General features: G+C 65.4%; 89 protein-coding genes and 2 tRNA genes (1 of these 91 running past the window's edge). 59 read left to right on the top strand and 32 right to left on the bottom strand.

Features of this window, described 5'->3' with window-relative positions; translation table 11 throughout:
- The coding region (locus tag FA89_RS19020; protein WP_221174346.1) for a hypothetical protein at window positions 1–372 on the top strand (372 nt) is incomplete at its 5' end.
- A 285-nt stretch (window positions 373–657) separates the two neighbouring features.
- Here the strand turns inward: FA89_RS19020 and FA89_RS20815 are convergent.
- Window positions 658–1,866 carry a hypothetical protein gene (locus FA89_RS20815; RefSeq protein WP_185754473.1) on the bottom strand — a complete coding sequence of 403 codons (1,209 nt, stop codon included), beginning with the start codon at window positions 1,864–1,866 and terminating at the stop codon, window positions 658–660.
- Window positions 1,802–9,745 (bottom strand): neuraminidase-like domain-containing protein, encoded by a 7,944-nt coding sequence (locus FA89_RS19015; protein WP_185754472.1) that lies wholly within the window; start codon window positions 9,743–9,745, stop codon window positions 1,802–1,804. The genes FA89_RS20815 and FA89_RS19015 overlap by 65 nt, the downstream gene beginning before the upstream one ends.
- Before the next feature lie 247 nt (window positions 9,746–9,992).
- Between FA89_RS19015 and FA89_RS19010 the strand changes: the two genes are divergently transcribed.
- The 13 genes from FA89_RS19010 to FA89_RS18955 all read left to right on the top strand — a co-directional run bounded on the left by FA89_RS19010 (window position 9,993) and on the right by FA89_RS18955 (window position 26,520).
- Window positions 9,993–11,264 carry an efflux RND transporter periplasmic adaptor subunit gene (locus FA89_RS19010; protein ID WP_036143283.1) on the top strand — a complete coding sequence of 424 codons (1,272 nt, stop codon included), beginning with the start codon at window positions 9,993–9,995 and terminating at the stop codon, window positions 11,262–11,264.
- A gap of 34 nt (window positions 11,265–11,298) precedes the next feature.
- Window positions 11,299–12,009 carry an ABC transporter ATP-binding protein gene (locus FA89_RS19005; protein WP_036143280.1) on the top strand — a complete coding sequence of 237 codons (711 nt, stop codon included), beginning with the start codon at window positions 11,299–11,301 and terminating at the stop codon, window positions 12,007–12,009.
- A gap of 31 nt (window positions 12,010–12,040) precedes the next feature.
- A complete protein-coding gene (locus tag FA89_RS19000) occupies window positions 12,041–13,348 on the top strand; it encodes an ABC transporter permease (protein ID WP_036143277.1) in 1,308 nt (435 codons plus the stop codon).
- A gap of 10 nt (window positions 13,349–13,358) precedes the next feature.
- The gene (locus FA89_RS18995) at window positions 13,359–14,573 is read left to right on the top strand and encodes an ABC transporter permease (protein WP_036143274.1); all 1,215 of its coding nucleotides are present in this window, start codon (window positions 13,359–13,361) and stop codon (window positions 14,571–14,573) included.
- A 15-nt stretch (window positions 14,574–14,588) separates the two neighbouring features.
- A complete protein-coding gene (locus FA89_RS18990; protein WP_036143271.1) occupies window positions 14,589–15,890 on the top strand; it encodes an ABC transporter permease in 1,302 nt (433 codons plus the stop codon).
- 1 nt (window position 15,891) lies between these two features.
- The gene (locus tag FA89_RS20890; RefSeq protein ID WP_343123042.1) at window positions 15,892–16,473 is read left to right on the top strand and encodes a hypothetical protein; all 582 of its coding nucleotides are present in this window, start codon (window positions 15,892–15,894) and stop codon (window positions 16,471–16,473) included.
- Between the two features lie 117 nt (window positions 16,474–16,590).
- The gene (locus tag FA89_RS20885) at window positions 16,591–17,109 is read left to right on the top strand and encodes an ABC transporter permease (protein WP_343123041.1); all 519 of its coding nucleotides are present in this window, start codon (window positions 16,591–16,593) and stop codon (window positions 17,107–17,109) included.
- Between the two features lie 75 nt (window positions 17,110–17,184).
- Window positions 17,185–18,519 (top strand): sigma-54-dependent transcriptional regulator, encoded by a 1,335-nt coding sequence (locus tag FA89_RS18980; protein WP_036143268.1) that lies wholly within the window; start codon window positions 17,185–17,187, stop codon window positions 18,517–18,519.
- A gap of 11 nt (window positions 18,520–18,530) precedes the next feature.
- Entirely contained in the window at window positions 18,531–19,922 is a 1,392-nt protein-coding gene (locus FA89_RS18975; protein ID WP_036143264.1) for a sensor histidine kinase, read from the top strand.
- 51 nt (window positions 19,923–19,973) lie between these two features.
- Window positions 19,974–20,945: an SPFH domain-containing protein gene (locus FA89_RS18970; protein WP_051938979.1), complete on the top strand. Its 972-nt coding sequence runs from the start codon at window positions 19,974–19,976 to the stop codon at window positions 20,943–20,945.
- A gap of 4 nt (window positions 20,946–20,949) precedes the next feature.
- Window positions 20,950–21,402: an NfeD family protein gene (locus tag FA89_RS18965; protein ID WP_036143261.1), complete on the top strand. Its 453-nt coding sequence runs from the start codon at window positions 20,950–20,952 to the stop codon at window positions 21,400–21,402.
- A complete protein-coding gene (locus FA89_RS18960; RefSeq protein ID WP_081916775.1) occupies window positions 21,395–22,678 on the top strand; it encodes a threonine/serine ThrE exporter family protein in 1,284 nt (427 codons plus the stop codon). The genes FA89_RS18965 and FA89_RS18960 overlap by 8 nt, the downstream gene beginning before the upstream one ends.
- 140 nt (window positions 22,679–22,818) lie before the next feature.
- Entirely contained in the window at window positions 22,819–26,520 is a 3,702-nt protein-coding gene (locus FA89_RS18955; RefSeq protein WP_036143259.1) for a hypothetical protein, read from the top strand.
- Window positions 26,521–26,598: 78 nt separating this feature from the next.
- On the opposite strand, the gene FA89_RS18950 is transcribed toward FA89_RS18955, so the two are convergent.
- Window positions 26,599–26,922, bottom strand: a complete 324-nt coding sequence (locus tag FA89_RS18950; RefSeq protein WP_036143256.1) for an H-NS histone family protein — start codon at window positions 26,920–26,922, stop codon at window positions 26,599–26,601.
- 380 nt (window positions 26,923–27,302) lie between these two features.
- On the opposite strand from FA89_RS18950, the gene FA89_RS18945 reads away from it, so the two are divergent.
- Window positions 27,303–28,070: a hypothetical protein gene (locus FA89_RS18945; protein ID WP_051938977.1), complete on the top strand. Its 768-nt coding sequence runs from the start codon at window positions 27,303–27,305 to the stop codon at window positions 28,068–28,070.
- Between the two features lie 169 nt (window positions 28,071–28,239).
- Here FA89_RS18945 and FA89_RS18940 read toward each other — a convergent pair whose 3' ends face one another.
- Together FA89_RS18940 and FA89_RS18935 are read right to left on the bottom strand one after the other, a co-directional pair.
- Window positions 28,240–29,940: a proline--tRNA ligase gene (locus tag FA89_RS18940; protein ID WP_036143253.1), complete on the bottom strand. Its 1,701-nt coding sequence runs from the start codon at window positions 29,938–29,940 to the stop codon at window positions 28,240–28,242.
- Window positions 29,941–30,003: 63 nt separating this feature from the next.
- Window positions 30,004–30,423, bottom strand: a complete 420-nt coding sequence (locus FA89_RS18935; RefSeq protein ID WP_036143250.1) for a DUF4124 domain-containing protein — start codon at window positions 30,421–30,423, stop codon at window positions 30,004–30,006.
- A gap of 107 nt (window positions 30,424–30,530) precedes the next feature.
- Here FA89_RS18935 and pssA point away from each other — a divergent pair, with 107 nt between their 5' ends.
- Genes pssA through rimI form a run of 3 tightly spaced genes read left to right on the top strand, consistent with a single transcriptional unit; the run spans window position 30,531 to window position 32,272 of the window.
- Window positions 30,531–31,322 (top strand): CDP-diacylglycerol--serine O-phosphatidyltransferase, encoded by a 792-nt coding sequence (pssA, locus tag FA89_RS18930; protein WP_036143247.1) that lies wholly within the window; start codon window positions 30,531–30,533, stop codon window positions 31,320–31,322.
- Window positions 31,322–31,792, top strand: a complete 471-nt coding sequence (locus FA89_RS18925) for a hypothetical protein (RefSeq protein ID WP_036143244.1) — start codon at window positions 31,322–31,324, stop codon at window positions 31,790–31,792. Before pssA ends, FA89_RS18925 begins: the two co-directional genes overlap by 1 nt.
- 6 nt (window positions 31,793–31,798) lie before the next feature.
- Window positions 31,799–32,272, top strand: a complete 474-nt coding sequence (gene rimI / locus FA89_RS18920) for a ribosomal protein S18-alanine N-acetyltransferase (RefSeq protein ID WP_036143242.1) — start codon at window positions 31,799–31,801, stop codon at window positions 32,270–32,272.
- Between the two features lie 8 nt (window positions 32,273–32,280).
- Here rimI and FA89_RS18915 read toward each other — a convergent pair whose 3' ends face one another.
- Together FA89_RS18915 and FA89_RS18910 are read right to left on the bottom strand one after the other, a co-directional pair.
- Complete coding sequence (locus FA89_RS18915) at window positions 32,281–34,764, bottom strand: ABC transporter permease (RefSeq protein WP_036143240.1); 2,484 nt, start codon at window positions 34,762–34,764, stop codon at window positions 32,281–32,283.
- A complete protein-coding gene (locus FA89_RS18910; protein WP_036143239.1) occupies window positions 34,761–35,447 on the bottom strand; it encodes an ABC transporter ATP-binding protein in 687 nt (228 codons plus the stop codon). The genes FA89_RS18915 and FA89_RS18910 overlap by 4 nt, the downstream gene beginning before the upstream one ends.
- Between FA89_RS18910 and FA89_RS18905 the strand changes: the two genes are divergently transcribed.
- From FA89_RS18905 to FA89_RS18895, 3 genes are all read left to right on the top strand, one after another.
- Window positions 35,446–36,057, top strand: coding sequence for an arylesterase (locus FA89_RS18905; protein WP_036143238.1), 612 nt, complete (start codon window positions 35,446–35,448; stop codon window positions 36,055–36,057). The two genes, FA89_RS18910 and FA89_RS18905, sit on opposite strands and share 2 nt — an antisense overlap.
- 118 nt (window positions 36,058–36,175) lie before the next feature.
- On the top strand, window positions 36,176–36,814 hold the full coding sequence (locus FA89_RS18900) for a response regulator transcription factor (protein ID WP_240003939.1): 639 nt from the start codon (window positions 36,176–36,178) through the stop codon (window positions 36,812–36,814).
- Window positions 36,769–37,698 carry a sensor histidine kinase gene (locus tag FA89_RS18895; RefSeq protein WP_240003938.1) on the top strand — a complete coding sequence of 310 codons (930 nt, stop codon included), beginning with the start codon at window positions 36,769–36,771 and terminating at the stop codon, window positions 37,696–37,698. The genes FA89_RS18900 and FA89_RS18895 overlap by 46 nt, the downstream gene beginning before the upstream one ends.
- A 32-nt stretch (window positions 37,699–37,730) precedes the next feature.
- On the opposite strand, the gene FA89_RS18890 is transcribed toward FA89_RS18895, so the two are convergent.
- The 3 genes from FA89_RS18890 to FA89_RS18880 are packed head-to-tail and all read right to left on the bottom strand — an operon-like array spanning window position 37,731 to window position 41,182.
- Complete coding sequence (locus FA89_RS18890) at window positions 37,731–38,312, bottom strand: response regulator transcription factor (RefSeq protein WP_036143233.1); 582 nt, start codon at window positions 38,310–38,312, stop codon at window positions 37,731–37,733.
- The gene (locus FA89_RS18885) at window positions 38,309–39,589 is read right to left on the bottom strand and encodes an ATP-binding protein (RefSeq protein ID WP_240003937.1); all 1,281 of its coding nucleotides are present in this window, start codon (window positions 39,587–39,589) and stop codon (window positions 38,309–38,311) included. The genes FA89_RS18890 and FA89_RS18885 overlap by 4 nt, the downstream gene beginning before the upstream one ends.
- 57 nt (window positions 39,590–39,646) lie before the next feature.
- Window positions 39,647–41,182 carry a peptide MFS transporter gene (locus FA89_RS18880; RefSeq protein ID WP_036143232.1) on the bottom strand — a complete coding sequence of 512 codons (1,536 nt, stop codon included), beginning with the start codon at window positions 41,180–41,182 and terminating at the stop codon, window positions 39,647–39,649.
- Window positions 41,183–41,467: 285 nt separating this feature from the next.
- Here FA89_RS18880 and FA89_RS18870 point away from each other — a divergent pair, with 285 nt between their 5' ends.
- From FA89_RS18870 to FA89_RS19475, 7 genes are all read left to right on the top strand, one after another.
- Window positions 41,468–41,842 (top strand): diacylglycerol kinase, encoded by a 375-nt coding sequence (locus tag FA89_RS18870; RefSeq protein ID WP_036143228.1) that lies wholly within the window; start codon window positions 41,468–41,470, stop codon window positions 41,840–41,842.
- A gap of 78 nt (window positions 41,843–41,920) precedes the next feature.
- A complete protein-coding gene (locus FA89_RS18865) occupies window positions 41,921–42,568 on the top strand; it encodes a LemA family protein (RefSeq protein ID WP_185754471.1) in 648 nt (215 codons plus the stop codon).
- Window positions 42,568–43,461, top strand: coding sequence for a TPM domain-containing protein (locus FA89_RS18860; RefSeq protein WP_036143227.1), 894 nt, complete (start codon window positions 42,568–42,570; stop codon window positions 43,459–43,461). The genes FA89_RS18865 and FA89_RS18860 overlap by 1 nt, the downstream gene beginning before the upstream one ends.
- Window positions 43,462–43,466: 5 nt before the next feature.
- Window positions 43,467–43,961 carry a TPM domain-containing protein gene (locus tag FA89_RS18855; protein WP_343123040.1) on the top strand — a complete coding sequence of 165 codons (495 nt, stop codon included), beginning with the start codon at window positions 43,467–43,469 and terminating at the stop codon, window positions 43,959–43,961.
- A 143-nt stretch (window positions 43,962–44,104) separates the two neighbouring features.
- Window positions 44,105–45,931 (top strand): type IV secretory system conjugative DNA transfer family protein, encoded by a 1,827-nt coding sequence (locus tag FA89_RS18850; protein WP_081916773.1) that lies wholly within the window; start codon window positions 44,105–44,107, stop codon window positions 45,929–45,931.
- Window positions 45,932–45,952: 21 nt separating this feature from the next.
- Window positions 45,953–46,831 carry a hypothetical protein gene (locus FA89_RS20410; protein WP_185754469.1) on the top strand — a complete coding sequence of 293 codons (879 nt, stop codon included), beginning with the start codon at window positions 45,953–45,955 and terminating at the stop codon, window positions 46,829–46,831.
- Window positions 46,832–46,846: 15 nt separating this feature from the next.
- On the top strand, window positions 46,847–49,261 hold the full coding sequence (locus tag FA89_RS19475; RefSeq protein ID WP_081916771.1) for a phospholipase effector Tle1 domain-containing protein: 2,415 nt from the start codon (window positions 46,847–46,849) through the stop codon (window positions 49,259–49,261).
- An 88-nt stretch (window positions 49,262–49,349) separates the two neighbouring features.
- Here FA89_RS19475 and FA89_RS18840 read toward each other — a convergent pair whose 3' ends face one another.
- Both FA89_RS18840 and FA89_RS18835 read right to left on the bottom strand, forming a co-directional pair.
- The gene (locus FA89_RS18840; protein ID WP_036143223.1) at window positions 49,350–52,229 is read right to left on the bottom strand and encodes a TonB-dependent receptor domain-containing protein; all 2,880 of its coding nucleotides are present in this window, start codon (window positions 52,227–52,229) and stop codon (window positions 49,350–49,352) included.
- A gap of 104 nt (window positions 52,230–52,333) precedes the next feature.
- Window positions 52,334–54,307: an alpha/beta hydrolase family protein gene (locus FA89_RS18835; protein ID WP_036143222.1), complete on the bottom strand. Its 1,974-nt coding sequence runs from the start codon at window positions 54,305–54,307 to the stop codon at window positions 52,334–52,336.
- A 224-nt stretch (window positions 54,308–54,531) separates the two neighbouring features.
- On the opposite strand from FA89_RS18835, the gene lgt reads away from it, so the two are divergent.
- The 3 genes from lgt to FA89_RS18820 all read left to right on the top strand — a co-directional run bounded on the left by lgt (window position 54,532) and on the right by FA89_RS18820 (window position 56,796).
- Window positions 54,532–55,374 (top strand): prolipoprotein diacylglyceryl transferase, encoded by an 843-nt coding sequence (gene lgt / locus FA89_RS18830; protein ID WP_036143217.1) that lies wholly within the window; start codon window positions 54,532–54,534, stop codon window positions 55,372–55,374.
- Between the two features lie 14 nt (window positions 55,375–55,388).
- On the top strand, window positions 55,389–56,183 hold the full coding sequence (locus FA89_RS18825) for a thymidylate synthase (protein ID WP_036143213.1): 795 nt from the start codon (window positions 55,389–55,391) through the stop codon (window positions 56,181–56,183).
- A 397-nt stretch (window positions 56,184–56,580) separates the two neighbouring features.
- Window positions 56,581–56,796, top strand: a complete 216-nt coding sequence (locus tag FA89_RS18820) for a DUF2945 domain-containing protein (RefSeq protein ID WP_036143208.1) — start codon at window positions 56,581–56,583, stop codon at window positions 56,794–56,796.
- Between the two features lie 19 nt (window positions 56,797–56,815).
- Here FA89_RS18820 and FA89_RS18815 read toward each other — a convergent pair whose 3' ends face one another.
- A complete protein-coding gene (locus FA89_RS18815; protein WP_036143205.1) occupies window positions 56,816–57,874 on the bottom strand; it encodes an SDR family oxidoreductase in 1,059 nt (352 codons plus the stop codon).
- Between the two features lie 81 nt (window positions 57,875–57,955).
- Between FA89_RS18815 and FA89_RS18810 the strand changes: the two genes are divergently transcribed.
- The 3 genes from FA89_RS18810 to FA89_RS18800 all read left to right on the top strand — a co-directional run bounded on the left by FA89_RS18810 (window position 57,956) and on the right by FA89_RS18800 (window position 59,871).
- Window positions 57,956–58,339: a winged helix-turn-helix transcriptional regulator gene (locus FA89_RS18810; RefSeq protein WP_036143202.1), complete on the top strand. Its 384-nt coding sequence runs from the start codon at window positions 57,956–57,958 to the stop codon at window positions 58,337–58,339.
- Between the two features lie 111 nt (window positions 58,340–58,450).
- Window positions 58,451–58,939, top strand: a complete 489-nt coding sequence (locus FA89_RS18805) for a dihydrofolate reductase (RefSeq protein ID WP_036143200.1) — start codon at window positions 58,451–58,453, stop codon at window positions 58,937–58,939.
- Window positions 58,939–59,871 carry a Nudix family hydrolase gene (locus FA89_RS18800; RefSeq protein WP_036143197.1) on the top strand — a complete coding sequence of 311 codons (933 nt, stop codon included), beginning with the start codon at window positions 58,939–58,941 and terminating at the stop codon, window positions 59,869–59,871. Before FA89_RS18805 ends, FA89_RS18800 begins: the two co-directional genes overlap by 1 nt.
- A 10-nt stretch (window positions 59,872–59,881) precedes the next feature.
- Here the strand turns inward: FA89_RS18800 and FA89_RS18795 are convergent, their stop codons facing one another.
- From FA89_RS18795 to uvrA, 4 genes are all read right to left on the bottom strand, one after another.
- A complete protein-coding gene (locus FA89_RS18795) occupies window positions 59,882–60,637 on the bottom strand; it encodes an enoyl-CoA hydratase/isomerase family protein (protein ID WP_036143194.1) in 756 nt (251 codons plus the stop codon).
- Between the two features lie 11 nt (window positions 60,638–60,648).
- Entirely contained in the window at window positions 60,649–62,109 is a 1,461-nt protein-coding gene (locus FA89_RS18790; protein WP_036143190.1) for a DUF4139 domain-containing protein, read from the bottom strand.
- An 84-nt stretch (window positions 62,110–62,193) separates the two neighbouring features.
- A complete protein-coding gene (locus tag FA89_RS18785) occupies window positions 62,194–62,625 on the bottom strand; it encodes an acyl-CoA thioesterase (protein ID WP_036143188.1) in 432 nt (143 codons plus the stop codon).
- The gene (uvrA, locus tag FA89_RS18780; RefSeq protein ID WP_036143186.1) at window positions 62,622–65,624 is read right to left on the bottom strand and encodes an excinuclease ABC subunit UvrA; all 3,003 of its coding nucleotides are present in this window, start codon (window positions 65,622–65,624) and stop codon (window positions 62,622–62,624) included. The genes FA89_RS18785 and uvrA overlap by 4 nt, the downstream gene beginning before the upstream one ends.
- Window positions 65,625–65,850: 226 nt before the next feature.
- Here uvrA and FA89_RS18775 point away from each other — a divergent pair, with 226 nt between their 5' ends.
- The 4 genes from FA89_RS18775 (at window position 65,851) to cgtA (ending at window position 68,412) form a co-directional block, all read left to right on the top strand.
- Window positions 65,851–66,372: a DUF2059 domain-containing protein gene (locus FA89_RS18775; RefSeq protein WP_036143183.1), complete on the top strand. Its 522-nt coding sequence runs from the start codon at window positions 65,851–65,853 to the stop codon at window positions 66,370–66,372.
- A gap of 291 nt (window positions 66,373–66,663) precedes the next feature.
- Window positions 66,664–66,978 (top strand): 50S ribosomal protein L21, encoded by a 315-nt coding sequence (gene rplU, locus FA89_RS18770; RefSeq protein WP_036143179.1) that lies wholly within the window; start codon window positions 66,664–66,666, stop codon window positions 66,976–66,978.
- A 20-nt stretch (window positions 66,979–66,998) separates the two neighbouring features.
- Complete coding sequence (gene rpmA, locus FA89_RS18765) at window positions 66,999–67,256, top strand: 50S ribosomal protein L27 (protein ID WP_036111438.1); 258 nt, start codon at window positions 66,999–67,001, stop codon at window positions 67,254–67,256.
- A gap of 88 nt (window positions 67,257–67,344) precedes the next feature.
- Complete coding sequence (gene cgtA, locus FA89_RS18760) at window positions 67,345–68,412, top strand: Obg family GTPase CgtA (protein WP_036143176.1); 1,068 nt, start codon at window positions 67,345–67,347, stop codon at window positions 68,410–68,412.
- A 259-nt stretch (window positions 68,413–68,671) separates the two neighbouring features.
- On the opposite strand, the gene rpsT is transcribed toward cgtA, so the two are convergent.
- The gene (rpsT, locus tag FA89_RS18755; RefSeq protein ID WP_036143173.1) at window positions 68,672–68,935 is read right to left on the bottom strand and encodes a 30S ribosomal protein S20; all 264 of its coding nucleotides are present in this window, start codon (window positions 68,933–68,935) and stop codon (window positions 68,672–68,674) included.
- Between the two features lie 200 nt (window positions 68,936–69,135).
- On the opposite strand from rpsT, the gene murJ reads away from it, so the two are divergent.
- From murJ to FA89_RS18725, 6 genes are all read left to right on the top strand, one after another.
- Complete coding sequence (murJ, locus tag FA89_RS18750) at window positions 69,136–70,743, top strand: murein biosynthesis integral membrane protein MurJ (RefSeq protein ID WP_036143171.1); 1,608 nt, start codon at window positions 69,136–69,138, stop codon at window positions 70,741–70,743.
- Window positions 70,744–70,842: 99 nt separating this feature from the next.
- On the top strand, window positions 70,843–71,799 hold the full coding sequence (locus tag FA89_RS18745; RefSeq protein WP_036143168.1) for a bifunctional riboflavin kinase/FAD synthetase: 957 nt from the start codon (window positions 70,843–70,845) through the stop codon (window positions 71,797–71,799).
- 48 nt (window positions 71,800–71,847) lie between these two features.
- Window positions 71,848–74,709, top strand: coding sequence for an isoleucine--tRNA ligase (ileS, locus tag FA89_RS18740; protein WP_036143166.1), 2,862 nt, complete (start codon window positions 71,848–71,850; stop codon window positions 74,707–74,709).
- Window positions 74,710–74,790: 81 nt separating this feature from the next.
- Window positions 74,791–75,297: a signal peptidase II gene (gene lspA, locus FA89_RS18735; protein ID WP_036143164.1), complete on the top strand. Its 507-nt coding sequence runs from the start codon at window positions 74,791–74,793 to the stop codon at window positions 75,295–75,297.
- Window positions 75,298–75,345: 48 nt separating this feature from the next.
- A complete protein-coding gene (gene ispH / locus FA89_RS18730) occupies window positions 75,346–76,287 on the top strand; it encodes a 4-hydroxy-3-methylbut-2-enyl diphosphate reductase (RefSeq protein ID WP_036143161.1) in 942 nt (313 codons plus the stop codon).
- Window positions 76,288–76,330: 43 nt separating this feature from the next.
- Window positions 76,331–76,406: transfer RNA gene (locus FA89_RS18725), tRNA-Thr, on the top strand.
- A 191-nt stretch (window positions 76,407–76,597) separates the two neighbouring features.
- Here the strand turns inward: FA89_RS18725 and FA89_RS18720 are convergent.
- From FA89_RS18720 to FA89_RS18710, 3 genes are all read right to left on the bottom strand, one after another.
- The gene (locus tag FA89_RS18720; RefSeq protein WP_240003936.1) at window positions 76,598–76,936 is read right to left on the bottom strand and encodes a cupin domain-containing protein; all 339 of its coding nucleotides are present in this window, start codon (window positions 76,934–76,936) and stop codon (window positions 76,598–76,600) included.
- A gap of 76 nt (window positions 76,937–77,012) precedes the next feature.
- Entirely contained in the window at window positions 77,013–77,450 is a 438-nt protein-coding gene (locus FA89_RS18715; RefSeq protein ID WP_036143160.1) for a hypothetical protein, read from the bottom strand.
- Between the two features lie 102 nt (window positions 77,451–77,552).
- Window positions 77,553–78,317, bottom strand: a complete 765-nt coding sequence (locus tag FA89_RS18710; protein ID WP_036143158.1) for an SDR family oxidoreductase — start codon at window positions 78,315–78,317, stop codon at window positions 77,553–77,555.
- A gap of 111 nt (window positions 78,318–78,428) precedes the next feature.
- Here FA89_RS18710 and FA89_RS18705 point away from each other — a divergent pair, with 111 nt between their 5' ends.
- Window positions 78,429–78,854 (top strand): winged helix-turn-helix transcriptional regulator, encoded by a 426-nt coding sequence (locus FA89_RS18705; RefSeq protein WP_275451397.1) that lies wholly within the window; start codon window positions 78,429–78,431, stop codon window positions 78,852–78,854.
- A gap of 10 nt (window positions 78,855–78,864) precedes the next feature.
- Here FA89_RS18705 and FA89_RS18700 read toward each other — a convergent pair whose 3' ends face one another.
- The 3 genes from FA89_RS18700 to FA89_RS18690 form a co-directional block, all read right to left on the bottom strand.
- Entirely contained in the window at window positions 78,865–79,077 is a 213-nt protein-coding gene (locus FA89_RS18700; protein ID WP_036143156.1) for a hypothetical protein, read from the bottom strand.
- A 183-nt stretch (window positions 79,078–79,260) separates the two neighbouring features.
- Window positions 79,261–79,521 carry a hypothetical protein gene (locus FA89_RS18695; RefSeq protein WP_051938973.1) on the bottom strand — a complete coding sequence of 87 codons (261 nt, stop codon included), beginning with the start codon at window positions 79,519–79,521 and terminating at the stop codon, window positions 79,261–79,263.
- 116 nt (window positions 79,522–79,637) lie between these two features.
- A complete protein-coding gene (locus tag FA89_RS18690) occupies window positions 79,638–79,817 on the bottom strand; it encodes a hypothetical protein (protein ID WP_036143154.1) in 180 nt (59 codons plus the stop codon).
- A gap of 180 nt (window positions 79,818–79,997) precedes the next feature.
- Here FA89_RS18690 and pilV point away from each other — a divergent pair, with 180 nt between their 5' ends.
- The 9 genes from pilV to FA89_RS18645 all read left to right on the top strand — a co-directional run bounded on the left by pilV (window position 79,998) and on the right by FA89_RS18645 (window position 89,846).
- Window positions 79,998–80,507, top strand: coding sequence for a type IV pilus modification protein PilV (gene pilV, locus FA89_RS19470; protein WP_051938972.1), 510 nt, complete (start codon window positions 79,998–80,000; stop codon window positions 80,505–80,507).
- Complete coding sequence (locus tag FA89_RS18680) at window positions 80,504–81,646, top strand: PilW family protein (protein ID WP_081916769.1); 1,143 nt, start codon at window positions 80,504–80,506, stop codon at window positions 81,644–81,646. The genes pilV and FA89_RS18680 overlap by 4 nt, the downstream gene beginning before the upstream one ends.
- A gap of 2 nt (window positions 81,647–81,648) precedes the next feature.
- Window positions 81,649–82,332, top strand: coding sequence for a pilus assembly PilX family protein (locus FA89_RS18675; RefSeq protein WP_036143150.1), 684 nt, complete (start codon window positions 81,649–81,651; stop codon window positions 82,330–82,332).
- Window positions 82,333–82,351: 19 nt separating this feature from the next.
- Entirely contained in the window at window positions 82,352–87,820 is a 5,469-nt protein-coding gene (locus FA89_RS18670; RefSeq protein WP_036143148.1) for a pilus assembly protein, read from the top strand.
- A 2-nt stretch (window positions 87,821–87,822) separates the two neighbouring features.
- Entirely contained in the window at window positions 87,823–88,242 is a 420-nt protein-coding gene (locus FA89_RS18665) for a type IV pilin protein (RefSeq protein ID WP_036143146.1), read from the top strand.
- Complete coding sequence (locus FA89_RS18660) at window positions 88,242–88,685, top strand: DUF4124 domain-containing protein (protein WP_185754467.1); 444 nt, start codon at window positions 88,242–88,244, stop codon at window positions 88,683–88,685. The genes FA89_RS18665 and FA89_RS18660 overlap by 1 nt, the downstream gene beginning before the upstream one ends.
- Window positions 88,682–89,290, top strand: coding sequence for a GspH/FimT family pseudopilin (locus FA89_RS18655; protein WP_036143142.1), 609 nt, complete (start codon window positions 88,682–88,684; stop codon window positions 89,288–89,290). Before FA89_RS18660 ends, FA89_RS18655 begins: the two co-directional genes overlap by 4 nt.
- Before the next feature lie 48 nt (window positions 89,291–89,338).
- Window positions 89,339–89,413, top strand: a tRNA-Val gene (locus tag FA89_RS18650).
- A 100-nt stretch (window positions 89,414–89,513) separates the two neighbouring features.
- Window positions 89,514–89,846: a lipid-A-disaccharide synthase N-terminal domain-containing protein gene (locus FA89_RS18645; RefSeq protein WP_036143140.1), complete on the top strand. Its 333-nt coding sequence runs from the start codon at window positions 89,514–89,516 to the stop codon at window positions 89,844–89,846.
- A 7-nt stretch (window positions 89,847–89,853) separates the two neighbouring features.
- Here FA89_RS18645 and metH read toward each other — a convergent pair whose 3' ends face one another.
- From metH to FA89_RS18630, 3 genes are read right to left on the bottom strand one after another with little or no spacing between them, the layout of a single operon-like run.
- Complete coding sequence (gene metH / locus FA89_RS18640; protein WP_036143138.1) at window positions 89,854–92,553, bottom strand: methionine synthase; 2,700 nt, start codon at window positions 92,551–92,553, stop codon at window positions 89,854–89,856.
- Window positions 92,550–93,632, bottom strand: a complete 1,083-nt coding sequence (locus FA89_RS18635; RefSeq protein WP_036143137.1) for a homocysteine S-methyltransferase family protein — start codon at window positions 93,630–93,632, stop codon at window positions 92,550–92,552. The genes metH and FA89_RS18635 overlap by 4 nt, the downstream gene beginning before the upstream one ends.
- A complete protein-coding gene (locus tag FA89_RS18630; protein WP_036143135.1) occupies window positions 93,629–94,573 on the bottom strand; it encodes an ArsR/SmtB family transcription factor in 945 nt (314 codons plus the stop codon). Before FA89_RS18630 ends, FA89_RS18635 begins: the two co-directional genes overlap by 4 nt.
- Before the next feature lie 176 nt (window positions 94,574–94,749).
- Here FA89_RS18630 and FA89_RS18625 point away from each other — a divergent pair, with 176 nt between their 5' ends.
- Window positions 94,750–95,910 (top strand): acyl-CoA dehydrogenase family protein, encoded by a 1,161-nt coding sequence (locus FA89_RS18625; protein ID WP_036143133.1) that lies wholly within the window; start codon window positions 94,750–94,752, stop codon window positions 95,908–95,910.
- 166 nt (window positions 95,911–96,076) lie between these two features.
- Here the strand turns inward: FA89_RS18625 and FA89_RS18620 are convergent, their stop codons facing one another.
- From FA89_RS18620 to FA89_RS18610, 3 genes are read right to left on the bottom strand one after another with little or no spacing between them, the layout of a single operon-like run.
- On the bottom strand, window positions 96,077–99,421 hold the full coding sequence (locus tag FA89_RS18620) for a multidrug efflux RND transporter permease subunit (RefSeq protein WP_081916759.1): 3,345 nt from the start codon (window positions 99,419–99,421) through the stop codon (window positions 96,077–96,079).
- 12 nt (window positions 99,422–99,433) lie between these two features.
- Window positions 99,434–100,654, bottom strand: a complete 1,221-nt coding sequence (locus tag FA89_RS18615) for an efflux RND transporter periplasmic adaptor subunit (protein WP_036143131.1) — start codon at window positions 100,652–100,654, stop codon at window positions 99,434–99,436.
- Window positions 100,651–101,307, bottom strand: a complete 657-nt coding sequence (locus FA89_RS18610; RefSeq protein ID WP_036143130.1) for a TetR/AcrR family transcriptional regulator — start codon at window positions 101,305–101,307, stop codon at window positions 100,651–100,653. Before FA89_RS18610 ends, FA89_RS18615 begins: the two co-directional genes overlap by 4 nt.
- Before the next feature lie 272 nt (window positions 101,308–101,579).
- Between FA89_RS18610 and FA89_RS18605 the strand changes: the two genes are divergently transcribed.
- The 3 genes from FA89_RS18605 (at window position 101,580) to FA89_RS18595 (ending at window position 108,624) form a co-directional block, all read left to right on the top strand.
- Window positions 101,580–106,499, top strand: a complete 4,920-nt coding sequence (locus FA89_RS18605; protein ID WP_036143128.1) for an NAD-glutamate dehydrogenase — start codon at window positions 101,580–101,582, stop codon at window positions 106,497–106,499.
- A 330-nt stretch (window positions 106,500–106,829) separates the two neighbouring features.
- Window positions 106,830–107,588, top strand: a complete 759-nt coding sequence (locus FA89_RS18600; RefSeq protein ID WP_036143126.1) for an NAD kinase — start codon at window positions 106,830–106,832, stop codon at window positions 107,586–107,588.
- Between the two features lie 97 nt (window positions 107,589–107,685).
- Entirely contained in the window at window positions 107,686–108,624 is a 939-nt protein-coding gene (locus FA89_RS18595) for a 5'-nucleotidase (RefSeq protein WP_036143124.1), read from the top strand.
- Window positions 108,625–108,654: 30 nt separating this feature from the next.
- Here the strand turns inward: FA89_RS18595 and FA89_RS18590 are convergent, their stop codons facing one another.
- Both FA89_RS18590 and FA89_RS18585 read right to left on the bottom strand, forming a co-directional pair.
- Window positions 108,655–109,530 (bottom strand): DMT family transporter, encoded by an 876-nt coding sequence (locus FA89_RS18590; RefSeq protein ID WP_036143122.1) that lies wholly within the window; start codon window positions 109,528–109,530, stop codon window positions 108,655–108,657.
- 63 nt (window positions 109,531–109,593) lie between these two features.
- Complete coding sequence (locus FA89_RS18585) at window positions 109,594–110,070, bottom strand: hypothetical protein (RefSeq protein ID WP_036143120.1); 477 nt, start codon at window positions 110,068–110,070, stop codon at window positions 109,594–109,596.
- A 185-nt stretch (window positions 110,071–110,255) separates the two neighbouring features.
- Between FA89_RS18585 and FA89_RS18580 the strand changes: the two genes are divergently transcribed.
- Window positions 110,256–110,595, top strand: the start of a protein-coding gene (locus FA89_RS18580; RefSeq protein ID WP_036143118.1) for an acyl-CoA dehydrogenase family protein. 830 nt of this gene lie beyond the right edge of the window; 340 of the gene's 1,170 nt are visible here — the first part of the coding sequence; it begins with the start codon at window positions 110,256–110,258; the stop codon falls past the right edge of the window.

Below are 110,595 nucleotides of genomic sequence, written 5' to 3'. Positions count from 1 at the left end.
CGGCTACGGGAACGACGAGAACCAGTGCGCCTTCGGCACGGCTGGAATACCGGTCGTGCCGAGGCGTGGTGGCAGATGATCGAAGTCCGTCGGATCGAGGGCGTGCACCAGCGCAATGAGCTGGTCGCCCTTTCCTGGGTGGACGACGACGATCGCCAACTGCCGATCGAAGCCTTTTTCTACCGTGCCGACAAAAGTGGCGCCGAAAACACGGATTCGCTGGCATCGGCCAGAAACGACCAGAAGGAATTCATGAAGCTCACGGGTCGCTGGGTGCCGATCGTCCGCTGGGATGCGACGGATACGCCCCAGGGCGGGGCGACGTTCAGCCTGAGGTCGGCGGATCAGTTGATTGCTGCTCCTGCCCATTAACCGGCCTGCATCACCGCCGCTGCGTCAGATGCGCAGCGGCGGTGAGCCGTATCTCATGTCGCGATATGTCTTCGACTAGAGGCGTTTCTCCGTCACGACGTGCTTGACCACGACATAGTCGCCACCACGCGGGCGGATGACCAGTTCCTCACGGTATCGCCTGTTGTATTGCACGCGCCCATAGGTCACGTGCGCATCATCGCCGTCGTAGGTGATGCTCGATCCGTTCGCATCCGGGGCCGTAGATTTAAGTCCAAGTAGGCGTCGCCGCCTGGGTCGATGCCGCTATAGAGCGCTTTCAACGCATCCAACGTACCCGCCCGATTCAGTGGTCCACTGTAGTTGCCGGGCAGGGTGGAGCGGTAGTCGTCCCAGGCCTTCGCAAATCGTGCGACAAATTCCCTGACTTTGGGATCGCGCGCATCCGGCCGCGCGGTGTTTCGACCGGAGCCGGAGCCTGAGCTGGGGCCGGAGCTGGGGCCGGAACCGGAGCTGGAGCCGGAGCCGGAGCCGGAGCCGGAGCCGGAGCGGAGCCGGAGCTGGAGCTGGAGCCGGAGCGGAGCCGGAGCTGGAGCTGGAGCTGGAGCCGGAGCTGGGCCGGAGCTGGAGCCGGAACTGGAACTGGAACTGGAACTGGAACTGGAGCTGAGCTGGAGCTGGAGCTGGAACTGGAACTGGAACTGGAACTGGAGCTGGAACTGGAGCTGGAGCTGGAGCTGGAGCCGGAGCCGGAGCCGGCGGCATCGAGCCAGTCCCATCTGGCTTGGTCACCGAGTGCCGCGTTACGACATAACTGCCGCCCGACCGTTCGACGACCAGCGTCTCTTCGTAGCCGCCTTCGTCATACGGTTGCAGATAAGTGACGGCATAGGCATCGCCATCCGGCCGTACGTCGCAGTCGCTGGCACGCAAGGCGGTGTAAACCACACGGTAGTAGTCCGCTGGCTTGGCAAGATCCAGGTTTCGGTAGAAGCCTTGAAGCGTTGCCCTTGCATCGGCTGATGCGGAAGAATCGGATGGTGACGTCAGCGTCTCCCTGCGCAGCCGGCGCCATGCGCTGGCCAACTCGCCGAGGAAGACACGTACGTCGTTCTCCGGCGGCGGTGTCCGCACGCTGCCGGCATGGCTGGAGACGCCACTGACATTCTGCTGTGGCTGCTGGCCTTGGTTCAAGGCTTCGATATCGGCCGTGAACGCCGGGCCGCCCCACACCGCGGAATAATCGAGACGAATAATGATGTCATCGATCTCCGCCTTGTAGGCGTCGAAGTCGGTCGCATTGCCCGGGAACGACAGGGTCCATTCCGAAATGGCGCCGGTGCCCTCGAAAGGCATGTAACGACCGTCGATAAACTCGTTACGCAGCAGGATCGTTTCCATCGGATCTGCCGACCTACGTGGTGACGCATGCGAAAGCAGCAGTGACTGGTTACCGCGAAGGTTGCGAACGATGGAGTCGGGACGCTCCTTGATGATGCGCTTGAACCACTTCACGCCCTCCAGATCGGGCGATAGAGCAGCGTGTTCGATCGTTGCGTAAGCACGGCCCGCACAGGCATATCGCCGTGCAGTGTCTTTGCCCGGCCTCCGGTTTGATTTCCACGGCAACATGGCGGATCTGTCGCAGGTAGTGACCCGGGTAGTCGTTATCGAAGGCGTCTGCCTTCAGGTTGAACCAGAGCCGGTTCGCGCGGATGCCCTTGCTGAACGCGTCTCCAAGCAGCTGGGAAAGCGAGATCTCCTTGTGAATCAGCGAGCGCCGCTCGTTGCGCAGGAAGAACGCCTTCTGCATGGACTGGAGGTCGTTCTGGAGCGCTTCGCCGGCGAGCATGCCGTGCCACGCGCCATCCCAGGCGTCCATGCGCACGTGGCGGCTGTCGAAATCGCCGGTCTCGTAGCGATAGCTCGCTTCCGCGGCCAGGCACAGTGACAACACCGAGTCGTATGACGACGCGAACAGCGTACCCAACTCGCCCAGCATCCAGGTATACGTGGATGCAATGGCGAAGCCTGTGGTCTGCACGTTGTACTCGGTGCGGACACGGTCGCGATTGGCAAACGCCATCTCGAGTTCCTTGTCGGTGGCCGCCCGCCGCGACGTCCATTCCGCCAACTGCGCTTCCAGAATATCCAGGTCGCTCTCGGCCATGGCCTTGTCCAGGCCCCACTGCTCGTTGCGGCGCTCGAACTCCGCCTCGGAACGCAGGTCTTCGGCGAGAAGCCGCGTCGCTTCGGCGCCGGTCTTGAGAACTTCCCGTGCGGCTTCCGAAAGACCCTCGTACTTCTGTCCGCCGAAGGCCATTCCATAGATCGTAGGAATCATCTTCAGCGCGCCAGTCACAAGGGACGGTCCGGCTGCCGCATATTCCATGGCTACCGCCGAATAACCCACCGTGGACGCGACGATTTCAAGCGCACTGCGCGGCAATGCCAACTGATCGGTGTAATAGGCAATCCGTTTGCGGATGCCGCGCTTGGTTGCCTCCAGTGAGAGTCGTTCCCTGGCCGCCGTGTCCACGGCCTGCCGCTTCAACGACACGTCGAAGTCCGCCAGGGCTATCAGGGTCTTTTGTTGTTCGACCTCAAAAGCGTTGTCGGCCTCGTGCTCGAAGATCCGGAACAGGAAGCGGCCCAGGTCAGTGAATCGTGCCACGGCAGTCTGCGCTGCGGTCATCACCTCGGCAAAGCGGTAGTGCGGAATGGCATTCATCCGCAAGGTGTTCATTGAGCCCTCCGACCCACGGCGGCCGCTACCGAAAGCCAGGTCGTCTTCATGGCCATAGCCGAGGTATGGCACGGTCACGCCATCGATCGTACGGCCATGGCGCAGGTTGTCCAGGCGCGAGAGGAGCAATGCGCGCAATTCTCGCAGACGTGTGTTCAATGGCGCGATGAACGCGGCACCCCGCGATGCCAGCGTCACCGGTCGCCATGGTCGGGCCTCGGCCGGCTCGCCGAGCGCACCGATCAGGCGCAGTGCGCGCTGGTAGCATAGCCACGCCTCGCGCAGGTTCTCCGGGGTCAGCCGGCGGAACTGATCGTCGCCCTGCATACGCCAGAGCTCTACCGCGAAGGCATGGATCGCCTTGCGAAAATGCACGTTGTTCGCGTAGCCCGCCAACTCTACCGCTTCACCGGTGTCCTTGGCGCCAGCGAGCCGATAGACCAGGGGCAGGGTGTTCCAGAACGGCAACGGTGCGGTCGTTTCCGTGGTGCGGCCGCGATACGGATCGAACAGATAGTGGCTGCACCAGTTCCATGCGTCGGTGTATTGGCGCTTCTCCCGCAGGTTCCAGGCGACCAGCCAGGGTACGTAGAAGAACAACCCCCAGAAATAGAGCCCGTTGGCGCCGCTGAAGTCCACGAAGCCCGCGCCGTCCTTCTTCCTGAGCGCAGGCTCCGGCAGCGTCTGCGTCTCGATCGACAGCACCGCGTCGACCGAACGGCTGGCTCGTGCCACCAATTGCTTGCCAAACAGCGTGTTCAGTCGGATGGGCGCGCGACCGGTTTCATCGAGGTCCAGGTACTGGGCCTGCTCGCGGTTCTGCCATAGATAGGTGGACGCGACGCGATCGTCGGACAGCGCACTGTTGTCCTTGCTGATGTCGTCCAGCGTGTAGGAGCGCTCAAGCGTCAACCAGGTCAGGCGGGGGGCATCGGCGGCCTTGTCTTCAGGATCTTCGGTCGCGGCGAGTTCGAGCCTGAATGTATATGACGTGCGGTCCGGATCGACAGGGAAACGGACGCTGCAGGTCTTTTTACTATGGTGCGCTGCATTCAATTCGACGACCTGCGACTCGCCCGCCTCGTCCCAGCCCACGATTCCCCGCAGGGCCTGCAACGCTTCGCGATAGTCGCCGCTCTCGTTGGCGGCCATCGACGCGATGGCGCGGCGGACGTCGCCGGGTAGCTTGTAACGCGTGGCCGAATCGAGTGTCGAACCAATATGTTGGGCTGTGTAGTCGGTCAATCTGTCCCGAAGCTTACTGTCGCGGGTCGTAGCCAGTGCTTGCGCGAATGGCAGGTTACCTTCGAATGCGTTGGGCGGAGTATCCGACGTATCATCGCCATTGGTCTGCGTTGCAGCGTAGTATTCGGAGGCCGGTATATTCCATTGCGTGCTGTCGAGTGCTGAGAGCCATGCCCTTAATGTTTGGTTGTCAGATGCGGCCCAGCGGGAAAGGAAAAGGATGCCCACATTAGTTGCGGAAGCTAGAAATTTTGTGGCGGCTTGTTCTGTGCTGACTATAGTGGCAGTTGAACTGCCAACAAGTGAAATACTGGCACGCAGCGGTAGATCGTCGGGGAGTGTCTGGAAGCCATTTGTAGGTTTTGCTTTAGCTTCCAGGTCGACCGGAATATCGAGGAGGGCAATCAGCCCACCTTTTAAGTAAACGTGGGCTAACGAAATGTTGTCACTTGCGTGGAGCGGAGGGCCTTCGACGATTTCGACACTTGCGATAGCAAGACCATAGTCATTTAAATCCGGGTCCAGAGCCGCCCTATTCCTTGTAAGGCTGGCGCCGTTTCTTTTCCAACTACTGCCCTTCGTCGCCAGTCGGAGACGAATGCTACTTCGCCTTTCGCTCAGCATCAGATCAACACTTATCGGAATCGAGCAGGAGGTTAAACGGAAATCTCGAGAAAAATCGTTGGCGAGAACATGCGCAACGTGTTGTCCAGTCGTTTCTGTGGCCGACGTTATTTTGACTTGAGCCTTGAGTCGTGGTTTTCTTTTATTGGAAAAATCTTTTCCTTCCATTGTCTGCGTTAAACTTATATCGCAAAGTACTTTGAATGCGATGCCGCGTTCATGACGGTTCCGGCGTTCGACGACGGATAGTTTAAGTGAAACCGTCTTGTCAATCTGAATTCGACCTATATCCTCTAGAACAGTTATGGATTGAACCGGTAGGGGAGTTGTTCTCCACCATATACCCTCAAACGCTGCAATGACGTCGACATGCATGCCATCACTCGTTATACCAGCAGTGATGCTCGCTCCTTTCGGATTCAGCATGCCTCGCTTTACACGAAGTTTCTGCAGGTTTTTCTCATGAATTAATGGCTCTGGTTTCGTTCCTTTGGATGATTTCAATACGTATTTTGTACCAATATAAGGGTGCTGAACTACACGTGGATCGCGGTAAAGTTTCGTCCAGTTCTTCACTAGGCGACTTTCATAGGCTATGTCGCCGGATTCATCGAGCCGGCGTTCATCGATCAACAGAAGGTCCCGGACTACGAGGTGGTAAAGGTCGGCGACGTTGGTCGTCTTCGTCTGCATCGTCGCAGGCACGGGATCGCCTGCATATTCACTGTTGAACAGCAGCGCGACAAGAAACGGATCCTTCGCCCGGCGGCGTCCCTTGCGGTTTTCCATGACAACCATCACCGGCGCGTACTCGCGGGTAACGAGGTTTGCCCTCTCGCTGCTCATGCCGCTTTTTACGGAAGCGGTGGAAGCCGGTTTCGTAAGGCTGCCGCCGTCGGTTCTTCCGTCGAGCGAAAGAAGCGTGTTGGACATGCTCCATCGCCCATCCGTGCCTCGGTAGGCGAAACACATGCGTGTGACATAGAACGCACTCGGACTGGTATCCCCGTCGAAGACGATGGCGGAGGTATCGCGCTCCACCCAGACGATGTACGGCCGTCCATCGACGATCAGCGGGCGAAGGAGTTCGATGTCACGGCGTGGATCGTCGGTTGCAAGGCGTGCGACACGTGCGGTCGAACGGATCGTCGCCAGCGCTACCTTAGCCGTCTTCATGGCGTCCGCGGCCGTCTGTCGTGCCGCCTCGTCGTCCGAGGCCTGTTTGACCTTGCTCTCGGTGATGAAGCCCTCCTTCGATGCCTTGTCGGACGCGTCCGCTGTTTCGCCGGCCTTTGCGAGGTTTGCTTCAGCAAGCTTGAGCGCGTTTTCGGCGGCCACGAGGTCTGCATCGTTTTTCGCTATCAGCTCGCTCGTCACCTTGGGCAGCGTCGTACGCACAAGCTCACCGACCAGTGGCAACTCGATGGTCTCCCAATCGCTCCAGGCGAGCATCGAGGTCTGGCCGTCCGGCGCCGTTATGGACATATCCGCCGTGCGCCAGAAATACTCCACGGGTTCGACGTTGCTGCGACCGATCATATGCAGCTTGTCGCTCACGGGGTCGACGCCGTCGTGGTAGGCGGAGATGACCTGGATATTGCTGGTGCGCTCGAACGTGGTCAGATAGGCCAGCAGGTTGGTCTCGATGTCGTCAGGCCTGGCCTGGCCCTGGGCTAGCTGCATTTCCAGGTCGGTGAAGGCCTGGCTCTTGCGCTGCCGATGAAGGGGGTCGATGTAGTTTTCGGGGTAGAGCCGGCGCTCTTTCCTCGCGCGCCAGTCGCTGTAGCGCGAGCGGTAGGTGCCCCATGCCTTTCGCCGCGCCTTGAGTTTGTCCGTCGCATCGAGCTGGTGTTCCATGCCACTGAGCAGGCGATGGACATAGAGCTGCATACTGTCGATCGCCGCGCTCAGCCGGGTGGTCTCGGGCTCCGGACCAACCGCCAGGTCGGTAAGCAGCCAGTCGGACAGCGCTTCACGACCGGCGAAGGGCTGGCCGTCGGCGTCGCGTGCGTGGTTCGACACCCAGGCGACGAGGGCATCCCGCCAGGCACCGTCGTGTCGGCGCAGGATGCCTTTGACGTCGCCGGCGCTGCAGCTTGCCTTCAACAGACTGGCGGCGCTTTTGATGGCGTCGGCGGTGCTGTCGAGGTCCAGGCGCGAAAACGTGTACAGCGCCTTCGCGGACAGCCCGGCCGACTCGGCCACCGCGAGTACGCGGAGCAGCCAGGCGAGGTGGGGGACGGTGGCAGGCGGGGTATCGCCTGTCGCCAGCAGGCTGACATCGATGCCCACGGCTTTCGCCAGCCTCTCGGGCGTCCAGGCAACGCCATCACCGCTTTTCAGCCAGGCCAGCAGGTCGCTGGCGACGCTTTCCGGTTCGTTCTCGGTACGGCGTGCCGCTTCGCTCACGGTGAGGTTCCATTCGGTCATCCGATGCACGAAGACGAGGTCGATGTCGCGCAGCATTGCGTCGGCATCGCTGCGTTGCAGTCCGAACGCGCCGGGCTGAGCGCATAATGCGGCGACGTCCTCGGCGGTCAGCTTGAGCAGGAGCGTCAGGGCAGCACGCTGGCGCAGGGCGGCCGCGGCGGCCGCGATGGCAGGCCGGTCGAGCCCTGGACGGTACAGGCCGATCAGTTGCTGGCGCGACAATCCGGCCCATGCGCGCAGGCTCTCACGGAGGGCGGCTGTGCCGACGCCTGGCAAGAGTGCGGTCAGCACGTCGTCCAGTCGGTCGAGTTGGTCGCGCCGGGCCTGGCGGAGTACGCCGATGACTTCATCGGTCGTCCCATCGATGGCGTCACGGATCGCGTCCGGCCTCGCCGGCCTTTCCGGATCGTCGGTAGGGTCCGCGACGTTTTCCAGCGCCACCTGGATGCGCGCGCGCCACGTCGTGTCGTCGCCGTTCGTCAGCATATCGTCGTCGAGCACCCCCGAAGCGGGTACCACCGATGCAAGGACGACCCGCGGCTTTCTCGCGTCCGGGGTCAGATTGTCGGCGAAGCGCATGGCGGAAAAAGCGCGTTCGAGGCGGGCGTCATCGACGATGCCGGTGGCGGTGGCCTTCTGCTTGGTGTCGATCAACGTGGTCACGGCGTCCACGGTCGCGCTCTGCGCTGCACCGTGCGCGAGCACCGTGCGCACCGCCTCCGGATCGAGCGCATGCTGGCGCAGCCATTCGCTCATGTTCATGAGTGAGACGATGGCGTCGACGGTGTCGCCCGTTGTCGTCCCGGTAGCGGCATCGGTTGAGTTGCCGCCGGCATCGAGCACAGCCGTGCCCGCCAGCCGGGCGAACAGGACAGGTTGTGTCGCCTCGAACAGGCGAAGCAGGGCCAGGCTTGCGGTTTTATCGAGGCCCAGCCAGCGCGGCACCATGACCAGACGGTGGCATGCCGATACGAGTGACAGGTCGCGCGTGAGTACGGCAGGGCTGCGCGTGGTGCGGACCCACGTCAACAAGGAGATCATCGCCGGCGCGTCCACGCCCAGGCCCGCGCACAACGCGGTCACGGTAGGGTCGTTCGCGCTGAGGGAGAACTCGGAACCGTCCATCACCAGCGCGGCGCCGCCCCGGGGACTGAACAGGCGGTCGTAATAGGGCGTCTCCCTGCCGGTGGCGTATGGCGAAATCTCGTGGATCACGGCCGCGTAGGCGTCGACGTCCACCTTTCGCGTGTCGCGAAGATGTCGGAACAGCCCCAGCGCCCTGAGCACATGCCGGTCGATGCGTCCCTCCGCGGCGCGTCCCTGCGCACGGAGGCTTGCCTGCAGCAAGCGGTCCACCGACGCGAAGGGTAGCTTCAGTGCGCCGTGAAGGCGCATGACGCGCGCCATGCGGTCGAGGTGGATGGCCTCCAGGCCGTCGAAGGCGGTGACCTTTCGTCCGTCAGTGACGGTCCGGACCAGACGCAGCGCGGGCGCTTCGGCCCCGTTGATGAAGCTGGCGCCGAAGACGACGCTGTTTGGGCTGGTGTCCGGTCTCCCCCTTCCGCTCACCGTCACTGATGTCGGCGTGGGGGCGGCGCTGTCGGCCGCCACGCCGTTGACGGCGAGCAACTGGCGCAAACGCTTGCGATCAAGGCCGGTGGCAGCAAGGAACGCGGCGCTGTCGACCAGGTCGCTCACGACGGCGGCGCTGCCCAGACCGTACTGCTCCCTCAGCGTCTGGTTCATCTCGGTCGACGGTGCACTCAGGAGCCGTCGCAATTGCGATGGCGAGAGATGGGTGCATAGCGTCAAGGTGTCACGCATGCTGACCGAAGCCGCATCGCCGTGCGCAAAACCGGGATAGTCGGGGTCGATCTGGCGTAATGCGCTCCAGCGCGACTGGTGCTTGTACTTGAGTACCTGTATCGCGAGATCCCACGGGCGGTCGAACGGCAGGTGGGCCGGCCCCGTAGCGGACGCCAGGACGGTTTCCGGCGCCTGTGCGGGAGGTTCGGCGAGGCGCACGACCTGCGCCTCGAGCAGTTCGATTGCCAGCGCGAGCCGCGGCACGCGCTTGGTCAGCGCCGTTTCGTCAAGCAGAAGGCTGCCGATGTCCGGGCGCCGACGCGCGAGCGGACTGTACGGCTGCACGGCGTGATCGCGCTCCAACTGCCGTGCGTAACCAAACAGATCGTCGGCGTAGGCCAGTGGACCTAGCGAACTTTCCAGCGCCTCCGGTGCGCAGCGGTCGACCGAGCGGTCACCAAAAAGGTGGGCGTAGTCGGCAGCGAACGTATCGGCCGTAACGGGCGTGGCGCCGACGGTGGGCGCGGGGATAGAGGTAGCCACGTTTGAGTCCATTCGAGACGAGGAATCCTTCCGTCGTTCGACGCTACGCCTTTGCGCGAGAAGCACCATAGGCCGTTCGTCGTAGGCGCCGCCACGCCATGCGCGGACAGCGCTGCCTGTGTCCGGCACTGTCCGCGGACACGTTTTCAATGGCTACGTGGCGACACAAGTGATTGATAGTAATAACGTGTTACTGCTGGCACGGCACTTGCTGAGCTACGCCGTGAAGCTAACCAGGGAGATCGCCATGATTCGCGACACGTCCGCCACGGACAGCCTCGTCGAAGTACGCCCCAACCGTCGCCGCAAGCTGATCCTGATCGGTGCCGGCGTGGCGGGGCTGGTCCTGCTCGCGCTGGCCGCGCCGAAAATCGCCACGATGTTTTCCGCCGATTCCTCGATCAGCGCCTCGCGCCTGTCCTTTGGCACGGTGTCGCGCGGTCCCTTCGTGCGCGATATCGCCGCCGAGGGCAAGGTGGTCGCCGCCGTCAGCCCCACCCTCTACGCCGCCTCCGCAGGCGCGGTGGTGTTGAAGGTGCATGCGGGCGATGTAGTGACGAAGGACCAGGTGCTGGCCGTCATCACCAGCCCGGAACTGACCAGCAAGCTGGCGCAGGAAAAGTCGGCCGCCGATGCGATGCAGGTGGAGTTCCTGCGCGCGCAGATCGACGCGAAGAAGAAGCGATCCGAACTGCAGAAGGCTTTCGACAACGCGACCATCGACCAGACCGCCGCCGACCGCGACCTTAAACGCTACCAGACCGCCTTCGACAAGGGCGCCGTACCCGTGGCCGACGTCGATAAGGCCAAATCGACCCTGGACAAGGCGGCGGTCACCACCAGACACGCGCAGTCCGACCTCGCCATGGACAACGACAGCCTGACCTTCGACGTGCAGTCCAAGGGGCTGGCGCACGATCGGCAACTGCTGATGGTCAAGGACCTGGAACGCCAGGTGGACGACCTCAACGTGAAGTCCCCGGTCGACGGCCAGGTGGGCCAGTTGTTCATCGCCGAGCGCGCCACGGTGGCCAAGGACGCCCAGCTGGTGAGCGTGATCGATCTGTCCGCGCTGGAAGTGGAGATGAAGGTGCCGGAAAGCTTCGCACGCGACCTGGCCATCGGCATGCCGGGCGAGATCACCGGCAACGGCAAGGTATGGAACGGCAAGGTCAGCGCCATCTCGCCGGAGGTGGTCAACGGCGAAGTGGCCGCACGCCTGCGCTTCGACGGCGATACGCCCAAGCAGCTGCGCCAGAGCCAGCGCATGTCCGTGCGTATCCTGCTGGACAAGCGCGACAACGTGCTCACCGTCGAGCGTGGCTCCTTCGTCGACGAGAGTGCCGGCCACTACGCCTACGTCGTCAACGATGGCATGGCCGATCGCCGCGACATCCGCGTCGGGGCCAGCAGCATCGACAAGGTCGAAATCCTGGACGGACTGAAGGAAGGTGACAAGATCGTCATCTCCGGTGCGGATGCCTTCGGCGCCGCCAAGCACATCGCCATCAGCCGCTGATCCGGCACCCACTTACCGAAACGAGGGACACGTCATGCTCAAGATGAATCATCTGGCCAAGGTCTACCGCACGGAAGTCGTCGAGACCTATGCGCTGCGCGACTTCAACATCGACGTAAAGCAGGGCGAGTTCGTTGCCGTCACGGGGCCGTCCGGCTCGGGCAAGACCACTTTCCTCACCATTGCCGGCCTGCTCGAAACCTTCACCGGTGGTGAGTACCACCTCGATGGCGTGGAAGTGAGCAAACTGGACGACAATGCGCGCTCGCGTATCCGTAACGAGAAGATCGGTTTCATCTTCCAGGCCTTCAACCTGATTCCCGACCTGAACGTGTTCGACAACGTGGAAGTGCCGCTGCGCTATCGCGGGATGAAGGCCGCCGAGCGCAAGCAGCGAATCATGGATGCCCTGGAACGCGTCGGCCTGGCCTCACGTGCCAAGCATTACCCGGCAGAACTGTCCGGTGGTCAGCAGCAGCGCGTTGCCATCGCACGCGCCCTGGCCGGCTCGCCGCGATTGCTGCTGGCGGATGAGCCCACCGGTAACCTGGATACGCAGATGGCGCGCGGCGTGATGGAACTGCTGGAAGAAATCCATCGCGAAGGCGCCACCATCGTCATGGTCACCCACGATCCGGAGCTGGCCGCTCGCGCGCAGCGCAACGTCCACGTGATCGATGGGCAGGTGGTGGACCTGGCGGAAGAGCCGCGGTTCCACGCCCATTCCCACCTCGCCCAGCCCTGATCGTCACACGCTCCCCAGGGGGACACGCCTCATGTTCAGCTATTACCTGCAGCTAGGCCTGCGCAGCCTGCGCCGGAACCCGGTGCTCACCGCCCTGATGGTGATGGCCATCGGGTTCGGCGTGGCCGCCTCGATGACGACGTATTCGGTGTTCCGCGCCACGTCGCGTAATCCCATCCCGCAAAAATCCGACGTGCTTTACAACGTGCAGGTGGACAACTGGGGGCCGGAGAACACGAAGAAGGGCGAGCCGCCCGAGGCGCTGTCGTACACCGATGCCACGGCATTGCTTCGCGCACGCCAAGCGGAACGACAGACTGTGACATATCCCGTCGGAGTTTCCGTCATTCCCGACGACCCGACACGCCTGCCGGTGCGCAAGGGTGCATACGCAACCGGGGCCGACTTCTTTCCCATGTTCGACGTGCCGTTCCTGCAGGGCAGGGGTTGGACGCGGGAAGACGACGAGCGTCATGCGGATGTGGCGGTCATTTCGAAATCGCTGAACGACACGTTGTTCAATGGCGGAAACAGTGTAGGCAAGCAGATCAACCTCGACGGACACCTGTTCCGTGTTACCGGGGTCATCCAGGACTGGGCGCCGCAGCCCGTGTTCTTCGACGTGCCCAATACGGGCGGCTTCAATGAGGGTGCCGCGGTCTACGTGCCGTTCACTCGCGCGCTGGACCTGAAGCTGCCGAACAACGGCAACAACAACTGCACATCCGATCCGGGCGAAGGCTGGGATAACTACCTCCGCTCGGAATGCATCTGGCTGTCCTTGTGGGTCGAATTGCCCACGACCGCCGCGGCGGAATCCTACCGCCGGTACCTCGCCGGTTATGCCGCCGAGCAACAGCGCGCCGGCCGCTTCCGGTGGGCGCCGAACGGCCGGTTGCGCAACGTCGTGGACTGGCTGTCGTTCCAGCAGGTGGTGCCGCAGGAATCGCAGGTGTCGCTAGTGGTCTCGCTCGGTTTCCTGGTGATCTGCCTGGTCAACACGGTGGGCCTGCTGCTGGCCAAGTTCATGCGCCGCGCGCCGGAGATCGGCGTGCGTCGGGCGCTGGGTGCCTCGCGTTTGCACATCTACGCCCAGTTCCTCATGGAGGCCGGCACCATCGGTATCGTCGGTGGCCTGCTGGGCCTGCTCCTGACCGGCGTCGGTGTGCTCGGCATCGGGCTGGTGTTCCCTGAGCGTATCGCCCACCTGGCCACGCTGGACCCGGTGCTGGTGATGCTCACGCTGCTGGTGTCCGTCGTGGCTTCGGTGTGTGCGGCCCTTTATCCCACCTGGCGTGCTGCGCAAGTGCAGCCGGCCTGGCAGCTGAAGTCCAACTGAGGATCACGCCATGCAGATTCGTCCCATTCTCTCGGCGTTGCGCCGGCACAAGTCCGGCACCATCCTCATCGCCTTGCAGATCGCGCTCACGCTAGCCATCGTCTGCAATGCCCTGTTCATCGTGAACCAACGCATCGAGCGCGCGCATCGCGCCACGGGCATGGTCGAGTCCGATGTGGTGGTGGTGCAGAACCTCTATGTGGGCGCACCTTCCAGCTTCCTGCCCCTGATCGGCACGGATATCCGGGCGATACGCAACATGCCGGGTGTCGAAGATGCCTACGTCACCAATTCCTTACCTCTGCGAAGGGGCGGCTGGTCCACGGCCGTATCGAGCACCCCGGAGAAAACGAAGAACGGGCCGCAGACGGGGTTGTATTTCGGTGACGAGCACACCCTGAAGACGCTGGGGGTAAAGCTCGTGGCCGGACGGAATTTCACCGCGGGCGAGGTCGTGGGTGTCGCGCGCCAGGACATGCCCACGCCCGCCCAGGTCATCATCACCAAGGCGCTCGCCGACAAGCTTTTTCCCGGCGGCAGCGCACTGGGCAAGGTGGTCTACTACCGGGAAGGTAAGCCCTCTACCGTTATCGGCATCGTAGCCAGATTGACCGTGCCCTGGGTCGATTCGCAGTTCCACGACAACGTGACGATCATGCCGGTGACTATGAACGACGGCGCGCAGACCTTCGCCATACGGACCAAGCCCGGGCAGCAGGACGCGGTGTTCAAGAGCGTGGCCAAGGTGCTCTACGACACCAACCGCATGCGCGTGCTGCCAGAGAAATACGGCGTGCGTACGTTCGAGATGATGCGTGCGAATGCCTATGAGGCGGATCGTGGCATGGCGATCCTGATGAGCGTGGTGTGCGGCGTGCTGCTGTCGATCACGGCGGCGGGCATCGTCGGGCTGTCCAGTTTCTGGGTGGGTCAGCGGCGCAAGCAGATTGGCGTGCGGCGGGCGTTGGGAGCACGGCGCAGGGATATCCTCAGTTATTTCATGACCGAGAACTTCCTGATCGCCTTGGTCGGAGTGATCGTTGGCATGATACTGGCGGTCGGACTCAGCCAGTGGATGGTCACCCACTTCGAGATGGAGCGACTGTCGTTTACCTATGTCATGGTCGGCGTGGTCGCCTTGCTGGGCCTTGGCCAGGCCGCCGTGCTGGCGCCGGCCCTGCGCGCTTCACGGGTATCGCCCGTCGAAGCGACGCGCAGCGTCTGAGTCGAAGGACGACCGATGTTCGCTTATTACCTGGAACTGGCGGTGCTCGGCCTGAGGCGGAGCAAGGCACTCACGGTGCTGATGGTCGTGGCCATCGCATTGGGTATCGGTGCCAGCATGACCACACTGACGGTGTTGCATGTGATGTCGGGCGATCCGCTGCCGGGACGCAGCGGGTCGATCTACATGCCCCGGCTCGACCCACGCGGCCTGGACCATGCCGAGAACAGGGACATGCCTATCCAGGTCAGCTGGACCGACGGCATGCAGATGCTGCGTGAGCACCGCGCCGACCGTCAGGCGCTGATGGTCGGCGGCACCGTGCCGGTGCAGCCCGATGATCCTAGGATGGACCCCTTCTTCGAGCGCGCACGTTATACGACCGCCGATTTCTTTCCGATGTTCCAGCCACGCTTTCGCTACGGGCAGGCATGGTCGGCCGCGGATGACGAGTCGCGTGCCCGTGTCGTCGTGATCGGTTCGGAGCTGAACGACCGGTTGTTCGCTGGCGCCAATAGCGTCGGCCGTACGTTGCGTGCCAACGGCGCGGACCTGCGTATCGTCGGCGTACTCGAACCGTGGCATCCCGTGCCTCACTTCTATGACATCTACACCGGCAGCTATTCCGGCAGCGAAGCCGTTTTCGTCCCGCTCTCGACGTACCGTGCACTGGCGATGACCCGCGCCGGCGGCATCAGTTGCTGGGGCGAGGGATCGACGGCGGAGGCGGACATGGAACGCGCCTCGTGCACCTGGTTGCAGTACTGGGTGCAGATCGATAGCGCGGAGGGGGTGGCCGCTTATCGTCGGTATCTCGATGGCTATGCGCGCGAGCAGCAGCGATCGGGGCGCTTCGCTAGGCCTGTGCCTGCCCAGTTGACCGGCCTGATGGATTTCCTCGACGAGCAGAAGGTGGTACCGAGCGACGTTCGGCTCCAGGTGTGGCTGGCGCTGGGCTTCTTCGTGGTCTGCCTGGTCAACACGGTGGGCCTGATGCTCGCCAGGTTCATGCGTCGCTCGGGTGAAGTCGGCGTGCGTCGCGCGCTTGGCGCATCGCGCGGCAGCGTGTTCGCCCAACTGCTGACCGAAGCCGGATTGATCGGGGTGGCGGGAGGGCTGGGCGGCCTGCTGCTCGCGGCCGCCGGGCTGGCGATGGTCCGGATGCAACCGCATGACTCCGCGCGGCTCGCGCACATGGATGCCACGATGCTCGCCGCCACGCTGGTGCTGTCCGTGCTGGCCGCACTTGTCGCCGGCCTGTTGCCCGCTTGGCGTGCATGCAGCGTAACGCCGGGCCTGCAATTGAAGAGCCAATGACATGAACCTGCAGATCCGCCCCATCCTTTCCACGCTGAAGCGCCACCGCATCACATGCACGTTGCTCATCCTGCAGATCGCACTGACCTGCGCCATCGTTTGCAACGCCGTGTTCCTCGTACGCGATCGACTGGCCTGGATGGACACACCCAGCGGTGTGGCCGAAGACCAGCTCGTCCGGATGGAAGTGGGTGACATTGGTGCGCGCAGCGACATGCATGCGCGCACCGAAGCTGACCTGATGGCGCTGCGGGCCTTGCCCGGGGTGCAGGTCGCGACCGTGATGAATTCGCTGCCCTTCGGTAACCGCAGCTGGAACGGCGGGATCACCCTGGAGCGCAACCAGCGCGAGTCGAGCGTGAATACCGGCAATTTCTACGGTGAGGGCGTCGGCGAAACCCTGGGCCTGCAGCTGGTCGCGGGTCGCTGGTTCCGTCCCGATGAGTACGTCTGGATGGATGACGTGGTCAGCGCCAGGGTCAAGGTTGCCCCCGCCCTCATCGTTTCGATGGCCACGGCCCAGAAGCTGTTCCCGGAGGGGCACGCCCTCGGGCGGCGTGTATTCGTCGGCGAGAACGAGTAGCGTATCGTAGGCGTCGTTGCACGCCTGTCGCGTGCGGGTCATGACGACCGTGCGACGATAGGCCTGACGACGATCGCGCCACTGCGCGAGTCCCCCGTCTGGGGCGCCGGTTTCGTCTTGCGTGTCAAGCCGGGCGAGGCAGACCGCGTGCTTGCCGCAGCGGTCGCTACCCTGCGCAAGCTCGACCCGCGGCGGGTGATCACCGAAAAACAGACCTACAGGCAGATCCGCGATGAGTTCTTCGCCAGTGATCGCGCCATGGCCGTTCTCCTGGTCGGCGTCTGCGTGGCGCTGCTGATCGTCACCGCACTCGGTATCGTCGGCCTGGCCAGCTTCTGGGTGGGACAGCGGCGTCGCCAGATCGGCGTGCGTCGTGCGCTCGGGGCGCGACGCGTGGACGTGCTGCGCTACTTCCAGACCGAAAACTTCCTGCTGACCAGCATCGGCATCGGTATCGGCATGGTCATGGCCTACGGCATCAACCTGCTGCTGATGTGGCAGTACGAGGCGCCACGCCTGCCGGCCGCCTATCTGCCCGCGGGGGCCGTGGTGCTCTGGTTGCTGGGACAAGTGGCCGTGCTTGCGCCGGCCTTGCGTGCGGCAGCGGTTCCCCCGGTCGTGGCCACTCGTGGCTAGAATGGTGGAAAGTGTCGAAACGCATGCAACCCTTTTGCCCGGGGAAGCATCCATGGCTGCATGCAAAGGGAAAAGATGCGCTGCGTACTGATCATCGATGACAACCCGGCCGTGGGTGAAGCGCTTTCGCTCGTCCTCAGCCTGCGTGACATCCACCCGCTCGTGGCGACTACCCCCGAAGAGGGCCTGGCCTTGCTGGCCGCCGGGCGTGTCGATGTCGTCATCCAGGACATGAACTTCACCGCCGACACCACGTCGGGAGAGGAGGGCGTGGCGCTGTTCCAGGCCATCCGCGCGCGGCATGCGGATCTCCCGGTCATCCTGCTGACGGCCTGGACGCATCTGGAAGCCGCCGTGGAACTGATCAAGGCCGGCGCCTCCGATTACCTGGCCAAGCCCTGGGACGACACCAAGCTGCTGACCACGGTGGAGAACCTGCTGGAGCTATCCGAATCCACGCGCGAGGTCACCCGCGTGCGGGTGGAGCGTCGCCGTCGCCGCGAGGCGCTGGAGAGCCGCTACGACCTCGGCGGCCTGGTGTTCGCCTCCGAAGCCATGAGCCGCACCATCGAACTGGCCTGCCAGGTTGCCCGTTCGGATGTCTCGGTGCTGGTCACGGGCCCCAATGGCGCCGGCAAGGAGCGCGTCGCCGCCATCGTGCATGCCAACTCGGCTGTTCGCCGCGGGCCTTTCGTGGCGGTGAACTGCGGCGCCTTGCCGGGCGAACTGATCGAGGCGGAGCTCTTCGGTGCCGATGCCGGTGCCTACACCGGCGCCAACAAGGCCCGTGAGGGTCGCTTCGAGATGGCCGATGGCGGCACGCTGTTCCTCGACGAGATCGGCAACCTGCCCCTGCCGGGCCAGATGAAGTTGCTTCGCGTGCTGGAAACCGGCCAGTTCGAGCGCCTGGGCTCGGGGCGTACGCGCCAGGTCAAGGTGCGCGTCATCAGCGCCACCAATGCCGATCTCAAGGCGATGATCGCCGCGGGCACCTTCCGTGAGGATCTTTATTACCGCCTGAACGTGATCGACGTGAACCTGCCGCCGCTGGCCGAGCGCAGCGACGACATCCTGCCCCTGGCCGAGCACTTCCTCGACGGTCGCGCCGTGCTCAGCGAGGACGCGCGCGAAGCGCTGCTGGGGCATGCCTGGCCGGGCAACGTGCGCGAACTGAAAAACGCCATTGCCCGCGCTGCGCTGCTGGCGCCCGACGGGCGCATCGAGCCCGTGCACCTCAACCTGCCGCCGCCGGTAGCCAGCCCCGGCCGCAGCCTGGATGAGCCCAGCCGCGAGTCGGTCGAAACGGCGCTGGCGTCCGCCGGCGGCGTGGTCAGTCGCGCGGCGAGCAGCCTGGGCCTTTCACGCCAGGCGCTCTACCGGCGCATGGAACGCTACGGGCTGGCGGGCTGACGAGCCACCGCATGCGCATACTGACCCTGGAAGGGCGCATGACCCTGGTGGTGGCCACCTCCGCCATCGTCGGTGCGCTGGTGTTCGCCGGGATATGCTTCTGGCCTTTCCCCCAACTGGTCACCTGGATGCGCACGGTGCCCGCCAAATCGGGCAAGTTGCTGCCAGCGGTGCCGGTCGAGACTTTCGACGCCACGACGGCCCTGCTGATCTGCCTCGTCCTGCTGGTGCCGCTTTCCGCTTTGATGGCCCACGTGCTGATCGAACCGGTGCGCCGGCTGATGCGTGCGCTGGAAAGCGCGGTGGCCAGCTATCGCGACGGCGACTTCAGCATCTCCATCCGGTCGGAGCGCAACGACGAACTGGGTGACCTGATCCGGATGCACAACGAACTGGGCCAGACCCTGCGCGAGCAGCGCCAGCACCTGGCGCAGCGTGAATTGCTGCTGGACACCGTGGTGCAGAACACGCCCGTGGCCCTGGTGCTCACCGATACCGTAGGCAAGGTTACCTACGCGAATATCGCCGCGCGTCAGCTCTTCAATGAAGGTCGCGCGCTGGCCGGCCTGGATTTCCAGACGCTGCTGGACGCCATGCCCGAAAGCCTGCGCGCTGCTGCCGCCGCGGGCGAGGATGCGCTGTTCAACGTCGAGATGGAGGGCAGCGAGGAAACCTTCCACCTCTCCCAGCGTGGTTTCCGCCTGCAGGGGCGACCACACCGCCTGCAGCTCTACCGCCGGATGACCCGTGAACTGTCGCGCCAGGAAGTGCACACCTGGAAACGCGTGATCCGCGTCATCAGCCATGAGCTCAACAACTCACTGGCGCCCATCTCGTCGCTGTCCTATTCCGGTGCCGAACTGGCACGGCGCGGTGACCTGGAACGTCTGCCGGGCGTGTTCGCCTCCATCGGCGACCGGGCGAAGCACCTGCACGGTTTCATTTCGGGCTATGCCAGTTTCGCCAAGCTGCCGGCGCCACAGGCGGCCTCCGTGCCTTGGAAGCCGTTCCTCGACGGCCTGGCACTGCATGCGCAGTTCCAACTGGCCGCGGCGGTGCCGGAACGGGACGGCTGGTTCGACGCGAGCCAGATCGAGCAGGTGCTGATCAACCTCATCAAGAATGCGCACGAGGCCGGCGGCGACGCATCCGGTGTCAGTCTGGCGGTGCACGCGGTGGGACGCGAGATACTGATTGAGGTCGCCGATAAGGGACCCGGCATGAGCGACACCGTACTGGCACAGGCGCTGCTGCCGTTCTATTCGACCAAGCGCGCGGGTACCGGCCTGGGCCTGGCGCTAGCACGGGAGATCGCCGAGGCCCACGGCGGGCGCATCGCCCTGTCCAACCGCGAGGGCGGCGGCCTGCGCGTCACCCTGGCGCTGCCCGCCGGTCCCGGCTGAGCTGCTTCGCCTATACTCCGGGCAATACACCTCAGACAGGGATAACGGCTCATGGGAACTATCGTCGCGCTGGTCGTGGTCGTGGTGGCTGTCACGATCCTGGCAAAGCTGATTCGCATCGTGCCGCAGGGTTATGAGTGGACGGTGGAGATGTTCGGCAAATACACCGGCACGCTCAGCCCCGGTTTGCATTTCCTCATCCCGTTCGTCTACGCCATCGGGCGCAAGATGAACATGATGGAGCAGGTGCTCGAAGTCCCCTCGCAGGACGTCATCACCAAGGACAACGCGGTGGTCCGCGTGGATGGCGTGGTGTTCTACCAGGTACTGGACGCGGCCAAGGCCGCCTACGAGGTAGCCAACCTGGAAGGCGCGGCACTGGCCCTCATCATGACCAACATCCGTACGGTGCTGGGCTCCATGGACCTGGACGAAAGCCTCAGCCAGCGCGATGCGATCAACGCCAAGCTGCTCGGCGTGATCGACGAAGCCACGCATCCCTGGGGCGTCAAGGTCACCCGTATCGAAATCAAGGACATCTCGCCGCCACGCGATCTGGTGGACGCCATGGCGCGGCAGATGAAGGCCGAGCGCGAGAAGCGCGCCAACATCCTCGACGCCGAGGGCTTCCGCCAGGCGGCGATCCTCAAGGCCGAGGGCGAGAAGCAATCCGCCATCCTCAGCGCCGAGGGCAAGAAAGAAGCCGCCTTCCGCGAGGCCGAGGCCCGCGAACGCCTGGCCGAGGCCGAAGCCAAGGCCACCTCCATGGTGTCCGATGCCATCTCGCACGGCGACGTCAACGCGCTGAATTACTTCGTGGCCAACAACTACGTCGAGGCCCTGAAGGAAATGGCCAAGTCGCCCAACCAGAAAACCCTGCTGTTGCCGATGGAAGCCACGGGCATCCTCGGCTCGCTGGCGGGTATCGCCGAGCTGGCCAAGGCCTCGCTGGCCACGCAGCAACAGCAGCGTGCGCAGGCGGATACCGGCACCGTCAACCGCACTCCGCCGTTGCCGCGCTGACGCCATGAGCCAGATCGCACTGCATTACCTGTGGTGGATCGCCGCCTTGCTTCTGCTGGGCGGCGAGGTGCTGCTGCCGGGTTATTTCCTGCTGTGGATAGGCATTGCCGCCGCGGTCATGGGCATCGTGATGCTGGCGATCCCCGACCTCACCGTGCTGGCGCAGGCAGTGGTGTTCGTGGTGCTGGCTTTTGCCTCGTGCTTCCTCTACTGGAAGTGGCTGCGGCCCCGCCTGAACCGCTCTCCGGCGGGTAACGAGCGCCTGAACCGGCGCGGTGAGCAATTGATCGGGCAGCGTTACACCTTGTGCGAGCCGATCGTGCAGGGCCGCGGCAAGGCGAGGGTCGGTGACGGCATGTGGCTGGTTGCCGGCCCCGACCTGCCGCTGGGCGCCACCGTCGAAGTCGTCGGCATCGACGGCACCACCCTTCGCGTGAAGGCGGCGGACGTTGCCTGACACCGCTCCGCTGACCGTCCCGGTGAGCTTCGCCACCACGGCGATCAACACCCGCATCGCGTTCCTGACCGAGCTCGCCCGCCGCCTGCACCAGTACGGCACCACGGCGCCGCGGCTGGAAACCGCGATCGCCCGTTCCGCACAGCGCCTGGGCCTGTCGGCGGAGGTCTGGTCCAGTCCCACCGCCATCATCGTGTCCTTCGCCGACCTGGGGCAGGGCGACGACGGGGTGGCCCAGGTCACCCAGGTGATGCGGCTGCCTCCCGGCGACGTCAACCTGGCCCGCCTGTGCGAGGCCGACCGCATCGCCGACGCGGTCATCGATGGCCAGATGGAGCTGCGCGAAGGCTTCCACCTGCTGCGCAAGCTCGGCGCGCCGGAAACCTCCCGCGCGGCGCTGGGCGTCATCGCCAGCTACGGACTGTGTGCCGCTACGGTCGTCGGCCTGCTGTTGCACAGCGCCTGGCCCGACCTGATCACGGCGGGATTCATCGGCGTCATCATCGGCTGGATCACGGTGGCCTCGGGCAGCCGGCCGCGGCTGGCTACGGCCAGCGACGCCATCAGTGCCATGGTGGCCACGGCGATCGCCATCGTGGTCAGTGCCTATCTCGTGCCGCTGGCGGTGAAGTCGGTGATCCTCGGCAGCCTGATCGTGCTGATGCCGGGCATGGCGCTGACCACGGCGGTGCGCGAGATTTCCAGCCAGCATCTGGTGGCGGGCGTGGCTCGGATGGGCGGAGCCATCGCCACGCTGCTGAAGCTGACGTTCGGCACGGTGGCCGCCAGCCAGTTGTGCGAGGCCTTCGGCATCGTGTCGCGCGACTATGCCCTGGCGCCTCTACCCGGCTGGGCGGACTGGCCGATGCTGGCGATCGGCGCGTTCTCGTTCGCCATCCTGTTCCGCGCCGCGCGCCGTGACTGGCTGGTGGTCATGGGCGCAGTGATCGTGGGCTACCTGGCCACGCGCTGGGGCGGCAGCATCTCCGGCTCGCTGCCGGGGGCACCGTTCGGTGTGTTCGTCGGGGGGCTGTTGCTGGGCTCGCTGAGCAACGTCTACGCGCGCTACGCGAAGCAGCCCGGCGCAGTGGTCCGCGAGCCGGGCATCATCCTGCTGGTGCCGGGATCGGTGAGCTTCCGCAGCGTGTCGTACCTACTCGACCATGACGCATCGCTGGGCATGGATACCGGGCTGCTGGGCGTGACCCTGTTGGTGTCGCTGGTGGCCGGCCTGTTGTTCGGCGACCTGATCGTGGCGCCGCGTCGGTCGTTGTAACCACGTCTGCCGAATCGGCTTACGCTCATCCTACGACTTCCGGACGATGGTGGTGACGGGGGCTCGCTCTTACGCTTGGGTCGAGACGGTCTGCACGACGCAGGCTGAAGCACGACGGACTCACGGAGCGAGACATCCCCATGACGGACACGTTCACGATCGACCCCACCTACCCGCGGCCCGCGCTCGGCACGGACGTGCCCGCGGTAGTCAATCGCTCCCATTTGTCACCTGATGTCGGTGGGATGTTGCTGACGGTATCCACGTCCGAGAGGAATACCGGCGACCTGATCCACCTCTATTGGGATGGCGAGCGGATCGATACGGCCGAAGTGTCCTGGTACAACTACTGGATCGACTTCGCGGTGCCGCCGCCGGTGCTGCAACGGCACCCGGGCAACATCGAGGTGTATTACGTGGTGCAGACGGTGGGCGAGCCGGATACCCGGCAGGCGCGGCGTTCACCCTCGCTCACCCTGGATGCAAAGTTCACCCGTCCTGGCGGCGAGGGACCTTCGCCTACCGACATGACGGCGGTCAACGAAAACCTGAGGCCTATCGAAGGTACCGACGGGCTGACGAAGGGACAGGACCTGGCGTTGTCCATTCCCGCTTGGGAAAACATGGAGGAGGGTGCGCGGCCTGCCGTGTATTGGGGAAGCGAGGTGGTTGAGGTCGATCCGGCGACGGTTGTCGTGGGGCGTCCGGTCGAGGCCATCGTTCCGTGGGCCGTGATCGCGGTATCGCCGCAAGGCATCGTATCGGTGTCGTACGACATTCGCGATCGCGTCGGCAATACATCAGGCAAGGCGCCGGCCGTCGACGTCAACGCCGTTTTCGACACGCTCCTGCCCATGCCCACGTTTGCCGGTGTCAATGCGCGTGGCCAGCTGGATCTGGGGCGCGCGCCTGCGAGTGACTACGATAGCCAGGCTTCGACGGTGACGGTCGAGGTGGCGTATCCCGATGTCGTCGACGGGGACGAGATTACCCTGACGCTCACGGGTACGACCTCGACCGGCCTGGTCCTCAATCCTTATCTGGAGACCACCTTCGCTGGCCCTGGCATGCCCGACGATCCCCGGACGGAAGGCCTTTCGACGCCGGACGGCCCCGTGATGACGCGGTACGAATTCAGCATTCTCCGCAGCTGGCTGGCTTACTTCGTGGGCGGAATGGTTTTTGCCGGTTACGTGGTGAAGCGCGGCGCGAGCATCCGTGAGTCGGCGACCCGAACCCGGCCGGTTATCGGTGAGGCGGCCGTCCCTCCCGCGCCCGATGTGCCACAGAGTGTGGATGGGCTGCTTGACCTGGCCACGGTAAAGGGTGACATCGAGGTACGCATGCCGGTCGGGTCGACCTTTCCGGCTGAGTGGGTGGCTACCCTGCGGATGCGCAGCGAAGAATCGGCCCAGAGCCTCGAAATGAGCATGATCGTTGGCCAGGCGGACGATCAGGATCGGCTGGTCTGGATGCTGCCGCGCGGTCGCCTCGAGGAACTGCGTGCGAAGACATGGCGGCTAACCGTCGCCTTTGCCAACGCGGACAGGGCGACATGGCTTTCCGGCGTCGCTACCGTGAACCTGAGCCAGGCGCCCGTGGCGATATCCTGGCCCGACCTGGCGTTGCCGCAGGCATCCGCCGACAACGAACTGGCGTTATCTGCGTTGCGCGATGCGTCGGTAAAAGTCGTGCTGACGCCGAACGGCCTCTTCCAGGACGGGGATGACGTATCCCTGGAATGGGCAGGCAGGGCCTCGGGATCGTGCGTCGTGCAAGGTGTGCCACCGCGGGTCATGGTCTTCGACGTACCTCGGCAGGAAGCGGCAAAGGACGCTGGCAAGACGATACCGGTGGTTTACACGGTGAAACGCCACGGGACGGTGATCGGTCCCTTACCTGCGAAAGCCCTGGCCGTCCGTATCGCTGCGGCGACCATCGGCGACCTTCCACCACCGCATACCGATGCACTGAATGGCGACTCACTCGATGTCACCCGGTCGGCCGATGGCATCACGCTCACCACGCCCTCGACGGCTGACGTGCGTCCAGACGATGCAGTGCGTTTCCAGTGTCGTGTTCCTGGATCGCCATGGAACGATCTCTTGGCGACCGCGGCCACCGGTCATGCGAGTGCAAGCGTCAGTGCGGATCAGCTCATCCCTGCGCTGGGTGGCGTGTTCGAAGCCCGCTACGTCGTCACCCGCGACGGCCTGTCGCGAACCTCCGATACCCTGTCCGTTCCCCTTCGGGGCTACAGCTCCAACGATCCCCGGCTGCCCAAGGCGTCGATCGACGAGGCCACGGAAAAACCCGGCGGCAAGGGCCATCCGTTCCTGGACATGAACCGGCCGCTCCCGGAGTTCCTTACCGTCCGGGTCCCGCGCTGGCCGTTCATGCGCGCGGGCCAGCGCCTGACGGTGTCGGCACGCGGTTTCGTCGATTCGATCCTACTGGCCGATACCATCGATTTGGCGGACGCCATGGTGGTGACCGCTTCGCATCTCGAGAAGGGCGTCGCCGTTCGCTTGCCCAGGTCGTGGCTGCTCGGGCAACCCAAGGTCGCTGCCACCGACATCGAGATCGTCGTCAGCATCGAGCGCCCCCTGGCAGCGGCCGGGTTTCGCTACATGACCTTGCCCGTGGCCGTCGTTAACGTGGTCAATCTAGACGAGGTACGGAAGTCGATTGAGGGAGCGGGGACGGCCACAAAACCCGGGGCAGGCGGCGCCCCGTTGCCCCCGGTCGAGGATCGTCCGTCGCTTGCGATCGAGGAAGCCCGCACTTACGCCGGCAATACCACACCCTATCTGGACATGACGAGGCTGGAGAACGACGCGACGTTAGTATTGAAACCCTGGGCGGGCATGACCATCGGCGACCGCATTCATGTCGTGGTCGCAGCGACGCGAATGACCGGCGTAAGCGCCGCGGCTTCCGCCACTGCCACGGTGATAGACAAGTACGCGATCACGGCACGTGACCTGGGGACGACCGTCCGGTTCCCGCTGTCACGGTCCTGGCTACAGGACGTGGTGCAACGACAGGGCTTTCCGCTTCAGCTCGACTTCGAAGGTTTGTGTAACCGGAAAAAGGACTTCTTCGCGACGGTGATTCTGGCGAAGCACGGCGCGGGTGGCTCGGGCGAAAGTGTCTCTCCCGGTAATGCTGGCGCGGGAAGCACAGGTAATTCGGTTGGCACAGGTAATTCGGGCGGCACGGGTAATTCGGGCGGCACAGGTAGTACGGGCGAAACAGGTAGTACGGGGGGCTCGGAGAATGCCGGCACACGTGGCTCGGGGACTAACGGAGATACCGACGCGGGAGACGCTGGAGTGGGCAGCGGCGGGTCTGGCGGGAAAAACAGCACGGGCAGCGGGTTTATCGATCTCGTGCATTATCACTGGTCGGGATTCCTCGGTGCTCCGGAAAATCGCCTGCTTGCCTATAGCCGGCCAGGCCCGACAGGGTATCCTTTGAAGCAGGCGACTATTGAAGGTATGCCGGTATACCTTGCGGATCAGGTGCGTCGTCTGTTGCTCGAATTCGACGTCATGACCGTTCGAGGAAAGCGGTACAGGATTATTTCCGTGACCCGGTACATTCAGCCGGGCGTCGATATCGAGGTAGCAGGTGCGACCGACGTGCGTGACCGGTACGTAGCGGGTAGATTTCACCACACATCGTTCGTTGCTACATCGTCGTCGGTCACCATCAGTGTTTTTTCCAAGAAAGCGGCCTATTCGACGCGTTACCCCCTTGAGCTTGAGGGCTTCTCGATAGCGAGGGATGAGGGGACGATCGATCGTGACAGCGTTGCTCCACTCCCCGTGAAGCGCTGACGCTGGGGGCGGATACGAATGACGCCAGTACGGCAAGCCGTCTGGCGTCGGTCGTGGTTCTTCGGTGTAGCGTGAGGCTCAGGCCAGCAGGTCGCTTTCTTTCTTGCCAGCCTTCAGTGCATCGTTGAACCAGCGGGGGCGCTTGCCGCGACCCGACCAGGTCTGTTCGGCATCGTCCGGATTGCGGTACTTTGCCGCTACGGACGTGCCGGTACGACGTGACTTCGGGGCTCGTACGCCGAACACCTCATCAAAGGTCAAACCCTCGGCCTTGATCATGCCATTGATTTTATCGCGCAGGTCGGAAATCCGGTCCTTGCGCATTTCGTTCTGGCGCGACTGGGCCTTGGCGATCAACTCGCTGAGCTGGTTGAGGTTGAGATTCTTGATATCGATGGCCATGGGCATCTCCCGGTGATGATTTAAGAGGGTGGTTGCCCGGTTAATCAGGCTATTAACCGGAAAGGGTTAACGAGCGTAATTGTGACCTAATTGGCGTACCCATGGGAACTCCATATGGGATGCTCGACGTTATCGCACTAAATTATCGGATTAATCCTACAGTTCATGACGGGCTATCTGGCCCAATTCAGCTCGATCGCCGGCCGTTGTGATCGCCGGCCATCATCTTCCTCAACAAGGAAATCGTCATGTCTATCGCGCGTCCACGTCAATCCCTATTAGGACTCATCCTCGCCGGTAGCCTTTGCCTTTCCGGGAGCGCCCTCGCCGAATCCGCCATTTACGGTGGTGGCCCCTTTTACAGCGGTGGTACCGCTGTGATGAACGACCTTCGCGCGTCCGGATTCACTACCGTGATGTTGTGGAGCGTGCATGTCGACACCAACGGCGACCTGCACCTCAACGACGAGCCGCTGATCAGCAATGGCAGCTATATCGGTCCGAATACCGGCTGGTCGGCGGAACTGGCGACCCTTAAACAGGCGCCCACCTCGGTCAATCGCATCGAGGTATCGATCGGGGCAGGCGGCACCACGGATTTCGAAAGTATTGAGGCGTTGGTCAACGGCACCGGCGCGGGTTCCGGCACTGGCCCGGACAGTATCCTGTACCGGAATTTCCAGCTGCTCAAGCAGATTACCGGGGCGGATGCGGCCAATTTTGACGACGAGAGCGCTTACGATCTGGCGTCCGCGACGGCGTTCGGAAAAATGCTGGCTGGCCTGGGTTACAAGATCACGTTTGCGCCTTACACCAATCGCAGCTTCTGGGCGTCGTTGAAGACCAACCTGGGTAGCGCTGTGGACAAGATCTACCTGCAGGCCTATGCCGGCGGGACGGGCAACAATCCGGCGCAGTGGACGAGTGCGCTGGGCATGCCGGTGATTCCGGGGCTGTGGTCGAAGAATGGCAGCGGCTGCTCGGCCGGTGATTCACCGGCGACCGTGCAATCGAAGATGGCGGCGTGGAAGCAGAGCGCCGGTATCCCGGGCGGCTTCATGTGGCTGTACGACGATATCCAGAAGTGTTCGGCGTCGGGCCGGACCACGGCGGATTATGCGAAGGCGATCAATAGGGCGGTGCAATGATGCGATATCGCTGAGGGTGCGATGCGCCGGGGCCCCGACATGTAGGAGCGCGCGTTCGCGCGCGACATCGTTTCGCGATAACCGTTGGGCTGGCGCGCCAGCTCCGGGGGGCGGCCTCAACACATGTCGCGCGCGAGCGCGCGCTCCTACACGGGGCGTTACGGCCTGCTCAGGGGTTGAGCAGCGCCAGCAGGTCGTCGCGGGTGATGTTGCGGGCTTCGGCATCCGTGCGCGCGCGGTATTCGAAGGTGCCGGCTTCCAGGCCGCGTCCGCTGACCACCACGCGGTGCGGGATGCCGATCAGCTCCATGTCCGCGAACATCGGGCCGGGACGCAGGCCGCGATCGTCCAGCACGGCATCCACGCCCGCCTGTGACAGCGTCTGGTAGAGCGACTCGGCCGCTTCGGTGACGAGCGGATCGTTCTTCGGGTTGATGATGCAGACGGCCACGCGCCACGGCGCCATGGCGTCGGTCCAGATCATGCCGGCGTCGTCGTGGCGCTGTTCGATCGCCGCGGCGACGATACGGCTGACGCCGATGCCGTAGCAGCCCATGTACATGGTGGCCATCTTGCCGTTGTTGTCGAGTACGCGGGCGCCCATGGCCTCGGCGTATTTCTGGCCGAGCTGGAAGATGTGGCCGACCTCGATGCCGCGGGCCAGGCGCAGCGTGCCGTGGCCATCCGGCGAGGTGTCGCCGTCGACCACCTTGCGGATGTCGGCCACGCGGTTGATCCGTGCGTCGCGCTGCCAGTTGGCGCCGGTGTAATGGGTGCCGTCCTGGTTGCCGCCGCAGACGAAATCCGCCAGCACTGCGGCGCTGCGGTCGACGATGACCGGGATGGTGTCGGGCAGGCCGACCGGGCCGATGAAGCCGGCGCGCGTGCCGATCGCGGCGAGGATATCCGCCTCGCTGGCCAGTTCGGAGGTGTCGGGCAGCTCGGGCAGGTGGGCCGCCTTCACTTCGTTGATGTCGTGATCGCCACGCACCACCAGCGCGACCAGGCCTTCCACGCCGCGTACGAGGATCGTCTTGACCGTCTGCGCCGCGGGCACGCCGAGAAACGCCGTGATCTCCTCGATGGTGCGCTGGGTCGGCGTGGCGACGCGCACCAGTTCGGCGGACGGCAGCGGACGCTCGATGCCGGGCGCCATGGCTTCGGCTTTCTCGATGTTGGCCGCGTAGGACGAACCGTCGGAGAACGCGATGGCATCCTCGCCCGAGTCGGCGATGACCTGGAATTCGTGGCTGGCGCTGCCGCCGATGGCACCGGTGTCGGCATCCACGGCGCGGAAGGTGAGGCCCAGGCGGGTGAAGATGCGCGAATAGGCGTCGTACATCACCTTGTAGGTGTCGCCCAGCGATTCCGGCGTGAGGTGGAAGGAATAGGCATCCTTCATCAGGAACTCGCGCGCGCGCATCACGCCGAAGCGGGGGCGGATCTCGTCACGGAACTTGGTCTGGATCTGGAAAAAGTTGAGCGGCAGTTGCTTGTAGCTTTTCAGCTCGTTGCGCGCGAAATCGGTGATGACTTCCTCGTGCGTGGGGCCGTAGCAGAACTCCTGCTCCTTGCGATCCTTGATCTTAAGCAGCTGGCCGCCGAACTTCTCCCAGCGGCCCGTCTCTTCCCACAACTCGCGTGGCTGCACCGAGGGCATCAGGACCTCGATGGCGCCGGCGCGGACCATTTCCTCGCGCACGATGGCTTCCACCTTGCGCATGATGCGCAGGCCCAGCGGCGACCAGGTGTACAGGCCGGACGCCAGCTTGCGGATCATGCCGGCGCGCAGCATCAGCTGGTGGCTGGCGATTTCCGCGTCGGCGGGAACTTCCTTGACGGTGGCGAGATGGAACTGGCTGAGGCGCATGCGGGCGATTCGTCGGGAGTGAACGGACGATTATAGGTGCAAGCCCGGCCCCGCGCCTGGCATCTATTTGCAGTAAAGCGTCATCTGGGCCTGGGTGGTTTCCACCTGGCGCTTCTTGCCGGCGTCGTCGAGCGGCTGGGTGCCGCCCTTGCCGTCGTCCACGGAGACGACCTGGTCCTTGCCGAGCACGTCCATGTTCTTGCGCAACTGGTCGCACAGTTTGGTCCGGTTGGCCGGGTTATCGGCTACCGGGATACCCGGCGGCGGAGGCGTGCTGGCAGCTTTCGCGGGTGCGGCCGGTGCGGTTGCGGGTGCGGGCGCTGCCGCAGTGCCGCTGGTCTTCACGGTCTCGTACTTCACCTTGCCCGGGGGCGGCGTGTCGGCGTAGTGCGTGACGCCCTGGGCGTCCTTCCACTTGTAGGCCTGGGCCATCACCAGGGGGCAGGCCGTGACGAGGATCGCGAGGGCGAGGCAGCGGCGCATGCGTGGTTCCGGCAGGGGAAGGGTGGCGCAACAAGTATCACCGGGCCCGCGCGCGTGCAAGCGACGACGCCTGGGCTACACTGACGGCCCACGTTACGGCTTTGGCTATGAGCGATTCGATCCAACCCCGGGGGCCGCGACACCGCGGCATCTATCTGCTGCCGAACCTGTTCACCACGGGCGCGATGTTCTCGGGGTTCTACGCGATCGTCTCGGCGATCGCCGGCCACTACCAGACCGCCGCCCTGGCGGTGTTCGTGGCCGCCATCCTCGACGGCATGGACGGCCGCGTCGCGCGCATGACCAACACCCAGAGCGAATTCGGCGTGCAGTACGACTCGCTGTCCGACCTGGTCAGCTTCGGCCTGGCCCCGGCGCTGGTGCTCTACACGTGGGCGTTGTCGTCGCTGGCGGATTACGGCCCCGTCTGGGGCAAGATCGGCTGGGCGGGGGCGTTCATTTACGCGGTGTGCGCCGCCCTTCGGCTGGCCCGTTTCAACACGCAGGTGGGCGTGGCCGACAAGCGCTATTTCCAGGGGCTGGCCAGTCCCGCCGCGGCGGGACTGTGCATGTCGTTCGTCTGGACGATGGCCAAGTTCGACGTATCGGGTCCGTCGGTGGCCTTCTTCGCCTTGCCGCTGGCCGTCATCGCCGGGCTGCTGATGGTCAGCAACGTGCGTTACTACAGCTTCAAGGCGTGGCCCCAGGGCGACCGCGTGCCCTTTATCTGGCTTATCGCCGCCGTGCTGGTGGTGGTGCTGCTGGTGATCGACACCGCCCGCGTGCTGTTCGCGGTGGCCGTGTTCTACACGGTGTCCGGTCCGGTCATGACGTTGTGGGGCCGCGCCGCGCACCGTCGTCGTGTGCGTCGCCACGCCAGGACGACGGGGGCTCCCTGATGTCGGCCGTGCCCGTCCGCCATGCGCGCTTGCTGAAGGTCATGGGCGTCACGCCGTGGCGTCTTCGGGCGGGTGAGTCGGCAGTGCTTTCTGCCGATGTCGGCGAGGGTGCGGGTGCGGCGCCCTCGGGCGAGCGGGCCACCTGTGTCGTCATCCTGCCCGCGGGATGCACCGAGCGCGAGCGGGACGTGGTCGGGCATGCGTTGCGCGCCTTCGGTGCGGTCACGGCCCGCGCGGCGCGCCTGGAGGTTGGCGCCGCCGGCCTGGGGCACGTACCCGCGGCGGCCACGTACTTGGTCTTCGGCGATGCCCAGGCGCGCGCCCTGGGCCACCAGCTTTCCGCCGCACAGCAGGGCGCGGCGCAGATCGTGCTCGTGGACACGCCCTCGCTCATCCTGACCGATGCCGCCGCCAAGCGCCGCCTCTGGAACGGCCTGCGCGCCCTGGGCCGCGCGTTCGCACGGAGCTGATCCGCCATGGCTGCCGTCACCCGCCCGTCCACCGAAGTCCGCGTGATGCGCCGCGAAGACCTCGATGCCGTGGTCGCCATCGAACATGCGTCCTATCCGTTCCCCTGGACGGCGGGCATCTTCCGCGACTGCCTCCAGGCCGGGCACAACTGCTGGGTGCTGGTGCACGACGATCAGGTGGCCGGCTACGGCATCCTGTCGGTCGCCGCGGGCGAGGCGCATGTGCTCAATATCTGTATCGGCGACGTCTGGCGAGGCCTTGGCTACGGACGGCGCATGATGCGCCGGTTGATCGACCTGGCCCGGTGGTATGGCGTGGAGCGGGTGTTCCTCGAGGTGCGCCCGTCCAATCCCGCCGCCAGGGCCTTGTACGATTCGCTGGGTTTCCACGAGATCGGACGGCGGCCGGGCTACTACCCCGCGGAAGGCGGTCGCGAGGAAGCCATCGTGATGGCTTTCGACATGCAGCGTCCCGCCTAGTCGAAGGCTCAGCCCTCGCGCAGCAGGGCCATCGGCGAGGTGTTCAGCACCCGTCGCGTGCCGAACAACCCGATCAGCATCACCACGACCGCCGCCCCGGCCGCCGTGCCGATCAGCGGCCACAGCGGCGGGACGAAGTGCTCGATGCGGAACACCGCCTGGCCCATCCATAGCCCCGCCCCCGCCGCGCCCAGTGCCGCCGTCAGCCCCGCGACCAGCCCCAGCAGCGCGAACTCGCAGGCCGCCGCCGCGCGCAACTGCATGCGCGTGGCGCCCAGCGTGCGCAGCAGGGCGGCTTCCTTGCGGCGCTCCTGCGCGCTGGCGGCCAGCGCAGCAGTGAGCACCAGGGCGCCCGCGAGCAGGCTGAATCCGAGCACCCAGCGCACCGCGCCGCCCACCCGGTCGACGATGTCGCGCACGCGATCGAGCAGGGCATCGACATCGATCAGGCTGAGGTTGCCGTAATCGCGCGACAGGCGTGCCAGCTCGTCCGCATGGCCACGCGGCAGGTAGAAGCTGGTCAGCCACGTGTGCGGAAGGTCCGATGCGTGGGCCGGATCGAGCATCAGGAAGAAGTTGACCCGGAACGAGCTCCAGTCGACCTTGCGGATGCTGGTCACGCGAGCGTCGATGCTGCCTTCACCCACCTCGAAACGCAGGGTGTCGCCCAGCTTGAGCTGGAACCGGTCGCGCCAGGACGTATCCAGCGACACTTCCGCGTGGGCGGGCGACGGCCCCGGCCACGCCCCGGCGATCACCTGGTTGGACGGCGGCAGGTCCGAGTTCCACGACAGTCGCAGTTGCTGGTCGGCGGCATCGCGTGCCTGTGGGTCGGCGAACGTCAGCGTGTCCACCGCGCGGCCGTTGATCGCCGTGAGCTTGCCCACGGCCAGCGGCATCATGTTGCTGCGTGTGGCGCCCATCTTGGCCAGGGCATCGGTGAAACCCTGGCGCTGGTCGTCCTGCAGGTTGAGCGCGAACCAGTTCGGCGTGTCCGCGGGAAGTTCGCGTCGCCAGCCGTCCAGCAGCGACGGTGCGATCACCGCCAGCAGCAGCAACGCACACAGGCCCAGCGACAGCGCCGTGGCCTGCACCAGCGACAAGCCGCGGCGGCGGGCCAGCGCGGCCAGGCCCAGCCGAAGCGCCGGATGCGCGCCGGGCGCCACGCGACGGGCGATCACCAGCAGCAGGGCGGACAGCAGGGCCGCGACCACGGCCACGCCGGCAAGGCTGGCGGCAAGAATGCCGGCCAGCTTGGCCGAATCGCTCTGTACCCAGACCAGTGCGATGGCCGTCAACAGCGGGATCAGGTACAGCACGTCGAAACGGCGTACGCGACGCTGCATGGACTCGCGGAACACCGCCACGGGCGGCACCTCCGCGAGACGGACCAGGGGCGGCAACGCAAAGCCCGCGAGCACGGCCAAGCCCATGGCGGCGGCCGCGAACGCGGGGCCGAGCGGCAGCGTGGTCGGTATGTTGTCGAACAACTGTCGCGCGAAGTACCACGCGCCCTGGGCCAGCGCGAGGGCAATCACCATGCCCAGCGCGGCGGCAGGTAGCGCCAGCGCCGCGAGGGTGCCGACCAGCAGGGCGGCCACCCGTCGACGGGGGACGCCGAGCGCGCGCAGCAAGGCCACTTCGGACGCCTTGCGCCGTGCATAGCGCGACGCCGCGAGCGCGATCGCTACGCCGGCGAGCAGGGCGGAAAGCAGGGCGGTCAGGCGTAGGAAGGCGCTGGCCCGGTCGAATGCGGAGCGCATGCGCTCCTGCATCTTCTCCGGCGTAACCAGCTCGGCGCCCTGGGGCAGCGCCGAGGCTTCCAGCGTTCCTCGCCAGGTCGTCACGGCGCCGGCGGGTCCGGACACCAGCAGGCGATGACGGGCACGGCTGCCGATCGAAAGCAGGCCGGCGTCGGTGGCGTCGTCGAGGTTCATCAGCGCACGCGGCGCCAGGGCGAACAGCTCGCCACCGTCCGGCTGGCGGAGCAGCTCGCCCGTGACGTGCAGGTCCTTGCCGCCCACCTGCACCGTCTGGCCCGGCCGGATGCCCAGCCCGACCATAGCGCGGTGATCGAGGAACAACTCGCCGCGGCCGGGCCCGTGGGCCACTCGGCTTCGCCCGTTCGCACCGCGCACTTCCAGCGTGCCACGCAACGGATAGGTGGCATCGGTGGCCTGCACCTCGACCAGTTGGCTGCGCTCGCCGACGAACGCCACGCTGCGGAACGAGGCACCGCGCGACACGGTAAGCCCGTCGTCCTGCGCCGCACGGAACAATGGCTCGGGCAAGGGTGCCGGGGCGGTCACGCCCAGGTCGCCGCCGATCAGCTCGGCCGCGCTGGCAAGGATGCCGCGCTCGATCCGTGTGGACAGCGTGGCCACCACGCCGAGTGCGATGACGGCCAGCACCAGCGACGCGGCCAGCGTACGCAGTTCGACCAGGTGCCATTCGCGGCGCAGGGTGCGCAGGGCCAGGCGTGTGACGTTCACGCGACAACCTCGAGACGGCCCTCGTGCAGCGTGGCCGAGCGCGCGCAGCGGGCGGCCAGTCGCGGATCGTGGGTCACCAGGATCAGGGTGGTCGAATGCTGGCGGTTCATCGCGAACAGCAGGTCGCCCACCTGTTCGCCGGTGTGCTGGTCGAGGTTGCCCGTGGGTTCGTCGGCGAAGAGCACGCGCGGCCGGTGGACGAAGGCGCGCGCCAGGGCCACGCGCTGTTGCTCGCCGCCGGACAGCTGAGCGGGATAATGGCGGCGCCGCGCTGTCAGCCCCACCGCGTCGAGCGCGGCGTGGGCACGTTCGCGCGCACCGTCGTCGCCTTCCAGTTCCAGCGGCAGCATCACGTTTTCCTCCGCGGTGAGTGCAGGCAGCAGGTGGAACGACTGGAAGACGAAGCCGACCAGCCGCCGCCGGATCGCCGCGCGGGCTTCCTCGTCCACCGCTTCCAGCGCCTGGCCGTCGATCCGCACGCTGCCCGACGTGGCAACGTCCAGGCCGGCCAACAGTCCCAGCAACGTGGTCTTGCCGGAGCCGGAGGCGCCGACGATGGCGAAACTCTCGCCCGCGGCGACCTGCAGGTTCACGCCCGACAGGATGTCGAGGCGTCCCTCCGGGCCGAAGACCGACTTGGTAACATCGGTCACTTCGAGAAGAACACGGGAAGAATCGCTCATGCGTCGTTGCCTGGTCCTGTTGCTATGGGTTTGCTGCGCCATCGTCTCCGCGGCAAATGCGCCACGTAAGGTGCTGGTGCTCGGGGACTCGCTGTCGGCGGCGCACAACATTCCGGTGGACGCGGGATGGGTTCGCCTGCTCGAGGCTCGCATGTCGAACATGGCGACGCCGTGGACGATGGTCAATGCCAGCATCAGCGGCGAGACCTCGCTCAGCGGGAAGAATCGCCTGCCTGCCTTGCTCAAGGCACAGCATCCCGCCGTCGTGGTGATCGAACTGGGCGCGAACGATGGCCTGCAAGGCCTGCCGTTGACGCAACTGGCGGCCAACCTCGATGCGATGATCGCCGCCGCGAAGGCCTCCGGCGCCAAGGTGCTGCTGCTGGGCATCGAACTGCCGGTCAATTACGGCCCGCAGTACCGCGACGGGCTACGCAAGGTCTACGCGGATGCCGCTGCACGCCACGCCGTGCCGCTGCTGCCGTTCCTGCTCGACGGCGTGGCCCTCGACCCGTCGCTGATGCAGGACGACGGACTGCATCCGACAGTCAAGGGCGAGCCGCGTGTCGCGGAGAATGTGTGGAAAACGCTAAGCCCTTTACTTAGGTAGACGACGCCGCGTGCACGTCGTCGTACCCAGAATAAATACTGGTTTCCGGTCTTCACGCTGTGCTCACCGGTTCGGCCGTTAACTCTTCACATTTGTGAATCAGCGAAGGAGTGGAGCGATGAGCAACCGCGATGAACAGGCAGGCCTGATCCTTCTGGTCGAAGACAACCGCCAGATTGCCGAGATGGTCGGCGAGTTCCTCGAGCGCAGGGGTTATTCGGTCGACTACGCCGCCGACGGCGTCAGCGGTCTCCACCTGGCCGTTTCCAACAGCTACGACGTGATCGTTCTCGACCTCATGCTTCCGGGCATGGATGGCCTGGATGTGTGCCGCAAGCTTCGCAAGGACGGCAAGAAGTCCACGCCGGTGCTGATGCTCACTGCGCGCGACACGCTGGAAGACAAGCTGGTCGGCCTCGAGGCCGGTGCCGACGATTACCTGGTCAAGCCCTTCGAAGTGCGTGAACTGGAAGCGCGCCTGCGCGCCCTGATCCGCCGCGACCGTCGTCAGGTCTCATCCGAAGTGCTCAACGTCGGCGACATGACGCTCGATACCGCCACGCTGCGCCTCACGCGCGGCGGCCAGGAACTCACCGTTTCGCCAATCGGCCTGAAGCTGCTGGCCATACTCATGCGCGAATCGCCGCGTCGATGGAAGGCAGCAAAACGCGGGGAACCATCCGGCGGGGCTCGTTCAAAGCCCGTATCGCGGTGGTTTTCGTCCTGCAGACCCTCGTCGTCGTCATCGCATCGCTGATGGCGGCGAACAACGTGGCGCCGATCGGTGCCGCGATTGCCATCATGCTTTCGTCGGGCGGTCTGGCGTGGCTCGCCGTGTCCCGGGAGTGGATGCCGGTCGAGGCACTGGCGCGCCTGCTAGACGGCTGGGACCCGGATCGTCCGGACATGGCGGGGCTGCACGAGCAGAGCGGACGCAAGTCCGACGGCGACGTGTCGCGGCTGGTGCGTGGACTGCACGGCCTGGCTTCGCGCATCGAAGGCTACAGCGAGCGCGAGCGCAATTTCACGCGTGACGCCAGCCACGAACTGCGCAGCCCGCTCACGGTCATCAAGATGTCGTCGGACATGCTGGCCGACGAAGCAGACCTCTCCGAATTCGGGCATCGCTCATTGGAACGCATCCGGCGCTCCACACGCGAGCTCGAGGCGCTGGTCGAGGCCTTCCTCATTCTTTCCCGTGAGTCCGACCAGGGGCTGGCCGAAGAAGACTTCGTGGTCAACAAGGTGTTGCGCCAGGAAGTGGATTACGCACGCGAGTTGATCGCGGGCCGCCCGGTCGAACTGGTGCTGGACGAGCCGGCCACGTTTGCCTTGCATGCGTCGCCGCGTGTGTTCGCGGTGCTGTGCGGCCAGCTCATCCGGCATGCCTTGCAGCAGACCGATCAGGGCACGGTGGTGGTCACCGTCATGCCCGGCAGCGTCAGTGTCATCAATCCCGCGGTGGACGCGCCGGAACCGGGCACGCGCCGGCATGCGTCGGTCAATCCGCATGGATTCGACCTGGCTATCGCGCGGCGACTCTCGGATCGCTTCCAATGGCCGTTGGAGACCCGTTCGCTTCCGGGCGCCAACCGCGTGTCCAGCGTCCGCTTTCCACATCCACAGCCCGTCGAGGCCTGATTCCGTGCCGAGCGCTGTCGCGCAAGGCGCGGTCAGGTCTCGTCCGGCCGCTCGCGCACGGGGTGCTTGCTGAGCTTGCGTTGCAACGTGCGCCGATGCATGCCGAGGCGACGCGCCGTTTCCGAGATATTGCCTTCGCATTCGGTCAGCACGCGCTGGATGTGTTCCCACTCCAGGCGCCGCAGCGGCAGCGGGGCATCTGGTGCGTCGGCGAAGTCGTCTGAATCAAGCGGGCCGGAATCGCCATCGAGCAGGGCGCGGACCACGGCATCCGCATCCACGGGCTTGGCCAGGTAGTCGTGCGCACCGCGCTTGATCGCCTCGACCGCCGTGGCGATCGAGGCGTAACCCGTCAGCAGCAACACGCGCATGTCCGGCACCAGCGACTGCAGTTCCGGAATCAGGCGCAGGCCGTTCTCGTCGCCCAGTTTCAGGTCGAGCACGCAGTAACGCGGCTGGTGACGGCGGGTCAGGGCACGCGCGTCGTCGGCCGTATGCGTCGTGATCACCTCGAAGCCGCGGGAGGTGAGGGCGCGACCGAGCACGCGGGCAAACGTGGCGTCGTCATCGACGATCAGCAGCGGGCGTCCGCCCGGCGGAACCAGCTCGTTCATGTGTGATCTCCAATGACCGAAAGGGGGAGGCGCAGACGCATTCTGGCGCCGTGCCCTGTATTGCTGGCGGCAAGCTCGCCGTCGAGTCGCTCGGCCGTGGCCTCGGCCAGCGCCAGGCCGATGCCCAGGCCAGTGTCCTTCTGCGACAGGCCCAGCGTGCCCAGTTCGTCGAACTCGTCGAACCCCGGGCCTTCGTCCGTCACGACCAGCTCGAGCCACGCGCCGACGATGCCGATGGACAGCGACACGGCCGTGCTGTCGTTCATCGCGGACGCGTCGGCGGCGTTGTTGAGCAGGTTGATCAGGGCGTGGCGTAGCCCGGGCGGTGAGCGCAGGGCGACGCGGCCGGCGCCGGGTTCCACGGAAAGGGCTACCTCGGCCTCAGGCCGCAGAAGCTGGAAGCGTTCCAGGCAGCCATGGATGAACTGGTCCAGGGTAACGCGCTCCGGCACCTGCGACAGCTGTGCCTGGCCGAAGGCCACCATCTCGCGCAGGATGGTGCGGCAGCGCTCCACCTGGCCGTCGAGCAGGTCGAGGTCGTCGCCCAGCGCGTTGTCGCCGGCGTGCTCGCGGCGGATCTCCGGGAGCAGCGTGCGCATGGTGGACAGCGGCGTGTTGAGCTCATGCGCCGCGCCCGCCGCTTGCGTGGCGATGGCCAGGATGCCCTCGTCGCGGAGGGCGCGCTCGCGCACCCGCTGCACCTCGCCCTGTTGCAGGCGGATCGCCTTGGCCAGGTTGCTGATGAACACGCCCAGCAGCACCGCCATGATGACGAAGTTGACGCCCATGCCCGCCACGTACAGGTCGAAATCGCGGCCCTTGTCACCCAGGGTGGGCAGGGGCAGGTGATAGGGCACCAGCAGCACGTACGCCACGCCGGTGAGGATGGCGACCAGTGACACCCCGGCGATCGACAGCGCGGCCGCCGACAGCGCGATCGGCACCAGCAACAGGGCGACGAAGGGATTGGCGGCGCCACCGGTGAAATACAGCAGGTAGCCCAGCACCAGCGTGTCGGCGGCGATATGCACGATGGCCTCGCCCTCGCTCACTTTCCACGGCATGCCCAGCCGGAACGCCGCGGCGGCCGCGAACACGGCCAGCACGCACACGCCGATCATCAGCGGCAACAGCGGGACATCGAGCTGGAGCAGGGTGACGCAGGAGAGGATGGCTACGCTCTGGCCCGCTATGGCGCAGAGGCGAAGCCAGGCAAGCGTGCGCGCAAGCGCGAAGGGACCGGAGCGTGACGATGGCGAGTGCAGGGTGTCGCTCACGGTGGCAGGATCTCGTTGAAGTCACGAGGGCCGCCCACTGGGGCGGCCCTCGTCGCGTTACAGGTCTTCGTTGTGTACCGGGGGTACCGGCGGCACGTTGGCCAGGGCATGGTTGAGCGACAGCTTCTTCATCAGCGGCAGCATCGCCACGGCGATGACGACGCATCCCACGCCGACGAAGCCCAGCTTGTTGAACAGGCTGGTGTAGATGCGCAGGGATTCCAGCGGGTCGGTGATGTTGTCCGGGATGGCCGCATAGTTGGCGACCACGCTGCCCATGTACTGGGCGACACCGGATGCGACGTAGTAGGCGCCCATCATGAAGCCGCCCATGCGCGCAGGCACATAGCGGGCGATCATCGCCAGGCCCAGGCCGCTGACCAGCACCTCGCCCAGCGAGTAGAAGCCGTAGCCCCAGACCATGTACCAGGACGAGATCTTGCCGGCGACCGCGGTGGTCGCACCCAGGCCGTACATGAAGAAGCCCACGGCCACGGCGACGAAGCCGAGGGCGAACTTGGCCGCGACCGGGAAATCCTTGCCGCGACGGCCCAGCGCGTTGTAGATCCAGACCAGGATCGGCGAGAGGATCACGATCCAGATCGCGTTGAGCGACTGGAACTGCTCGGGAATCCACGTGAGGATGTGCCACCCGAACAGGCTGAAGTCCAGGTCGACATTGCGCTGCGCGAACAGGTTCAGCGAGGTCGACATCTGCTGGTAGAAGATGAAGAAGAAGATCGTCTGCACCGTGAGCACCAGGGCGGCGATCAGGCCGGCCCGCTCGCCCTGCTGGCTGGAGCGGATCAGGTGCGCGAAGATGCCCAGGATGACCACGCCGGCGATGTATACGCAGGCCTGTGCCACGCCCTGGTTCTGCAGGATGTACGCCGAGGCGGCGATGATCAGGATGCCGGCACCGACGATAGCCAGCACGTTCTTCATCACCGGCGGCACCTCGTCGGGCGTCGAGCCGACGTGGGCCAGCGTGCGGCGCATGAAGAAGTAGTTGACCAGGCCGAGGATCAGGCCGATGGAGCAGACGCCGAACGCGGTATGCCAGCCCAGCGCATCGCCGTAGTGCTCGCCCACGTAGTCGCGAATCCAGGGCGTGAGCAGCATGGAGATGGTCGAGCCGACGTTCACCGCCATGTAGTAGATGGTGAACGCGCTGTCGATCTTGACCTCGTCGCCTTCATAGATCTTGCGTACCAGGTTGCCGGCGTTGGGCTTGAACAGGCCGTTGCCGAGGATGATCACGCCCAGCGCGATATACAGGAACGAGGTGTTCTCGGTCGGAATCCACAGCAGCGCGTAACCGACCATGAGCACCACGGCACCGGTGAGCATGGTGCGGCGGGTACCCAGGAACCGGTCGCCGATCCAGCCGCCGATGGCCGGGGTGGCATAGATCAGGGCGGCGGCCGCGCCCCAGACGAGGTTGGCGTCGACATCGGGAAAGCCGAGCTTCTTCACCATATAGGTGACCATCAGCACCTGCATGCCGTAGAAGCCGAAGCGCTCCCACATCTCGATGAGGAAGACCGTGCTGAAGGACTTGGTCTGTGAAATGGGCGGGTTCTGGGTTGCCATGTATTTTCCGGACGCATTGGAAACAGCGAACGGGCCCGCAGGCCCGCTCCCATCGTGGCGACCGAAGAACGGGGCCACAGCTTTTCAAGCGTAATACAAATGCTCCGCCGGGTTGTGCTGCAGCGCCAGAGGGGCGCGGCGATTCACCACGGCAGGCCGCGGGCGACACGCCCGGCCGCCGGGCGGGCGGCCTATGGCATGATGCGAGGCTGTTTCGTGACCTCCCAGGCCGGCGCCATGTTCCCGATCCCGTTTTCCCCGTCCGTTTCCGGCGCCTGATCCCTCATGGCCACCACCATCCCTCGCGGCCCGCGGCAGATCCTCGCGGCCTTCCAGTGGTCCATGAAGGGCCTGAAAGCGGCGTATCTCCATGAGGCCTCCTTCCGGCTTGAGGTATTTCTCGCCGTGGTCGTCGTCCCGCTGGGGCTGTGGCTGGGGCACGGGGGCGTCGAGAAGATCGTCCTGATCACCTTCCCGATCCTGGTGCTGTCGGCGGAACTGCTCAACTCCGCCATCGAGGCCGTGGTCGACAAGGTCAGTCCGGAGTTCCATGAACTGGCTGGCCGGGCCAAGGACATGGGTTCCGCCGCGGTGTTCCTGCTGCTGGTGATGGTGATGATCAGCTGGGGCCTTATCCTGGTGCCGCGCTGGCTGGGTTGAGCCGCGTCGCCGACGTATCGTCCGCTTTCACCGCCTTTGGGTTAAGTTGTGCCCCGCACACCCAAAGGAATCCGCGCCATGAAAAACGTTCTTCGTGCTTTTGCCCTCGTCGCCCTGGCGGGTTTCCTGTCCGGGTGTGGCTATAACGCCATCCAGCGCGAGGACGAAGGAGTCAAGGCCGCCTGGTCCGAGGTGCTGAACCAGTACCAGCGCCGCGCCGACCTGGTGCCCAACCTGGTCAATACCGTGAAGGGCTACGCCCAGCACGAGGAGCGCGTGCTCACCGAGGTAACCAACGCCCGCGCCCGCGTCGGCTCAACGCAGATCACCCCGGAGCTGGCCAACGATCCCGCGGCCCTGGCCAAGTTCCAGGCGGCCCAGGGCCAGCTCAGCGGCGCCCTGTCACGGCTGATGGTGGTCAGCGAGAACTACCCGCAGCTGAAGGCCGACGGCTCGTTCCGCGACCTGCAGGCCCAGCTGGAAGGTACCGAGAACCGCATCACGGTGGCGCGCAACCGGTACGTGCAGGCCGTGCAGTCCTATAACGTGCTGATCCGCTCGTTTCCCAACAACCTGACGGCCAAGGTCATGGGCTACCAGGTGAAGCCGAACTTCAGCGTCGAGAACGAGAAGGCCATCTCCACCGCGCCAACCGTCGACTTCGGCTCGACCCCGGCGCCGGCACCCGGCCAGGCCCCGGCCCCGGCGGCTTCGGCCGCTCACTGATGCGGCGGCTGGCCGCACGGCTGTTGCTTGCCGTTGTCCTGCTGGCGCCGCCCCTGGCGGTGTCGGCGGAAGATGCGGTCGTGCCGACGCTGTCGCGGCATGTCACCGACCTGACGGGCACGCTGTCCACCGACCAGGTGACCCAGCTTGACGCACGCCTGGTCGACCTGGAAAAGACCAAGGGGGCCCAGGTGGTCGTGTTGATGGTGCCGACCACCCAGCCGGACGACCTGGAGAGCTACTCGCTGAAGGTGGCCGAGGCCAACAAGGTGGGCCGCAAGGGCTCGGACGACGGCGTGCTGCTCCTGCTGGCCAAGGAAGACCGGCGCGTGCGCATCGAGGTCGGCTACGGGCTCGAGGGTGCGCTTCCCGACGCCATCGCCTCGCGGATCATCCGTGAGTACATGGCGCCCAAGCTGCGCAGCAACGATTACTACGGCGGCATCACCGAGGCGCTCAACGCGATCACCCAGATCGTGCAGGGCGAGGCGTTACCGGCGCCCGTCGCTCCGGACGAAAGCCACGAGCGACGGCGTGGCGGCGGCAGCCTGCTGCTTCCCCTGATCTTCGGTGTGCTGATGCTGCGCGGTGTGCTCGGTCGCGCCCCGCTGGCGGTTCGTGCGCCTCTCGGCGGCCTGGTAACGGGCGGCCTGGGCTGGCTGTTCCTGCATTCGCTGCTCGGCGGCGTGGTGGGTCTGGTGGCGGGTGCGCTGTTCATGGCTATCCCGCTAGGCAGCGGTCGCGATATCGGCGGCGGTGGCTGGGGCGGCTTCGGCGGGTTTGGTGGTGGCGGCTTCGGCGGTGGTGGTGGAGGTTTCGGCGGTGGTGGCGGTGGCGGCTTCAGCGGAGGCGGCGGCAGCTTTGGTGGTGGCGGTTCGTCGGGGAGCTGGTGATGGTGATGCAACGGATTGTCAGCAACCTGTTCGGCGCCTGGTTCCAGATGAACCGGCAATTCCCGGCCGCCACGCTGGATGCCATCGCGAAAACCGTCGCGGCGGGGGAGGTCACCCACCGAGGCGAGTTGCGTGTAGTGATCGAGTCGCGCTTGCCGCTGTCGTCGGTACTTGCCGGTGTCACCGCACGGGATCGCGCCGCCATGCTGTTTTCGCACCTGCGCGTATGGGATACCGAGGACAACTCGGGTGTGCTGCTGTATGTGCTGCTTGCCGAACACCGCATCGAGATCGTCGCCGATCGGGGCATCTCGCGTCTGGTCTCCTCACCGGAGTGGGATGCCATCACGGCACACATGCGCGATGAATTCGCCCGCGGCCGTTTCCGCGAGGCGGTGCAGACGGGCGTGGCCGAAGCGGGCGCGTTGCTGGCACGGCACTTTCCGGGCGACGGCCGACCGCGCGAGAACCAGTTGCCCGATCGTCCGCTGGTGCTCTGATCCTCTGGGCGCCCGGCGGATGAGAAAGTTCGTCGGCATAGAATAAATCGGAAAAATAGGACTTTCTTGCCTGGGACGCGCTGATTCGGCGTGCCGCTGGCGCATCCTTGCGATCCGATTTTTCAGTGACGGATCACCGGACGATGAGTGGCAAGACCAAGGCGACGACGCTCGCCATCCTCGCAATGCTCGGCGCAGTGGGCGGGGAATACCTGGCGGGCTTTCTTACCTTATGGGCCTTGCAGTTGGCCCAGGTACCGCTGGAAGCGATCACGTACTGGCAGTACTTCCGCGCGCTGGATCTGCCGCAGTTCGCACCGTATGCCGCGAAGATCAAGCTGTGCGGCGTGGCAGGCTTCGGCGCGCCGCTGGTCGCATGGCTGCTCGTCCTCGTTACGCTGCTGCGCGGGCGTGCCGAGTCCATGCACGGCGAGGCGCGCTTCGCGAAGCTGTCGGACCTGAAGAAGGCGGGCCTGCTCAAGCAGACACCGCAGAGCATCCTGCTCGGCAAGTTCCGCGGGCGTTACCTCTGGCTGGGCGGTGCGCAGCACGTCATCACGATCAGTCCGACCCGATCGGGCAAGACCACGAGCATCGCCATTCCCGTGCTGCTCTCCTACCAGCAGTCGATGGTGGTGCTCGACCTCAAGGGTGAGCTGCATAAGGCCACCAGCGGCTGGCGCGAGCAACAGGGTCAGCTCATCCGCGTGTGGGCGCCCTACGACGAGAACGGCGACACGCATCGCTTCAACCCCATGACCACGCTCGAGGGCATGAGCCCGGACAAGCGCATCGGTGAAATCCAGACGATCGCCGCCATCCTGTATCCCGACCTGCCGGGCGGCGATCCCTTCTGGACGTCGCAGAGTCGTGCCGCCTTTACGGCGTTCACGTCGTATCTGTTCGAAGCGTGGGAACACAAGACGGCGCGTCGTGCCGTTGTCCAGGGGCAGGGGGCGCCGGGCGCGAAGCAAGAGGCACCGCTGTTCCCCAGCTTCGAACGCGTGCTGCGCTTTTCCAGCGGCGAGCACCACGGGAGCACCCGGGAAACCCTCGAGCAACTGCTGAAGGATCCCTCCTATGACTACATCAGCTCCCAGACCCGAACGGTGTTCGGCAACCTGGTGGGTCTGGCCGAACAGACCTTCTCTTCAGTCATCGCCTCCATGCACGCGCCACTGCAGCAGTTCCTGAGCCCCATCCTGGCCGCCGCCACCAACGCCAGCGACATCGACGTGACCAGCCTGCGCAAGAGGCTGACCACGCTCTACGTCATCATTCCGACCAACAAGCTGGACGAGAGCGCGAAGCTGCTGAATATCTTCTTCAGCACCGTGATCGGCAACAACCTCGGCAGGCAGCTTGGTGAAGACCCCGAACTTCGTTACCAGATGCTGATGCTCATGGACGAGTTCACCGCCATGGGCCGGGTCGATGTATGGGCCAAGCGCATTTCCATCTCCGCCAGCTATGGCGTGCGTGACCTGTGCATCGTGCAGAGTCGGGCGCAGCTACGGGCGGCCTATGGCGATCACGACGCGGAGAACTTCATTACGAACCACGGTGCGCAGGTGGTGTTCGCACCGCGCGAGCAGGCCGACGCCAATCAATACAGCGAGATGCTCGGTTACAAGACCGTTCGCAAGGAACACCGCAATACCAGTCGCGGCAGTGGGTCGCATCAGGTCTCGACCAGTCACAGCGAGGAACGCCGGGCGTTGTTGTTGCCGCAGGAGATCAAGGAGCTCCCGGGTGATGAGGAGCTGATCTTCTATGAAGGCTGCAAGCCGATTCGTGCGCGGAAGAACTGGTTCTTCAAGGACAAGATGTTCCGCGAGCGGGCGGGGGTGGCGCCTGTGCGCGTGCGTAGGGAGAAGAGCGCTCCGCTGCCTGAACCTGGTCGTCCGGCTGGTGAGCGAGGAACTGGGCCGGTGTTGGATGCGTTGCGGCAGACGTCCAGCGGGGCGTAGTGGGACGGGAGCGAGGTAGAAATGACAAATGATGAATCCTTGCCGGGGCAGACGCGATCATCATCGCTTCGTGCGGTACACAAGTTGGGAACGCCCGATCCTCTGTACGACTTGCGTTTGCAGCGGGAATTGGAAATAGCCAATGCGCGTACGCGAATCGAGTTGGGTGCTGCGGGAGGTTGCGTGGCTGAAGATCCGAAGCGGAAGCCTTGCATAGCTGACCCGGTAACTCTGGAAAAACCGAAAGACAGGGAAAGGGAGGGTGGAGAAATGAGTAGTTATCAAAAACTCGCTACGGCAGTGGCGCTATGCGTTGCGACTGGCTGTGCTTCTGATGGTCATGAAAATCCAAGGAGAGGTCATGAGGCAGGTCGTCATGTTTTCGATGGTCCGCGAATCGATCGTAGATACATTCCGCCCACCATAAAAAATGGCAAATTGATCATGCCTTTCTTTGACCACAGCTTTTCTGCTAGTTGCTACGACACACTTGCCTGTCGTGTTCTGTATGAGAATTCTTATGTCGTTAATGAGGAAGAGCCGTCTGGCCCTCTCACGCCTGTGATTCGTAAGAACCTCAGAGGTGGTTGGGGTAGTCTCGACTTTCCTTCGACAGCGCATGTCGCATGGACCTCGAAAGATGGTGAGGCGCACGAAGAAGATATTGACATTGAAGAAATTTTTAAATCAAAGTTGGTTCTTTATTCGCCTGAACTGGATGTGCGCGATGTAAATCTTCATGCCTACTACAGGACGCCCGACATCATTCTAGTTATTGAGAACAGATCGATTTACGTATACCTCAAAACCCTGATTCCTCTAATTAAGCCAGTCGATCCAGGAAATATACATAGCAACGGTCGTGTCGAAATGGTCATGGCGTACACGAAGACGCTTTAAGAAGAGGACACGGAAGTGAGTGAAAAGCACAAGCGAAACACGCAGGGCCGTCTGGTCGATGATGTAAGAGTCGATTCGATGAATCGGTATGACTATTCGGCGTATGAACTAGCCTCAAGTGAAATGCGGGCAATGGAAGTGCCGCGGATGTTCGAGGCTTCCAACCCTCATGCCCGGTTATACGTAGCAAATTTTGACGGTACGGGGAACGACAAGGAAGAAGATCCAGAGCACGCGACAAATGTCGCGGTGCTTCACGATAAGCTGGAAATGGCGCATCGTCGTGATCCTCGTATCGTTTCGGATTATATAAAAGGTGCTGGTACCCAAGATAATCGGGTTTCCAGAACGGTTGATGGACTCACAGGTCGGTCATACGACGAGCGGATCGAATGGATGTATCAGAAGTTCGCGATTCAGGCGAGCGAATGGCTTGTCGACGATCCCGACGCTGACATACGCGTGATGGCTACAGGTTTTAGTCGAGGTGCAGAGCAAGCCGCTGGCTTTATCCGCATGGTTCACGAACGAGGCATTCAGGACTACAGCGATTATAAAGAAGTCAGCGACTCTCTCGGCTATGACAGCATCAAGTGGACCCGCCGGGCCGTTCGAGAGCCCGGCAAGACGCTGATGAGCGAAATCCTGTTCGATCCAGTGGGGACGGGAGCGCCAAACGACCACGATCGACAGCCTACCTCGTCGACAGTATCGGGCTTGCAGATCACGGCACGCGACGAGCGTCGTAACGCTTTCCCGTCTACGCAAATCCTGCCGCCTGGCCGTTCGGCGGATGGGCGATTCGTAGGTGTGACCGTCCCCGGCGCTCACTCCGACATTGGCGGAAGCTATCACCAGAACGGCCTGTCGACGCTCAACTTCAACATGGCTGCCGATTTCCTGAACGCGCACAGCGACGTACCACTGGTGAGCCGGCTACCGGAGCCGACCGACCCCAGCATGTACGTGATTCACCACTCCGAGGACCACATGTGGTTCTACGGCACGTCGGAGTTCAGGCAGCACGGTCACCGCGACATCATGGGCTCGCAGGCTTCGCCGCCGCATTGCGTGGATGTTCGCGAGGTCATTGCGTGCGCACCACCCGATCCCTTCGATCCAAGCCTCGCGTCGCAGGTCGGTCCGCGCTATACCGTCGGCGTGCATGGTGATGGCGTCGGCGCTGCGGTTTTCGACCGACCTGCCAAGCTGAGCGAACCTTCTCATACCGACCATGCCATGTATCAATCGGTCAGCGTGCAGATCCTGGAGTTGCATGTGCGCTCCGGCTTCGATCTCGATCCGGGTCAGGTGGACCGTCTGGCGGCCGGGCTCGTCGACGAGGCTAAGCGTCAGGGCATGACCGAGATCACGGATGTGCGCTTCGGCGGGGAGATCGGTCCGGGTCGGCCGAGCTTGCAAGCCATACAGACGTCATCCGACACGCTGGGCGTCCCGGTTTCGCGGTCGGCCAGTATCGATGCCTTGCAGGCGCTGGATACGGCGCGAGATGCAGCGGTTCGGCAGCGGGATAGTGACGTTCCGTCGATGGCGCCGCTGCCGGAGGCGACACCGGAGCCAATGCGTTCCCGGTCGATGGACCATGAAGAGCCGCAACTCATGGCTCGTGCCGCCAACGCCGAGCGCGGGAACGCCGCCTTTGTCCTGCCCGATGTTGCACAGCCCCACGGCGCACAATCCCACGAGGTACAGCCTGAGCGCCAAGGCTCGAACGCCATCCGCAGCCTCCAGCAGAACCTCAACACCCTCGGCATTCGCGACATGGCAGGCAAGCCGCTGGCAACCCACGGTGAACTCGATATGGCGACACAGACGGCGGTCGCTCGCTTCCAGTCCGCTCATGCCTTGCCGGTCACCGGGAGGGCGGATGACGCGACGCAATCGATGGTGCAAGGGCAGGCCTTCATCGCAGAACTGAGATCGGCGGGGCACGTAGGCATCGGCATGGAGAACCGCGTCGTCGAGCCCATGCAGCACTCGCGAAGTAACGCGGAGCGTGACGGCCCTGCGGCGCATCCGATGGATCGAGCCGTGATCGCTTCACCGCAAGCATCACCTTCCCGCAACGACCCCCGTCATCCTGATAGTGCGCAGCACGCTCTTTATAACGAGTTGCAGCAACGGCTGCCGGAAGCGTCGGAAGATCGCCTGCTTCAGTTCACCGCCGCCTGCCACCAGAACCGCATTGCCGCCGGCGGCCTGGACTATGTCCACCTCGATGGTGAGCGCATGCGGCTGGTTGTGGATTCCAACGATCCGATGGCGACACCGGCAAAGATCGATCTGAGTCGGCCGCCGCCCGAGGCAGCTCAGTCGATACAGCAGATCGGTGATGTTGATCGGCAGAGGGAGCAGATGACGCAGCAGATGGCGCAGGCGCAGCAGCAAGGTGCGTCGATGGTTCAGTGAGGGGTGCGGCGGGGTGGGTCGCCCACATCGTGGGCTGCTACACGGGGTATGCAGCATGAGGTACGCGTATGCGGCGTACGTTGGGCGGTCAGAACTTTTGCTGGTAGCCGACGTAGAAGTAGCGGTCGATGTCGTAGGCGGGGTTGTAGGGCGGGCTGCCGCCGCCGGATGAGGACACGTTGTAGAACAGCGGGCCCTTGCGTGCGAACACGTTGTTGATGCCGACGCGGAAGCTGCCGTTCCAGGGCGCCTGCCAGCGGAGTTGGGCGTCATGGAAGGCGACACCGCCCTTGCGGCTGATGCCGGTGACGCCAGTTAGCGCGTTGGTCTCCGTGGGTCGATTGCACTCGACGCCTGGCGACCAGCACGCGTCGTTCAGGCCGGAGAAATAACGTACCGTCCAGGTGGCGCCGAAGCGCTCGCGCGCCCAGTCCAGGGAAAGGTTGGAACGCACGCGATACAGTCCCTGCACGCCGTTCATGTAGCCGGCCAGTTGGCGTGGCGTGGCGCCCGTGGCGCTGGTCTGCGCGTAGTCCTGCAGATAGGTGCTGTCCGAGAGCAGGGCGAACTCGCCCCATCGCGTCACCGGGAAGCGGTAATGCACGCCCAGGTCGTAACCTTCGGTGCGCAGCGAGCCGAGGTTGGCCAAGCTCTCGTCCAGCGAGGTGATGGCCCCGGCGGCATTGCGCGTGAAGCGTCCGCAGTAGGTCGGGTCGTTGGCGACGTAGCAGAAGTCGAGGATGTCGCCCGCGAGGATCGGGGTGATGACGTCCCGGATGGCCACCTTGTAGTAGTCGAGCGTAACGTCCAGGCCATCGAGCCGGCTGGGGCTATAAACCAGGCCGGCGGTGCGCGTGATGGACGACTCCGGCTTGAGCGCCGGATTGGCGCCCGACGAGAAGGCGACGGGGTTCTGCCCACCCGTCGCCGAGGCGATCTGCGCACCGGATTGCGCCACCTGGCGGTAACCTGGCGGCAGACCGGCGGCGGCACAGCGTGCGGCCACGTCGGCGTGGCCGGCTGCGGCACCGTAGGCGGTGTCGCAGGGGTCGAGGAAGCTCTCGAAGCTTTCGCTGGTGCCGGCATAGAGGTCGGCCACCGTCGGCGCCCGGAAGCCCTCCGCGTATGTGCCGCGCAGCAGCAGGTCGTCGAACGGCTTCCAGCGGAAGCTGTACTTGCGCGCGCTGCGGCCGCCGAAGGCGGAGTAGTGCGAATAGCGTGTCGATACGTTGACCGCCAGCTCGCGTGCCAGCGGCAGGTCGGCCAGCAGCGGTATGTCCAGCTCCACGTAGGCTTCGTTCGCCACGTAGCCGCCATCGGTGGGCGCGCTGGCCAGTTGCGTGGTCAGCCCGGCGGCATCCGCGGCGTACGGCGCATAGCGGCCGCGCTCGTCGCGGTGCTCGACGCCGCCCGCCACGCGCAGGACACCAGCGGGCATGTCGACCACGCCGCCGGTCAGGTTGGCGATGATGTCGTTGCTGCGCGTGGTCTGTCGCGAGGTGCCAGTGGAGGAGACATAGCGCCACACCGAAGCGGGGGTAGCGCCCGGACCGGCGAGGATATTCCACGGCAGGCAGCCGGCCGCACGGTCGGCGGCATCGGCGCAGGTCGGTTGCCCGTCGATCGGAGTCGTGGGGCCGAGCGCCTTGCGCGCGTGGTCCAGGTCGATGTTGCCGCTAGTGGTGGTGCTGCCGCGCGCCTCGGAGTACGCGTAGGTGACGTCCCAGTTCCAGACGTGGTCGCCCCAGTTGAAGTTGCCTTCGGCACCACCGTCGATATGGAACGTCTTGCTCTTCGCCCACGTGACACGCGGAAACTCGGTGGTGCGCCGGAAGAATGCGGTGTCGTCACCGGGGAACGGGTTGTAGGCATTGTCGGCGTCGATCAGCAGCGGTGTGCCGCGACCCGCGCCGCTTTGCAGAGGGTAACCTGCGGCCTGCCACGAGGTGTCGCGCACGCCGTAGCTGGCCATGCCGCGCAGCGCGATGTCGTCGGTGAGGTTGTAGCGGCCCGTGGCGAACAGGTTGCGCAGCTTGCTGCCCGCGCGGAAGGTCATGTCGCGTGTGGTCGCGTACTTGTCCGCGGTGCTGTTGGGGTCGTAGGGATGGTAGTCGGCCAGGTCGGCGCTGTCCGCGGTGACGCCGGGGCCGTGGTTCAGCACGTAGGCACGCCCCGGCTGGCGTGGATCGTAGACGCCGCCGTAGGGTCCCATCCCGAAACCGCTGTCCGGATGGCGCGGGCCGCTGGGCAACCGCGTCAGTGCCCGCTTGGCATCGCTCAGGTCGTCGCCGTCTTCGTAGTTGGCGCCCAGGATGAGCGAGGCGTCCTGCGTGCTTTTGCCCCAGGTGAAGCTGCCGTTCTTCTGTGCGCCGTCGCCGCGGCCGTTGACGCCGTACAGCACGTCCGCCGAGGCACCCTCGAAGCGATCGGTAGTGATGATGTTGACCACGCCGCCGATGGCATCGGAGCCGTAGATCGACGAGGCACCGTCCTTGAGCACCTCGATGCGCTCGACGATGGCGACAGGCAACGTGGACAGATCGGTGAGGCCGCCCAGGCTGGTGGTCCAGCGCCGGCCATTGACCAGTACCAGGGTGCGTACCGCGCCCAGGTTGCGCAGGTTGGCATAGCGTCCACCGGCATCGCGGCTGGAGGACAGGGTGTCCTGCGGCGTGACTTCGGGTGTGCCCGCGGAGGGCATCCTCGCGATGATGTCGTCCAGGCGGGTAAGGCCCGTGGCCTTGATGGCCTGGCGGTCCATGACGACCACCGGCTGGGCGGTTTCCACATCGGTACCGCGGATGCGTGAACCGGTCACCGTGACATTGACGGGCGAGAGTGTCTCCGCCGACGACGGCGCGGTTTGCTGGGCGCGTGCCACGGAGCCGAGCAGGCAGCCCCCGAGCGCGACGGCGAGCGCCGCACGTCGACCCGCAACGTGGCGCTTCTGCCCGGAACTGACGTGCATACCCTGAAACCTCCCAAACCCGCCGCGATCCACCCGGCCACGACGATCACGCGAAGATAACGCGTGCGACGTGACCGGGGCAACCGGCGAAGGTCATGGGTCGGTCATGGCACGGACGCGGTCGTCGCCTGGCCGGAACCGATGTTCTTCTCGAGGAAGGCCTGCAAGCGGTTGTAGAACTCCTCGACGTTGGCCGGCTTGACGAAGCCGTGGCGCTCGTCCGGCTTGGTCAGCGTCTCGTAGGGCTTGTGGGCGGCGTCCAGCGCCGCGCGCATCGCCTTGAACTGGGCGAAGGGTGCGCGCTGGTCGTCTTCGCCGTGCACGAGGAACACCGGCACGTCGATCTTGTCGGCCAGGTGCGTCGGCGAGTTGGCGGCCAGGTCGGCCTCGTCGCGGCCGATCACCGTGGTGAGGTAGCTGCGACCGCTCTTGGATTGTTTAATGTCGCCCTTGGCATACATCATGTTCAGGTCGTAGATGCCGTCGTAGGCCACCGCGCACTTGAACACACCGGGCGCACGCACCGGCACCATCAGCGCGGAGTAGCCGCCGAAGCTGGCGCCGAACACGCAGACCCGCTTGGGATCCGCGAAGTTCTGGGCGATGGCCCACTTCACGCCGTCGATCAGGTCGTCCTGGATACGCGTGCCCCACTTCAGGTAACCCGCCTGCTCGAAGGCGCTGCCCCGACCGCCGGAGCCGCGGTAGTTGACCTGCAGCACGAGATAGCCCCGGCTGGCGAGGAACTGCGCGTCGGTATCGTAGTACCAGTCGTCGGCGATGCCGTGCGGCCCGCCATGCGGCAGCAGCACCATCGGCAGGTTGGCCTGCGCGGCGCCCTTGGGGAAGGTGAGGATGGCTTCCAGTTCCAGGCCGTCACTGGCCTTGAAACGCATCGGCCGACGCTCGGCCATTTTCGCCGGATCGATCCAGGGCTGTGCGTCGAACAGCTTGGACACCTTGTACGTCTTGGTATCGATCAGCATGTAACGGCCCGGCTCGCGGTCGCTGGCCACCTTGAACATCAGCTGCCCGCCGTCCTGGCTGAAGCCGATGAAGCTGACGAAGGCACCCGGGAATTTCTGTGACAGGGCCAGGTGCAGCTTGGCGATCGGTGCCTGCGGGTCGATGTACTCGGCCTTCGGTATGCCCGTGTCGGCGATCGTGCCGAACGGACGCAGCGGTGCCGGCGTCCACAGGCCGGCGGAGCTCACCATGCTGAAGTCGTCCTTGCGGATCACCTTCGTGTTACCGCCGTTCTCGTCCTGCTCGACGTACTCGCCGCCGCGGCCGTTGGGGCTGTATCGCGCGTAGATGCGCTCGCTGCCGGCCACCTTGGCGATCGGCGTAAAGTTCTGGTGGTCCGCGTTGCCCGGCAGCTTGGTCCAGCCGCTGCCGTCGTGGCGCAGCACCACCCACTTGAAATTGTCGTCCGTGCCGAAGGCGAAGCGGGGCGTGCCGTCGGGAGCGATCATGAAGCTGAGACCGCCCTGCGCGATGTCGGCCATCTGCCGCCGGGCACTGGACTGGGCGTCCACGTCGTACAGCGTGCTCTGGTCCTGGTTGTCCCACGGCGTGGCGCGCATGTAGAAGTGGCCGTTGGCGGTCACCGGCGCACCCTCGATCGTGCCCCAGCCGCGGTCGAGGGCGCGCGTGGACGCACGCTTGCCGACACTCTCGAAACCGTAGAGGTAGTCGGCGTTCTTGCCGTCGACGTCGATGGCCATCAGTTCGCCGGTATAGGAGGCGGCGCCAATGGAGCCGTCCACCTTGCCGCGCGCCACCACCAGTCGCGTATTGCTGGCCCAGACCATGTCCGCCGGCATCTCGTAGGTGGGCATGCGGATCAGGGTCACCGGCTTGTTCAGGTCGCTCACGCGGTAGATCGACAACCCGTGTGTCTTGCCGTCAGGGTCGTGGAACGCCATGGAAACGTACTGCCCGTCCGGCGACAGCTTGGGGTCGCTCAGCGGCATGCGGCGGGCGAAATCGGCGACCGGGATCAGATCCGCGGCAGCGGCGGCGGTCGTGGCAAGGCACAGCGCGGCCAGCAATGGCCGGACAAGACGGTGGTTCATCCTCAACTCCCCTGGTGGTTCGGCATCCATGACGGCACCGCCCCCCGGACGGCACCCAGCGCCGGGATATAGCCGATTCGTGCGGATACGGCAAGGGAAGACGGTAAGGCCTTGGCAAGGCGAGGCATCGAACCGGGCCCGGCGCCGGTGGCCTCGCCGCCGGCAGTCCCCGACACCGGGGGTGGGGCGGTACACTGGGCGCCTGCGTTCGCCCCAGGTCTTCCATGAGCACTCCGTTCGTCGTCCATTTCGATCCCGTCGCCCTGTCGCTCGGGCCCCTCCAGGTCCACTGGTATGGCTTGATGTACCTGGGCGGTTTCCTCGGCGGCTGGGCCCTCGGCGAATACCGCCGCCGGCAAGGCCGCCTGCCGGTCAGCTCGGAGCGCCTGGGCGACCTCATGTTCTACCTGATGATGGGCGTGGTGCTGGGCGGTCGCGTCGGCTACATGCTGTTCTACACGCCGATCAACTGGATCTGGACCGACCCGCTGGCGCTGTTCCGCGTCTGGGACGGCGGCATGTCTTTCCATGGTGGCCTGATGGGCGTGGTGCTGGCTGGCCTGTTCTGGTCGCGGCGCAACGGTATCAAGCTGTTCGACACGATCGACTTCGTCGCGCCGCTGGTGCCCCTGGGCCTCGGCCTGGGTCGACTGGGCAACTTCATCAACGGCGAGTTGTGGGGCAAGCCCACCGACCTGCCCATCGGCATGATCTTCCCGCACGCGCCGGACGCGCTGCCACGCCATCCCAATCCGCTGTACGAGTTCGCGCTCGAGGGCGTGGTGATGTTCATCGTGCTGTGGATCTTCTCGATGAAGCCGCGCCGCCGTTACGCGGTGTCCGGCTTGTTCGGGCTGCTCTACGGTTGCTTCCGGTTCCTGATCGAATTCGTGCGGGTGCCCGATGCCCAGTTGGGTTACCTCGCCTTCGGCTGGGTCACCATGGGTCAGGTGCTGTCGCTGCCGCTCATTGCGCTGGGCATCCTGCTGCTGGCCCTGTCCCGGCGTGCGCCCTATGCGCCGCTGGCGGCCCCCGCGACGTCGGCGGCCACCGCCCCGACACCCTGACCGCGACGTAAGCCATGCAGCCCTATCTCGAACTCCTGCGCCACGTGCTCGACCATGGCGCGACCAAGGCCGACCGCACCGGCACCGGCACGCGTAGCGTGTTCGGCTGGCAGATGCGTTACGACCTGTCGAAAGGTTTCCCACTGGTCACGACGAAAAAACTTCACCTGAAGTCGATCGTGCACGAGCTGATCTGGTTCCTCCAGGGCGACACCAACATCGCTTACCTCAAGGAACACGGCGTCCGCATCTGGGACGAGTGGGCCGATGCCAACGGCGACCTTGGCCCGGTCTACGGACGGCAGTGGCGCGCCTGGCCCACGGCGGACGGCAAGACCGTCGACCAGATCGCCTGGGTGGTGGACGAGATCAAGCGCAACCCGGATTCGCGCCGGCTCATCGTTTCCGCCTGGAACGTGGGCGAACTGCCGCAGATGGCGCTGATGCCGTGCCACACCCTGTTCCAGTTCTACGTGGCGGACGGGAAACTGTCGTGCCAGTTGTACCAGCGTTCCGGTGACATCTTCCTCGGTGTGCCGTTCAACATCGCCAGCTACGCCTTGCTGACCCACATGATCGCGCAGGCGACCGGGCTGGGCGTCGGTGACTTCGTACACACCCTGGGCGATGCGCATTTGTACGCGAACCATGTCGAACAGGCGACGACACAGCTGGCACGGACGCCCCGTGCGTTGCCGCGCCTGGTATTGAATCCGGCGGTGACCTCGGTGTTCGACTTCCGCTTCGAGGATGTCGCCATCGAAGGTTATGAGCCGCATGCGGCCATTCGGGCGCCGGTTGCCGTGTAGGAGCGCACGCGCGTGCGCGAACCCTCAATGTAGGAGCGCACGTACGTGCGCGAACCCTCAATGTAGGAGCGCACGTACGTGCGCGAAACCTCAATGTAGGAGCGCACGTACGTGCGCGAACCCTCAACGTAGCTAGCGCGACCGATGCCGCGCCCCTCATGCCTGTAGGCGTTTCCGACCGCCAAACGAAGCCGTCGCTTTTCCTAACCTTCTGCCTCATTCGCCTCAGAAAACGATGAGGTTTCGCCCACATCGTGGGCTCCTACGAGGGGCGGGTCGCGGCGAGGGCACGGGCGAGTGGTAATGACGTTCCGGGCGTTTACGTCGAGGTGGCCTGGACGAGACGTCGTGTCGACATGGAGCGGTCTACGGTCGCCTTTTGACGCGGAGGTGACCGATGGATAACCCCAAGCGTGGCGACAAGGTGACGTGGAAGACGTCGCAAGGCACGACGAAGGGCACGGTGGAGCGCAAGCTCACCGCACCCACGAAGATCAAGGGCCACGAGGTGGCCGCGTCGCCGGACAACCCCGAATACTTGGTGGTCAGCGACAAGACGGGCGCGAAGGCGGCACACAAGGCAGGCGCCCTGAAGAAGGATCGGGGCGCCTGACCCGCTTGCATCAGTCCGGTTATGGGATGATGCGTTCCGCGCGAAGGCGGGCGAAGGCATCGAAGAAGGCGTCGTCCGTGGGCTGGTAATCGAGGAAGCCCATGCGGCGGCTCTTCGACATGTCGGTGACGACTTCGATGGGTCGGCCGAGGTCGGCGTCGCTGTGCCATGCCGAGACCAGGCGGTGCATGTCGGGTTCGGCCAGGCCGTGCTCGGCGACGATGCGTTCCCACAGCGGCGCGTCCGCTTCCATCTGTTGCTCGAGTGGCAGCACGCTACCGTCGAACGGCGCGGCCTCCAGGCCGAACCACTGCGCGATGCGCGACCACATCCAGCTCCAGCGGAATACATCGCCATTGACGACGTTGAACGCCTCGTCCGCGGCGACAGGCGTAGTCGATGCCCAGACCAGGTGCCGCGCCAGCTGGCGTGCATCGGTCATGTCGGTAAGGCTGCGCCACTGCGCGTCGGAGCCCGGAAAGCGGAACGGCCGGCCGGTGGCCTTGCAGATCGAGGCGTATACCGCGAGCGTGGTCGCCATGTTCATGGCGTTGCCCACCGCCACGCCGATCACCGTATGCGGGCGGTGCACACTCCAGTGGAAGCCGTCGCGCTTTGCCGCCGCGAACACCTCGTCTTCCTGCGCATAGTAGAAGTTGTCCACGTCCAGTCGCCCCTGCTCCTCGCGGAACGGGGTTTCCGGCAACACACCCTGGCCATAGGCCTCGAAGGGGCCGAGGTAATGCTTCAGGCCGGTCACGAGCGCCACATGCCGCACGCTGCCGGCGTCACGCAGTCCGTCCAGCAGGTGGCGAACCATCGCGCTGTTGACCCGGATGTTCTCCTTTTCGTTCGCCTGGCGCGACCATGTGGCGACGTAGACGTGGGTGGGCGCGATGCCGGCCAGCGCATCGCGGGTGGCCTGGGCGTCGGTGAGATCGGCGGCGATGCCAGTCACGCCGGCGCGTTCACCGGGGCGCCGCGCCAGTGCGGAGACCTGCCAGTCGCTCGCCACGAGGCGTTCGGTGAGGGCGCTGCCGATGATGCCGCTGGCGCCGACGACGAGTGCATGGTTCATGGGGTTACTCTTGTGGGGACATCCCCTCACCATAAAGACGCTGGCAGCCCGTTCCAAGAAGGCACCAAAAGGTACCCACGCATGAAACCCGGTTCCCCCGACGACGACTGGCTGGAAGACTGCGCCCCGCGCCGCGTGCTGGAACTGTTCGCCACGAAATGGACCAGCATGATCCTGCATACCCTGCACGCGCGGCACGGCGGCGAGGCCCGCTCCGGCGTGCTGTTGCGCAGTCTGCCCGGTATCTCGAAGAAGATGCTCACCCAGACCCTGCGCGAGCTGGCGGACAGCGGGCTGGTCCAGCGCCGTGTCGAGGACGGCGCGGTGCCACCGAGTGTCCTGTATGCCCTGACCCCGCTCGGGCAGCGGCTGGTCGAGCCGATCGAGATGATCTATGGGTGGGCCCGCGACAATGCCCGCGCACTCGACGATTTACGGCCCCGTGCCACCTCGCGGCGCCGCTAGCCCGGCAAAATCAAACGGTCGTTAGTTTCCCCGCCGGCCGCGGAGGACTACCATTCGCACCGCACGGGCGCACGCCGCCCGATCTCTTTTCCCTTTTTTGAAGGATGTTCCATGGCCGTACACCTGGTTGCCGCGCTCGACGAAAACTTTGCCATCGGCAAGCAGGGAGGCCTTCCCTGGAACCTCCCCGACGACCTGCGTTACTTCAAGAAGCTGACCACCGGCAAGTCGGTGTTGATGGGTCGCAAGACCGCCGAATCGATCGGCAGGGCGTTGCCGGACCGCACCAACTACGTGCTGTCGCGCAAGGGCGAGGCCCCTTTTCCGGGGCAGATCACGGTCCGTTCGGTGCAGGAGGCCCAGGCCAGCTGCAGCTACTCGGGGCTGATGGTGATCGGCGGCGGTGAAGTCTTCCGCGAGGCGCTGCCCTATGCGCGCACCCTGTACCTGACCTGGGTGTATGCCGCGGTCGACGGGGCCGACGTGTTCTTCCCGGGCATCGATTTCAAGGAGTGGGCCGAGGTGTCGCGCGTGCACCACGCGGCGGACAAGGAGCACGCCTTCTCGTTCGACATGGTCGAATACGTCCGGAACGTCTGATGCACGTGCTGGCCGGCGTCCTCGTCGACGGCGCCGGCAGGCTGCTCATCGCCCAGCGGCCGCCCGGCAAGCACCTGGCCGGGCTGTGGGAGTTCCCGGGCGGCAAGCGGGAAGCCGGAGAAACCCCGGTGGAGGCGCTGCTGCGCGAGCTGGACGAGGAACTGGGCATCGCTGCCGATCCACTCTCGTTCGAGGCGCTGATACGCATTCCCTGGACCTACGGCGAGCGCACGATGCTGCTCGAGGCGATCTGCATCCGCGCCTGGAGCGGCGAACCCCGGGCGCTCGAAGCCACGGCGCTGGCATGGAAGGACCCGCGGCACATCGATGCGGCGCAGCTGGCCCCGGCCGATCGTCCCATCCTCGCCGCGATGCGCCTGCCGGCGCATTATCCGATCACGCCCGCCGACGAATCACCGGATCGCGTGGCCAGCGTCTTGCGCGTGGCGCTGGCGCGGGGAGAGCGGCTCCTGCAACTGCGTCTTCCGGGGCAGCCCTGCGCGATGACGCGCCAGATCGCGGCATCGATGAAGGAGGAGCTGGGGCGCTTCGGGGCGACGTTGCTGCTCAACCGGGATATCGAAGGTGCGCTGGCGCTGGGCGAGGGCTTCGGCGTGCACCTGGGTGCCGCGCAGTTGCACGCGTTGAGCGCGCGCCCGCTGCCGTTCGCGCAAAGGGTCGGCGCCTCGTGTCACGACGCTGACGAGTTGGCCCTGGCATCGCGGCTGGGCTGCGATTTCGCCACGTTGTCGCCGGTGCAGCCGACGCCCAGCCATCCGGACGCCGAGCCGATGGGCTGGCCGCGCTTTGCCCGGCTTGCCGAAGCGGCATCCCTGCCGGTCTTCGCGCTGGGTGGACTCGGCCCTGACGATGTGGCGGAAGCGCGGTTGCACGCCGCACAGGGCGTGGCGGGTATCGCCGGGTTTTTCTGAAACGTTCGGCTTATTTGCTTTTCAGCCGGGCGACCAGCGCGTGCAGGGTGGCCTGGGTCTCGTCACTGAAAAAGCCGTCGATGAAGTCCGCACCCAGCAGCCCCTCGGTGTTTCCCCAGACGGCGAGCAGGTCGGCGCGGGCGATGGCGCGCGTACGGAGCATGGCGCCCGGCGGTGCCTTGAGCAATTCGCCGGCCCACAGCACGGCGCGCGTGACCACCTGTTCCACCGTGGCCAGTTCGTCGACAAGACCGATGGCGTGGGCCTGTTCGGCATCGATCAGCGCACCGGCCACCAGCAGACGCTCCGCGCGCCAGGCGCCGACGATGCGGCGCAGGGCGAACTGGATGGGCTCGGGCACCGACAGACCCACCTGGACCTCGTTCAGGCCGATCTTGTAGACGCCATGGGCCATGACCCGGTAATCGCAGAACAAGGTGAGCACCGCGCCACCGGCCGGGCTGTGCCCGGTGATGGCGGCGACGGTGGGCACCGGCGACGCGGCGATGGCGCCGCACAGGGCGAAGAACCCTGTCCAGAACTCGCCCACGCCGTCGCGATTGCGTTGCATCAAGGCGGGAACATCGACACCCGCCGAGAACATGCCCTGCGCACCCGACAGCACGATGGCCCGGGCACCGTTGCCGGGTGCGTCGACGATGGCCTCACGCAAGGCGTTGACCAGGCCCATGTCGAGCGCATTCACCGGCGCACGCGCCAGGCGGATTTCGTGGATGCCGCCCTCGTGCGGAAGGATGTCGAGCATGGCGCGGTTCCTTATTTGATGTCGCTGGGCGACCACGTGTAGCGCAGCGCGTAATCCAGCGTGGCGGAGCCATTGGCCGGCACCTCGACGTTGAACTCCAGCACGTCGGGCGTGCTCTTGGTCGGCTTCACCGAGGACGACACCACCGTCCAGGCACGCCAGCGGGCCGGATGCTCGCGCAGGGTGACCGTGCGCTTCACGTCACCGGCGTTGCTCAGCACGATGCGCGTGCCTTCGTCGATGCGATGCTGCGCCTCGTTGGCGGTGAACGAGGTCTGCTCGCGCTTGGCGGTCAGGTCGAAGGCGTTGCCGAGGGTGATCGTCGCGTCCTTGTTCTTCGGCGTGTCGCCGAGGCGGCCTTCGCCCAGCAGCTCGGCATTGCCGTCGCGATCCACCGTCAGCACGCGCACATAGCCGGCGGGCAGGGCGTCGAACGCCTTGAAGCCCACCGTGGAGACGATGGGCGTGCCTTCCTGCGGTTGTCCGAGGTCGCGTTCCAGCTGCGGCTGCTGCCCGTAATAAGCCCTGCCGGTGTCGTAAACCGCCTTGCGCTCGCACGACAGGGTGCGGCTTTCGTACAGCGGGGTCTGCGTCACGCTGCCGTCGGGCAGGTCGATGGCGGCCGGCAGGGTATAGGTGCGCAGGTCGCCCAGCGTGGCCTGCTCGGGTGCGGCGTCCTCCATGGCCATGGGCGCAGGTGCGGCGGCTGCGCGTGCCATGAACATCTTGGGCTGCGGTGCGGCCTTCGCGCGGTTGGCGTCGCCGGCCACCAGCTTGAGCGAGACATCCTTCCAGTCGCGTCCGCTGCGGTTGGCGATGCTTGCCGCGGCGGTGAAATTCATCGAGCACGTGTCGCCGGGTGCCAGCGTGGCGACATAGGCGCCGCGCCAGCCGATGCCGGAGGTGGGGTAGTCGAGCTGGGCCGAGGTGCTGCCTGCGCCCGAACCTGCCACGCGTACCTGCAAGGTCGATCCGCGGGCGAAGTCCGCCGCGTCGGTGGCGCGCAGGGCCGAGTAGTTGCGGATCAACGTGGCCTTGCCACCGGTGTCGCGGACCACCAGCGCGTCGCCACCGCGCACCAGCGTGCCGCTGGCGATCGGCTGGCCGCCGTCGCCGATGACGGTGACGTTCCGGCCCACCAGGCCGGCCACCGCACCGTCGAAACCCTGGCCGAGCAGCAGGCGCTGCGACAGCACGCGGGTGTCCTTTCCGGGAAAGCGCAGCGACATCGCTTCGCTGTCCAGGGCGGACGGCAGGCCGTCGATCGACAGGTCCTGGGTGCCGCCCTTGAGGTCGAAGGATCGACGCTCGTGGACCACGGCGTAGCCCTCGGCGGAGACGGCATCGCCGTTGGTGGCGAACAGTTGATCGCCGTCGGCGCGGTACAGGGTGAGCGAGGTGCGCTCACCGGCCGCGAGGGCGGGCAGGGCGACGGCGCTGGCTATCGCAAGGGCAAGGATACGACGCGACATGATTCACTCTCTCCATGATGACCCTGCCGAATCATACATAGCCTTCGTGAATGCGCGTGATCTTGCGAACCGCCGCGCCCAGGCTCAGGCGGGCAGGGTGCCCGCCGCATCGCGGATTGCTTGCGGGATCGGCACCGGGCGGCCGGTCTTCGGGCTGATCCAGACCATCGTGACGCTGCCGTCGCAATGGATCTTCGTGGCGTCGTCGCTGGTCACGATGCGGTGGCCGACCGTCATGGAGCTGTTGCCGATGCGGTTGATATACAGCTCGATCTGGATATCCGCCGGCCACTCGATGGGCAGCCGGTAGTTGAGCTCGCTGTGCGCCATGACTGGCGCACCGTCCTCGCCGTACCACTTGTCCGGCAATTGTTGCAGCCACTTGATCCGGGCTTCCTGCAGGTACACGAGGTAGTTGGCGTTGTTGACGTGGTTGTAGGCGTCCAGATCTTGCCAGCGTACCTCCATCGGGGTGATGAAGACGGGGTTGGGCGTGGTCGGGGTCTCGGTCGTCATGCCTTGGCTTTCTTCTTCGTGGCGGTTTTCTTCGTCGCAGCGCTGGTTTTCGTCACGGCGGCCGTTTTCTTCGCCGCGGCCGTCTTTACCGACGCGGCCGGTTTGGCGGGAGCCACGGATTTCGCAGGCGTCTTTCCGCTCGCCTTGGGGGCGGCCTTCGGCACCGGCGCACGCACTGGTTTCAGGTGGGTTTTCAGGAACCTGCCCGTGTGCGACTCCGCCGTGGCGGCCACCGTTTCCGGCGTGCCGCTGACCAGGATGCGTCCGCCACCGGCGCCGCCTTCGGGGCCCAGGTCCACCAGCCAGTCGGCCGTCTTGATCACGTCGAGGTTGTGCTCGATCACCACCACGGTGTTGCCGTGCTCGACGAGTTTGTGCAGCACCTCGAGCAGCTGCTCGATGTCGTGGAAGTGCAGGCCGGTGGTGGGTTCGTCAAGGATGTAGAGCGTGCTGCCCGTGTCGCGCTTGGACAGCTCCTTCGACAGCTTCACGCGCTGCGCCTCACCACCGGAGAGCGTGGTGGCGCTCTGGCCGAGCTTGATGTAATCCAGGCCCACCGCGCGCAGCGTTTCCAGCTTGCGGGCGATCACCGGCACGTTCTCGAACAGCTTGAACGCATCTTCCACCGTCATGTCGAGCACGTCGGCGATGGTGTGGCCCTTGTACAGCACTTCCAGCGTTTCGCGGTTGTAGCGCTTGCCGTGGCAGACGTCGCAGGGCACATACACGTCCGGAAGGAAGTGCATCTCCACCTTGATCATGCCGTCGCCTTCGCAGGCTTCGCAGCGACCGCCGCGCACGTTGAAGCTGAAACGTCCCGCCAGGTAGCCGCGCTGACGCGACTCCGGCACCTGTGCGTAAAGCTCGCGCAGCGGGGTGAACAGGCCCGTGTAGGTTGCCGGGTTGGAGCGCGGGGTGCGTCCGATCGGCGACTGGTCGATGTCCACCACCTTGTCGAACAGCGACAGGCCTTCGATCGACTCGTAAGCGGCCGGCTGCTCGCCGGCGCCGTTGAGTTCCATCGCGGCAAGGCGATAGAGCGTGTCGTTGATCAGCGTGGACTTGCCCGAGCCCGATACACCGGTCACGCAGGTGAACGTACCGACGGGAATGCTTACGTCCACGTCCTTGAGGTTGTTGCCCGTTGCGCCCTTCAACTCCAGCCACTGGTCGTTGCGCGCCGGACGCCGCACCTTGGGCACGGCGATGCCGCGCTCGCCGGTGAGGTACTTGGCGGTGACCGAGGCCGGCGTGGCCAGCACCTGCGCCAGCGTGCCCTCGGCCACGATATGGCCGCCATGCACGCCGGCGCCGGGGCCGATGTCCAGGATGTGGTCAGCGGCGCGGATCGCGTCCTCGTCGTGCTCGACGACGATCACCGTATTGCCCAGGTCGCGCAGTCGGGTGAGCGTGCCCAGCAGGCGTTCGTTGTCGCGCTGGTGCAGGCCGATGGACGGCTCGTCCAGCACGTACATCACGCCCACCAGGCCGGCACCGATCTGGCTGGCCAGGCGGATACGCTGGGCCTCGCCGCCCGAGAGCGAGTCGGCCTGGCGATCCAGCGTGAGGTAGTTGAGCCCCACGTCGTTGAGGAAGGTCAGCCGCTCGCGGATTTCCTTGACGATCTTGACCGCGATCTCGCCGCGCCAGCCGGGCAGCTTCAGCCCGTCGAAGAAGGCCAGGGCGCGGTCGATGGCCAGCGAGGTGAGCGACGGAATGGCCTGGTCGGCGACGAAGACGTTGCGCGCCGAAGGATTCAGCCGCTGGCCGCCGCAGTCGGGACAGGGATGATCGGCAATGTAGCGGGCCAGTTCCTCACGGACGGCGTTGGATTCGGTCTCGCGGTAGCGGCGCTCGAGATTGGGCAGGATGCCCTCGAACTTGTGCTCGCGGGTGACCTTGCCGCCACGCTCGGTGATATAGCGGAACGGGATGACATCCTTGCCCGAGCCGTTGAGCACGGCGTTCTGCACCGACTTGGGCAGCTCGCGCCAGGGCGTTTCCGGGTCGAAGCCGTAGTATTTGGCCAGCGACACGATCAGCTGGAAATAGTGCGCATTGCGGCGATCCCAGCCGCGCACGGCACCGCCGGCCAGGCTGAGTTCGGGGTGGCCGACTACCCGCGCGCCGTCGAACACCTGGGTCACGCCCAGGCCGTCGCAGGTTGGGCAGGCGCCCACCGGTGAGTTGAACGAGAACAGGCGCGGCTCGAGTTCCGGCAGCGAGTAATCGCAAAGGGGGCACGAGTAGCGCGACGAGAACAGCTGCTCGTCGGCCTTGCGGTCGTCCATGTCCACCAGCACCACGATGCCGTCGCCCAGGCGCAAGGCGGTCTCGAACGACTCGGCCAGGCGCTGCTTGATGTCGTCGCGCGGGCGGAAGCGGTCGATCACCGCCTCGATGGTGTGCTTCTGGCGCAGCGTCAGGGGCGGCACGGCATCCAGGTCGTACACCTCGCCGTCTACGCGCGCGCGGACGAAGCCCTGGGCCCGCAGCTGGTCGAAGACCTGGACGTGTTCGCCCTTGCGTTCACGGATGACCGGGGCCAGCAGCATCCAGCGCTTTTCGGGGTCCAGCGCCATCGCCGTGTCCACCATCTGGCTGACCGTCTGGGCCTCCAGCGGAATGGCGTGGGTCGGGCAACGCGGGGTGCCGACGCGCGCGTAGAGCAGGCGCAGGTAGTCGTACACCTCGGTGATCGTACCGACGGTGGAGCGGGGGTTATGGGACGTCGACTTCTGCTCGATCGAAATGGCCGGCGAGAGGCCTTCGATCGTGTCCACGTCGGGCTTTTCCATCATCGAGAGGAACTGCCGCGCGTAGGCGGACAGCGACTCGACGTAGCGACGCTGGCCTTCGGCATAGATCGTGTCGAAAGCCAGCGAGGATTTGCCCGAACCGGACAGTCCCGTGATGACAATGAGCTTGTCCCGGGGCAGGTCGAGGTCGATATTCTTGAGATTGTGCGTGCGGGCGCCGCGGATGCGAATGCTGTCCATGTGCCTACATAAATGGGGGAAGCCCCGGACTATACCAAGGGTTTTCCGCCTTCATTCAGCGTCGACTTTTGACGGTTCATCACAGCAGTTGTGCGGGGGTGGTCGGTGCTGCTCCGGTGGGTGTCGTGAGCCCTGCCGAAGGCGGGCGCAGCGGGGCTGCCCGACTCGGCTACCATGGCCGCTGCCCCGGGGAGGGGTGACCATCCATCCGAAGAGGAATACACCCATGCGTAAGTGGACAGGGATCGCGGCCGGCCTGGTGCTGGCGGTTTGTACGGGCCAGGCGATGGCCGCCGCGCCGAGCGAGCAGCAGGTGCGCCAGCTGATGGATGCCGTGGGCATGGGGCGGATGCTCAGCCAGATGAACAGCCAGATGGCGGGCGTGATGCAGAACGCACTGCCCTGCGTGCCGGCCAGCTACTGGCAGGGCTTCGTGGACGCCAACGCCACCAACCAGCTGATCGGCCGGATGGTCCCCGTCTACCAGAAGCACTTCACCGCCGAGGATATCGACGGCCTGCTGAAGTTCTATCGCTCGCCCCTGGGCCAGAAAGTCATCACCCAGATGCCCGCGACCATGGCCGAGGGCATGCAGATCGGCAAGCAGTGGGGCCAGGAACGCGGCCAGCAGATGATCGCCCAGCTGCAGACCCAGGGTACCCTCAACGCCCAGGGCCAGTGCCCGGCGGCCGGCGCCGCCGCCAAGCCGGCTCCGGCGCCTGCGCCCGCCCCCTCCAAGAAGAAATAACGCCCCAAAGGGGGGTGTAGGAGCGCACGATGTGCGCGAAAGGGGCACGCAATGGCCCGGAATGGCGCCGGGCCTGTGGCTGATGCCCGGAGCCTGGGCCCCGGGCCCTGGGCCTTGAAGGGTGCCTCGTCATCGCTTTGTCGGCTTTTCGCGCACATCGTGCGCTCCTACCCTTGGGTGTGCGCTCCTACCCCTCTGATTGACCTGGCCTTTTCCCACTGGCTATAATTGGCAGTTCGCACGACCCGTAACACCTAAAAAGAACTACATAATCAGCAACAGGAAATAACCATGAGCTACGCAGTCATCAAGACCGGTGGCAAGCAGTATCGTGTGATGGCAGGCGAAGTCCTGCGCGTCGAGCTGCTCACCGCTGAAGTCGATTCCACCGTCCAGTTCGACCAGGTCCTCCTGGTGGGCGAAGGCGAGTCGATCACCGTCGGCGCCCCGTTGGTCGCCGGTGCCACCGTCAGCGCGAAGATTCGCGCCCACGGTCGCGCGGATAAGATCCGCATCGTCAAGTTCCGTCGTCGCAAGCATTACAAGCGCACGCAGGGACATCGTCAGCATTACACCGAAATCGAGATCACGGGCATCAACGCCTGATCTGCCGGAGGATATGAGTCATGGCACATAAGAAAGGCGTAGGTTCCAGCCGTAACGGTCGCGATTCGAACCCGAAGTATCTCGGTGTGAAGATCTATGGCGGCCAGGCTGTGGAAGCCGGCAACATCATCGTTCGTCAGCGTGGCACCAAGTTCCACGCTGGCGTGGGCGTCGGCCTCGGCCGCGACCACACCCTGTTCGCGCTGGTCGATGGCACGGTTGCCTTCAAGACCCGCGGCGACAAGGGTCGCAAGTTCGTCGACGTCGTCCAGGCGTAAGCCTTTCCGACGCGATAACGAAGGCCCCGCCCACGGCGGGGCTTTTCGTTTGTAACGCGGCATCACTTTTTATCCAGGTTCCCCATCCATGAAATTCGTCGACGAAGCGCAAATCAGAGTCTCGGCCGGTGACGGCGGCAACGGCTGCGTCAGCTTCCGTCGAGAGAAATTCATCCCCTTCGGTGGCCCTGACGGCGGCGACGGCGGCAGTGGCGGCTCGGTCTGGCTGGTGGCGGACGAGGGCCTGAACACGCTGGTCGACTTCCGCCATATGCGCTCGTTCAAGGCCAAGCGCGGCCAGGCCGGCATGGGTAGCCAGATGTACGGCAAGGGTGCCGACGATGTCGATATTCGCGTGCCCGTCGGCACGGTCATCACCAACGTCGATACCGACGAAGTCATCGGCGACCTCACGGCGCACGGCCAGCGCCTGAAAGTGGCGCAGGGCGGTCGTGGCGGCCTCGGCAACATCCATTTCAAGAGCTCGGTGAACCGCGCGCCGCGCAAGTTCACCCCGGGTACGCCCGGTGAGGTTCGCGACATCAAGATGGAGCTGCGCCTGCTGGCGGATGTCGGCTTGCTGGGCTTTCCCAACGCAGGCAAGAGCACGTTCATCCGTGCCGTGTCGGCAGCCACGCCGCGCGTGGCGGATTACCCGTTCACCACGCTGCATCCGAACCTGGGTGTCGTGCGCATCGGCACCGATCAGAGTTTCGTCGTTGCCGATATTCCCGGCATCATCGAGGGTGCGGCCGAGGGTGCGGGCCTGGGTATCCAGTTCCTGCGCCATGTATCGCGTACCAGCCTGCTACTGCACGTGGTGGACATCCGGCCCATTGACGGCTCGGACCCGGTGGAGCAGGTGCGTACGATCGAGCACGAGTTGAAGAACTTCGATGCCGAACTGGTTGAGCGTCCGCGCTGGCTGGTCATCAACAAGTCCGACGTTTATTCCGATGAGGACGAGCTGAAGCAGGTAGCCGACGACATCGTTGCCCGACTGGAATGGAAGGAGCCCTGGTTCCTGGTGTCGGCCGCTTCGGAGATCGGCACGTGGGATGTCTGCCTGAAGGTGCAGCAGTTCTTCGACGCCGAGCGCGAGAAGCACCGCGACCAGAAGGAAGTGTCCAACGACGTGCGTATGCGGGGCGAGTAACGCGGGGGTGGCGTAGTGGGTGCGGTATTGCCGGGGCGTCGTTTTGCGTCGTGCCGGCCTATCGCGCACATCGTGCGCTCCTACAGCGCGTGACGCATCATCTGGCCATGTAGGAGCGCACGATGTGCGCGATCCACGATCCACGATCCACGATCCACGATCCACGATCCACGATCCACGATCCACGCGATACCCCTGAAACGCACACAAAAAAGCCGGCTTTCGCCGGCTTTTCCGTAAACAGCGATGTCGCGCAGGCTTACGCCAGGTCGCGGATCTTCGCGTTCAGGCGGCTCTTATGGCGAGCTGCCTTGTTCTTGTGGATCAGGCCGCGGGCAGCGTAACGATCCATCACCGGCACGGCGATGGCGTACGCGCTGACTGCGCTTGCCTTGTCCTTGGCGTCGATCGCCTTGACGACCTTCTTCAGTGCGGAACGCACCATGGAACGCGCGCTGACGTTGCGCAGACGGCGCTGCTCCGACTGACGCGCACGCTTCTTCGCGGACTTGATGTTGGCCAAGGTGAAGCTCCAGAGTTCGGTTGGTTTTAAGAAAGACGCCCATTTTGAGGCCAAAGCCGGGGCGCGTCAATAGCTTAGGGCCCGCACGGGCAGGCCCGTCGGGCGATCCGGCGGTGACCGCCCGGAAATTTCCAGAAGGTGGACTGTCCTCCGCCCGGTCGCCGCTGTCAAACTACGCGTTTAGGCAACCCCCGGCACGGATGAAAACCCCCAGTCTTCTTCGCGGCATGCTGTCCTTCAGCGGCATGACCATGATCTCTCGCGTGCTCGGCCTGGTACGCGACATGGCGATCAACGCGTCGTTCGGTGCCAACGCCGCCACGGATGCCTTCTGGGTGGCCTTTCGCATCCCCAACTTCATGCGCCGTCTGTTCGCGGAGGGCTCGTTCTCCACCGCCTTCGTGCCCGTGTTCACCGAGGTCAAGGAAACCCGGCCGCACGCGGACCTGAAGGACCTGATGGCGCGGACGTCCGGCACGCTGGGTGGCGTGCTGCTGGTGGTCGTGGCGCTGGGGGTGGTCTTCGCGCCGCAGGTCACCGCGCTGTTTTCGCCTGGCGCGGTGGACTCCGCGGGCAAGTTCGATCTCACGGTGAACCTGCTGCGCCTGACCTTTCCCTTCCTGCTGTTCGTCTCGCTCACCGCGTTGAGCGGCGGCGCATTGAACAGTTTCCACCGCTTCGGCCTGCCGGCGCTCACCCCGGTGATCCTCAACCTGTGCATGATCGCGGGCGCCCTGTGGCTCGCGCCGCGCCTGCAGACGCCGATCATGGCGATGGGCTGGGCTATCCTGGTTGCCGGTTTCCTGCAACTGGTGTTCCAGCTGCCCACGCTGAAACGGCTGGACCTGCTGGCGCTGCCGCGCTGGGGCTGGCGCTCGCCGGAGGTGCGCCGGATCATGACGCTGATGGTGCCGACTCTGTTCGGATCGTCCGTGGCGCAGATCAACCTGCTGCTGGATACGGTGATCGCTTCGCTGCTGATCGCCGGCTCGCAGAGCTGGCTGTCCCAGGCCGACCGCTTCCTCGAGCTGCCGCTGGGCGTGTTCGGGGTTGCGCTGGGCACCGTCATCCTGCCTTCGCTGTCGCGCCACCATGTGGCCACCGATAAGGACGGCTTCTCCCGCGCCCTCGACTGGGGCCTGCGTACCACGCTGCTGATCGCGGTGCCGGCCATGTTCGCCCTGATGATCCTGTCGTTCCCCCTGGTGGCGACCATTTTCCAGCACGGCCGTTTCACGGCGTTCGACACGAAGATGGCGTCGATGTCGATCTCCGCGTTGAGCTTCGGCCTGCCGGCGTTCGCCTTGGTCAAGGTGGTGTTGCCGGCCTTCTACGCCCGCAAGGACACCCGCACGCCGGTCCGCGCGGGCGTGGCCTCGCTGGTGGCCAACATGGTGTTCAACGTCGCTTTCCTTGGCCTGCTGTTTTTTCTCTGGGCCACCCCGGCGCAGAAAGCGGGCTCCTGGATGGCGGCGCTGGCGACCATCCCGGGGCTGCACATGGCACTGGGCATGGCCAGCGCCCTGGCCAGCTACATCAACCTGCTGTTGCTGTGGCGCTGGCTGGGCAAGGCTGGCGTCTATACGCGGCAGCCGGGATGGGGCCGGCACTTGGTCCGCCTGGCGGTGGCCTGCGCCGCGATGATCGTGGTGCTGCTGGTGGGCCTGCACGTGTGGCCGGAGTGGAGCGACGTGGAGAAGTGGGAGCGGGTGGGGCACCTCGCCATCCTGGTCGCCGCCGGCGGTGGCGCCTACGTCACGGCGCTCTTCGCCCTCGGATTCCGCCTGCGCGACCTGCGGGCGCGCTGACGGGCCCCGCGGCGTTCCCGCGTCGCATTGTGCGGCGCAACGGGGCCGCTATACTGGCCCGATGGCTTTTATTCCGCATCGATTCCAGGGCGACCACGCATGACGTTGCAACTGCACCGCGACGTCGACGGCCCGTGCCTCGCCCCCCAGGGCAGCGTCGTGGCGATCGGCGCCTTCGACGGGCTACACCTCGGTCACCAGGCCATCCTTGCCGAAGTGCGCCAGCGCGCCGAGGCCCAGGGTCTGGTCCCCGCGGTCATCACCTTCGAGCCGCTGCCCCGTGCCTTCTTCTCGAAGGAGCCTGTGCCGCGCCTGACGGGCATGCGCGAGAAGGCGGAAGGCATGACGGCGGCCGGCATCGATCAATTGCTCTCCCTGCGCTTCGACGAAGCCCTGACGCAGATGTCCGCCGAGGACTTCGTCCGTCGCGTCATCGTCGAGCGTCTGGCCGCCCGTGAGGTGTGGGTGGGCGAGGACTTCCGTTTCGGCCATCGTCGCGGCGGCGATTTCGCCCTGCTGCAGTCGATGGGCGCCGAGCTGGGCTTCACGGCCCATGCCGTGGCGCCTGTGCTCGTCGATGGCGAGCGCGTGTCGTCCACGCGGGTGCGCCAGCTGCTGGGCGAAAGCCGTTTCGCCGATGCCGCCACCCTGCTGGGTCGCCCGTTCGTCATCGACGGACACGTGGAGTACGGCAAGCAGCTGGGCCGCACCCTGGGCTATCCCACCGCCAACGTGCACCTGCCGGAGCGGGTCAGCCCCGTGCGCGGCATCTTCGCGGTGCGCATCGGTGTGGGCGAAGGCCCGTGCAGCTGGCCCGGCGTGGCCAGCCTGGGTGTCCGGCCCACCGTGAACGAAGTGGCCGAGCCCTTGCTGGAAGCCCACCTGTTCGACTTCTCCGGCGATCTCTACGGCATGCGCATCGCCGTGGAGTTCGTCCGGAAACTGCGTGACGAAGAAAAATTCGACGGCCTCGACGCCCTGACCGCTCAGATGCGCCAGGACGAGATCGCCGCCCGGCAGGCCCTTGGCATGAACCCCATACTTGTCGATGCATGACGGAACGCGCGCACCGCGCGTCCGCCCCGAAACCCACGGTTGCCAGCGATGACCCAGGATTACAAGAACACCATCAATCTGCCGCAGACGGCTTTCCCGATGCGCGGCGACCTGCCCAAGCGCGAGCCGGGCTGGCTGGCCACGTGGGAGCGCGTGGGCCGCTACGCGCAGATCCAGGCCAAGGCCGCCGATCGCGACAAGGTGTTCGTGCTGCACGACGGCCCGCCGTACGCTAACGGCGCCATCCACCTGGGTCACGCGGTCAACAAGGTGCTGAAGGACGTCGTGGTCAAGTCCAGGCTGATGGCTGGCTACCGCGCACCTTACGTTCCCGGCTGGGATTGCCACGGCCTGCCGATCGAGATCGCGATCGAGAAGAAGTTCGGCAAGGCGGGCGACAAGCTCAATGCCGCGGAATTCCGGCAGAAGTGCCGCGAGTACGCGATGGCGCAGATCGACCTGCAGCGCGCCGACTTCAAGCGCCTGGGCGTGCTGGGCGACTGGGAAAAGCCGTACCGCACGCTCGATTTCACCTATGAGGCCGACATGATCCGCGCGCTGGCGCGCATCGTCGACAACGGCCACGTGGTCCGCGGCGCCAAGCCGGTCTACTGGTGTTTCGACTGCGGCTCGGCGTTGGCCGAGGCCGAGATCGAATACGCCGAGCGCACCTCGCCGGCGGTGGACGTGGCCTACGACGCCGTGTACCCGAAGGACCTCGGTGCCGAGTTCGGCGTGGATGTGGGCGACGCCATCGTTGCCGTGCCCATCTGGACCACCACGCCGTGGACGCTGCCGTCCAGCCAGGCGGTGTCGCTGGGTGGCGAGATCGACTACGCCCTCGTCGAGGGCCCGTCGCGCGACGGCAAGCGGGTGCTGCTGGTGATCGCCTCGGCCCTCGTGGAGAAGGCCCTGGCCCGCTACGGCGTGGAAACCACCGGCGGCGTGCTCGGCCGCGTGCAGGGCGCCGTGCTGGAAAACAAGCCGCTGCGCCATCCGTTCTACGACCGGCAGGTGCCGCTGATCCTCGGCGACCACGTGTCGGACGAAGACGGCACCGGTGCGGTGCACACCTCGCCGGACCACGGCGCGGAGGATTTCGCGGTCGGCCAGCACTACGGCATCGGCACGCTCAACTATGTCGACGGCCGCGGCGTCTATCGTTCTGACCTGCCGCTCGCGGGTGATGTCTCGCTGGCCGGCACGCACATCTGGAAGGCCAACGACCAGCTGGTCGACCTGCTGCGTGGTCGTGGCGTGCTGCTGGCCTTCGCCAAGCTCACCCACAGCTACCCGCATTGCTGGCGCCACAAGACCCCGGTGATCTACCGCGCCACGCCGCAGTGGTTCATCGGCATGGAGACCGCCGGCCTGCGCCGCACCGCGCTGGATGCGATCGGCTCCGTGCGCTGGGTACCGGGCTGGGGCGAAGAACGCATCGGCGGCATGGTGGAAGGTCGTCCCGACTGGTGCATCTCGCGCCAGCGCACGTGGGGCGTGCCGATCACCCTGTTCATCGACAAGAACACCCACGAGCCCCATCCGGACTCCGTCGCCCTGATGGAGAAAGTGGCGCAGAAGGTGGCCCAGGAGGGCATCGACTGCTGGTTCACGCTGGACCCGCGCGAGCTGATCGGCGACGACGCCGACACCTATGAGAAAGTCACCGATGTCCTGGACGTGTGGTTCGATTCGGGCACCAGTCATTTCGCCGTGATCGGCGCGCGCCCCGAGCTGCAGGCCGGCAACGCCAGCGAATACAAGGTGATGTACCTCGAGGGCTCGGACCAGCATCGCGGCTGGTTCCAGTCCTCGCTGCTCACCTCCGCCGCCATCCACGGCCGCGCGCCCTACGACCACGTGCTGACGCACGGGTTCACGGTGGACGCGCAGGGCCGCAAGATGTCCAAGTCGCTGGGCAACGGCATCGAGCCGCAGGACATCATGAAGACGCTCGGCGCGGACATCCTGCGCCTGTGGATCTGCTCCACCGATTACCGCAACGAGATGTCGCTGTCGGACGAGATCCTCAAGCGCGTGGCCGACACCTATCGGCGCATCCGCAACACGGTGCGCTTCCTGCTCGGCAACCTGGACGGCTTCGATCCGGACAAGCACCTGCTCGCCACGGACGCCTGCCTCGACCTGGACCGCTGGGCCGTGCAGCAGGCCGCTGATACGCAGGCTGCGATCGTTGCGGCCTACGAGCGCTACGACTTCCCGGAGATCGTGCAGCGCGTGCAGAACTTCTGCACCAACGAACTGGGCGCGCTGTACCTGGATATCACCAAGGACCGGCTCTACACGATGCCGACCGACAGCCGCGGCCGCCGCAGCGCGCAGAGCGCGATGTACCGCATCGCCGAGGCCATGCTGCGCTGGCTGACGCCGATCGTGACCTTCACGGCGGAAGAGGCCTGGGCGCAGCTGCCGGGCACGCGCGAAGAGTCGCCGCTGTTCGAGACATGGTACGAGGGCCTGGACGCGCGCCAGGACGCCGAGACGCGCGGCTGGTGGAGCCAGTTGCTGGCTATCCGCGAGACGGCGTCCCATGTGCTCGAGGGCATGCGCAAGGTCGGCCAGATCGGTGCCTCGCTGGATGCCACGCTGACGATCCACGCCGACAAGGCCACCCAGGTGGCGCTGGCGGCATCGGCGAGCGAGCTGCGCTTCTTCTTCATCACCTCCGACGTGGCGCTGGCGGACCTGGACAGCCGCCCGGCCTCGGCGGAGCGGGTGGAGCTGGACGGCGCGGAGGTCTACGTGTCCGCCGCTGTCAGCGACGCGGCCAAGTGCATCCGTTGCTGGCACCACCGCCCCGATGTCGGCGTCGATCCGGCGCACCCGGAGATCTGCGGTCGCTGCGTGGACAACGTGACGGGGCAGGGCGAGGATCGCCGCTGGTTCTGAGGGCGTCCTTGCCCCGCACGCACCACCCGCGTCGCCCTGCCGGCGGCGCGGCCGCTCCGCCTTCGCTGACTGGCCTTACGCATGACCGCACGCCCCCAACCCAATGCCCTGTCCTGGCTGTGGCTCGCCGCGGCGATGATCGTGCTCGACCAGCTCACCAAGTGGTGGGCGCTGGCCGCCCTGCAGCCGGCCGAGACGCCGCACCCGGTGATACCCGGCATCCTCAACTGGACGCTGACCTTCAACACCGGCGCGGCCTTCAGCTTCCTGGCCGATAGCGCGGGCTGGCAGCGCTGGTTCTTCGTGCTGCTGGCCGCCGTCATCAGCGTGACACTGACGGTCTGGCTGGCGCGTACGCCGCGGCGCGACTGGCGGACGGCGCTGCCGCTGGCGCTGATCGTCGGCGGTGCGCTGGGCAACGTGATCGACCGCGTGCATGCGGCCAAGGTCACCGATTTCATCCAGGTGTTCCTGGGCAGCTACCCGTTCCCGGTGTTCAACGTGGCCGATTCCGCCATCAGCGTCGGCGCCGTGGCCCTGATCGTGTTCAGCCTGTTCAGCGGCCCCGACAAGCCGACCGTGCGATAATGGTAGTGTCCGGCCGCCCGGCGGCCATCGCTCCTACCGAGGTCCCCCTTGGACATCCTGCTCGCCAATCCCCGTGGTTTCTGTGCCGGCGTCGACCGCGCCATTGCGATCGTGGAGCGCGCCCTGGAGTCGTACGGCGCCCCGATCTACGTCCGCCATGAAGTGGTCCACAACCGCTTCGTCGTCGAGCGCCTGCGCGCCGATGGCGCCGTGTTCGTCGAGGAACTGGACGACGTACCCGACGGCTCCACCGTGATCTTCAGCGCCCACGGCGTGCCCAAGGCCGTCCGTGAGGAAGCCGACCGCCGCGGCCTCAACGTGTTCGACGCCACCTGCCCGCTGGTCACCAAGGTGCATATGGAAGTCGCGCGCCTGGGCCGCGCCGGCCACGACGTCATCCTCATCGGCCACGCCGGGCATCCCGAGGTGCAGGGCACGATGGGCCAGTGGAACCGCGCCAACGAGGGCCGCATCTACCTGGTCGAGTCCGTGGAAGATGTCGCCGAGCTGACGCCGTCGCAGCCCGACAAGCTGGCCTTCGTCACCCAGACCACGTTGTCCGTGGACGACACCATCGCCATCATCGCCGCGCTGCGGGCGCGCTTTACCGCCATCGAGGGCCCGCGCAAGGACGACATCTGCTACGCCACCCAGAACCGGCAGGACGCCGTGCGCCGCCTGGCGGACGCCGTGGACCTGGTGCTGGTGGTGGGCTCGATCAACAGCTCCAACTCCAACCGCCTGAAGGAGCTGGCCGAGAAGCAGGGCGTTACCGCCTATCTGATCGACGGCGCCGAGTACATCCAGCGCGAATGGCTGGAGGGTCGCACCCGTATCGGTGTCACCGCGGGCGCCTCTGCACCGGAGAAACTGGTCCAGGAAGTGATCGCCCGGCTGCAATCGTGGGGCGCGGGCACCGTTCGCGAACTGGACGGCGAGGCCGAGAACATCACCTTCGCGCTGCCGAAGGAACTCCGCCTGGCCGGTTGAGGACTTGCACCGGAGGCCAAGCTTCCCTAGAATTCCGCTTCTCGCCGGAATAGCTCAGTTGGTAGAGCGCGTCATTCGTAATGATGAGGTCGTAGGTTCGATTCCTATTTCCGGCACCAAGTATATGTCCAAGGCTGTCCGTACGTGTCCTTGAGACGCATTTGAACCCGCTTCGTAGCGGGTTTTTTTGTGCCTGGGCATCCGCTGTCGCCTCTACCCATCCAACTCAGCGGGTGGGTGAGGCCGGTGCGGGCGTCGCCGGAGCGCTATCGTCGCGTGCGGGAAGCGTGTAAAGATTCCCCCGATATAACTACACGCTACCGGCGGTCTCCACCACGAGAATGCGCGCCTCGCCTATCGGGTGAGCTACGTGTTCTGTACCAACCGACGCATAGAACACGTCGCCTGTTTCGAGGGTGACTGACTTTTCTACCCCGTGCTCCCGGTAGAGCATCCGGACGCGACCATCGAGCACGGCAAAGACCTCTTCACCGTCGTTGACATGCCATTTATACGGCTGATCCGTCCAGTGAAGCCTGGTAGTGATGCCTCGCATATTGGCGATATCCAGGGCTCCCCAGGCTTTCGACGCTACAAAGTCTTTGCTGCGAATAATTTTCACGATGAATACTCTCGGAGTGCGATCCATCAGGTGGACCTGCGCGCAGGTCCATGATAGCCACGCTGAGTATGGGATGTGAGCTATCGCCGCCGGCAACGCCCACTCAAGCCGCCATTCGCACATCGCACGCCAGATACCGCAACCCGATCGACAACGCCATGTCGTACCCGGCCATCGTATCGCCCGGCACCACCACGCTCACCAGTGACGGATGCGATGGCACCAGGGCCGACGCGTCGGAGGCATCGCTATCGTCGTGCATTTCGATGTAGGGCACGTGCAACGCCGCCAGCGCATCGCGTAGCGGCGCCACGTCGTGTGCCGGTACGTCGTTGGCATCGACATCCAGCAGCACCAGTTGCGCATGGTCGGCGGGCGAGTGATCCAGTTGCATCACCACGTCGTGGAAGTCGCTGCAGGGACGCCAGAGGAGGTCCGTACCGGCGGCCTGTGCGCGGTCCCACAGGCGACACAGGGCCTCGTCGGCCAGGGTGGTTTGCGCTGCGCCGTGGCGCGGACCCGTGATCACGACGATCGACATTGCCGGTGACTCCATGAAAGGGAGGCCAGTATCCGGCGACGATGCGTAAAAACGCTGCGCTACCCGGGCGCTTTCCGGGTAACGCTGTCGTAAAAGATGCCGTCAGGGCGCGTGCCTGGCCATCTGGTCGTTGAACTGCTGGAAGAACGCCTCGAAGTTGCCGCTGGCTTCGGCGAAGCGCAGTGGCTTGACCCGCTCGACCAGGATCTCGTGGGCGTCCGGCTGTGACTCGATCAACCGCATCACTTCTGCGATGAACGCGTCCAGCGGCATGGCATTCGGGTCGTTCTTCTGCTGCTCGCCCATCAGTTCGGTCTGCACGTAGGGCGGCACCAGCTCCATCACCTGCACGTTGCTGTTCCGCAGTTGGTAGCGCAGCGAGTTCGAGTACGAGTGGATCGCCGCCTTGGTGGCGCAGTAGGTAGGCGTAAGCGAGAGCGGGGTGAATGCCAGGCCGGAGGACACCGTCATCACCGTCGCCTTCGGCTGCGCCAACAAATGGCCGATCAGCGCGGCGTTGAGGCGGATGGGGCCCAGCAGGTTGGTGGCGATGGTGGCCTCGGCGGTATCCGTGGCGCCGTCCTTTATGTCCTCGGGCCGCATGATGCCGGCGTTGTGGATCACCACGTTGAGCGCGGGATGCTCACGGGTAAGCCGTTCCGCGAACTCGCCGATGGAAGAGGGGGCCTCGATGTCGAGCAAGGCGGAGGCCATGCCGGGATTGGCGGCGGTGGTCTCGTCCAGCGCGGCCTGACGACGCCCCGCGATCACGACCCGGTTGCCGCGTGCATGGAAGGCCTCGGCCAGGGCGCGACCGATGCCGGAGCCGCCGCCCGTGATGAGAATGGTATTGCCCTGGATATCCATCGATCGCCTCGCAGTGGGTAGGTAAGGCCAAGGCTAGAACCATCACTCTCCCATGGAAAGTAGGCTCCGTAATGTTCCATACTTACCGATCGGTAACCAAGGATTTGCTCCATGTCTTCGCCAACACCGCGCAAGCCCCGCTATGACGAGCCCTGTCGCGCCATGGGCGAGCAGCGTACCGACGCCGCGCTGGATGCGCTGGTGCGCGACATCATCGGGCGCGTTGCCGATCAGTGGACCATGCTCTGCCTGGAGGTACTGGCGGACCACGGCCGCCTGCGCTTCGGTCGTCTGGCCCAACTCATCGGCGACGTCAGCCAGAAAATGCTGACCAAGACGCTGCGCCAGATGGAGGCTGATGGACTGGTCACCCGCACCGTGTATCCCGTGGTGCCGCCGCGCGTGGAATACGAGCTGACGCCCATCGGACTGAGCCTGGGCGCGGCATTCTGCGGGGTGTGGCTATGGGCGGAAGAGCATCACGACGCCATCGTCGCGTCGCGTGCCGCCTTCAAGGCGCGGCAGGCGGACGACTGACGATCCCTGCTCAGTCCCGCAGCAGGCCGAGCAGGTCGTTGGCTTCGCCTTCGGAGACGTGATCCGCCTCGACGTGGAACATCACGGTGCCACCGGTGCTCAGGTTGCAGAGGTGCTCGACCTCGTCACGGCGGAATTGGCCGCTGAGGACATCGCCGATGGCGCAGTGTCCTTCCTCGACGGCACCGACGGCAAAACCGTCCTCGATTTCCACCAGGGCCATTTTTAACTCGGGGTGGTACCACATCACTACGCCTCGCACACCGCCTCCCGGCGAGCCCTCGGAAGCCTCGGACAGGCAGTCGGGTCGCTCGGTTACCTTTCTATCGGTGGAGGCCTCGGACTCGTGCGCCGAATCGGCAGCCGGAACGGCAGATCCTTCAACCACCTACGGCGGCCCAACGCATCAAGCGGCCGACAGGCGCGCGAGCACGGCCGGGCTGGGCGGCGCGAGATGACCCAAGGCAGCAGGCGGCAGGAAACGCCAGTCGGTAAGGCGGCGAGGCAGGCGAACGTCACGGCACATGTCGCGCAAGCCGATCATGGCCGCCTCGGCTGTCTCGAACCGGCCCAGCTCAAGGGTGTCGCGCAGCGCGCGCCAGCGATGACCGTGGCGGACGATGCGAAAGATGGCATTGGCGGCTGTGAAAACGTATTGCGCTAGCACTGGGGCACTCCTACTTAACCCCGCTATTGTCTCCGCCGATCCGTGACCGCTTCGTTATCCCAACGCTACGGCACGATGTCGGCGGGTGGCGTTGTGACGTCGCGGCCCCGGCTTACTCAGGGGGCCTTGGCCGGTACGAAGGGCGACACCGGGTCGCTGCCGTCCATGCTTTCTTCCAGCGCATGGTCGAGGTTCTCGCTGGCCTTGTCCTTGCGGGATTGCTTCTCGGCGTCGGTCTCGGGGTGCGTGGGCTGGCCGTGGTCGGGGTGGGTGATGTCCTGGCGGTCGTGGGTCATGGGCGGATACTCAAGGGGGCGGGCGGTCATGAGGCGCCGTCTGTTGTGAACAAGCGGTAGGCCCGGCGTCAAACCGTCTGTCGGCAACACCCCACCAGTCGTCGGAGAATCCTCTCAATACGTGCCGGAAAACCTTAGCATCGGTGCACCGGTACGTGGGTACGAAAAAGGGGAGGGGTCGTGGCTGACGTGGCGCTTGGTCATCGCGAGCGAGGCATATCGCTGATCGAAGTGATGGTGGCCGTGCTGGTTTTCAGTATCGGCATGCTGGGTCTTGCCCTGCTTCAGTTGAAGGGGGCCCAGTTCACGCGGGAATCCGGCTCCCGTACGGCAGCGATCGGGCTGGCCCGGAGCTTGGCCGAGTCCATGCGGGCCAATCCCGATGGGGCGCTGCCGCCCGGCAATGGCACCAGTGCCTACCTCTACGATGGCACCACGACCTATACCGCCAGCGATTGTGCGAGCACGACAGCGTCGACGCCCGCCGATGTCGCCAAGCGCGATCTGGCTTGTTGGCAGGCTGCCCTGATCCGCACCCTTCCGCCGCCCACCACGTCGGGCGGCAAGATGGCCACGGTGACCAAGGATCCCAACCTGGGCACGCTGGTCATCACGGTGTCCTGGGCCGGCGTCGCGGGCAGTTCGAGCGCGGATCCGTCGCAGTCCTACAGCTTGAGCTACCTGCAATGAGAAAGCCCCCGATGCGTGCACGAATGCGGTCCGCCCGCGGCTTCTCCCTGGTCGAGCTCATGGTGGCCCTGGCTATCGGCGTCATCGTGGTCGGCGGGCTGGTGGCTGTGCTGATGGCGAACCGGCAGGCCTTCACGATCCAGCAGGGCAACAACTTCAACCAGGAAAACCTCCGTTTCGCCTCAAGCCGTGTGGCCTGGTCGCTGCGCATGGCGGATTTCTGGGGTGGGATCAAGGCGGGGAAGATCACCACGACGAGCAATGTCTCCGGCTTGACCGGCAGCGGTGGATGCACCGCCGCGTGGATGGTTAACGTGGGGCCGGGCGCCACCGAAAACGGCATTCGTGGTTATAACGGCGCCGACACGTTTCCCATCGCCAACTGTGTACCCGATGCCAATTACGTGAAGCGCTCCGATGTGGTCGTAGTGCGCTATGCGGATACGCACGGCTACGACCCTGCCAAGGGCTCGGGCACCACGGCTTTCGATTCGGACGCGGTGCCGAACAGAACGACAATCTTCATCCTTTCCGCGATCGACCAGACCGGCACGATCTTCCGCAAAGGCGAGTCCGTGCCCACCAATCCGCTAGGGTCCGCCAGCGGTCGCTACGTGTATCCGTTCCAGCTGGAGATGTATTACCTGCAGCCGTGTTCCGATCCCGGTGCCGACAAGGTGTGCGGCACATCGGACGATGGCGATGCGGGCAATCCCTCCCCAACGCTCATGCGCATGCGGTTGGACGCGAATGGATCCCTCGTATCGGAGGCCGTGGTGGACGGTATCGAACAGATGCAGTTCGAATATGCTGTTCCGGCGTCCATTACGCCGACGGTACCGGCGAAGTTCGTTCCCGCTTCTTCCGTGATCGATTTCAACGCGATCACCCAGGTCCGCGTGTCGCTGGTGGCTCGTTCGTCCACCCGCGACGTCCGGGTGCCGCATCCCATCGACGTGCCACTGTCGAGCGATTGCAGCTACAAGATCGACAATGCGGGTGCCATCAGCTATCCCTCACTTACCAGCGCCAACAACTGCGACGGCTCACCGCCTTCGAATTACGGCGACAAGCCACAGCAATATGTGCGGATCTTCAATAGCCAGGTGGTCGTCCTGCGCAATCGGGTAAGGGGATGAACATGAGGCAGTCTTTCACGGCCCGTCGCCAGCGCGGTATAGCGCTCTTCGTCGGCATGGTGTTTTTGCTGGTGCTGTCGGTCGTCGCGGTGATGGCCATGCGCGGCACGCTCACGGAAATGAAGCTGGTGACGAACTCGGCACGGCATGAGGCAGCGTTCGAGGCCTCGGAAGCCTTGCGCAGCGTGCCCATCACGCTGTTCGATCAGCATGTCTTCGAACGAGGTTGGCCCACCGCCTTTAACGGCACCGTACCGGATTCGGATTTCACGTTTTCCACGCAGCTCGCTCCCTCCCTTTATTCGAAGATGAAGGCCTCGCTCCAGACCGATTGCGCCGGAGCGGTGTCGTTGTTCTACGGAACGCTGCAGGCGGACTGCAAGGGCATGCCGGCAGAAACCGTGTACGACCCGGCGACATGGCATCCGGACATGGTCATTGCCGTATGCGATCCCTCCAGCACATCGTGCTCGGCGAATATCTCCTCGACGATCACCATCGTTCCGGACGGCTCGGTGCTGGCCGAGGGAGCGGGCGGTGCCCAGGCAGCGGGCTATCGCGGCCTGGGTATCGGCTCCGCCGGTGGTGGCGCGGAGCTGCTTTTCGAAGTCCGCAGTGTCGCCACCGTGCCCGGCAATGGCGTGGATACGACGCACACGCAGTACCACCAGCAGATCCGCAACTGACGTGACAGGGAAATCCAGAATGACTTCTTCTCGCTTCCCTGCAGCGCGGCTGCTCCTGGTGCTCCTCGCGGTCACCGCGAGTTGTCTTGGCCTGAATCCCGCTGCGCGTGCGTCAGCTATCTCCAGCGCCGCACAGCGCGCGGCGGCGTACGCGATCGATCCTCCGCTGGGTATCGCGGGTGCGGCACCGCTGGTCATGCTGAACTTATCGCGTGACCACCAGCTTTTCTACAAGGCGTACAACGACTTCACCGACCTGACAGGCGATGGCCCGCCCGAGACGACGTATACGACGACCTTTGGTTATGTCGGTTATTTCGATTCGACGAAGTGCTATGGCTATTCATCGTCGTCCGGATACTTCGTGCCGAAGGCGGCGGTGATCGATACGACGAATCATTACTGCAACAGCAACCTGTGGTCCGGTAACTTCCTCAACTGGGCGACCATGACGCGCATGGATGAGGTCCGCAAGATCCTGTACGGCGGCCTCCGCTCGCAGGACGATGCCACGACCGTGCTGGAACGTGCCTATCTGCCGACGGACGCGCACTCGTTTGCGAAGTACTACAACGGGTCGGATATCGGCAAGTTGACGCCGTACTCGCCATCGTCGACGGCGCCTTCGGCGAGCCTGGCGAGCGCCAGCTACTATTACGACGATGTGTCCTTCACTGAAAACAGCACCACGTACCGCTTGCTGAGGCTTCAGCGCGTGCAGAGCTCGCTCAGGGTGCAGGTCGGCGACCAGATCCAGATCACCGCCAACAACAGCAGCGGCAATCCCGCGACGCTGATTGCACCTGTTCGTTATCTGAATACGAGCGGCTACTCGGGCGCCCCGACCAATCGCGTCGAGCTGCGCCTCCAGGATGGCATGTTCTTCAACATGTCGTGCACCGATGTGCCCTCCTGCATAACGCAGCTCAAGAGCTACAGCAACTGGACGATCACCAACCTCACCCGTACGGGTCTTTCCATCTGCAATACCACGGTGCAGGGCACATCGACCAATCGCTCGCAGACCAATACCGCGCCGCCACTGATTCGCGTGCAGACGGGCAACTACGCTTTGTGGGCATCCAACGAGAGCCTGCAGTGCCTTTGGGCGGAAGAGAAGAGCAATTCGCAGGGCAGCTTCGGCGACGGTTTCCTGAGCAACGGCAATCGCGCCGCTTTCTCGGGACTGGGCTCCGCGGCCGAGAATCCGACCAAGGCCAACGGGACGCAGGGGACGGATTGGGACGAGCTTATCGCGCGCGTGCAGGTATGCCTCTCGGGGCAGATCGGCGCGGAGAACTGCAAGCAGTATCCCGACAACTCGTCGCCCTCCAATCCGTACAAGCCGATCGGCCTGCTGCAGAAATACGCCGAGACGGGCAACATCAAGTTCGGCCTGGTGACGCCCACCTTCGATCACAACGCGTCGGGTGGCGTGGTGAGGGCGGCGCTTCCGGGTCCCGGCCAGAACGACGGCGATTTCATCAGCAATGAAATCGACGCGAAGACGGGACGCATGATCGCCGGGGCGAACGGCATCATCTCCAATATCAATGCCCTGCGTATTTATGGCTATGCCTACCTGTCCGGTGACAACTACGGTACCGGTAACGGGTGTACCTATCAGCGCACCGGCATCACCACGGGCAACGCAAGCGGAACGCTGGTCAGCGAGGGCAATTGCTCGTCGTGGGGCAACCCCATGGCCGAAAGTTACATCGAGACGTTGCGCTACCTGGCAGGCAAGACGCCCAACGCGGCCTTCAAACAGAACACGTCGGGTGAAGACGCGACGCTGGGCCTGAGTGTCGTCACGACATGGAGCGACCCGATCAGCGCGGCCAATTTCTGTGCCCCGCTGAACATCATCAATTTCAATGCAAGCTCGCTGAGCTACGACACCGACGCCGTTGACGGTTTCTCGGATCTGACGTCCGGAAAAACCGTGCAGACGTGGACGGACCTGGTCGGGGTAGGCGAAGGCATCAACGGCAACAGCTGGTTCGTCGGCAATTCCAGCAGTACCTACGCGGGTACCGACGCGAATCTTTGCTCGGCCAAGGTCATCGCCAACCTTTCCGCGGCCCAGGGCATCTGCCCCGAGGTGCCTGCGCTCAAGGGTGGTTACCTCCTGGCCGGCGCTGCTTACGGCGCACACGTCATGCGCATCCGCGACCTCGGTAACGACTCCGGCGGCAACGTCATCGTTCCCACCGAAGATCGAACTTCGCTCAAGGTGACCACCTTTGGCGTACAGCTGGCCACGAACACCCCGCAGATCCGGATCGCGGTACCCGGTACGAAGAACCAGTTCGTGACCATCATTCCCTCTTATCGCCTGACCCTGCCTACGGGCGTCGGTGGCGGTGCGCTGGTGGACTTCAAGATACTCTCCCAGACCAACGACGGGACCACGGCCCGGGGCTCGTTCTACGCCGACTGGGAGGACAGCTTCGCCGGCGGCGACTACGACCAGGATATGTGGGGCATCATCAGCTACGAGATCACCTCGACGCAGGTGAAGATCACGACCAAGCCGGTATCCGCCTCGACCAATAACGGGCAGGGCTTCGGTTATGTCATCAACGGCACGACCAAGGATGGCCCGCATTTCCATTCGGGCATCTACAGTTTCAATTATTCGGATCCCACCTCGCCCGATATCTACAACGCCGCCGGTGTGCGCCTGAATGGCACCGGTCGTATCAATGCCTCGGGCGGCTGTAACGGTTGCGTGGTGAGCGATGCCGCGACCACGGCGATCTACGCGGTGGGTTCGAGTAACGCCGGCACCTTGTCCGATCCGCTCCTGTACGCCGCCAAGTGGGGTGGTTTCCGCGCCGACACGAACAAGCCCGACGGCACCGATACACCGGTGAACGACAGCAATCCCGCCGATATCTCGAAGTGGTCGACCACGGTCAAGGGTACGCCGGACAACTACTTCCTGGTGACCGATCCGGGCAAGCTGGAAACGTCACTGGACACGTTGTTCCGCAAGATCCTGGCGAAGATATCGTCAGGTACTGCGGCGGCGACGGTCGCCGCCAGTGCGAACGGCGTGGGCGTGACGTATCAGGCGTTCTACGAGGCCGAGCGCACGGATACCTCGGGCGATCGCGCCACGTGGGCCGGTTCGCTCGGTGCCCTCTGGACCGACGCAGCAGGTCTGTTGCGTGAGGACTTCAACGGTAACAATCAGCTCGACAACTATGCGACCGACCCGGTGGTGCAGTTCTCGTACCAGGCAGGTAGTGGTCGGACGGTCGCGACGCGAACGTTCACGTCGAATCCTGATCCCACGAAGTACACGGCGGGCACCCCGGTGACGGTGGAACTCGCCGACCTGAAAACGCTGTGGAATGCGCGCCAGCAGTTGTGGGATCCGCTCATGTCCAACGCACAGCGTCCCTACAGCACGGTCTGGACCAACACGGGCGGGCGCTACATCTTTACGTGGGTCGACGACAACGGCGATGGCATCGTCCAGCCGAGCGAGATTCGTCCCTTCGTATGGAGTACCGGTGCCGACGGCATCAATGCGTCCAATTACCGTTACCTCAACACCGACTCGACGACGGAAGCGGCCAACATCGTCAACTGGATCCGTGGCCAGGAGATCACAGGGCTGCGTAATCGCACCGTCGATTTCGACAGCACGCCCGGTCTCATCGGGCGGGTGCTGCGACTTGGCGATATCGTCAACTCGTCGCCGTTGCCGGTAAGTGCGCCGGCCGAGTCGTACGACTTGCTTTATAACGACTCCAGCTATGCGTCGTTCCGCACGGCATATCGCGACCGCCGGCAGGTGGTCTACGTCGGCGCGAACGACGGCATGCTGCACGCGTTCAATGCGGGCTTCTATAACGCGAGCTGTCAGCGTTTCACCCTGCAGCCGACCAACGCGGTGTGCACCAAGGACACGCCCAATGCGACGGGTGCAGTTACCGTCACGTCTGTCGCTCAACCGCTGGGTGCGGAACTGTGGGCGTATGTGCCCAAGAATCTCCTGGCACACCTGCGTTGGCTCACCGATCCCAGCTACAAGCACACGTATTACGTCGACGGTGCGCCCCTGGCCTTCGACGCGAAGATCTTTGCTGCCGATACCACGCACGTGGGTGGCTGGGGAACGCTGCTGCTGGTTCCGTTCCGCCTGGGTGGCGGCAGCATCACGGTGGACACCGCCACCTCGGGCCCGTCCAACAACGTCACCTCCGACTCGGCCTACGTGCTGATGGACGTGACCAATCCCGAAGTACCCCCCACGCTGCTCGGGGAGATCACGTTGCCGGGTACCTACGCGCTGTCCGTACCCGCGGTGGCTGTCGTGCGTGATGCGGCGTCGGGCACACCGAACAAGTTCTTCCTCGCCGTGGGCTCCGGCCCGACCGATCCTCGCAAGGTGGCATCGAACCAGAACCTGCGTGTCTCGATCTATGACCTCGCCAGTTTCGTCGGTGCAACCACGGCGCCGGCGCCGGTGCGCGTACTCGATTTCGGTTCGTCGTCCGCGGGGCAGAACAGCTTTGCCGGCGACCTGATCGCATCCGACTTCAACCTGGACGGAAAAGCGGAAGCGATCTATTTCGGTAGCGTTCTCGGCACCGGCTCCAGTGCGGATTACGGCGGCCACTTCTGGCGCATCGCGGTCGGCGCGAATCCTTCCGTGGCGGCCTGGACGGGCGGGCAGATGCTCGACCTGACGGTAGCGTCCATCGCCCCGAACGGCATGCCGGTGACGGTCCGACCGACCCTCGGGCGCAATACCCGTGGCGCGCCGATGGTCTACTTCGGTACGGGACGCCTGTACAACAGCTCCGACAAGGCCACAACGGCGCAGCAGCGGATATTCGGCCTGATCGACACATCGTTGCTGCCGGCGAACGACCCGCAATACAGCGCCACGATCAGCATGAGCAACCTTGTCGACGTCACTAACGTCAACGTCTTCCCGCCGGATACGCTGGGCGTGAGCAAGGTCACCAATGCGCCGACCAGTGCGAGCTTTACCGGCGTCACGACCTTCGCTGGCCTGGCTGCGGCGTTCGACAGCAAGGGGGTGGCCGGCTGGTACCGCAACCTGACGACCAACGGGACCAACCCTTCCGAGCGCGTCGTCAGCGCCCAGTCCCTGCTGGGTGGTCTGCTGCTCACCGCGGCCTACACGCCCGGCACGTCCATTTGCACGGGCCTGGGCGCCTCGGTGCTGTATGGCCAGAACTATCAGACCGGCACGGGTGATCCGAACGCGTTCTTCGGTTCGAGTACGTCCAATGGTGCCGTCGCCGTGAGTAGCGTCCTGGGCGCGGGCCTGCCGGCACCGCCCAGCCTGCATACAGGTGATGACACCAGTGCCGCGTCCGGATCCAAGAAAGTCACGGCTTGCACCCAGACGTCCACCGGCGCGATCCTCTGCAAGGATGTCGCTACATTGAAGCCGGTGACCAGCGGCGAAGCCTCCTGGCGCGAACCCCTCGGGAAATGATCATGCGTGAGAATCGTCGAACGGCCGGTTTTACCCTCATCGAGCTGGCCATCGTGCTGCTGATTGTCGCCATCCTCATGGCGGTGGCGATTCCGTCGTATCGGAAATACGTGGTGCGCTCCAACCGCGTGGATGCGCAACGCACGCTGGTGGATATCGCGGCGCGCGAGGAGCAGGTGTTCTACGGCAAGAACGCCTACACCTCCCAGTTGAACGACATCAACGCCACGCCAACGATGGCGGGTCCGAACTACACCATCGACATCGCCAGTGCCTCGTCGACCGCCTTCGTCGCCAGGGCGACGGCGGCAGGCCAGCAGGCCACCTCGGACAAGCAATGCCAGACGTTGACCTTGTCCAATACCGGCGTGCAAGGTTCGACGGGTACCACGGCCAACGACACCGCGTGCTGGGGACGCTGATGGGACGCAGGATCGCCATCGCCTGGTGGCTGTGCGTAGCGCTGTTCGCTTCCGCTGGCGCACACGCCCAATCCGGCCAGCCTTACTACCGCTGGAAAGATGCCTCGGGCGCCACGCACTACAGCGACACCCCGCCGCCGGGCGGCAAGGCCAGTCGGGTCACGGTCGACGGTCGCGTGCCGTTGTCGCCGGGGTCCACGCCGGCAACCGCGTCATCCACACACGTCTCGGGTGACACCACGGCGCTGGACAAGGCCGAGGCGGCAGCTGTCGACCGCAACTGCAGCAAGGCGAAGGCCAACCTGGTCACGCTCCAGGGCAGTGCGATGGTGGTCGATGGGGCCGACGTGACCAGGGCACGGCGCATGAGCCCCGCCGACATCGCCACCGCTCGCGCATCCGCCGAAGCGGATGTACGTACCTATTGCGGGGCCGCGAAATGAATACCTCACCGGGTCAGGCGCAGCGTGGTTTCTCCCTGCTGGAGCTGATGGTGACCGTGGCCATCCTCGCCATCCTCGCTTCCCTGGCCGTGCCTGCGTTCTCGGACTTCATCAAACGCAATGCGATCGCTTCGCAGACCAACGAAATGATCGGTGCCCTGCGCCTTGCCCGGTCCACGGCGATCAGCCGCAATGTCATGGTGTCGGTGTGTCCCAGCGCCAATGCGTCCAGCGCCACCCCCACCTGCCTGACCAGCGCGTCGTTCGACAACGGCTGGTTGATCTATACGACGGCCGCCGCCGCTACCGCCTACAAATCGACGGATGAGCTTTTGCGCGTGTCCCAGGGTGCCTCGAACGTGTCGATACGTACCCAGTCCACTGGGTCGGCAGCGATCGTGACGTTCGATGCGCGCGGCACGGCGATCACGAATGCGGTGGCGTTCCTGATCTGCGCCAAGACGGGCAGCGCCGCGGTGGGGGCCAGTACGCCCAGGGCCCCCGGTCGTGTGCTCAGCCTGCAGACCGGCGGCCGGAGCGGCGCCGCGCCGCTGGGTACGGCGACCAGCGCGACGGCTGCGCAGGCCCTGTGCACGACCAGCTGAGTACTCGTTGACGGCGGCTGGCGCTCCACCTATACTTTCGCGCTCGATGGGCGGTTAGCTCAGCGGTAGAGCACTGCCTTCACACGGCAGGTGTCACAAGTTCGATCCTTGTACCGCCCACCACTCGATACCCTGAAAACCCGGCCTAGCGCCGGGTTTTCTTTTGGTCACCCCTCCGCTCCCCGCCGGTACAATGCGCCGGTCGCCGCCCCTGGATACCGCCATGCACCAAGCGCTCGCCGACCTTTACATGCTGACCCTGACGCCCTGGAAGCTGATCGGCCTCCTTGGCACCATCCTGTTCACCGCGCGTTGGTTCGTGCAGTTCTATGCCACGAAGAAGAACAAGCAGGTGACCGTACCGATGTCGTTCTGGTACCTCTCGGTCTGCGGCAGCGTCCTTACCCTGGCGTATTTCATCTGGGGCAAGAACGATTCGGTGGGCATCATCCAGACCGCCTTCCCGATGCTGGTGTCGTTCTACAACGTGTTCGCGCACCTGAAGCATCGCAACGCGAAGGAAGAGGTCAAGCCGGGCGGTCCGGAAGAAACCTGATCCCGGCTCAGTCCGGGTCGTAGTCCAGATAGGGGGCCAGCCAGCGCTCGGCTTCGGTCCGCTCCCAGCCCTTGCGGCGGGCATAGTCGTCCACCTGTTCGCGGGTCATGCGGCCCACCACGAAATACTGGCTGTCCGGGTGCGAGAAATACCAGCCGGATACCGCCGCCGTGGGGTACATGGCGAAGTTGTCGGTGAGCTGCACCGTGGTGTGCGTGGTGGCATCGAGCAGGTCGAACAGGGTGCGCTTCTCGCTGTGCTCGGGGCAGGCGGGATAGCCCGGCGCCGGACGGATGCCGCGATAGGCCTCGGCGATCAGCGAATCGTTGTCCAGCGACTCCTGCGGCTGGTAGCCCCAGAACTCCTTGCGGACCCGCTCGTGCAGGCGCTCGGCGAACGCCTCGGCCAGGCGGTCGGCCAGGGCCTTGAGCAGGATCGACGAATAATCGTCGTGGTCTGCCTCGAAGCGCGCCACGTGTTCATCGATGCCGATGCCTGCGGTGACCGCGAAGCCACCCACCCAGTCCTGCACGCCGCTGTCCTTCGGCGCGATGAAGTCGGCCAGGCAGAAGTCCGGCCGCTCCACGGGCTTGTCCACCTGCTGACGCAGGTGGTGCAACATGGCCATCGGCTTGCGCTTGCCCGTGCCGGGCTCGGCGTACACCTCGATGCTGTCGCCTACCTGGGCCGCGGGCCAGAAGCCGATCACGCCCTTGGCGGTCAGCCACTTCTCCGCGATCAGCCGGTCCAGCATGGCCTGCGCGTCGGCATACAGCTCCGAGGCCTGCGTGCCGACCACCTCGTCGGTGAGGATCGCCGGGAATTTACCGGCCAGCTCCCAGGCGTTGAAGAAGGGCGACCAGTCGACGTAGCGGCGCAGTTCCGCCAGGTCGTAATCGTCGAACACCGTGATGCCGGGTTGACGCGGCTCGGGTGGCGTATACGCGGCCCAGTCGCCCTGGTAACGCTGCGCCCGTGCCTTGGTCAGCGGCACCAGCTGCTTGCCGGTGCCACGGCCCTTGTGACGCTCGCGCACCTCGGCATACTCCGCGCGCACCTTCAGCATGAAGTCGTCGACCAGGTCCTTGCTGACCAGCGACTGCGCCACGCCGACGGCGCGCGAGGCGTCCTTCACCCATACCGTGGGCGACTTGTAGTGCGGCTCGATCCGCAGCGCCGTATGCGCGCGCGAGGTGGTCGCACCGCCGATCATCAGCGGCACGTGGAAATCCTGTCGCTGCATTTCGCGGGCGACCTGGCTCATCTCTTCCAGCGAGGGCGTGATGAGGCCGGACAGGCCGATGATGTCGGCGTTCTCGGCGCGCGCCACGTCTAGGATCTTCTGCGTCGGCACCATCACGCCGAGGTCGATCACCTCGAAGTTGTTGCACTGGAGCACCACGCCGACGATGTTCTTGCCGATGTCGTGCACATCGCCCTTGACCGTCGCCATGATGATCTTGCCGTTGTTCCTGGTGACGTTGCCGGAGAGCTTCTTCTCTTCCTCGATGAAGGGAATCAGGTGGGCCACGGCGCGCTTCATCACGCGCGCGGACTTGACCACCTGCGGCAGGAACATCTTGCCCGCGCCGAACAGGTCGCCGACCACGTTCATGCCGGTCATCAGCGGGCCCTCGATGACGTCGAGCGGACGCGTGGACAGCTGGCGGGCCTCTTCGGTGTCTTCCACCACGTACTGGTCGATGCCGTGCACCAAGGCATGGGTGAGGCGCTCGATCACGGGTTTCTCGCGCCATGCCGCGGTTTCCACCACGGCCTCGGCCTTGCCGCCCTTGTAGCGGTCGGCCACTTCCAGCAGGCGCTCGGTGGCGTCGTCGCGGCGGTTGAGCACCACGTCCTCGACACGCTCGCGCAGTTCCTCGGGCAGGTCGTCGTAGATGGACAAACCGCCGGCATTGACGATGCCCATGTCCATGCCCGCCGCGATGGCGTGGTACAGGAACACGGAGTGGATCGCCTCACGCACCGGGTTGTTGCCGCGGAACGAGAACGACACGTTGGACACGCCGCCGGAGATGTGCGACGACGGGAACCGCCGTTTCAGTTCGCGCGTGGCCTCGATGAAGTCCACGGCGTAGTTGTTGTGTTCCTCGATGCCCGTGGCGATCGCGAAGATATTGGGATCGAAGATGATGTCTTCCGGCGGGAAGTTCACCTCGTTCACCAGCAGCTCGAACGCGCGCGAGCAGATCTCTACCTTGCGCTCTTTCGTGTCGGCCTGGCCCACCTCGTCGAAGGCCATCACGACCACCGCCGCGCCGTACTGGCGCACCTTGCGTGCTTGCTTCAGGAACGGTGCCTCGCCTTCCTTCATCGAGATGGAGTTGACGATGCCCTTGCCCTGCATGCAGCGCAGGCCGGCTTCGATCACGCTCCACTTGGAGGAGTCGACCATGATCGGCACGCGTGCGATGTCGGGCTCGGACGAGATCAGGTTGACGAAGCGCGTCATCGCCGCCTCGGAATCGATCAGGCCCTCGTCCATGTTGATGTCGATGATCTGCGCGCCGTTTTCCACCTGCTGGCGCGCGACGTCCACCGCTTCTTCGTAGCGGCCTTCCTTGATCAGTTTGCGGAACTGCGCCGAGCCGGTGACGTTGGTCCGTTCACCGACATTGATGAAGTTCAGGTCCGGGGTGAGGACCAGCGGCTCGAGGCCGGAGAGGCGGGTGTATCGGATGCTCATGCGGCTTGCGCGATGTCCCTGGTCTGGCGCGGCGGGTAAGGCGCGACCGCGGCGGCGATGGCGGCGATATGCGCCGGCGTGGTGCCGCAACAGCCGCCCACGATGTTGATCAGGCCTTCCTCGGCAAAGCCGCGGATGGTCTCGGCCATGGCTTCGGGACTTTCGTCGTACTCACCGAAGGCATTGGGAAGTCCTGCGTTGGGATGCGTGCTGATGGCGCTGCCGGCGATGCGCGACAGCATCTGCACGTGCGGGCGCAGGTCTTCCGCGCCCAGCGCGCAATTGAGGCCCACCGACAGCGGCTGGATGTGTTCCACCGAATAGAAGAACGCCTCCGCGGTCTGCCCCGACAGCGTGCGGCCGGAGCGGTCGGTGATGGTGCCGGAGATCATCACGGGCAGGCGGGCGCCCAGCTCGTCGAACAGTTCGCTCAGGGCGAACAGCGCGGCTTTCGCATTCAGCGTATCGAAGATGGTCTCGACCATGATGGTGTCGGCGCCGCCTTCGATCAGTGCGCGCGCGGCCTCGACGTAATTCGCCTTGAGCGAATCGAAGTCGATGTTACGGAAGCCCGGGTCGTTCACGTCCGGCGAGATGGACGCCGTGCGGCTGGTGGGGCCGAGCACGCCGATGACGAAGCGCGGCCGGTCCGGGGTGCGCGCGGTCATGGCTTCGCAGGCTTCGCGGGCGATGCGGGCGCCCTCGCGGTTCAGTTCCGGCACGAGGTGCTCGAGGTGGTAATCGGCCTGGCTGACCCGCGTGGCGTTGAACGTGTTGGTCTCGACGAAGTCCGCACCGGCCTCCAGGTAAGCCATGTGCACGCCGCGGATGATTTCCGGCTGGGTCAGCAACAGCAGGTCGTTGTTGCCCTTCAGGTCGCACTCGCCGGGGTGGTCATGGTGGTGCGTATGTGCGCTGTCCAGGCCGCCGGCGAAGCGGTCGCCGCGATAGCCCGCTTCGTCCAGCCGATGGCCCTGCAGCATGGTGCCCATGCCACCGTCGAGGATCATGATGCGTTCGGCCAGCCCCTTGTGGATCAGGGCGACGCGGTCGGGGTGCAGCCAGGGTAGGGCGCTCATGCGGTTCTCCGGGTATCGGGCTTGCGGGCGAGCAGGCTGATGACTTCGAAATGCGGCGCGCGGCGCTCGCGGCTCAGGCGCTCGCAGCTGACCACTTCCAGGCCGGCACCGAGGGCCAGCGCGGTGAGCGATTCGCAGGTGAAGCCCAGGTTGCGGTGGTCGAACGGCTCCACCACGGCGCGGTGATCGTGCTCGCCCAGCGTGGAGGCCAGCACGCGCCCGCCGGGCTTGAGCACACGGGTCACTTCCGCGAATACCGCGTCGGGGCGTTCGGAATAGGTGAGGGCGTGCAGCAGCAGGGCCAGGTCGAAATGCTCGTCGGTCAGGTCCAGCGCGTGCATGTCGCCGGTGCGTACGTCCACGTTGCCGAACGTGCTCAGGCGCTGGCGCGCCGCCTCCACCACGCGGTCGGAGCTGTCGACGCACACGATGGAATGGGCGTGAGGGGCCAGCAACTCCGCCGTGACGCCGTCACCGGAGGCGATGTCCAGCACGTCGCCGGTGGCCAGCAGCTGCAGCAGCGAGCGGGCCAGGGTTTCCCAGGTGCGCCCGGGCGAGTAATGGCGCTCCATGTCGCCGGCCACGGTATCGGCCCAGCCTTCGGCACGCGCGCGCTGCGCCAGCACGGCGGGCAGTCGTTCCGCGTCTTCGCGCAGCAGGGCGTCGCTCAGGGTGTCGCGCAACGAGGCAACGAGCGCCGCCAGGGTGGGGTCGGCTTCGGCGTTGGCGCGGTAGTAGGCCGAGACGCCGGCACGGCGATCGCGCACCAGCTCGGCTTCTTTCAGCTTGGCCAGGTGCGTGGACACGCGTGGCTGGGCCAGGTGCAGCACCGCGGCCAGTTCGGCCACCGTCAGTTCCTCGCGGTCCAGCAGGGCGAGCAGGCGGACGCGCGTCGGGTCGGCCAGCAGTCGCAGCACCGTGGAGGCCGTCGACAGGTCCATCCTGCATCCTTATATCGCGATAGAAAGATGCCTAAGAATGGGGCCCGACCCGGCCAGCGTCAAGACCACATGCTGCAGTGCAGGGCGGCATGTGCTCGAACGACCGTTAGAATGACCGGATTACCACCTCCACCCCCACGATCTGCCGCCCGTGAAGGCCGGCGCGAGGAACCCCCATGGATTTTCGCTTTACCGACGACCAGCTGTCGATCCAGGCCATTGCCCGCGACTTCGCCCAGAAGCGCATCGTTCCCGTTGCGGCCGAACTGGACGCCAAGGGTGAGTTCCCGCTGGAGAACATCCGGGAGATGGGCCAGCTGGGCCTGATGGGTATCGAGGTGCCGGAGGAATACGGCGGCGCGGGCATGGACCCGGTGTCCTACGTGCTCGCCATGGTGGAGATTGCCGCGGCCGACGCCGCCACCTCCACGATCATGTCGGTGAACAATTCGCTGTTCTGCAACGGCATCCTGAAGAACGGTACGGAAGAACAGAAGCAGAAGTACGTGCGCGCCATCGCCTCGGGCGAGGCCATCGGCGCCTATGCGCTGACGGAGCCGCAGTCGGGCTCCGACGCCTCCAACATGCACACGCGCGCCGTGAAGAACGCCGAGGGCGACTGGATCATCAACGGCAAGAAGAGCTGGATCACCTCCGGCCCCGTGGCGCGCTACATCGTGCTGTTCGCGGTCACCACGCCGGGCATGGGCGCCCGCGGCGTGTCCGCGTTCGTCATCGACACCCAGCGCCCGGGCTTCCTTGCCGGCAAGACCGAGCCGAAGCTGGGCATCCGCGCCTCGGCCACCTGCGAGATCGAGTTCCACGACTACATCTGCCCGCAGGAAGACATGCTGGGTGCGGAAGGCAAGGGCTTCGGTATCGCCATGGGCGTGCTGGACGCCGGCCGCATCGGCATCGCGTCGCAGGCGGTGGGTATTTCTCGCGCCGCCTACGAGGCCACGTTGCAGTGGTCGCGCGACCGCAAGGCGTTCGGCCAGCCCATCGGCACGTTCCAGATGACCCAGTCCAAGATCGCCGACATGAAGTGCAAGCTGGACACCTCGCTGCTGCTCACGCTGCGGGCCGCCTGGACCAAGGCGCAGGCCGACAAGAACGGTGGCCGCTTCGGCACCGAGGCCTCGATGGCCAAGCTGGTGGCGTCGGAATCGGCGATGTGGATCACCCACCAGGCCGTACAGATCCATGGCGGCATGGGTTACTCGAAGGAGATGCCGCTGGAGCGGTACTTCCGCGATGCGAAGATCACCGAGATCTACGAGGGCACGAGCGAGATCCAGCGGCTGGTGATTGCGCGGGCGGAGACGGGGTTGCGGTAAGCGTTCGGCTTTTCCGGATCGCGCACATTGCGCACATCGTGCGCTCCTACGTGAAGCGTGGCCGACACGAATGCATGGACGATACGGAAAGGTAGCCGACGGGATCATCCGCGGATAAAGAAAAAGCCCGGCATGCCGGGCTTTTTCGTTTGCAATCGACCTGGGGTTACGGTCGGTCGGTGCCGCGTCGGGGGTCCGAATCGAACGCCCGGACATCACCGACGTTGGGGGCATGCGGGTGGAGGTTGGTCGGGCCGTTCGGGCCTTTGCCACCACCGTTGCCGCCGTGGTCGCCACCGTCCGGATCGTGGTCGCCGTCATGGCCGACGTGCGGCATGTTGTGCGACACCTCGTCCAGCTTGTCGCCCAGCATGCGGCGCACCGAGGTGTAGAACACCGGGATGAGCAGCAGGCCGAGGATCGTGGCGAACAGCATGCCGCCGATCACGCCGGTACCGATGGCATGGCGGGAATTCGCGCCCGCACCCGTGGAGATCGCCAGCGGCAGCACGCCGAGGATGAAGGCCATGGAGGTCATCAGGATGGGGCGCAGTCGCAGGCGGGCGGCTTCGACCACGCTGTCGCGCAGTGTCTTGCCTGCCTGCTGCTGTTCCACCGCGAATTCCACGATCAGGATCGCGTTCTTCGCGGCCAGGCCGATGACGGTGATCATGCCGATCTTGAAGAAGATGTCGTTCGGCAGGCCGCGCAGCATGGAGAACACCACCACGCCCAGCAGACCCAGCGGCACCACCAGCAGCACCGCCACCGGGATCGACCAGCTCTCGTACAGCGCGGCAAGGCACAGGAACACGATGACGATGGACAGCACCATCAGCGCCGTGGCCGAGTTACCCGCCAGCACTTCCTGGTAGGAGGTGCCGGTCCAGTCGAAGCCGAAGCCCTTGCCCAACTTGTCGTTGACGATGCTCTCCATCGTGCTCATGGCCTGGCCGGTGGACGTGCCCGGCGCATTGTTGCCCACGATTTCCACCGCCGAGTAGCCGTTGTAACGGGTGAGGGTCGGGGCCGCCATGGTCCAGTCCGAATGCACCACGGTGGACAGCGGGATCATGCTGCTGTCCGTGGCGGTGGACGCGCTGGCCACGGTGGACGTGGTGCTCGTGGCACCGCTGGCGCTGGCGCTGGAGGCGGCGAGCGTGCTCGGCGTGAAGATGTGCGCGAACGCATCCGTGCCCATGCGGTACGGGGCATCGGCCTGCATCATCACGCGCTTCACGCGTCCGCCGTACTGGAAGTCGTTGATGTACACCGGCGCCAGGGTGAGCTGGATGGCGGTATAGATGTCACTGACCGACAGGCCCATGGTCTGCGCCTGGGTCCGGTCGACCTTCAGCTGCAGCAGCGGAGCATCCTCGAGCGTGTTGGGACGCACGCCCACCAGTGACTTGTCCTGCGCCGCGGCGCCGAGCAACTGGTTGCGCGCCTGGGTCAGTTCGTCGCGCTCCTGGCCGGAGCGGGCCTGCAGGTACATGTCCACGCCGCCGAACTGTGACAGGCCGCGGATGGTCGGCAGGTTGACCACGAACACCGTGGCATCGCGCACGCCCTGCATCTGGCCGTTGGCCTTGCCCAGGAACTCGGGCACGGTGATATCGCGATCGGACCAGTCCTTCATGCGGATGAAGTCCATGCCCACGTTTTCGCCCTGGCCGACGAAGCTGAAGCCCGAAATCTGGAAGACGCCTTCAACTTCCGGATTCTTCAGCAGGATGCCGCGGATCTGCTCCTGCACCTTCTGCGTGCGGGCCAGGCTGGCTCCCGGCGGCAGCTGCACGATGGCCAGCGCATAGCCCTGGTCCTCGTCCGGCACGAAGCTGGACGGCAGCCGTGTATACAGGAAGCCCGTGAGTACGGCGACGGCCACGAACACGATCATCCAGCGTGGACCATGGCGCACGGCCGAGTCGATATGACCGCCGTACTTGTGCGTGGTCCAGTCGAACATCTGGTTGAACTTGCGGTAGACGACGTTCTTCCGCTTTTCCGGTTCGTGCTTGAGCAGCGTGGCGCAAAGGGCCGGCGTGAAGGTCACGGCGAGGAATGCCGAGAAGCCCATGGACACGGCGATGGTCAGCGCGAACTGCTTGTAGATGATGCCCGAGGCGCCCGGCTGCAGCGCGGACGGGATGAACACCGCCGCCAGCACCACGGTGATAGCCACGATGGCGCCGGTGATCTGCCCCATCGCCTTGCGCGTGGCTTCCTTCGGAGGCAGGTGCTCCTCCGACATGATGCGCTCGACGTTCTCGATGACCACGATGGCGTCGTCGACCACGATACCGATGGCCAGCACCATGCCGAACAGGGTGAGCTGGTTGATGGTGAAGCCCAGCGGCGCCAGGCCGATGAACGTACCCAGCAGGGCCACCGGGATGACCAGCGTGGGGATGATGGTCGCGCGGAAGTTCTGCAGGAAGATCAGCATCACCAGGAAGACGAGGATGATCGCCTCCACCAGCGTGTGCGCCACTTCCTCGATCGAGATCACCACGAACTTGGTGGACTCGTACGGGGCGAACCACGTCACGCCGTCCGGGAAGCTCTTGGCCAGCTCGTCCATCTTGGAACGGACGGAGTTGGCCACGTCCAGCGCGTTGGCGCCGGGCAGCAGCTGCACACCGAAGGCACCGGTGGGGATGCCGTTGTACTCGGTGGCGAAGCCGTAATTCTGCGGCCCCAGCTCGACGCGCGCCACGTCCTTCAGGCGAACCACGGTGCCGTCGTTGTTGGCGCGCAGGATGACGTTGGAGAACTCCTCGGCCGAAGTGAAGCGGCCCTCGGCGGACACCGTGGCACTGAAGCCCTGGCCGTTGGTGGCCGGGTCGGTACCCAGCGAGCCCGCGGCGAACTGCACGTTCTGGGCCGACAGGGCGGTGCGCAGGTCGGTGGCGGAGAGGCCGTAGCCGCGCAGCTTGTCCGGATTGAGCCAGACGCGCATGCCGTACTCGGCGCCCAGCTGGCGGGTGCTACCCACGCCGGGCAGACGCGCCACCTGGTCGAGCACGCGCGAGGACACCAGGTCGGTGAGCGCGTTGCTGTCGATCGCCTTGTTGGACGAGGTGAGCGCGATGAACATCAGGAAGTCGGGGTTGGCCTTCGCCACCACGACGCCCTGCTGGGTCACCTCCGAAGGCAGGCGCGGCGTGGCCAGCGACACCTTGTTCTGCACCTGCACCTGAGCGATGTCGGGGTCGGTACCGGTGTCGAAGGTCAGCGTGATCGTGGCCTGGCCTGACGAGCTGGACTGCGAGCTGAAGTAGATCAGGTGGTCGATACCCGTCAGCTGCTGCTCGATCACCTGCGTCACGGTTTTTTCGGTCGTATCCGCGCTCGCACCCGGGTAGGTCGCCGTGACGGTGACCTGGGGGGGAGCGATGTTGGGATACGACTCGATACCCATGTTGAGCAGGGAGATCGTGCCACAAAGGCTGATCAGGATCGCCAGCACCCACGCGAAGATGGGGCGGTCGATGAAGAAACTCGGCATGACGGAACTCCCTTACTGCTGACCGGCCGGCGCGGCGGACGAGCCCGCCTTCGCCGGATCGGCGGCCGGCTGGGCAGGAGACGCCTTGACGGGCGCGTTCTCCTTGGCCTTGGGCACGCCCTGCACGATGATCTTGTCACCCGGCTTCAGGCCACCCGTGACCACCCAGTTGCCGCCCGCGATGCGGTCGGTCTGGATGGGACGGCGGACAGCGGCGGAGTCGATGGTCTGTTCCTTGCCGGTCTGGTCCTTGCTGGTGGCCTTGTCCACGACCAGCACGTACGCCGAGTTGGCGTCGCGCAGCACGGCGGCCTGGGGCACCAGGTAGACGTTGTGCAGGCTGCCCAGGTTGGCCTTCACCGTCACGAACTGGCCCGGCAGCAGGCGCGTGCCCGTGTTGGTGAGCAAGGCGCGGAGGTCGACCGTGCCGGTCTGCGGGTTCACCGTGGCGGAGGAGAAATCCATCGTGCCCTGCTCGCCGAAGTCGCTGCCGTCGGGCAGCTGGATGCTGACCGTGGACTTGTCGGTGTCGCTCAGGGTGACATTGCCCTTGGCGGCGGCGCCGCGCATGGTGTCAAGGTCGCCCACGGACATGTTGAAGTTGACGTAGACCTTGTCGATCTGGTCGACCTGGGTCAGCAGCGTGGTGTCGCCCTGGCCCACCAGGGCACCCTCGGTGACCTGCTGGCGACCGGCGCGGCCGTCGATGGGCGAGACCACGTCGGTGAAGCCGAGGTTGATCCGGGCGGACTGGACGTTGGCCTCGGCCTGCTTCACCGAGGCGTTGCCGGTGCGCTCGTTGGCCTCGGCCGTGTCCAGGTCCTGGCGCGAGATGTAGTTCTTGCCGATCAGCCCGCGCGAGCGATCCGCCGTGGCCTTGTAGTTGGCCGCGGCGGCCTTGGCCGACGAGAGCGCGGCCAACTGGGCGTCGAGCTCGGCGGTCAGCGGCTGCGGGTCGATCTTGAACAGCTTCTGGCCGGCCTTCACGTCGGTGCCTTCGTCGTAAAGGCGGTGCAGCAGGATGCCGGGCACGCGGGCGCGCACGTCGGCGGTGCGGAAGGCCGAGACGCGGCCGACCTGGTCCTGGACCAGCGGAACATCCTGGGGCTGGGCGGTGATGACGCCCACCTCGGGCGGAGGCGGCTGCTGGGGCGCCTCCTGCTTGTGGCAGGCGGCGAGCGCCGCGGTCAGGCCGAAGGCCATGAGGGACGTGCGCAGGGGCAGGGGATTCATGAAAACTCCGTTCCTATTCCAGGTTTCTTGATCTTTCGCGGCCGGTCATCCGTGGGGATGTCGTACGCGTGCATAAATACGGTTACCGCGTGTCGCGCCCAGTCGTCCTGCGCTTCCTGCCCCCGCGCCTGCATCCCGAAGAGCCGCCGGTCGCCCTCCAGGCCGTGAAGCATGGCCAGGAACAGCTCGGCGGCCACCTCCGGGTCGTCCCGGCGCATGCCGCCTGCGTCCATGGCCTCGGCCATGCAACGCGACAGCCGCACGGCGACGGTGCCGATCGCCGTGCGGAAGAAGGTCTTCGCGGCAGCCGGGAAACGGGGCGCCTCGGCGATCAACATTCGGCCCAACGCGACGTGCTCGTGGTCCATCACATACGTGTGGTGCGCCTGTGCCAACGCATACAGGGTGTCGGCCAGACCGCGACTCTCAGGCGCAAGACTCGCGTGCAAGGGGTGGGCGAGCTGTTGAACGGCGGCGTGGAACAGGGTGTCCTTGTTTTCGAAATGGGCGTACACGGTCTGCTTGGAAACGCCGGCTTCGCGAGCCACCGCCCCCATACTGACCCGGTAACCGTCACGCAGGAACAGGGCGCACGCCGCCTGAAGCACCCGCTGCTGATGATCCGACGCGGGGCGTAACTCCAGGTGAGACATCGACCGATTACCTGCTGGACTATACCGTCCAGTTTAGTATCTGCTTCGGACCAGCGTCAACGGGCAGCCGGGCCATTCGCGGGCGAATTGCTGCGTCGCAGCTTGGCCCGCATGAGGCGCCGTTGCCCGCTGGAGCGAAAGCTGTCCAGGCAGGATGTCGCGATGCAGTGAAAAAGCGCGTTGCCAAGGCAAACCTGCGGTGTGGCTACATGCCCTGCGTGGGCGCTATGCTTTCACGGATTTCCTTCCCGTCCCCACATCGATATCCGCCCATGAATGCGATTCGCACCGCCGAAAGCGGCCAGTTCGAAGCCCTCGTCTTCGCTGAACTGAAGAAGATCGACTACCCCGCGGAGCGCCTCGATGAGGCGCACTTTTTTATCCAAGCCTTTTTCGAGCGCATCGCGCCGGCCGACCACGCGCTGCACGCGCCGGATCGCTGGGCCGCGCTGATCGCCGACCTGTTGTCGTTCGCCCGTGAGCGCACGCCGGGCAAGGCCAAGGTCCGTGTCTACAACCCGGGTCTCTCGGGCACGCGCGCCGTGGTCGAGGTCGTTACCGACGACATGCCGTTCCTGGTCGATACCGTGTCGATGGTCGCCGCCACGCACGCCGACGTGCACGCCATCATCCATCCCGTGGTGCCGGTGCTGCGTTCGGCCACCGGCGTGCTCGAGGCGATCGGCCGCGGCACGACCACCGAGTCGATCATGCGCTTCGAGATCGACCGCATCGACGACACCGAACTGGACACGCTCAAGTCCCACGTCGAATCGGCCCTGTCCGATGTGCGCGAATCGGTGGACGACTGGCGTGCCATGCGCGGCAAGATGAACGAGATCGCCGACGACCTGGGCCGTCGCTCCCTGCCGTATACGGCCGAGGAAGTAAGCGAGGCCAGCGATTTCCTGCGCTGGGTCGCCGACGACCATTTCACCTTCATGGGCTATCGCGAGTACGAGGTGGCGCCGGGACAGGGCGACGACGTGCTCAAGACGGTCGAGGGCTCCGGCCTGGGCATCCTGCGCACGGCGGAACGCTCGCTGGCGCCGCGCTCGCTGCGCACCCTGGTGGCCAGCGAACTGCCGCGCTCGGGTGCCACCGACGCCATCATCCTGACCAAGACCAACGCGCGCTCGCCCATCCACCGCGCGGGCTACATGGATTACATCGGCGTCCTCAAGTTCGACGACGCGGGCCGCCCGGTGGCGGAGCAGCGCTTCCTCGGCCTGTTCTCGTCCAACGCGTACATGGCCCATCCGCAGCACGTGCCGCTGGTGCGCGACAAATGCGAAGCGGTGATGACCCGTTCGGGCCTCAAGCGCGATTCCCACTCGGGCAAGGCGCTGCGCCACATCCTCGACACGCTGCCGCGCGAAGAACTGTTCCAGTGCAGCACCGATGAACTCTACGCGCTGTCAACCGGCTTGCTCGAACTGGCCCAGCGCACGCGCACGCGCCTGTTCATCCGCCGCGACAGCTACGGCCGCTTCTTCTCGTGCCTGGTGTTCGTCCCGCGCGATCGTTTCAACACCAGCGTGCGCGAGCGCGTGGAAAACGTGCTGCGCGAAGCCTTCCATGGCGAGCACGTGGACTCCGCGGTGCTGATGGGCGAAGCCGCCCTGGTGCGCCTGCACGTGGTGGTACGCCCGCGCATCGGCGATCACCCGGTCTACGATGCCGCGCGCATCGAGGCGCAGATCACCGCCATCGCGCGCAACTGGCACGACGACCTGCGCGATCGCCTGATCGAGAAGACCGGCGAACAGGAAGGCATCATCCTGGCCAACCGCTACGGCAAGCTGCTGCCGGCCGGCTACGTCGACGAGGTGTCCCCGCAGGTGGCCGCCGCCGACGTACGCGCGCTGGCGGGGCTGGATGGCCCCGACGCCATCAGCATGTCGTTCTACCACCCGCCGCATCGGCCGGAAGAGCTGCGCTTCAAGGTCTACCGCTCCGGTTCCGACATCGCGTTGTCCGAGGTACTGCCGCAGCTGGAAAACCTGGGCCTGCGCGTACTCACCGAGCACATGTACGAGGTTCGGGTCGGCGACAGCCTGTTGTACATCCAGGATTTCGAAGTGCAGCCCGTCGGCCGGCTGGCATTCGACGTGGCCCAGGTGGGCACCTTGTTCGAAGATGCCTTCGAGCAGATCTGGCGCGGCAATGCCGAGAACGATGGCTTCAACCGCCTCGTGCTGGGCGCGAAACTCGGCTGGCGCCAGGTCGCGGTGCTGCGCAGCTACACCAAGTACCTCCTGCAGACGGGCGTGGCGTTCTCGCAGGCGTACATGGAAGACGCGCTCAACCGCTACCCGGCCATCGCCGGCCTGATCGTCGAGCTGTTCAACGCGCGCTTCGACCCACGTCGAGAGCACCTCGACGGCGCCGAGCGCGCCACCGCCGAGGCGATGCTCTCGCACGAGATGCACACGCTGATCGGCGAGGACACGCTGTCCGCCCATCCCGGCCTGATCGACACGCTGGTGGCGTCGCTGTCGCGCTCGCGAGACGAGCAGGCCGCCGGTATCGAGGAGGCCATCAACGCGCTGCTGGACAACGTGTCCAGCCTCGACGAAGACCGCATCCTGCGCAGCTACCTGGCCCTGGTCCACGCGACGCTGCGCACCAGCTTCTTCCAGTCGTGGGACGGCGTGTTCCGTCCGTACATCAGCTTCAAGTTCGATTCGCACCAGGTGCCCGACCTGCCCAAGCCGGTGCCGTTCCGCGAGATCTTCGTGTACGCGCCGCGCGTGGAAGGCATCCACCTGCGTTTCGGTGCGGTGGCGCGTGGCGGCCTGCGCTGGTCGGATCGCCGCGAGGATTTCCGCACGGAGGTGCTGGGCCTGGTGAAGGCGCAGATGGTGAAGAACACCGTCATCGTGCCGGTCGGTTCCAAGGGCGGTTTCTTCGTCAAGCGGCCGCCGGCGAGTGCCGATCGCGATGCGCAGCTGGCCGAGGGTATCGCCTGCTATCGCATGTTCATCAACGGGCTGCTGGACATCACCGACAACCTCGTCGAGGGTGCCGTGGTGCCGCCGCACGATGTGGTTCGCCACGACCAGGACGACCCCTACCTGGTGGTCGCCGCGGACAAGGGCACGGCCACCTTCTCGGACATCGCCAACGCCATTTCCACGGAGCACGGCTTCTGGCTGGACGACGCGTTCGCCTCCGGCGGTTCCAACGGCTACGACCACAAGGGCATGGGCATCACGGCCAAGGGCGCGTGGGAGTCGGTCAAGCGCCACTTCCGGGCCATGGGTCGTGATTGCCAGACCGAGGATTTCACCGTGGTCGGCGTGGGCGACATGTCGGGCGACGTGTTCGGCAACGGCATGCTGCTGTCGCGGAAGATTCGCCTGCTGGCCGCCTTCGATCACCGCCACATCTTCCTCGATCCGAATCCGGATGCCGCGACCTCGTTCGCCGAGCGCGAGCGCATGTTCGCCCTGCCGCGTTCCTCGTGGGCCGACTACGACACCTCGCTGATCTCGGCGGGCGGCGGCGTCTGGCCGCGCACGGCCAAGTCCATTCCCGTGTCGGCGGAGATCAAGGCGGTGCTCGGCATCCGCAGCGAGGCCACCCACATGGCCCCGACCGACCTGCTTTCGGCGATCCTGAAGGCCCCCGTGGACCTGCTCTGGAACGGCGGTATCGGCACCTACGTCAAGGCGGCCAGCGAGACGCATGCGGATGTCGGCGACCGCGCCAACAACGCACTGCGTGTCAACGGCAACGAACTGCGCTGCAAGGTGGTGGGCGAGGGCGGCAACCTGGGTATGACCCAGAAAGGCCGCATCGAAGCCGGCCAGGCCGGCGTGCTGCTCAACACCGACTTCATCGACAACTCCGCCGGCGTGGACACCTCGGACCACGAGGTCAACATCAAGATACTGCTCAACGATGCCGTGCAGCGCGGCGAGCTGACCTTCGAGGGCCGCAACCGCCAGCTGGCGGAAATGACCGATGAAGTGGGCCGCCTCGTGCTGTGGGACAACTACCGGCAGAACCAGGCGATCACCGTGATGGAGCACCAGTCGGTGCGCCGCCTGGGTTCGATGGCGCACTTCATCAGCACGCTGGAAGCGGAAGGCATGCTCGATCGCGCGGTCGAGTCGCTGCCCACCGCGGCCGAGCTGGCCGAGCGCAAGCTGCGTGGCCAGGGCCTCACCCGTCCTGAACTGTCGGTGCTGCTGTCGTACGACAAGATTCGCCTGTTCCAGCAGTTGCTGGAATCGGATGTCCCCGAAGACCCGTACCTGTCGCGCGAGCTGGTGCGCTATTTCCCGCTGCCCCTGCACGAGAAGTACGCCGAGCACATGCAGCGCCATCGCCTGAAGCGCGAGATCATCGCCACCGCGGTGACCAACTCGACGATCAACCGCATGGGCGCCACGTTCATGATGCGGATGCAGGAAGACACGGGCCACGGCCCGGCGTCCATCGCCAAGGCCTACACCGCCGCCCGCGAGATCCTGGATGCGCGCGAGCTGTGGGCCGAGATCGAGAAGTTGGACGGCGCAGTGGCCGAGGACACGCAGATCGACGCGATCCTGCATATCTGGTCGCTGCTGCGTCACCTGACCCGCTGGCTGCTCAACCGCCCGGGCGGCACACTGGATATCGCCGCCAACGTGGATCGCTTCGCCAACGAGGTGACGGTGCTGCGCAAGGCCTTGCCCGATGCGCTCACGGACACCGGTCGTGGCGATTTCGACGCCAGTCGGGAGAAGTGGGAAGGCCTGGGCGTTCCCGACACCCTGGCGGTACGCCTGGCCCGGGTGCCGGTGCTGCGTGCGGCGCTGGACATGGTCGAGGTATCCAAGCAGAGCGGCAAGGACATGGCCGCCGTGGCGCATGTGTTCTACGAGCTGGCCGAGGTGCTGGACCTGGAATGGCTGCGCGGCCAGATCGAGGCGCTGCCGGTCGAAGGCGCATGGCACGCGCAGGCCCGTGGTTCCCTGCTGGACGAGCTCAACGCCCAGCATCGCGCCCTGGCCCTGCAGGTGCTCTCGGTCGCCGGCGATCGCACGGATGTCAGCCCAGTGCAGGCCTGGCTGCAGCGTGACGATGCCACGCTGAAATACACCCGCGCCATGCTGGCGGAGATCCTGACCCAGAACGCCGACTACCCGATCGCTTCGGTCGCCGTCCGCCGCCTGGCCCAGCTGGCGCAGATTCCGGTGTAAGCGATGTGGTCGCCGCCTCATGGCCGGCGACCACGCGGTTCTGTGGCGGCATCTCCAGCGGCCTGGCGGCCGCATCGCCGACATCGTCGGCTCCTACCCAGTCACCGCGATGCCTTGATGCCTTATCGCCGACATCGTCGGCTCCTACACAGGCACCGCGATGCCTTGTAGGAGCCGACGATGTCGGCGATCCCGCGTCCGCGGGCAATCCGCCGCACCCAACCATCCCGCCACACCCCAACGCCCACCATCCACCCCGCAACACCCCGGCCTATCCGTCCGCCGCATTTAGGGACTAAGCTCCGCACTGGATATGGAACCCCTTTTCCCATGCGCCTAGCCTTTGTCGCCAGCGAAACCGATGTGGCCCAGCGCGCCCGTGCGGCGCTGGTCAAACGCTACAAGGGCGTGGCGCCCGAAGACGCCGAGATCGTGGTCTCGCTCGGCGGCGACGGCTTCATGCTGCGCACGCTGCACGCCCATCGCACCCTCGGCCTGCCTTTCTACGGCATGAAGCTCGGTCGCCTGGGCTTCCTGATGAACCAGCATGACCTCGACCAGTTGCCTGAGCGTATCGAACGGGCGCACCCCGCCGTGCTCCATCCCCTCGAGATGCACACCACCTGCTGCGACGGTACGGAGCATCGCGCCCTGGCCTTCAACGAAGTGGCGCTGTTGCGCCAGAGCAACCAGGCGGCCCACCTGACGGTCAGTCTCAACGGCGACCTGAAGCTCGACGAACTCGTCTGCGACGGCGTGCTCGTCTGCACCCCGGCCGGTTCCACGGCGTACAACCTCTCCGCGCACGGTCCCATCCTGCCGCTCGACGCCAACGTGCTGGCCATGACGCCGATCAGTCCGTTCCGTCCACGGCGCTGGCGCGGCGCCATCCTGCCGCACGCCACGCGCGTCACCCTGCATACCAAGGATCCGAACAAGCGCCCGATCAGCGCGACGGCGGATTTCCACGAGGTGCGCGACGTCAAGTCGGTGGAGATCAAGCAATCGCGGCGCAACGCGGTGCGCCTGCTGTTCGACCCCGAACACAACCTCCAGCAACGCATCCTCGACGAACAATTCGCCCCCTGATCCCCACCCGCTCCGCGTAGGTAGGAGCGCACGATGTGCGCGAAAACAAAGCGCCACAGCGCCCGACCCACGTAAATCACACATCCCCAAACCCACCATGACCCATGCCCCCCAAGACGCCACCAACGCCCACGCCGAAAGCGCCATAAGCGACAACCGCCTCGTCGTCGCCATCTCGTCGCGTGCGTTGTTCGACATGGAAGACAGCCACGACCTGTTCGAGCGCGACGGCCTGGATGCCTACCGCGCCTTCCAGATCGAGCACGAAGACGACCTGCTGAAACCGGGCGTGGCCTTCCCGCTGGTGCAGAAGCTGCTCGGCCTGAACGCGCTGTCCGGCAATGTGCCCCCGGTGGAGGTCATCCTGCTGTCGCGCAACTCGGGTGATACCGGCCTGCGCATCTTCAACGCGATCCAGCACTACAAGCTGGGCATCTCGCGTGCCGCCTTCACCAGCGGCGCGCCGACGTCCGATTACATCGCGCCGTTCCGCGCCGACCTGTTCCTCTCCGCCAATGCGGAGGATGTGGGTCGTGCGCTGCGTGCCGGTGTCGCCGCCGCGACGATCCTGCCGTCCACGGCCCCGCAGCGCTCCCGCGAGCAGCTGCGCATCGCCTTCGACGGTGACGCGGTGATCTTTGGCGACGAAGGCGAGCGGGTATCCAAGGAACAGGGTCTGGACGCATTCCATCGCAGCGAATCCGAACTATGGGCCGAGCCACTGTCGGGCGGCCCGTTCCGTGGCTTCCTGGCTGCACTGCATCGTCTGCAGGCGGCGTTTCCCGCCGAGACCTCGCCGATCCGCACGGCACTGGTCACCGCCCGCTCCGCGCCCGCGCACAAGCGCGTGATCCTCACGCTACGCCGGTGGGGCGTGCGCATCGACGAAGCGTTGTTCCTTGGTGGCCGCGACAAGGGCCCGTTCCTGGACGCGTTCGGCGCCGACATCTTTTTCGATGACTCCCCGGCCAACGTGGAGTCGGCCCGGCGGCACGTGGCCACCGGGCACGTGCCGCACGGCGTTTCCAATCCCTAGACGCAGGGCGGCTCGACGGGCCGCCCTGGCTCAAACGATGTTGGTCCACCGCCACCAGTCGGTCTTCTTTTCCTCGCGGACGAAGGTGAACAGGCCGGCGCCCAGGATCAGCACGATGCCTGCCAGCATCGGCCAGTCCAGTTGGTCGTGGAAGATCAGGTAGCCGAACAGGATGGCCCACAGCATCTGGCTGTACTGCGTGGGCGCGACACGCGCCGCGGGAGCGTTCTGCGTGGCCAGCATCAGCAGCACGGCGCCCGCCGCGGCGAGCAGTCCGTAGCCAAGCACCAGCAGCCATTGATGCGCGTCCGGCCAGACGAAGTGTGGAAGCATCATGATGAAGCCGGCGATCATCGGCCCGACCACGCCGGCGCCGTAGAGGGTGATGCGCTTCTCGGTCGCGCCGGCCATGCGCAGGGCGATGATGGACAGGGCCCCGGTGATGCCGCAGATGATCGCCGCCACGTGGCCCTGGCCCAGATGACGGAAGCCGGGGCGAAGCACCACCAGCACGCCCAGGAACCCCACCACCACTGCCGACCAGCGCCGCCAGCCCACATGCTCGCGCAGGAACACCACGGAAAGAATGGTGACGAAGATGGGCAGCAGGAAGATCAGCGAGAACGCTTCGGCCATGGGCAGGGCGGTGAACGCCATCACCGCGGTGATGTTGCCGATGGCCCCCGCCATGGCGCGCAGCAGCCACAGGCCGGGCATCTTCGACACCACGATCTCGCTCCAGCGGTCGCCGGGCTTCTTCAGGAAGGGAAACGCCGCCATGGCCAGGACGGCGCCGAAGAAGACCGCCTCGTAAGGCGGCAGCGAGCCTTCGAGGGACTTCACGAAGGCGTCGCTCCATGCGTAGGCGGCGTAGCAGGCAAAGCCGAGGAGTACGCCTTTGAACATGGGGGTGATCCTGGGAGCGGGGACGGCCCATTATGCAGCCGTCCCCCCCGGTTGGAGCGGGCGTCAGTCGTTCGCCGGGCGGAAGCTATCCGGATCGGCGAAGGTCAACCCGTGTTCGCCGCGCACGATGTGCAGTTTGCCGTTGGCGACCCGGCTGTCGGCGTCGATCTGTCCGGCGTATGGCGCGGACCCCTGCAGGCCGCCGGCGTGGCGTGTCCACAGCTGCTTATTGGCGCCGAGTTCGCACGTGGCCCATTGGATATTGAACGGTGAGAGCAGGGTCAGGCAGCGCCCTTGCTGGTTGATGATCGGACCCCTGGCCGATGGCCCGGGCATGCGGGCGTTGGCCGTATCTTTCAGTCGGGTGGTGAGGTGCAGCGGGCCGTTGCCCTTCTCGGGGATGCCGACGAGGTCGCCATCGCGATCGATGAACCGGAGCAGGCCCTTTTCCCTGGGAATGTCGTTCGACGAGGCGGCAAGGCCGGCTCCGGATGCCGTCAGGCCGGCCAGGAGGGCGACGGGAGCGAGGAAACAGCGCATGGTGCATTCCTTTCATGCGGGGAGGGAGGGGCTATGCTCGCAAGTCGCGCTCCTGGGCCGATGTCAGCTTTGGTCGCAGATCATGTAGGCGCTTGCCGATCGAACATGTTGCGGGACGCCATGACCGACCCCTGCCCGGAGGTCTACAATCGGCGGTTTCCGGCCGCCCACGTACGAGTATCCGCATGGCTCACCGTCTCGACCCGCTCGATCTTTACGATGTCCGCTCGCTGCTCACCGACGAGGAGCGTGCCGTGCAGGATGCCGTCGGCCGCTTCGTCGACGAGAAGGTGCTGCCGATCATCGGCGATGCCTTCGAGCAGGGCCGCTTCCCGGCCGAGCTCGTGTCCGAGATCGCCTCGCTGGGCCTGCTCGGTGCAACCCTGCCCGAGGAGTACGGCTGCGCCGGCATGAACGCCGTCAGCTACGGTCTGATCTGCCAGGAGTTGGAGCGCGGCGATTCGGGCCTGCGCAGCTTCGCCTCCGTGCAGAGTTCGCTATGCATGTATCCGATTTTCGCTTACG

The organism is Luteibacter sp. 9135, from assembly GCF_000745005.1.
Lineage (GTDB): Bacteria > Pseudomonadota > Gammaproteobacteria > Xanthomonadales > Rhodanobacteraceae > Luteibacter.
The sequence above is the reverse complement of the archived record's forward strand: the minus strand, read 5'-3'. Positions and strand labels throughout refer to the sequence as shown.

Excerpts from the sequence above, each read along its gene's own strand:
- FA89_RS18970 (WP_051938979.1), top strand. The coding sequence starts at position 19,974 with ATGGGAACTATCGTCGCGCTGGTCGTGGTCGTGGTGGCTGTCACGATC.
- FA89_RS19000 (WP_036143277.1), top strand. The coding sequence starts at position 12,041 with ATGTTCAGCTATTACCTGCAGCTAGGCCTGCGCAGCCTGCGCCGGAAC.
- FA89_RS18800 (WP_036143197.1), top strand. The coding sequence starts at position 58,939 with ATGCACGTGCTGGCCGGCGTCCTCGTCGACGGCGCCGGCAGGCTGCTC.
- FA89_RS18925 (WP_036143244.1), top strand. The coding sequence starts at position 31,322 with ATGTCGGCCGTGCCCGTCCGCCATGCGCGCTTGCTGAAGGTCATGGGC.
- uvrA (WP_036143186.1), bottom strand. The coding sequence starts at position 65,624 with ATGGACAGCATTCGCATCCGCGGCGCCCGCACGCACAATCTCAAGAAT.
- FA89_RS18880 (WP_036143232.1), bottom strand. The coding sequence starts at position 41,182 with ATGGCAACCCAGAACCCGCCCATTTCACAGACCAAGTCCTTCAGCACG.
- FA89_RS18980 (WP_036143268.1), top strand. The coding sequence starts at position 17,185 with ATGCGCTGCGTACTGATCATCGATGACAACCCGGCCGTGGGTGAAGCG.
- metH (WP_036143138.1), bottom strand. The coding sequence starts at position 92,553 with ATGAGCATCCGATACACCCGCCTCTCCGGCCTCGAGCCGCTGGTCCTC.
- FA89_RS18745 (WP_036143168.1), top strand. The coding sequence starts at position 70,843 with ATGACGTTGCAACTGCACCGCGACGTCGACGGCCCGTGCCTCGCCCCC.
- FA89_RS18590 (WP_036143122.1), bottom strand. The coding sequence starts at position 109,530 with ATGTTCAAAGGCGTACTCCTCGGCTTTGCCTGCTACGCCGCCTACGCA.
- lspA (WP_036143164.1), top strand. The coding sequence starts at position 74,791 with ATGACCGCACGCCCCCAACCCAATGCCCTGTCCTGGCTGTGGCTCGCC.
- FA89_RS18610 (WP_036143130.1), bottom strand. The coding sequence starts at position 101,307 with ATGTCTCACCTGGAGTTACGCCCCGCGTCGGATCATCAGCAGCGGGTG.
- FA89_RS18910 (WP_036143239.1), bottom strand. The coding sequence starts at position 35,447 with ATGAGCGATTCTTCCCGTGTTCTTCTCGAAGTGACCGATGTTACCAAG.
- FA89_RS18870 (WP_036143228.1), top strand. The coding sequence starts at position 41,468 with ATGGCCACCACCATCCCTCGCGGCCCGCGGCAGATCCTCGCGGCCTTC.
- FA89_RS18775 (WP_036143183.1), top strand. The coding sequence starts at position 65,851 with ATGCGTAAGTGGACAGGGATCGCGGCCGGCCTGGTGCTGGCGGTTTGT.
- rplU (WP_036143179.1), top strand. The coding sequence starts at position 66,664 with ATGAGCTACGCAGTCATCAAGACCGGTGGCAAGCAGTATCGTGTGATG.
- FA89_RS18865 (WP_185754471.1), top strand. The coding sequence starts at position 41,921 with ATGAAAAACGTTCTTCGTGCTTTTGCCCTCGTCGCCCTGGCGGGTTTC.
- FA89_RS18965 (WP_036143261.1), top strand. The coding sequence starts at position 20,950 with ATGAGCCAGATCGCACTGCATTACCTGTGGTGGATCGCCGCCTTGCTT.
- FA89_RS18785 (WP_036143188.1), bottom strand. The coding sequence starts at position 62,625 with ATGACGACCGAGACCCCGACCACGCCCAACCCCGTCTTCATCACCCCG.
- FA89_RS18705 (WP_275451397.1), top strand. The coding sequence starts at position 78,429 with ATGTCTTCGCCAACACCGCGCAAGCCCCGCTATGACGAGCCCTGTCGC.
- FA89_RS18665 (WP_036143146.1), top strand. The coding sequence starts at position 87,823 with ATGCGTGAGAATCGTCGAACGGCCGGTTTTACCCTCATCGAGCTGGCC.
- FA89_RS18940 (WP_036143253.1), bottom strand. The coding sequence starts at position 29,940 with ATGCGCCTCAGCCAGTTCCATCTCGCCACCGTCAAGGAAGTTCCCGCC.
- murJ (WP_036143171.1), top strand. The coding sequence starts at position 69,136 with ATGAAAACCCCCAGTCTTCTTCGCGGCATGCTGTCCTTCAGCGGCATG.
- FA89_RS18660 (WP_185754467.1), top strand. The coding sequence starts at position 88,242 with ATGGGACGCAGGATCGCCATCGCCTGGTGGCTGTGCGTAGCGCTGTTC.
- FA89_RS18700 (WP_036143156.1), bottom strand. The coding sequence starts at position 79,077 with ATGGCCCTGGTGGAAATCGAGGACGGTTTTGCCGTCGGTGCCGTCGAG.
- FA89_RS18620 (WP_081916759.1), bottom strand. The coding sequence starts at position 99,421 with ATGCCGAGTTTCTTCATCGACCGCCCCATCTTCGCGTGGGTGCTGGCG.
- FA89_RS18825 (WP_036143213.1), top strand. The coding sequence starts at position 55,389 with ATGCAGCCCTATCTCGAACTCCTGCGCCACGTGCTCGACCATGGCGCG.
- rpmA (WP_036111438.1), top strand. The coding sequence starts at position 66,999 with ATGGCACATAAGAAAGGCGTAGGTTCCAGCCGTAACGGTCGCGATTCG.
- FA89_RS18710 (WP_036143158.1), bottom strand. The coding sequence starts at position 78,317 with ATGGATATCCAGGGCAATACCATTCTCATCACGGGCGGCGGCTCCGGC.
- FA89_RS18645 (WP_036143140.1), top strand. The coding sequence starts at position 89,514 with ATGCACCAAGCGCTCGCCGACCTTTACATGCTGACCCTGACGCCCTGG.
- FA89_RS18815 (WP_036143205.1), bottom strand. The coding sequence starts at position 57,874 with ATGAACCATGCACTCGTCGTCGGCGCCAGCGGCATCATCGGCAGCGCC.
- FA89_RS18935 (WP_036143250.1), bottom strand. The coding sequence starts at position 30,423 with ATGCGCCGCTGCCTCGCCCTCGCGATCCTCGTCACGGCCTGCCCCCTG.
- FA89_RS18690 (WP_036143154.1), bottom strand. The coding sequence starts at position 79,817 with ATGACCCACGACCGCCAGGACATCACCCACCCCGACCACGGCCAGCCC.
- FA89_RS20410 (WP_185754469.1), top strand. The coding sequence starts at position 45,953 with ATGACAAATGATGAATCCTTGCCGGGGCAGACGCGATCATCATCGCTT.
- cgtA (WP_036143176.1), top strand. The coding sequence starts at position 67,345 with ATGAAATTCGTCGACGAAGCGCAAATCAGAGTCTCGGCCGGTGACGGC.
- FA89_RS18795 (WP_036143194.1), bottom strand. The coding sequence starts at position 60,637 with ATGCTCGACATCCTTCCGCACGAGGGCGGCATCCACGAAATCCGCCTG.
- FA89_RS18855 (WP_343123040.1), top strand. The coding sequence starts at position 43,467 with ATGCAACGGATTGTCAGCAACCTGTTCGGCGCCTGGTTCCAGATGAAC.
- FA89_RS18850 (WP_081916773.1), top strand. The coding sequence starts at position 44,105 with ATGAGTGGCAAGACCAAGGCGACGACGCTCGCCATCCTCGCAATGCTC.
- FA89_RS18585 (WP_036143120.1), bottom strand. The coding sequence starts at position 110,070 with ATGCGCTGTTTCCTCGCTCCCGTCGCCCTCCTGGCCGGCCTGACGGCA.
- FA89_RS18655 (WP_036143142.1), top strand. The coding sequence starts at position 88,682 with ATGAATACCTCACCGGGTCAGGCGCAGCGTGGTTTCTCCCTGCTGGAG.
- FA89_RS18820 (WP_036143208.1), top strand. The coding sequence starts at position 56,581 with ATGGATAACCCCAAGCGTGGCGACAAGGTGACGTGGAAGACGTCGCAA.
- FA89_RS18625 (WP_036143133.1), top strand. The coding sequence starts at position 94,750 with ATGGATTTTCGCTTTACCGACGACCAGCTGTCGATCCAGGCCATTGCC.
- FA89_RS18680 (WP_081916769.1), top strand. The coding sequence starts at position 80,504 with ATGAGAAAGCCCCCGATGCGTGCACGAATGCGGTCCGCCCGCGGCTTC.
- FA89_RS18860 (WP_036143227.1), top strand. The coding sequence starts at position 42,568 with ATGCGGCGGCTGGCCGCACGGCTGTTGCTTGCCGTTGTCCTGCTGGCG.
- pssA (WP_036143247.1), top strand. The coding sequence starts at position 30,531 with ATGAGCGATTCGATCCAACCCCGGGGGCCGCGACACCGCGGCATCTAT.
- FA89_RS18840 (WP_036143223.1), bottom strand. The coding sequence starts at position 52,229 with ATGCACGTCAGTTCCGGGCAGAAGCGCCACGTTGCGGGTCGACGTGCG.
- FA89_RS18990 (WP_036143271.1), top strand. The coding sequence starts at position 14,589 with ATGTTCGCTTATTACCTGGAACTGGCGGTGCTCGGCCTGAGGCGGAGC.
- FA89_RS19005 (WP_036143280.1), top strand. The coding sequence starts at position 11,299 with ATGCTCAAGATGAATCATCTGGCCAAGGTCTACCGCACGGAAGTCGTC.
- FA89_RS18805 (WP_036143200.1), top strand. The coding sequence starts at position 58,451 with ATGGCCGTACACCTGGTTGCCGCGCTCGACGAAAACTTTGCCATCGGC.
- FA89_RS18675 (WP_036143150.1), top strand. The coding sequence starts at position 81,649 with ATGAGGCAGTCTTTCACGGCCCGTCGCCAGCGCGGTATAGCGCTCTTC.
- ileS (WP_036143166.1), top strand. The coding sequence starts at position 71,848 with ATGACCCAGGATTACAAGAACACCATCAATCTGCCGCAGACGGCTTTC.
- FA89_RS18890 (WP_036143233.1), bottom strand. The coding sequence starts at position 38,312 with ATGAACGAGCTGGTTCCGCCGGGCGGACGCCCGCTGCTGATCGTCGAT.
- FA89_RS18595 (WP_036143124.1), top strand. The coding sequence starts at position 107,686 with ATGACCCATGCCCCCCAAGACGCCACCAACGCCCACGCCGAAAGCGCC.
- FA89_RS18950 (WP_036143256.1), bottom strand. The coding sequence starts at position 26,922 with ATGGCCATCGATATCAAGAATCTCAACCTCAACCAGCTCAGCGAGTTG.
- FA89_RS18905 (WP_036143238.1), top strand. The coding sequence starts at position 35,446 with ATGCGTCGTTGCCTGGTCCTGTTGCTATGGGTTTGCTGCGCCATCGTC.
- FA89_RS18630 (WP_036143135.1), bottom strand. The coding sequence starts at position 94,573 with ATGGACCTGTCGACGGCCTCCACGGTGCTGCGACTGCTGGCCGACCCG.
- FA89_RS18955 (WP_036143259.1), top strand. The coding sequence starts at position 22,819 with ATGACGGACACGTTCACGATCGACCCCACCTACCCGCGGCCCGCGCTC.
- FA89_RS18600 (WP_036143126.1), top strand. The coding sequence starts at position 106,830 with ATGCGCCTAGCCTTTGTCGCCAGCGAAACCGATGTGGCCCAGCGCGCC.
- FA89_RS18995 (WP_036143274.1), top strand. The coding sequence starts at position 13,359 with ATGCAGATTCGTCCCATTCTCTCGGCGTTGCGCCGGCACAAGTCCGGC.
- FA89_RS18670 (WP_036143148.1), top strand. The coding sequence starts at position 82,352 with ATGACTTCTTCTCGCTTCCCTGCAGCGCGGCTGCTCCTGGTGCTCCTC.
- FA89_RS18715 (WP_036143160.1), bottom strand. The coding sequence starts at position 77,450 with ATGTCGATCGTCGTGATCACGGGTCCGCGCCACGGCGCAGCGCAAACC.
- FA89_RS19010 (WP_036143283.1), top strand. The coding sequence starts at position 9,993 with ATGATTCGCGACACGTCCGCCACGGACAGCCTCGTCGAAGTACGCCCC.
- FA89_RS18835 (WP_036143222.1), bottom strand. The coding sequence starts at position 54,307 with ATGAACCACCGTCTTGTCCGGCCATTGCTGGCCGCGCTGTGCCTTGCC.
- FA89_RS18635 (WP_036143137.1), bottom strand. The coding sequence starts at position 93,632 with ATGAGCGCCCTACCCTGGCTGCACCCCGACCGCGTCGCCCTGATCCAC.
- FA89_RS18790 (WP_036143190.1), bottom strand. The coding sequence starts at position 62,109 with ATGTCGCGTCGTATCCTTGCCCTTGCGATAGCCAGCGCCGTCGCCCTG.
- rimI (WP_036143242.1), top strand. The coding sequence starts at position 31,799 with ATGGCTGCCGTCACCCGCCCGTCCACCGAAGTCCGCGTGATGCGCCGC.
- FA89_RS18975 (WP_036143264.1), top strand. The coding sequence starts at position 18,531 with ATGCGCATACTGACCCTGGAAGGGCGCATGACCCTGGTGGTGGCCACC.
- lgt (WP_036143217.1), top strand. The coding sequence starts at position 54,532 with ATGAGCACTCCGTTCGTCGTCCATTTCGATCCCGTCGCCCTGTCGCTC.
- FA89_RS18945 (WP_051938977.1), top strand. The coding sequence starts at position 27,303 with ATGAACGACCTTCGCGCGTCCGGATTCACTACCGTGATGTTGTGGAGC.
- FA89_RS18615 (WP_036143131.1), bottom strand. The coding sequence starts at position 100,654 with ATGAATCCCCTGCCCCTGCGCACGTCCCTCATGGCCTTCGGCCTGACC.
- FA89_RS18810 (WP_036143202.1), top strand. The coding sequence starts at position 57,956 with ATGAAACCCGGTTCCCCCGACGACGACTGGCTGGAAGACTGCGCCCCG.
- FA89_RS18900 (WP_240003939.1), top strand. The coding sequence starts at position 36,176 with ATGAGCAACCGCGATGAACAGGCAGGCCTGATCCTTCTGGTCGAAGAC.
- FA89_RS20890 (WP_343123042.1), top strand. The coding sequence starts at position 15,892 with ATGAACCTGCAGATCCGCCCCATCCTTTCCACGCTGAAGCGCCACCGC.
- FA89_RS18605 (WP_036143128.1), top strand. The coding sequence starts at position 101,580 with ATGAATGCGATTCGCACCGCCGAAAGCGGCCAGTTCGAAGCCCTCGTC.
- FA89_RS18720 (WP_240003936.1), bottom strand. The coding sequence starts at position 76,936 with ATGGATCGCACTCCGAGAGTATTCATCGTGAAAATTATTCGCAGCAAA.